General features: G+C 68.5%; 106 protein-coding genes, 1 tRNA gene and 2 pseudogenes (1 of these 109 only partly in view). 59 read left to right on the plus strand and 50 right to left on the minus strand.

What is annotated here, in order from left to right; genetic code table 11:
* Positions 1-358: the start of an SURF1 family protein gene (locus ABXJ52_RS19565; protein ID WP_367043887.1), read on the minus strand. The gene continues 422 nt to the left of window position 1, outside the view; the window shows 358 of its 780 coding nt (coding positions 1-358); it begins with the start codon at positions 356-358; its stop codon lies beyond the left edge, outside the window.
* 73 nt (positions 359-431) lie between these two features.
* On the minus strand, positions 432-2,267 hold the full coding sequence (locus tag ABXJ52_RS19570; protein ID WP_367043888.1) for a prolyl oligopeptidase family serine peptidase: 1,836 nt from the start codon (positions 2,265-2,267) through the stop codon (positions 432-434).
* Positions 2,268-2,339: 72 nt separating this feature from the next.
* Between ABXJ52_RS19570 and ABXJ52_RS19575 the strand changes: the two genes are divergently transcribed.
* On the plus strand, positions 2,340-3,197 hold the full coding sequence (locus ABXJ52_RS19575) for a class I SAM-dependent methyltransferase (protein WP_367043889.1): 858 nt from the start codon (positions 2,340-2,342) through the stop codon (positions 3,195-3,197).
* 7 nt (positions 3,198-3,204) lie between these two features.
* Here the strand turns inward: ABXJ52_RS19575 and ABXJ52_RS19580 are convergent, their stop codons facing one another.
* Complete coding sequence (locus ABXJ52_RS19580) at positions 3,205-3,801, minus strand: hypothetical protein (RefSeq protein WP_367043890.1); 597 nt, start codon at positions 3,799-3,801, stop codon at positions 3,205-3,207.
* Positions 3,802-3,915: 114 nt separating this feature from the next.
* Complete coding sequence (locus tag ABXJ52_RS19585) at positions 3,916-4,467, minus strand: hypothetical protein (protein WP_367043891.1); 552 nt, start codon at positions 4,465-4,467, stop codon at positions 3,916-3,918.
* A gap of 156 nt (positions 4,468-4,623) precedes the next feature.
* Here ABXJ52_RS19585 and ABXJ52_RS19590 point away from each other — a divergent pair, with 156 nt between their 5' ends.
* On the plus strand, positions 4,624-4,890 hold the full coding sequence (locus ABXJ52_RS19590) for a hypothetical protein (protein WP_367043892.1): 267 nt from the start codon (positions 4,624-4,626) through the stop codon (positions 4,888-4,890).
* A gap of 55 nt (positions 4,891-4,945) precedes the next feature.
* Here ABXJ52_RS19590 and ABXJ52_RS19595 read toward each other — a convergent pair whose 3' ends face one another.
* Positions 4,946-5,395, minus strand: a complete 450-nt coding sequence (locus tag ABXJ52_RS19595) for a DoxX family membrane protein (protein WP_367043893.1) — start codon at positions 5,393-5,395, stop codon at positions 4,946-4,948.
* 187 nt (positions 5,396-5,582) lie between these two features.
* Between ABXJ52_RS19595 and ABXJ52_RS19600 the strand changes: the two genes are divergently transcribed.
* Positions 5,583-6,803: an amidohydrolase family protein gene (locus ABXJ52_RS19600; RefSeq protein ID WP_367043894.1), complete on the plus strand. Its 1,221-nt coding sequence runs from the start codon at positions 5,583-5,585 to the stop codon at positions 6,801-6,803.
* An 88-nt stretch (positions 6,804-6,891) separates the two neighbouring features.
* On the opposite strand, the gene ABXJ52_RS19605 is transcribed toward ABXJ52_RS19600, so the two are convergent.
* The 4 genes from ABXJ52_RS19605 to ABXJ52_RS19620 all read right to left on the minus strand — a co-directional run bounded on the left by ABXJ52_RS19605 (position 6,892) and on the right by ABXJ52_RS19620 (position 14,044).
* Positions 6,892-7,824 carry an FkbM family methyltransferase gene (locus tag ABXJ52_RS19605; RefSeq protein ID WP_367043895.1) on the minus strand — a complete coding sequence of 311 codons (933 nt, stop codon included), beginning with the start codon at positions 7,822-7,824 and terminating at the stop codon, positions 6,892-6,894.
* Between the two features lie 97 nt (positions 7,825-7,921).
* Positions 7,922-8,683, minus strand: coding sequence for a glycosyltransferase family 2 protein (locus ABXJ52_RS19610; protein WP_367043896.1), 762 nt, complete (start codon positions 8,681-8,683; stop codon positions 7,922-7,924).
* A 3-nt stretch (positions 8,684-8,686) separates the two neighbouring features.
* On the minus strand, positions 8,687-9,475 hold the full coding sequence (locus ABXJ52_RS19615) for a GntR family transcriptional regulator (protein ID WP_367043897.1): 789 nt from the start codon (positions 9,473-9,475) through the stop codon (positions 8,687-8,689).
* 357 nt (positions 9,476-9,832) lie between these two features.
* Entirely contained in the window at positions 9,833-14,044 is a 4,212-nt protein-coding gene (locus ABXJ52_RS19620) for a hypothetical protein (RefSeq protein ID WP_367043898.1), read from the minus strand.
* 529 nt (positions 14,045-14,573) lie between these two features.
* Between ABXJ52_RS19620 and ABXJ52_RS19625 the strand changes: the two genes are divergently transcribed.
* Entirely contained in the window at positions 14,574-15,776 is a 1,203-nt protein-coding gene (locus ABXJ52_RS19625; protein WP_367043899.1) for a serine hydrolase domain-containing protein, read from the plus strand.
* A 291-nt stretch (positions 15,777-16,067) separates the two neighbouring features.
* Positions 16,068-16,808 carry a DUF4145 domain-containing protein gene (locus ABXJ52_RS19630; RefSeq protein ID WP_367043900.1) on the plus strand — a complete coding sequence of 247 codons (741 nt, stop codon included), beginning with the start codon at positions 16,068-16,070 and terminating at the stop codon, positions 16,806-16,808.
* A 250-nt stretch (positions 16,809-17,058) separates the two neighbouring features.
* On the opposite strand, the gene ABXJ52_RS19635 is transcribed toward ABXJ52_RS19630, so the two are convergent.
* Positions 17,059-17,445, minus strand: coding sequence for a RidA family protein (locus ABXJ52_RS19635; protein WP_367043901.1), 387 nt, complete (start codon positions 17,443-17,445; stop codon positions 17,059-17,061).
* A 43-nt stretch (positions 17,446-17,488) separates the two neighbouring features.
* Entirely contained in the window at positions 17,489-18,610 is a 1,122-nt protein-coding gene (locus ABXJ52_RS19640; protein WP_367049133.1) for a pyridoxal-phosphate dependent enzyme, read from the minus strand.
* Positions 18,611-18,887: 277 nt separating this feature from the next.
* Between ABXJ52_RS19640 and ABXJ52_RS19645 the strand changes: the two genes are divergently transcribed.
* From ABXJ52_RS19645 to ABXJ52_RS19670, 6 genes are all read left to right on the plus strand, one after another.
* Positions 18,888-19,571 carry a PAS domain-containing protein gene (locus ABXJ52_RS19645; protein WP_367043902.1) on the plus strand — a complete coding sequence of 228 codons (684 nt, stop codon included), beginning with the start codon at positions 18,888-18,890 and terminating at the stop codon, positions 19,569-19,571.
* Between the two features lie 307 nt (positions 19,572-19,878).
* A complete protein-coding gene (locus ABXJ52_RS19650; RefSeq protein ID WP_367043903.1) occupies positions 19,879-21,081 on the plus strand; it encodes a cupin domain-containing protein in 1,203 nt (400 codons plus the stop codon).
* A gap of 51 nt (positions 21,082-21,132) precedes the next feature.
* Positions 21,133-21,753, plus strand: coding sequence for an alpha/beta hydrolase (locus tag ABXJ52_RS19655; RefSeq protein ID WP_367043904.1), 621 nt, complete (start codon positions 21,133-21,135; stop codon positions 21,751-21,753).
* A gap of 214 nt (positions 21,754-21,967) precedes the next feature.
* The gene (locus ABXJ52_RS19660; RefSeq protein WP_367043905.1) at positions 21,968-22,318 is read left to right on the plus strand and encodes a hypothetical protein; all 351 of its coding nucleotides are present in this window, start codon (positions 21,968-21,970) and stop codon (positions 22,316-22,318) included.
* Entirely contained in the window at positions 22,312-22,578 is a 267-nt protein-coding gene (locus ABXJ52_RS19665) for a hypothetical protein (protein ID WP_367043906.1), read from the plus strand. The genes ABXJ52_RS19660 and ABXJ52_RS19665 overlap by 7 nt, the downstream gene beginning before the upstream one ends.
* A gap of 219 nt (positions 22,579-22,797) precedes the next feature.
* On the plus strand, positions 22,798-22,986 hold the full coding sequence (locus tag ABXJ52_RS19670; protein WP_367043907.1) for a hypothetical protein: 189 nt from the start codon (positions 22,798-22,800) through the stop codon (positions 22,984-22,986).
* 1,346 nt (positions 22,987-24,332) lie between these two features.
* Here ABXJ52_RS19670 and ABXJ52_RS19675 read toward each other — a convergent pair.
* Complete coding sequence (locus ABXJ52_RS19675) at positions 24,333-25,088, minus strand: GntR family transcriptional regulator (protein ID WP_367043908.1); 756 nt, start codon at positions 25,086-25,088, stop codon at positions 24,333-24,335.
* Positions 25,089-25,166: 78 nt separating this feature from the next.
* Here ABXJ52_RS19675 and ABXJ52_RS19680 point away from each other — a divergent pair, with 78 nt between their 5' ends.
* The 4 genes from ABXJ52_RS19680 (at position 25,167) to ABXJ52_RS19695 (ending at position 27,025) form a co-directional block, all read left to right on the plus strand.
* Positions 25,167-25,445: a hypothetical protein gene (locus ABXJ52_RS19680; RefSeq protein WP_367049134.1), complete on the plus strand. Its 279-nt coding sequence runs from the start codon at positions 25,167-25,169 to the stop codon at positions 25,443-25,445.
* A 337-nt stretch (positions 25,446-25,782) separates the two neighbouring features.
* Positions 25,783-26,007 (plus strand): hypothetical protein, encoded by a 225-nt coding sequence (locus ABXJ52_RS19685; protein WP_367043909.1) that lies wholly within the window; start codon positions 25,783-25,785, stop codon positions 26,005-26,007.
* An 8-nt stretch (positions 26,008-26,015) separates the two neighbouring features.
* Complete coding sequence (locus tag ABXJ52_RS19690) at positions 26,016-26,747, plus strand: GntR family transcriptional regulator (protein ID WP_367043910.1); 732 nt, start codon at positions 26,016-26,018, stop codon at positions 26,745-26,747.
* A complete protein-coding gene (locus ABXJ52_RS19695) occupies positions 26,744-27,025 on the plus strand; it encodes a hypothetical protein (protein WP_367043911.1) in 282 nt (93 codons plus the stop codon). The genes ABXJ52_RS19690 and ABXJ52_RS19695 overlap by 4 nt, the downstream gene beginning before the upstream one ends.
* Before the next feature lie 228 nt (positions 27,026-27,253).
* Here the strand turns inward: ABXJ52_RS19695 and ABXJ52_RS19700 are convergent, their stop codons facing one another.
* Positions 27,254-28,564, minus strand: a complete 1,311-nt coding sequence (locus ABXJ52_RS19700; RefSeq protein ID WP_367043912.1) for a hypothetical protein — start codon at positions 28,562-28,564, stop codon at positions 27,254-27,256.
* Between the two features lie 117 nt (positions 28,565-28,681).
* Between ABXJ52_RS19700 and ABXJ52_RS19705 the strand changes: the two genes are divergently transcribed.
* Both ABXJ52_RS19705 and ABXJ52_RS19710 read left to right on the plus strand, forming a co-directional pair.
* On the plus strand, positions 28,682-30,868 hold the full coding sequence (locus tag ABXJ52_RS19705; protein WP_367043913.1) for a sensor histidine kinase: 2,187 nt from the start codon (positions 28,682-28,684) through the stop codon (positions 30,866-30,868).
* A 706-nt stretch (positions 30,869-31,574) separates the two neighbouring features.
* Positions 31,575-32,642, plus strand: coding sequence for an MBL fold metallo-hydrolase (locus tag ABXJ52_RS19710; RefSeq protein ID WP_367043914.1), 1,068 nt, complete (start codon positions 31,575-31,577; stop codon positions 32,640-32,642).
* 317 nt (positions 32,643-32,959) lie between these two features.
* Here ABXJ52_RS19710 and ABXJ52_RS19715 read toward each other — a convergent pair whose 3' ends face one another.
* Positions 32,960-33,427 (minus strand): NUDIX domain-containing protein, encoded by a 468-nt coding sequence (locus ABXJ52_RS19715; protein WP_367043915.1) that lies wholly within the window; start codon positions 33,425-33,427, stop codon positions 32,960-32,962.
* Between the two features lie 18 nt (positions 33,428-33,445).
* Between ABXJ52_RS19715 and ABXJ52_RS19720 the strand changes: the two genes are divergently transcribed.
* From ABXJ52_RS19720 to ABXJ52_RS19775, 12 genes and pseudogenes are all read left to right on the plus strand, one after another.
* Complete coding sequence (locus tag ABXJ52_RS19720; protein ID WP_367043916.1) at positions 33,446-34,228, plus strand: GntR family transcriptional regulator; 783 nt, start codon at positions 33,446-33,448, stop codon at positions 34,226-34,228.
* Positions 34,229-34,367: 139 nt separating this feature from the next.
* Positions 34,368-34,724, plus strand: coding sequence for a hypothetical protein (locus tag ABXJ52_RS19725; protein ID WP_367043917.1), 357 nt, complete (start codon positions 34,368-34,370; stop codon positions 34,722-34,724).
* Positions 34,725-34,726: 2 nt separating this feature from the next.
* Positions 34,727-36,085, plus strand: a complete 1,359-nt coding sequence (locus tag ABXJ52_RS19730) for an FtsK/SpoIIIE domain-containing protein (protein ID WP_367043918.1) — start codon at positions 34,727-34,729, stop codon at positions 36,083-36,085.
* An 80-nt stretch (positions 36,086-36,165) separates the two neighbouring features.
* On the plus strand, positions 36,166-36,378 hold the full coding sequence (locus ABXJ52_RS19735) for a hypothetical protein (RefSeq protein ID WP_367043919.1): 213 nt from the start codon (positions 36,166-36,168) through the stop codon (positions 36,376-36,378).
* Entirely contained in the window at positions 36,378-37,037 is a 660-nt protein-coding gene (locus tag ABXJ52_RS19740; RefSeq protein ID WP_367043920.1) for a DUF2637 domain-containing protein, read from the plus strand. Before ABXJ52_RS19735 ends, ABXJ52_RS19740 begins: the two co-directional genes overlap by 1 nt.
* Before the next feature lie 35 nt (positions 37,038-37,072).
* The gene (locus ABXJ52_RS19745; RefSeq protein ID WP_367043921.1) at positions 37,073-37,264 is read left to right on the plus strand and encodes a mobile element transfer protein; all 192 of its coding nucleotides are present in this window, start codon (positions 37,073-37,075) and stop codon (positions 37,262-37,264) included.
* Between the two features lie 21 nt (positions 37,265-37,285).
* On the plus strand, positions 37,286-37,441 hold the full coding sequence (locus ABXJ52_RS19750; protein WP_135332310.1) for a hypothetical protein: 156 nt from the start codon (positions 37,286-37,288) through the stop codon (positions 37,439-37,441).
* A gap of 23 nt (positions 37,442-37,464) precedes the next feature.
* Positions 37,465-37,776 carry a SpdD-like protein gene (locus ABXJ52_RS19755; RefSeq protein WP_367043922.1) on the plus strand — a complete coding sequence of 104 codons (312 nt, stop codon included), beginning with the start codon at positions 37,465-37,467 and terminating at the stop codon, positions 37,774-37,776.
* Positions 37,777-37,864: 88 nt separating this feature from the next.
* Positions 37,865-38,050, plus strand: coding sequence for a hypothetical protein (locus ABXJ52_RS19760; protein ID WP_367043923.1), 186 nt, complete (start codon positions 37,865-37,867; stop codon positions 38,048-38,050).
* Positions 38,043-39,420: pseudogene (repSA, locus tag ABXJ52_RS19765) on the plus strand (replication initiator protein RepSA). The gene ABXJ52_RS19760 and the pseudogene repSA overlap by 8 nt, the downstream one beginning before the upstream one ends.
* Positions 39,417-39,611 (plus strand): helix-turn-helix domain-containing protein, encoded by a 195-nt coding sequence (locus ABXJ52_RS19770; protein WP_367043924.1) that lies wholly within the window; start codon positions 39,417-39,419, stop codon positions 39,609-39,611. Before repSA ends, ABXJ52_RS19770 begins: the two are co-directional and overlap by 4 nt.
* Positions 39,611-40,774: a site-specific integrase gene (locus tag ABXJ52_RS19775; RefSeq protein ID WP_367043925.1), complete on the plus strand. Its 1,164-nt coding sequence runs from the start codon at positions 39,611-39,613 to the stop codon at positions 40,772-40,774. Before ABXJ52_RS19770 ends, ABXJ52_RS19775 begins: the two co-directional genes overlap by 1 nt.
* Positions 40,775-41,109: 335 nt before the next feature.
* Here the strand turns inward: ABXJ52_RS19775 and ABXJ52_RS19780 are convergent, their stop codons facing one another.
* The 3 genes from ABXJ52_RS19780 to ABXJ52_RS19790 all read right to left on the minus strand — a co-directional run bounded on the left by ABXJ52_RS19780 (position 41,110) and on the right by ABXJ52_RS19790 (position 43,352).
* Positions 41,110-41,802, minus strand: a complete 693-nt coding sequence (locus ABXJ52_RS19780) for a GAF and ANTAR domain-containing protein (protein ID WP_367043926.1) — start codon at positions 41,800-41,802, stop codon at positions 41,110-41,112.
* A gap of 81 nt (positions 41,803-41,883) precedes the next feature.
* Complete coding sequence (locus ABXJ52_RS19785) at positions 41,884-42,612, minus strand: GAF and ANTAR domain-containing protein (protein WP_367043927.1); 729 nt, start codon at positions 42,610-42,612, stop codon at positions 41,884-41,886.
* Positions 42,609-43,352 (minus strand): ANTAR domain-containing protein, encoded by a 744-nt coding sequence (locus ABXJ52_RS19790; protein WP_367043928.1) that lies wholly within the window; start codon positions 43,350-43,352, stop codon positions 42,609-42,611. Before ABXJ52_RS19790 ends, ABXJ52_RS19785 begins: the two co-directional genes overlap by 4 nt.
* A 380-nt stretch (positions 43,353-43,732) precedes the next feature.
* On the opposite strand from ABXJ52_RS19790, the gene ABXJ52_RS19795 reads away from it, so the two are divergent.
* Complete coding sequence (locus ABXJ52_RS19795) at positions 43,733-44,470, plus strand: GAF and ANTAR domain-containing protein (RefSeq protein ID WP_367043929.1); 738 nt, start codon at positions 43,733-43,735, stop codon at positions 44,468-44,470.
* 82 nt (positions 44,471-44,552) lie between these two features.
* Here ABXJ52_RS19795 and ABXJ52_RS19800 read toward each other — a convergent pair whose 3' ends face one another.
* From ABXJ52_RS19800 to ABXJ52_RS19870, 15 genes are all read right to left on the minus strand, one after another.
* Positions 44,553-44,939 (minus strand): STAS domain-containing protein, encoded by a 387-nt coding sequence (locus ABXJ52_RS19800; RefSeq protein ID WP_367043930.1) that lies wholly within the window; start codon positions 44,937-44,939, stop codon positions 44,553-44,555.
* Between the two features lie 1,599 nt (positions 44,940-46,538).
* On the minus strand, positions 46,539-46,880 hold the full coding sequence (locus ABXJ52_RS19805) for a UDP-N-acetylmuramoylalanyl-D-glutamate--2,6-diaminopimelate ligase (protein ID WP_367043931.1): 342 nt from the start codon (positions 46,878-46,880) through the stop codon (positions 46,539-46,541).
* Positions 46,877-47,404: a C39 family peptidase gene (locus ABXJ52_RS19810; RefSeq protein ID WP_367049136.1), complete on the minus strand. Its 528-nt coding sequence runs from the start codon at positions 47,402-47,404 to the stop codon at positions 46,877-46,879. The genes ABXJ52_RS19805 and ABXJ52_RS19810 overlap by 4 nt, the downstream gene beginning before the upstream one ends.
* Before the next feature lie 36 nt (positions 47,405-47,440).
* Positions 47,441-48,532: an ATP-grasp domain-containing protein gene (locus ABXJ52_RS19815; protein WP_367043932.1), complete on the minus strand. Its 1,092-nt coding sequence runs from the start codon at positions 48,530-48,532 to the stop codon at positions 47,441-47,443.
* On the minus strand, positions 48,529-49,329 hold the full coding sequence (gene dapF / locus ABXJ52_RS19820; RefSeq protein ID WP_367043933.1) for a diaminopimelate epimerase: 801 nt from the start codon (positions 49,327-49,329) through the stop codon (positions 48,529-48,531). The genes ABXJ52_RS19815 and dapF overlap by 4 nt, the downstream gene beginning before the upstream one ends.
* A gap of 61 nt (positions 49,330-49,390) precedes the next feature.
* Entirely contained in the window at positions 49,391-49,570 is a 180-nt protein-coding gene (locus ABXJ52_RS19825) for a hypothetical protein (RefSeq protein WP_367043934.1), read from the minus strand.
* A 146-nt stretch (positions 49,571-49,716) separates the two neighbouring features.
* A complete protein-coding gene (locus tag ABXJ52_RS19830; RefSeq protein ID WP_367043935.1) occupies positions 49,717-50,085 on the minus strand; it encodes a hypothetical protein in 369 nt (122 codons plus the stop codon).
* Positions 50,086-50,252: 167 nt separating this feature from the next.
* Positions 50,253-50,441 carry a hypothetical protein gene (locus ABXJ52_RS19835; RefSeq protein WP_367043936.1) on the minus strand — a complete coding sequence of 63 codons (189 nt, stop codon included), beginning with the start codon at positions 50,439-50,441 and terminating at the stop codon, positions 50,253-50,255.
* Positions 50,442-50,738: 297 nt separating this feature from the next.
* Positions 50,739-51,584 (minus strand): helix-turn-helix transcriptional regulator, encoded by an 846-nt coding sequence (locus tag ABXJ52_RS19840; RefSeq protein WP_150215421.1) that lies wholly within the window; start codon positions 51,582-51,584, stop codon positions 50,739-50,741.
* Between the two features lie 27 nt (positions 51,585-51,611).
* The gene (locus ABXJ52_RS19845; protein ID WP_367043937.1) at positions 51,612-52,124 is read right to left on the minus strand and encodes a DUF6879 family protein; all 513 of its coding nucleotides are present in this window, start codon (positions 52,122-52,124) and stop codon (positions 51,612-51,614) included.
* A complete protein-coding gene (locus tag ABXJ52_RS19850; RefSeq protein ID WP_367043938.1) occupies positions 52,102-52,329 on the minus strand; it encodes a hypothetical protein in 228 nt (75 codons plus the stop codon). The genes ABXJ52_RS19845 and ABXJ52_RS19850 overlap by 23 nt, the downstream gene beginning before the upstream one ends.
* A 166-nt stretch (positions 52,330-52,495) precedes the next feature.
* A complete protein-coding gene (locus ABXJ52_RS19855; protein ID WP_367043939.1) occupies positions 52,496-54,196 on the minus strand; it encodes a mobilization protein in 1,701 nt (566 codons plus the stop codon).
* 4 nt (positions 54,197-54,200) lie between these two features.
* On the minus strand, positions 54,201-54,632 hold the full coding sequence (gene mobC / locus ABXJ52_RS19860; protein WP_367043940.1) for a plasmid mobilization relaxosome protein MobC: 432 nt from the start codon (positions 54,630-54,632) through the stop codon (positions 54,201-54,203).
* Between the two features lie 295 nt (positions 54,633-54,927).
* Positions 54,928-55,908, minus strand: a complete 981-nt coding sequence (locus tag ABXJ52_RS19865; protein ID WP_367043941.1) for a DUF2637 domain-containing protein — start codon at positions 55,906-55,908, stop codon at positions 54,928-54,930.
* 416 nt (positions 55,909-56,324) lie between these two features.
* Positions 56,325-57,848 (minus strand): DnaB-like helicase N-terminal domain-containing protein, encoded by a 1,524-nt coding sequence (locus ABXJ52_RS19870; RefSeq protein ID WP_367043942.1) that lies wholly within the window; start codon positions 57,846-57,848, stop codon positions 56,325-56,327.
* 293 nt (positions 57,849-58,141) lie between these two features.
* Between ABXJ52_RS19870 and ABXJ52_RS19875 the strand changes: the two genes are divergently transcribed.
* The 3 genes from ABXJ52_RS19875 to ABXJ52_RS19885 all read left to right on the plus strand — a co-directional run bounded on the left by ABXJ52_RS19875 (position 58,142) and on the right by ABXJ52_RS19885 (position 60,689).
* Positions 58,142-58,651, plus strand: a complete 510-nt coding sequence (locus tag ABXJ52_RS19875; protein ID WP_367043943.1) for a helix-turn-helix transcriptional regulator — start codon at positions 58,142-58,144, stop codon at positions 58,649-58,651.
* 121 nt (positions 58,652-58,772) lie between these two features.
* The gene (locus ABXJ52_RS19880) at positions 58,773-59,150 is read left to right on the plus strand and encodes a helix-turn-helix domain-containing protein (protein WP_367043944.1); all 378 of its coding nucleotides are present in this window, start codon (positions 58,773-58,775) and stop codon (positions 59,148-59,150) included.
* 27 nt (positions 59,151-59,177) lie between these two features.
* Positions 59,178-60,689, plus strand: coding sequence for a LacI family DNA-binding transcriptional regulator (locus ABXJ52_RS19885; RefSeq protein ID WP_367043945.1), 1,512 nt, complete (start codon positions 59,178-59,180; stop codon positions 60,687-60,689).
* Positions 60,690-60,872: 183 nt separating this feature from the next.
* Here ABXJ52_RS19885 and ABXJ52_RS19890 read toward each other — a convergent pair whose 3' ends face one another.
* From ABXJ52_RS19890 to ABXJ52_RS19910, 5 genes are all read right to left on the minus strand, one after another.
* The gene (locus tag ABXJ52_RS19890) at positions 60,873-61,568 is read right to left on the minus strand and encodes a hypothetical protein (RefSeq protein WP_367043946.1); all 696 of its coding nucleotides are present in this window, start codon (positions 61,566-61,568) and stop codon (positions 60,873-60,875) included.
* An 83-nt stretch (positions 61,569-61,651) separates the two neighbouring features.
* Positions 61,652-64,165, minus strand: a complete 2,514-nt coding sequence (locus ABXJ52_RS19895) for a hypothetical protein (RefSeq protein ID WP_367043948.1) — start codon at positions 64,163-64,165, stop codon at positions 61,652-61,654.
* A 16-nt stretch (positions 64,166-64,181) separates the two neighbouring features.
* The gene (locus ABXJ52_RS19900) at positions 64,182-64,709 is read right to left on the minus strand and encodes a hypothetical protein (protein WP_367043949.1); all 528 of its coding nucleotides are present in this window, start codon (positions 64,707-64,709) and stop codon (positions 64,182-64,184) included.
* Between the two features lie 531 nt (positions 64,710-65,240).
* Positions 65,241-65,314 (minus strand) — tRNA-Pro (locus tag ABXJ52_RS19905).
* A gap of 49 nt (positions 65,315-65,363) precedes the next feature.
* Positions 65,364-66,341, minus strand: a complete 978-nt coding sequence (locus ABXJ52_RS19910; RefSeq protein WP_367043950.1) for a metallophosphoesterase — start codon at positions 66,339-66,341, stop codon at positions 65,364-65,366.
* A 75-nt stretch (positions 66,342-66,416) separates the two neighbouring features.
* Between ABXJ52_RS19910 and ABXJ52_RS19915 the strand changes: the two genes are divergently transcribed.
* Entirely contained in the window at positions 66,417-66,881 is a 465-nt protein-coding gene (locus ABXJ52_RS19915; RefSeq protein WP_367043952.1) for a GatB/YqeY domain-containing protein, read from the plus strand.
* A gap of 157 nt (positions 66,882-67,038) precedes the next feature.
* On the opposite strand, the gene ABXJ52_RS19920 is transcribed toward ABXJ52_RS19915, so the two are convergent.
* Complete coding sequence (locus ABXJ52_RS19920) at positions 67,039-69,321, minus strand: transglycosylase domain-containing protein (RefSeq protein WP_367043954.1); 2,283 nt, start codon at positions 69,319-69,321, stop codon at positions 67,039-67,041.
* Between the two features lie 416 nt (positions 69,322-69,737).
* Between ABXJ52_RS19920 and ABXJ52_RS19925 the strand changes: the two genes are divergently transcribed.
* A complete protein-coding gene (locus tag ABXJ52_RS19925) occupies positions 69,738-70,082 on the plus strand; it encodes a WhiB family transcriptional regulator (RefSeq protein ID WP_361829254.1) in 345 nt (114 codons plus the stop codon).
* Between the two features lie 180 nt (positions 70,083-70,262).
* Here the strand turns inward: ABXJ52_RS19925 and ABXJ52_RS19930 are convergent, their stop codons facing one another.
* Together ABXJ52_RS19930 and ABXJ52_RS19935 are read right to left on the minus strand one after the other, a co-directional pair.
* A complete protein-coding gene (locus tag ABXJ52_RS19930) occupies positions 70,263-71,651 on the minus strand; it encodes an ArsA family ATPase (RefSeq protein WP_367043955.1) in 1,389 nt (462 codons plus the stop codon).
* Positions 71,648-72,628, minus strand: coding sequence for an ArsA-related P-loop ATPase (locus tag ABXJ52_RS19935; protein ID WP_367043956.1), 981 nt, complete (start codon positions 72,626-72,628; stop codon positions 71,648-71,650). Before ABXJ52_RS19935 ends, ABXJ52_RS19930 begins: the two co-directional genes overlap by 4 nt.
* A gap of 82 nt (positions 72,629-72,710) precedes the next feature.
* On the opposite strand from ABXJ52_RS19935, the gene ABXJ52_RS19940 reads away from it, so the two are divergent.
* The 4 genes from ABXJ52_RS19940 to ABXJ52_RS19955 all read left to right on the plus strand — a co-directional run bounded on the left by ABXJ52_RS19940 (position 72,711) and on the right by ABXJ52_RS19955 (position 75,120).
* Entirely contained in the window at positions 72,711-72,872 is a 162-nt protein-coding gene (locus ABXJ52_RS19940) for a DUF4177 domain-containing protein (protein WP_003975360.1), read from the plus strand.
* On the plus strand, positions 72,869-73,339 hold the full coding sequence (locus tag ABXJ52_RS19945) for a RidA family protein (RefSeq protein ID WP_367043957.1): 471 nt from the start codon (positions 72,869-72,871) through the stop codon (positions 73,337-73,339). Before ABXJ52_RS19940 ends, ABXJ52_RS19945 begins: the two co-directional genes overlap by 4 nt.
* Positions 73,340-73,417: 78 nt before the next feature.
* The gene (locus ABXJ52_RS19950) at positions 73,418-74,293 is read left to right on the plus strand and encodes an NUDIX hydrolase (RefSeq protein ID WP_367043958.1); all 876 of its coding nucleotides are present in this window, start codon (positions 73,418-73,420) and stop codon (positions 74,291-74,293) included.
* Positions 74,290-75,120 (plus strand): MBL fold metallo-hydrolase, encoded by an 831-nt coding sequence (locus ABXJ52_RS19955; RefSeq protein ID WP_367043960.1) that lies wholly within the window; start codon positions 74,290-74,292, stop codon positions 75,118-75,120. The genes ABXJ52_RS19950 and ABXJ52_RS19955 overlap by 4 nt, the downstream gene beginning before the upstream one ends.
* 337 nt (positions 75,121-75,457) lie before the next feature.
* Here the strand turns inward: ABXJ52_RS19955 and ABXJ52_RS19960 are convergent, their stop codons facing one another.
* The gene (locus ABXJ52_RS19960) at positions 75,458-76,132 is read right to left on the minus strand and encodes a Crp/Fnr family transcriptional regulator (protein ID WP_016642758.1); all 675 of its coding nucleotides are present in this window, start codon (positions 76,130-76,132) and stop codon (positions 75,458-75,460) included.
* Between the two features lie 312 nt (positions 76,133-76,444).
* On the opposite strand from ABXJ52_RS19960, the gene nth reads away from it, so the two are divergent.
* The 3 genes from nth to ABXJ52_RS19975 are packed head-to-tail and all read left to right on the plus strand — an operon-like array spanning position 76,445 to position 79,596.
* Positions 76,445-77,416, plus strand: a complete 972-nt coding sequence (nth, locus tag ABXJ52_RS19965) for an endonuclease III (protein ID WP_367043961.1) — start codon at positions 76,445-76,447, stop codon at positions 77,414-77,416.
* A 55-nt stretch (positions 77,417-77,471) separates the two neighbouring features.
* Positions 77,472-78,344, plus strand: a complete 873-nt coding sequence (locus tag ABXJ52_RS19970) for a CoA pyrophosphatase (protein WP_367043963.1) — start codon at positions 77,472-77,474, stop codon at positions 78,342-78,344.
* Positions 78,345-78,393: 49 nt separating this feature from the next.
* Positions 78,394-79,596, plus strand: coding sequence for a MarP family serine protease (locus ABXJ52_RS19975; protein ID WP_367043964.1), 1,203 nt, complete (start codon positions 78,394-78,396; stop codon positions 79,594-79,596).
* Positions 79,597-79,692: 96 nt separating this feature from the next.
* On the opposite strand, the gene ABXJ52_RS19980 is transcribed toward ABXJ52_RS19975, so the two are convergent.
* The 6 genes from ABXJ52_RS19980 to ABXJ52_RS20005 form a co-directional block, all read right to left on the minus strand.
* Complete coding sequence (locus tag ABXJ52_RS19980; protein ID WP_237330242.1) at positions 79,693-79,881, minus strand: hypothetical protein; 189 nt, start codon at positions 79,879-79,881, stop codon at positions 79,693-79,695.
* Between the two features lie 139 nt (positions 79,882-80,020).
* Positions 80,021-80,968: an alpha/beta hydrolase gene (locus ABXJ52_RS19985; protein ID WP_367043965.1), complete on the minus strand. Its 948-nt coding sequence runs from the start codon at positions 80,966-80,968 to the stop codon at positions 80,021-80,023.
* Positions 80,965-81,471 carry a phage holin family protein gene (locus ABXJ52_RS19990; protein WP_367043966.1) on the minus strand — a complete coding sequence of 169 codons (507 nt, stop codon included), beginning with the start codon at positions 81,469-81,471 and terminating at the stop codon, positions 80,965-80,967. The genes ABXJ52_RS19985 and ABXJ52_RS19990 overlap by 4 nt, the downstream gene beginning before the upstream one ends.
* Positions 81,472-81,579: 108 nt before the next feature.
* Entirely contained in the window at positions 81,580-82,989 is a 1,410-nt protein-coding gene (nhaA, locus tag ABXJ52_RS19995) for a Na+/H+ antiporter NhaA (RefSeq protein ID WP_367043967.1), read from the minus strand.
* A 225-nt stretch (positions 82,990-83,214) separates the two neighbouring features.
* A complete protein-coding gene (gene acs / locus ABXJ52_RS20000; protein WP_367043969.1) occupies positions 83,215-85,218 on the minus strand; it encodes an acetate--CoA ligase in 2,004 nt (667 codons plus the stop codon).
* 49 nt (positions 85,219-85,267) lie between these two features.
* Positions 85,268-87,631 (minus strand): SulP family inorganic anion transporter, encoded by a 2,364-nt coding sequence (locus ABXJ52_RS20005; RefSeq protein ID WP_367043970.1) that lies wholly within the window; start codon positions 87,629-87,631, stop codon positions 85,268-85,270.
* A gap of 401 nt (positions 87,632-88,032) precedes the next feature.
* Here ABXJ52_RS20005 and ABXJ52_RS20010 point away from each other — a divergent pair, with 401 nt between their 5' ends.
* Positions 88,033-89,313 (plus strand): hypothetical protein, encoded by a 1,281-nt coding sequence (locus tag ABXJ52_RS20010; protein WP_367043971.1) that lies wholly within the window; start codon positions 88,033-88,035, stop codon positions 89,311-89,313.
* Positions 89,314-89,342: 29 nt separating this feature from the next.
* On the opposite strand, the gene ABXJ52_RS20015 is transcribed toward ABXJ52_RS20010, so the two are convergent.
* Positions 89,343-90,323, minus strand: a complete 981-nt coding sequence (locus ABXJ52_RS20015) for an ATP-binding protein (RefSeq protein ID WP_367043972.1) — start codon at positions 90,321-90,323, stop codon at positions 89,343-89,345.
* Between the two features lie 101 nt (positions 90,324-90,424).
* On the opposite strand from ABXJ52_RS20015, the gene ABXJ52_RS20020 reads away from it, so the two are divergent.
* Positions 90,425-91,240 (plus strand): oxidoreductase, encoded by an 816-nt coding sequence (locus ABXJ52_RS20020; RefSeq protein WP_367043973.1) that lies wholly within the window; start codon positions 90,425-90,427, stop codon positions 91,238-91,240.
* 316 nt (positions 91,241-91,556) lie between these two features.
* On the opposite strand, the gene ABXJ52_RS20025 is transcribed toward ABXJ52_RS20020, so the two are convergent.
* Positions 91,557-92,396, minus strand: a complete 840-nt coding sequence (locus ABXJ52_RS20025; RefSeq protein ID WP_367043974.1) for an HAD-IB family hydrolase — start codon at positions 92,394-92,396, stop codon at positions 91,557-91,559.
* Between the two features lie 520 nt (positions 92,397-92,916).
* Here ABXJ52_RS20025 and ssd point away from each other — a divergent pair.
* From ssd to ABXJ52_RS20060, 7 genes and pseudogenes are all read left to right on the plus strand, one after another.
* Positions 92,917-94,056: a septum site-determining protein Ssd gene (gene ssd, locus ABXJ52_RS20030; protein ID WP_367043975.1), complete on the plus strand. Its 1,140-nt coding sequence runs from the start codon at positions 92,917-92,919 to the stop codon at positions 94,054-94,056.
* Positions 94,053-95,228 carry a TadA family conjugal transfer-associated ATPase gene (locus tag ABXJ52_RS20035; protein ID WP_367043977.1) on the plus strand — a complete coding sequence of 392 codons (1,176 nt, stop codon included), beginning with the start codon at positions 94,053-94,055 and terminating at the stop codon, positions 95,226-95,228. Before ssd ends, ABXJ52_RS20035 begins: the two co-directional genes overlap by 4 nt.
* Complete coding sequence (locus tag ABXJ52_RS20040) at positions 95,225-96,103, plus strand: type II secretion system F family protein (RefSeq protein WP_367043978.1); 879 nt, start codon at positions 95,225-95,227, stop codon at positions 96,101-96,103. The genes ABXJ52_RS20035 and ABXJ52_RS20040 overlap by 4 nt, the downstream gene beginning before the upstream one ends.
* Complete coding sequence (locus tag ABXJ52_RS20045) at positions 96,100-96,882, plus strand: type II secretion system F family protein (RefSeq protein ID WP_367043979.1); 783 nt, start codon at positions 96,100-96,102, stop codon at positions 96,880-96,882. Before ABXJ52_RS20040 ends, ABXJ52_RS20045 begins: the two co-directional genes overlap by 4 nt.
* 87 nt (positions 96,883-96,969) lie before the next feature.
* Positions 96,970-97,173 (plus strand): DUF4244 domain-containing protein, encoded by a 204-nt coding sequence (locus ABXJ52_RS20050; RefSeq protein WP_367043980.1) that lies wholly within the window; start codon positions 96,970-96,972, stop codon positions 97,171-97,173.
* A complete protein-coding gene (locus tag ABXJ52_RS20055; RefSeq protein ID WP_367043981.1) occupies positions 97,160-97,552 on the plus strand; it encodes a TadE family type IV pilus minor pilin in 393 nt (130 codons plus the stop codon). Before ABXJ52_RS20050 ends, ABXJ52_RS20055 begins: the two co-directional genes overlap by 14 nt.
* A pseudogene (locus ABXJ52_RS20060) lies at positions 97,549-97,899 on the plus strand (Rv3654c family TadE-like protein); the annotation flags it as partial. The gene ABXJ52_RS20055 and the pseudogene ABXJ52_RS20060, both read left to right, overlap by 4 nt.
* A gap of 393 nt (positions 97,900-98,292) precedes the next feature.
* On the opposite strand, the gene ABXJ52_RS20065 reads toward ABXJ52_RS20060, so the two are convergent.
* Positions 98,293-100,764, minus strand: coding sequence for a DEAD/DEAH box helicase (locus tag ABXJ52_RS20065; protein ID WP_367043982.1), 2,472 nt, complete (start codon positions 100,762-100,764; stop codon positions 98,293-98,295).
* 80 nt (positions 100,765-100,844) lie between these two features.
* Between ABXJ52_RS20065 and bldG the strand changes: the two genes are divergently transcribed.
* The 8 genes from bldG to tmk all read left to right on the plus strand — a co-directional run bounded on the left by bldG (position 100,845) and on the right by tmk (position 113,643).
* Positions 100,845-101,186: an anti-sigma factor antagonist BldG gene (gene bldG / locus ABXJ52_RS20070; RefSeq protein ID WP_003975386.1), complete on the plus strand. Its 342-nt coding sequence runs from the start codon at positions 100,845-100,847 to the stop codon at positions 101,184-101,186.
* 113 nt (positions 101,187-101,299) lie between these two features.
* Complete coding sequence (locus tag ABXJ52_RS20075; RefSeq protein ID WP_367043983.1) at positions 101,300-101,737, plus strand: ATP-binding protein; 438 nt, start codon at positions 101,300-101,302, stop codon at positions 101,735-101,737.
* Positions 101,738-102,027: 290 nt separating this feature from the next.
* Positions 102,028-104,436 carry a sodium-translocating pyrophosphatase gene (locus ABXJ52_RS20080; protein WP_367043984.1) on the plus strand — a complete coding sequence of 803 codons (2,409 nt, stop codon included), beginning with the start codon at positions 102,028-102,030 and terminating at the stop codon, positions 104,434-104,436.
* A 199-nt stretch (positions 104,437-104,635) separates the two neighbouring features.
* Positions 104,636-105,217, plus strand: a complete 582-nt coding sequence (locus ABXJ52_RS20085) for a small secreted protein (protein ID WP_367043985.1) — start codon at positions 104,636-104,638, stop codon at positions 105,215-105,217.
* A 100-nt stretch (positions 105,218-105,317) separates the two neighbouring features.
* Entirely contained in the window at positions 105,318-106,838 is a 1,521-nt protein-coding gene (locus ABXJ52_RS20090; RefSeq protein ID WP_367043986.1) for a class I SAM-dependent methyltransferase, read from the plus strand.
* A 219-nt stretch (positions 106,839-107,057) separates the two neighbouring features.
* Entirely contained in the window at positions 107,058-107,255 is a 198-nt protein-coding gene (locus ABXJ52_RS20095) for a hypothetical protein (protein WP_363210556.1), read from the plus strand.
* Between the two features lie 296 nt (positions 107,256-107,551).
* Positions 107,552-110,383, plus strand: a complete 2,832-nt coding sequence (gene topA / locus ABXJ52_RS20100; RefSeq protein ID WP_367043987.1) for a type I DNA topoisomerase — start codon at positions 107,552-107,554, stop codon at positions 110,381-110,383.
* A gap of 110 nt (positions 110,384-110,493) precedes the next feature.
* On the plus strand, positions 110,494-113,643 hold the full coding sequence (gene tmk, locus ABXJ52_RS20105) for a dTMP kinase (protein WP_367043988.1): 3,150 nt from the start codon (positions 110,494-110,496) through the stop codon (positions 113,641-113,643).
* Positions 113,644-113,692 lie beyond the last annotated feature (49 nt).

Raw genomic sequence — 113,692 nt, forward strand, 5'->3', positions numbered from 1 at the left:
CGACCGGCAGGTCCTTGCCGCTGTCGGTACGCAGCAGCGTGAGGACGTAGTAACCGGACTTTTCGTCCAACTCCCGGCCGGGCACCAGCAGTTGCCTGCCGTACCGCCCGGTGGCCGACACCTGTTCCCCGGACGTCTCCTTGTCCACGGGGAGCATCGAGTCCAGCGGCCGGGGCTCCTCCTGGGACCTGGCGGGCGATGCCTGCCGGTCCGCCTGCTCCTGCGCCGCGTCATGCGCCTCGACGCGGTCCTCGAAACGCCCCAGCTGCCATGACCCCATGAAGATGCAGAAGGGGATGGCCAGCAGTACGAAGACGTTGATCCCCCACCAGCGGGGCGTCAGCAGGAACCGGTACACACCCCCACGGTACGGGGCGTCCCCGGGAGGCAGGCCGGGGGGTGGCGGTGCCCTCCCCGCGGCCGAGCCCCGGCTAGCGAAGGTGGCGTTCGGCGAAGTCCAGTTCCAACCGCACCTGCTTGATCCGCTCGTCCACGACGAGCGAGCCGTGCCCCGCGTCGTACCGGTACACCTCGTGCACCGCTTCCCGTGCCTTGAGCCGGTCCACGTAGTTCTCGACCTGGCGGATCGGGCAGCGAGGGTCGTTCACGCCCGCGGAGATGTAGACCGGGGCCTTCACCGCGTCCACGTACGTCAGCGGGGACGAGGCCTCGAAGCGCTCCGGGACCTCCTCCGGCGTGCCCCCGAGGAGCGTGCGGTCCATGGACTTCAGGGCCTCCATCTCGTCGTGGTACGCCGTCACGTAGTCAGCGACGGGGACCGCGGCCAGCCCCACCGCCCACGAGTCGGGCTGGGTGCCGACGCCGAGGAGCGTGAGATACCCGCCCCAGGAGCCGCCGGCCAGGACGATGCGGTCCGGGTCCGCGAGGCCGGACGTCACGGCCCACTCCCGCACCGCGGCGATGTCCTCCAGCTCGATCAGGCCGACCCGGTGCTTGAGGGCGTCCGTCCACTCCCGGCCGTACCCGGTCGAGCCGCGGTAGTTCACGCGCACCACCGCGTACCCGTGGTCCACCCAGGCTGCCGGGCCCGCGGCGAACGCGTCGCTGTCGTGCCACGTCGGGCCGCCGTGGATCTCGAAGACCGTGGGGAGGGGGCCGGTCGCGTCGGCGGGCTTCTGCACCAGGGCGTGCACCCGGCCGCCGGGACCCTCCACCCACACGTCCTCCACCGGCACGGACGCCGGGGCCTTCATGCCGGGCGGGTCGAGGACCACACCGCCCGCCGTCGAGCGCACCACCGGCGGCTCGGCGGCCGACGACCACAGGTACTCCACGCTGCCGTCGGGCCGCGCCGTCGCTCCCGACACCGACCCCTTGGGTGTCTCGACCTCGATCAGCTCACGCGACGCGAAGTCGTACCGGAACAGCTCGCTGCGGGCCTCGAAACTGTGCGCGATGAGCAGGGCCGAGCCGTCGGGATACCACTCGGCGCTCACGTCACCCGGCAGGTCGAGGGCCAGGTCCGTCTCCTCGCCCGACGCGACGTCCCACACCATCGGCTCCCAGCGGCCCCGCCGCTGATGCCCGACGAGCAGCCGCGCGTCCCCGTCGACCGGCGCGAAGCCGAGGACCTCCAGGCCCAGCTCGACCGTGCCGCCCTTGGTGTCGTCGAGCTCGGCGACCGTGGAGCCGTCCGGCTTGATCACCCGGAGGGTGGAGTGCATCGCGTCGCCGTGCTCCGTGTGCTCGACGGCGATCAGTGAGCCGTCGTGGGAGAGGTCGCCGACGCCCGCGGACTCGCGGTGGCGGTAGATCTCGACGGGGTCCGCGCCCGGGGCCCGTACGACATGGATCGTCGAGCCGTCATCGTCCGTCGAGCGGCCGACGACGGACATGCGTCCGTCCCGCGCGAGGACGAGGCCCGCCGGATACGACGGCTCGAGGCCCGGCACCGCGGGCTCGTCGGCGGCGCCGCCCTTGAAGGGCTGGCGCATCCACACGCCGAATTCGTCCCCGTCCGTGTCGTTGAACCACCAGATCCACTCGCCGTCCGGCGAGACCAGGCCGTCCGTCGTGCCGTTCGGCCGGTCCGTCACCTGGCGCTGCTCGCCGGTCGCGCGGTCCCATGCGTACAGCTCGTACGTCCCCGTCGCGTTCGACACGAACAACGAACGGTCGGGGGCGTCCTCCGCCCAGTCGGGCAGGGACACCCGCGGCGCACGGAACCGCTTCTCCCAGTCCGGCATCTCCGCGCCCCCGCCCGCATCGCCGGTCGTCTCCACTGCACCCGCACCCAAGTCGCTCATGGACCCCATAGTGCACGTCCACGCCGACAATCCGCTGGCGAGGGTCCCCAGCCTGTGGATAACTTTCCGGACATGTACTCACCGACGCCATCCGACTGGCGCGAGGCCAACCGAAAACGCTGGGACGAACGAGTCCCCCTCCACCTCGCCAGCGACTATTACGACCTCGAAGCCTTCCGCTCGGGCAAGGACCCGCTGCGCCCCTTCGAGCTCGCCGAGGTCGGTGACGTCACCGGGCGCTCGCTGCTCCACCTCCAGTGCCACATCGGCCTCGACACCCTCTCCTGGGCCCGGCACGGGGCCTCCCGCGTGGTCGGCCTCGACTTCTCCGAGCCCGCCGTGGAAGCGGCGCGCGACCTCGCCGCCGAGCTCGGCCTCAGCGCCGACCAGGCGTCCTTCGTGGCCGCCGACGTGTACGACGCCGCGAGTGCGGTGCCGGACTCCTCGTACGACATCGTCTACACCGGAGTGGGCGCCCTGTGCTGGCTCCCCGACATCCAGCGGTGGGCCGAGACGGCCGCCGCTCTCGTGGCGCCCGGCGGCTTCCTCTACCTCTCGGAGTTCCATCCGCTCGCGGACATCCTGGACGACGCGACGGGCTCACGGATCGAGCACGACTACTTCGCCCGCGACGCCTGGATCGAGGAGACCCCGGGCGGCTACGCGGACACGACCACCCCCACGGTCCACAACCGCACCGTGGAGTGGCAGCACCCGGTGGGCGAGGTCGTCTCGGCCCTGGCGGCGGCCGGCCTGCGGATCGACTTCCTCCACGAACACGACACCACGCTCTTCGAACGCTTCGGCGCCCTCGAACTCCGCGACGGGGTCTACCGCTTCCCGGTGGACCGCCCCCGCATCCCCCTCATGTACTCCCTGCGGGCGAGCAGGGCGAGGGCGAGCGGGGCGAGGGCGAGCGGGCCACGCTGAGCCCGCCTCACATCGCCGTCGGCCGCATCCACCCCTCCCACACCAGCCCGTCGGACAGCGCCGCCTCGCGCTCTCCCCGGCGGGATGGTGCCGTCGACCCCGGGCCGGCCACCGGATCGAACTCCCCGAGCTTGGTCCAGCCCCACGAGCGCAGGACCTCGCGCCCCGGGTCGTCGTCCCGTTTGATGACCGCGACGACCAGATCGGCGGCGTGCCGCACGAGCAGCAGCGTGCGCAGGCGCTCCGAGACGCCCTGGCGACGGTAGGCGGGCACCACCATCAGCTCGGCCAGGACGAACACCCGCCCCGCGGCCGTGCGTTCCTCCACCTCCGGGGGCAGGACGCCGCGGAACCCCTCCCACCAGTCGCCGGTACGCGCCGCGCGGTAACCGTAGAGGCAGCCGACGAGACCCCCGGCGTCGGCGACGACCATGTCGAAGTCGGGCCGCTGCACGGTGCTCTCGAAGAGGCGCAGGAACCCCTGCCGGTCCCGGTACTCGGCGCCCGCGTCTCCTTCGTAGGCCTCGACGTAGACGTCGGCGACCGCTTCGCGCTGCTGCTCCGCCTGCCACCGGCTCAGCCGCCGCAAGAACACCTCTGCCATTCGTTCCTCCGCCCGCCCCCGTCGAGGGCTCCCCTCGACACCCCTCGACACTCCTCGCGCACCACGTCGCTCATCGCGGTCACCAAGCGCGGGGCAACCACGGGCCGGGCGGGGTCAGAGATGCATCATGGCCATCACTTCAGGGCTCCGCACGCCGGTCGCCACACCGGGCACCTCCTCGCCGGGCCGGATCCACCCCGCGTCCTCGGCCGCGGTGACGGCGGCCCTCTCCGCCATGTCAGCCTCGGCGTTCAGGCCCTCGTCGGCGCCCAGAGCCTTCGCCCCCGCCGCTGTCCCGGCGGCCAGTGAGGCTTTCAGGGCGGCCTTGCAGGACAATGCGGCCAACTCACCCTCAGCGTCGACAAGTTGAGCCATCTGTGAGGCCTGAGCCGCGGACGAAGCCGCGTTACGGGCGCACCGTGAATCCGCCGCCGGATCGGGCTCGCTCTCGGAGAGTACGGCGAGGGCCTGCGCCGCCACGCGGGCTGCGTGAGCCGCCTTCCATACGGCGTCCGCCTGCTCCTGGGAGGCATGTTGCTCTACGTAGCGACTGAGAGCCGCCGCCCGCGCGGCCGCGCTCTCGGCACGGGTGGCGTGCAGCGCCTTGAGGGACGCGGCCAGCGGCTCCCGCTCCACGTGGTCGTGACCGTGCTCGTGCTCGTTCACCGGCACCTCCATGCAGCTCTACGTGCGCACAGCGGATGTGCCGGGCAGGGTGGCACGTTGCCGCACAACAGACCAGAGCCACGTACGAACAGGGCAATTTCCCCCGCCCGCCCACTGGTACAACAGTCACACCAGCTACACGAGTGGAGAACGGCTTTGAGCAGCACGTGGCTCATCTACAGCGGAGCCCTGATGGTGCTCCTGTCCATCGGGGTCCTGATCTTCGTGGGCAGACCTGTCATACCTGCCTGGCGTGACGTCCCGTCGATAGTCGGCGGCGTCGGCATATTCGCCGTGGTGTGCGTCCTGGCTCTGGTGCTCGGCGCCCCGGCTCACATCGCGGTCTCCGGAGCGTGCTTCTGGATGGCTGCGGCCATCACCAGCGTGCACGCCGTGCGCGGCCGTACCGGAGCGCGACGCTGACAGACCGCGACGGCCCGCCCTCGGCATGAGCTGCTGGGTGCGGGCCGTCTCTCGTCTACAGGAAGAGTCCCAACGCGTCGTCCAGCGACCAGACCTGCCAGCCCATGGCGAAGAGGACGACGAGGGAGATGAGCGCCATCATCAGGTTCTGACCCTGCTCGGCCCAGTCGTGAATCATCAGCACGAAATAGATCAGGTTGAGTACGAGTCCGCCGATCAGCGCGATCGGTGTGAGGAAGCCGAAGATGAGACCGAGCCCGAGCGCCAGCTCCGCGTAGGCCACGATGTAGGCCATGAGCCGGGGGCGGGGCTTCACCGTCAGGTCGAAGCCGGACCGGACGAACTGCCAGCGGTGTTTCTCGGCGATGCCCACCGCCCAGCCGATGCCCCCTCCGGTGAACCACGTCTTCTTGTCCTTGTGACGCCAGCTCTCCAGCCACCACAGGCCGAGCCCGATCCGGAGCACGGCCAGCCACTCGGCCCCGCTGAGCCACATCGTCTGCATCGAGCGTCCTCCTTCAGCCTGCCCTGCCTCGACCTGACGGAGCGTCAGTTCAGCGGATCCCGCCCGATCGCGCAAGGGGTCGAGTTTCAAGCGGACTGTTGCCGTCATCGATGCGAGCCCATAACCTCAATCTGATGGCCCGTCAGATGCGTGTATGGGAAACCGGCAGGTAGTAGGGGGCACAGCAGTGGACAACAACGAGGTCGGGGCCAAGGAGCTCCCCCGCGTCATCAGCGTGGACGACCACGTGATCGAACCCGCGCACCTCTTCGAGAAGTGGCTCCCGAGCAAGTACCGCGACCGGGGTCCGAAACCCTTCACCGCAGGTATCGGCGAGCTGGAGTACATCGGCGGCAAGTACAAGTTCACGACGGACCCGGAAGGGCAGGTCACCGACTGGTGGGAGTACGAGGGGGAGATCTTCCCGTACAAGCGCATCATCGCCGCCGTCGGCTTCTCGCGGGACGAGATGACGCTCGACGGCATCACACGCGAACAGATGCGCCGCGGCTGCTGGGACCCGGCGGCCCGCCTGAAGGACATGGACGTCAACCACGTCGAGGCGTCCCTCTGCTTCCCGACGTTCCCGCGCTTCTGCGGACAGACGTTCTCCGAGGCCAAGGACAAGGAGGTCGGCCTCGCCTGCGTCCGGGCGTACAACGACTGGATGGTGGAGGAGTGGTGCGGTGACAGCGGCGGACGGCTGATCCCGCTGTGCCTCATCCCGCTCTGGGACGTGGATCTCGCCGTCGCCGAGATCAAGCGCAACGCCGCGCGCGGCGTGCGGGCCGTGACCTTCAGCGAGATCCCGACGTACCTCGGGCTGCCCTCGATCCACTCCGGTTACTGGGACCCGTTCTTCGCGGCGTGCGAGGAGACCGGCACGGTCGTGAACATGCACATCGGCTCGTCGTCACAGATGCCGGCGGCTTCCCCCGACGCGCCCCCGGCCGTTCAGGCCTCCCTGAGCTTCAACAACGCGATGGCCTCGATGATGGACTTCCTCTTCTCCGGAGTCCTGGTGAAGTTCCCCCGCCTCAAACTCGCCTACAGCGAGGGCCAGATGGGCTGGATCCCGTACGCCCTGGAGCGCGCCGACGACGTCTGGGAGGAGCACCGCGCCTGGGGCGGGGTCAAGGACCTGATCCCCGAGCCTCCGTCGACGTACTACTACCGGCAGATCTACTGCTGCTTCTTCCGGGACAAGCACGGTGTCGCCTCGATCGAGACCGTGGGCGTGAACAACGCCACCTTCGAGACCGACTACCCCCACGTCGACTCGACGTGGCCGCACACGAAGGCGGTGGCCGAGGACCACGTCGGCCACCTCCCCGAGGACGTGGCGTACAAGCTGCTGCGCGGGAACGCGATCCGGATGCTGGACCTGCCGTTCGACCGGGCCCTCTAGGGGGCCCTGGCGGGGGCGCCTACCCGTGGTGGACCGGAAGGATCCGGCTCCACCACCGGGCCGCCGCACCACCGGGTGAAAGCCCCGGTCAGTGCAGCGTCTCGGCGTCCACGCGGGAGAAGACCAGCTCGCTCTCGCCCACGATGGGGCCGCGCCACCGCACCGGCGGCTCCGGATGGCGGATCGCGCGCGGGTAGTTCTCGGGCCTGTAGTCGGTGGGCAGCCGGTAGGTGTGAAAGCCGTGCCGGGCCATGGTCGCCATCAACTCGTCGATGGAGTCGCCCAGTTGGGACATGCGGTCCGGGGTGACCTCCACGGCGATCTCCACATCCGGGCGAAGCTCTCCCAGGGCGGGGGCCAGCCCTCTGATGACGCCGCCTTCCGCGCCCTCCACGTCGATCTTGATCACGCGGGCCCTGCTGAGTTCGTCCTCGTCCAGGATCTCGGGCAGGGGCCGTGCCGCCATCTCGAAGCTGGACTCGGCAGGACCGTCGTACGGGACGATCGAGTTCGCGCCCATGTTGTTCGAGCTGGCGAGCACGAAGGTCAGCGTCTTGTGGCTGTCGGAGACCGCCGCGTTGACGGCGCGGACGTTGGCACAGTCGTTGAGACCGATGTGCTGCAGCACGCGGTCGTGGAACGTGCCGGACGCCTCGATCGCGACCACCCGGCCGGTGCTGCCGACGAGGCGAGAGCCCAGGACGGCGAAGTATCCGACGTTGGCGCCCACGTCGACGAAGGTGTCTCCTGCGCCGAGGCGACCCTGCAGCCACCGGGTCATGTGGGGCTCCCACACGCCGTAGAGGCTGATGAACCGCTGGATGAGATCGCGGGAGTCGCAGGCGAAGCGGGCGCCGAACCGGGCCTCGACCACGCGCTGACGTGGGTGGTCGCGCAGGTACGGGTTGAGGTACCGGGCGGAGAGCGGGCCCTTGAGCAGCGAGCCGGGAGCGTTGCGCACGTAGCCGCGACCGAGGGTGGCCAGCAGCTCCGACGCGTGGCGGGGGATGGCGGGAGGCATAGCCGTGACCGTACGAGTCCGCCGCGGCCGGGGCAAGATCGGCAGGATGCTACCGGCCACGCACGGCCCCACTATGAACCCCGCTACGAAGCCCCGGTCAGCCGGAGCCAAGGGGATAGCGCCACTCGAAGTGCTCCAGCGCTCGCGCCCTGGCCTCGACGACCGCCATCCGGGCAGCGCGCTCCGCCGTGTCGACGTGCGCCGCCTGCCCCGTCACCTGACCCTCCCACTTGCGGTAGAGCAAGCCCACCTCGGAGGAGAACCAACCCCGCGAGGTCGCGTTCAGGGCGAGCAGCAGCCCCGTGTCCTCCGACGCCGGCAGAGCCATCCAACCGCCCAGGGCCACGAGCAGCTCGCGGCGGACGAAGAGCGTGGCCGGATGGATCGGCAGCCGATAACCGTGACCCGCCCAGTAGTTGAGCACGTCCCGGCGCTCGATCGGCCCGTGCTCGGGGTCGCCCGGGAAACCTGCGGTGGACCCGTCGGGGAGCAGATCGAGCACGCGTGACGTCGCCCAGCCGATGCTCCGGTCAGCTTCGAGAGCCGCGAGGTCGCGGGCCAGCGCGCCGGGCGCGAGCTGGTCGTCCGCGTCCAGGACCTTCACGTACTCGCCGTCCGCGCCGGCCAGGGCGATGGTCCGCGCGACCCCGGGGCCGCCCGGACGCCCCTGCTTGAACGTGACCCGCTCGTCGTCGGGGACGTGCGGCGTGACCTGGTCGGTCGTCCCGTCCTCCTGGATCAGCCAGCGCCACTGCCAGCCTGGCGGCAACTCCTGCTCGCAGAGGGACTTGTACGCGTCAACGAGGAAACGCGCCGACGGTGCGTGGACGGCCGTGACGACGATGATGCGCCGGCTCACGGCTCACCACCTTTCCAGGGGAGTCGTGAAGAGTATTTCCGTGCGGTCTCCGGGCAGCGTGGCGCGGGACATCTCGACGAGGCGGTCGTCCGTGTCGTACAGGGATTTGCGCGTGACGAGAACGGCCGTTCCGGGCGGCAGGCCCAACTCCTGTGCCTCTTCCGCGGTCGGGGGCCGGGCCGTCACGCGTTCTTCGACACGGTCGATCTCGATGCCCACCGTGTGCAGTTGGTTCCATGTCCCGCCCGGCCACGGCTCGTTCGTTTCGTCCAGGAGCTCGGGGTTTCCCTTGACGAGGTCGCGGATCAGATACGACGTGACGAGGTTGAAGGGGCTTCGCTCGGCGCGGTATCGCGTCCGATAGCTCCGCTCGACGAGCATCGTTCCTTCGTCGATGCCCATGGCCGCCGCGATCTCCTCGGATGCCTCGATCTCGCGATACGCGGCGTGAAAGACGAGGTCGTCGACCGCAAGGCCCGTGTCGTGCTCGGTCGCGCCCGTCGCCTTTCGCTGTCGCTCGGGTGCGCGGGCCCGGTTCTTCTCCCATTGGTGCCGTGTGTTCGCGCGTCGCACCAGCACTCGGGGCCGGCGGACGAAGGTCCCGCGGCCGTGCTGCTTCTCGATCAGACCCTCGGCCTGGAGGACGCGCAGGGCCTGTTGGACGGTCGGTCCGCTGCGGCCGGTGCTCTTGATGAGGTCCGCCTCGGAGGGCAGACGATCGCCGGGACCGAGCTGACCTGCGCGAATCTGCGCCCGGAGCTCGTCCGCGATCTTCTCGTAGGCCTTGGCCACTGGTGCACACCCTCCTGCCGGACGGAGGTCAGCCTATGGCTCCTCAGGAGGTCTTACGTCGTCCGCAATCGCATCGGCGTGTGGGCGCCCCGCGTAGATCCCCGCGTACAAGCTGAAAATTCAAGGAATGCGGACCGCGTTAATACGAGCCCGCTCCAATGAAAAGGGACTAATGGCAGCCGGCGCCCGACGGAGGCACGAAAACGCCCGATCGCTGGCGACGGGGGATGCACCAGCGATCGGGCTGTGGCCAACCGTAACAAGGCCGATCGCGTAAGGGGAGTCAACTACTCCGTCCAGATGTGGAGTTGTGATCGGAATCACGCGACGTCATCCAAAGGGAAGTGCCCGCGACCGCTACTCCTCGCACGGCGGCGCGTACGAGAGCCGGGGCAGATACTCCTGCCACTTTTCGTGGGTAAGGACGCCCCGAGTGGTCGAGCAGATGCGACGAATCGCCGTGTCGATGTCCAAGTTCCAGAGCCGGACCGTATCCGTGCCGCTCGAAACTCCGAGCATCTCTCCCTTGGGGCTGAACAACAGGAAGCTGCCGGTCTTGGCGTTGGGGCTCATCGACTGCCCGATGGGCGTGGCGCTGGAGGGGTCGGAGGCGTCCCAGAGCCGCACGGTGTTGTCGTTGCCGCCGCTCGCCAGCGTGCGGCCGTCCGCGCTGAACGTCAGGGACACCAACGCGTCGGTGTGGCCCGTGAGGGGCGGGCCCAACCGGGTTGCCTCAGCGGGGTCCTCGATGTTCCAGAGCCGGACCGTGCCGTCGTCGCTGCCACTGGCCAGTGTGTCGCTGTCCGGACTGTAGGCGAGCTCGTTGATGGGGCCGAGATGCCCCTTGAGCGGCCTGCCGAGCCGGGCGGCGTGACGCGGGTCGGAGACCTTCCAGAGCCGGATGGTGCGGTCCGCGCTTCCACTGGCGAGGGTCCGGCCGTCCTTGCTGAAGACGAGGGAGTTCACGTAACCCTCGTGGCCGGTGAGGGGCTCGCCCAGCCGACGGAGGCGAGACGGGTCGCTGACGTCCCACAGCTGGATGGTGCGGTCGGTGAGCGGGGACGCCAGTGTGCGCCCGTCCGGGCTGAAGGTCAGCGCGGCCGCGAACCGTGTCCGCAGGGCGACGGGCGGCCCGTAGGGGACGGGGTGAGCCGGGTCGGCGACGTTCCACAGCTGCACCGCACGGCTCCCCGTCAGGACCGCGAGCGTCTTGCCGTCGGGGGAGAAGACCGGCGAACGCACCTCCCCTTCCGCGGTCTTGAAGGATCTGCCCAGTGCTACGGGCCGACTGGGCCGCTCCACGTTCCACAGCCGGACCCGTTCGTCGCGCCCGGCCGTGGCGAGCACCTTCCCGTCGGGGCGGAACGCTCCGATCCGGCCGATCATGTCCGACGTCGGTATCGACCACAGGCGGACCTTGTTGTCGCCGCTCCCCGTGGCGAGCGTGCTTCCGTCGGGGCTGAAGCCCAGGGCGTACATCTCCCCGCTGCTGCCCGCGAGCGGCTCGCCGACCTGCGAGGGGTGCGCCGGATCGCGGACGTTCCACAGGCTCGCCGTGCTGTCCGCGCTGGCTGCCGCGAGCATCGTCCCGGCGGAGTTGAAGGCCACGGACCACACGGGGCCGGTGTGACCGGTGAGCGGTACGCCGAGCAGCTTCGCTCGGCGCGGTTCTGTCACCTTCCAGAGCCGGATCGCGTTGTCGCTGCTGCCGGTGGCCAGCGTGTGGCCATCAGGGCTGAAGGCCACGGAGTGCACCGTCCCCGCATGCCCGGTCAGTACCTTGTCGATGGGCTTGGGGCGGCGCGGATCGGCCGCGTTCCACATCCTGACCGTGCCGTTGTCGCCACCGGCGGCCACTGTCCGGCCGTCCGGGCTGAAGGCCACGGACCGCACTGCGGCGGTGTGGCCGCTCAGCGTGCCCAGCGCCTTCGCCCGGCCCGGGTCGTCCACGTCCCACAGCCGAACGGTGTGGTCGTCGCTCGCGGAGGCCAGAGTGCGCCCGTCCGGACTGAAGGCGACCAGATAGATCGCCCCGTCATGCCCGGTCAGCGGCGAACCCAACGCACGCGGGTGGCCGGGGTCCCGCACGTCCCACAGCCGGACCGTGCCGTCGTCCGAAGCGGTGGCGAGGGTGTCGCCGTCCGGGCTGAAGACGGCACTGCTCACCCAACTCTTGTGCCCGGTCAGGGGTTTGCCCAGCGGCTTGGCGTGCGACGGATCCGACACATCCCACAGCCGTACGGTGCGGTCGTAGCTGGCAGTGGCGAGGACCCGTCCGTTCGGGCTGAACGAGGTGAGATAGACGGCGCCCTTGTGGCCGAGGAGCGGGGTGGCCAACGGCGCGTTCACGATCGAGAGCAGCCGGTTCTCCGTGCCTTCGTCGCCCGGCCGCAGATTGTGGGCGACCAGGTCGAGTTGGGCGGACAGGGAGGGGTCCGTGTCCTGGACGCGATCAGCCTCGGCGACCACCTGCTCGAACACCGCGTCGTCCCGCTGCTGCCACGCGACCACGGCCGCCACGACGGCCACCATGGCGAGGACGACCAGCGCGGCCACCGCACCCCGCGTGATCAGAACCGTCCGCTTACGGAGCCTGGCCGAGGCGGCAAGGAACTCCACCGCGCCCTTGGTCAGGAACGTGCCGCCGGCGGTCTTCCGCCAGGCGCGGGCCTGTTCGAGACGGGAACCCCGGTAGAGGAGTGACGTGTCGCGGTCGGAGTCCTCCCAGGCCCTGCCGTCCTCCTCGAGGCGCTGCCGCAGCAGGTTGTCGTTCCTGTCCTCGTCGATCCAGTCGCGCAGCCGTGGCCAGGCGTGGAGCAGCGCTTCATGGGTGATCTCCACGGTGTCCGAGTCGAGCGTCACCAAGCGGGCCCGTACGAGGGCTTCGAGCGATTCCTCGGTCTTGCCGGGGTCGGTCGACTCCTCGGCCAGCTGGCGCCGCGCCCCCCGCCTGCGCGTGGCCTGGGTGTCCTCGCCGAGCCTGACGAGCCTGAGGAGGAGCAGCCGCGCGGCCGTGCGCGCGGCCGGGTCGAGGTCGGACCAGGCGCGCTCGGCGCTCGCCGCGACCGCGCCCTGGATTCCGCCCGCCGCGCGGTAGCCGGCCAGCGTCAGCCTGCCGGTCTTCCGCCGCTGCCAGGTGGCGAGCAGCGCGTGGGAGAGGAGCGGCAGCACTCCCGCGTCGTGCGCCCCGCGGGGCCCGTCCGTGCTCACTTCCCGGACGATCAGCTCGGCGAGCCCCGGTTCGAGTTCGAGCCCCACGGCCTTGGCCGGGCTGGTCACGGCCTCGCGCAACTCCGATGTGGTCAGCGGCCCGAGGACCATGTGCCGGTGCTGCAGCGCGTCGGCCAGCTCGGGGAACCGGAGGCACTGCTCGTAGAAGTCGGCGCGTACGCCGAGGACCACGAGCGCGGCGGGGTCACTGGCGCCGCCGGGTCCGGGGCCGGGTCCGGGGCCGGGGGAGCAGGCGGCTTGGAGGAGCTGGATGAAGGTGCGCTTGCTCGCCTCGTCGGAGGAGAGGGTGAACGTCTCCTCGAACTGGTCCACGATGATGACGGGGCGGGCGGCGGTGGGGTGATCGGCGGAGGGGTGGCTGGCGGTGGGGTGATCTGCGGCGGGGGCCTGGCGTCGCGCCCACGCGGTGACGGACTCGCGCACCGCGTGGGCGAATTGCGGGGTCCGGCGGCCTTCGGCGGCGGGGGAGGCGGGGGACGCGGGCGTTGCGGGCGTCACGGTTGCTTCTGGCGCCCCGGGAGTCCCGACCGCCCCAGGCACCCCAGCCACCCCGAGCACCCCAGGCACCCCAGGCACCCCAGGCACCCCGACCGTCCCGCCGTCGGCGGAGATGGCATGCGCGAGCTCGGGTATCTGCCGGGTCAGCTCGCCGAGGGGATCGCTGCCCGGCACGAGCTGCAGCACAGGGCCCGCGGGAGAGTCGTCGTCGCTCAGCGCGCCGTTCTGCAGTGTGGGCACCAGACCGGCGTTCAGAAGGGAGGACTTACCCGCCCCTGAAGCGCCGACGAGCATGACAAGGCCGCCGGTCTTCTCCGCCGCGCGGAGCTGAGCGACGAGGGCGGCGGTACTCCGCTCCCGCCCGAAGAACCACCGGGCGTCCTGCTGCCGATACGAGGCCAGCCCTCGATAGGGACAGACACCCGGGACGGCGGCCGTGGCCGCGCCCTCGCCCTGAAGCCGATCCTCGTCCTCCGTGGCGGAGGCGGCGCGCCCGCCGGCGGGGTCGGCCACCGCGCGCTCCCACAGGAGCTGCCACTGGGCCATGTCGTAGAGACCCGCGGACACGGGCGTGGGCTGCTCGCGCCGAGCTTCGGGTATCAGCACATGGAGCACCGCCGAGAGGGCGGCAAACTGTGCGGGCACGTTCTTGGCCCGCCGCCAGTCGCTGATGCGCTGGGCGGACACCCGTACGGGCCGTCCGCGTTCGTCGACCCGCTGATGCCGTACGACCGCTTCGGCCACGCGCTGGAGGGGAGGGTTGCCGGCTTCCTTGTACAGCAGCGCGAGACGTTCCGCGAAGGCTGTGCGTGCCCCTGAGTCGGGACTCAAGGCCTCCACCCCTTACTTCCTCCGCGCCTGAGCATCCGGACCGGAAAACTCACCCTATACGGCTGACCTGCGGTTAAGGCCTCCGGATGCGGATGGAACCTCCCCCTCCGTGGCCCTAACTGGCAGGATCCAAATCCGGTAGCGAACCAACCGCGCAGCGTCAGGGCAGGTCATCGGCTCGGGTGACCCGCTGAGATGACTCGGGGCGCCGCATGGCCTCGGCTGGTTTTCGCCGATCACCTCCGGATCGTTGTCACGCGGACTACGGATCCGTCTTTCCTCGATCCGCGCTGGTACGCCGACATGGCGCGGATCGATGCGGCCCGCGTCGTTCGGTACCGGTCCCCACAGGGGAGGGACCGGCACCGAAACGACGCGGTGCGTCCGGATCCGGGGGAGGGCTCGCCCGGGTGATCGAGGTGCGGTGGCTCCGAACGAGTGGACTCCTTCGCGCGGGGCCGGGTGGGCGGGCCCGTGACGCGGGCCGAGGTGGTGATGTTCGTGAGGTCCGCCCCCTGCCCGGAAGAGGCGCCTCCGAATGAGACGTTCCCGTTCCACCTCCCGCCGTGCCCTGTGTGCCGCGCTGCTCGCCGCGTCCTTGTGGGCGCCGACGACGGCCCAACCCGCCGCGGCGGACCAGCGGCCGATCGCCGCGCACCCCGACAAGGGCGACTGCCCCAAGAGCCTGGGACGGGGGCTCACGTCCCGCCTCGACAAGGCCATGAACGACGTCGGAAAGAAGGCGGACATCCCCGGGGCCGTCGTCGGTCTGTGGATGCCGGGCAAGGGCTGCTACGTCCGGTCCATGGGCGTCGCCGACCTCAGGACCGGCAAGCCGATGTCCGCCGACTCCTTCGTCCGGATCGGCAGCGAGACCAAGACGTTCACCGTCACCGCGCTGCTCCAGCTCGTGGACGAAGGCCGGGTCAAGCTGGACGACCCGATCTCCACCTACGTCAAGGGCGTGCCCAACGGCCGCCACATCACGCTGCGCCATCTCGCGGAGATGCGCAGCGGCCTGTTCCCGTACACCGAGGACGCCGGCTTCATCCGCGACGTCCTGAGCGACGCGCAGCGCACGTTCACCCCGCGCCAGTCCCTCGCGTACGGCTTCAAGCACCGCAACACCTCCGCCCCGGGCAAGAAGTTCCAGTACTCCAACACCAACCTCGTCCTGCTGGGCCTGGTGATCGAGAAGGTGACCGGCCGCCCCCTGGCGGACGTCATCCACCACCGCGTGCTGCGCCCGGCGAACCTGCGCCACACCCTGTTCCCACGGGGCAACGAGTTCCCCGCCCCGCACCCGCGCGGCTACACCAACCAAACCCTGAGCGGTGAGGTCGCGGACGCGACGAACTGGAACCCCAGCTGGGCCTGGGCGGCGGGCGCGATGATCTCGAACCTGCACGACCTACGCCACTGGGCCAAATCCGTGGCCACCGGACAACTGCTCAGCCAGAAGACCCAGAAGCAACGCCTCAAGACGCTCCCCACCGGCATCCCCGGCACCACGTACGGGCTCGGCATCCTCAAGACGAGCGGCTGGATCGGCCACAACGGCTCCATCCCGGGCTACGAAACGGTGACGGTCTACCTGCCTTCCCAGAAGGCCACGCTGGTCATCATGATGAACACGGACATCACGACCCAGGGCCAGGAACCCTCCACACTGCTGGCCCGCGCGATCACATCGGTAGCCACCCCCAAGAACATCTACGACGGCTCAGCGACGGCGCCGTAGCCAACACGACACGCACAAAGCCAGAGGGCCGGCACTGGATCCAGTACCGGCCCTCTGACCTGCTGCTTATCTGCCGGGGCGACGGGATCTGAACCCACGACCTACGTCCGACGGATCTGAGTAACGAGTGCCGCCTTCTGGATACCCAGGAGTGGGGCCTCCCGGGGAGCCCACGGCAACCCCGAGGCGCGTGGCGACCTCGGCCGGCGCCACCGTCACCGGTCCACTTACCCGGCGGGGGATACGTTGAAATCGCATGACGGGTGAGGGGTGATGAGCTACTGTCCGACTGTGCGTGAATTATCTGATCAGCTCGCAGATATTGAACCCGTGGACGAAAGGTCAATCGGGTTTGGCGTTAAGCGACAAGTTTATTTGTGCTGCCCTCACTGTGCAATGAATACATCAATGCAGATATCTGCTCGCCAGGAGCTTCAATGTCTGACCCGAAAATTAGCGGACGGTAAGAAACAGAACCTCACGCTATTCACCGTCAAGCTGACCTGTGACTACTGCTCGGCCAACTGCTTGTTCCTGTGGACTGTAGTGGACCCGACGAAGAAAAATGCGGCCGCACGTTACGAGACTGTCGGGCTTGAGCAGGCATATCCGAAGGCGGAGTCGAAACCGCGCCAGATTTCTTCAGACGCGCCGTCATCGGTGCGGGAGGCCTTCAGCGAAGCGGCCTTGACCGAGGCGGCAGGGGCTTACCGGCTGGCGGGTGTCGGCTATCGCGCGGTCGTGGAGCAGATAACGAAGGATCAGGGCGCTAGCGGAAGCAGTCTGTACAACCGGATAACCTCTCTGGCTGCACGAGGTGTGTCGCAGAACATCGTGGATGCTTTCCATGAGGCAAGAGTGGTTGGGAACGACGCAGTTCACGACGGCTTGGCGTATTCCGCAGAGGAGATCGCTGACATTGCCGATCTGATCGATGAGGCCGTGTTCATTCTTTACGTCCAACCGGCACAGCGGGCGCGTATGGCGGCAGCGCGCGCTGCCAGGCGCCAGGAAGCCAAAGCTTCCCCCTGAGGTGCTTATTGAGGTACGCAAAGAGAGACGGATGCGTCCTCATTTAGAGGCCGCACCCGTCTCTATGTAGGAAATCGACACTGGGAGACGGAAAGGCTAGAACGGCTCCGGGGTGGGCGCGAGGCGGCGCAGGGTCCGGTGGTGCCCGGAATCCAGGGGGTGGAGCTTCTGAACTCGCACCTCGCTCAGCAAGTCCTGGGGACGAGAAGGGGCCGGCTGATCCGGGTCAGCGGATCCTCTCGCCGCCTTCCTAGGCACCCCTGCCCGTGACTGGAGCGTGTGCAACTGCCTCGATCTCCACCCTTGCTCCGAAAGGCAACTCGCCGACCGCGACGCAGGTGCGCGCCGGCCGCTGTGGGCCGGGGAAGTACTCGGTGTAGACGGCGTCGAAGCTGTTCCTGTCGGCCATGCTGTGGAGAAAGACGCCGATCTTCACGATGTCGATGAGCAATGCCCCTTGCTGCTCAAGGGCCTTCCGGAGGTTGTCGAGAGCTCTCCGGGTCTCGTCCTCGATGTTGCCGAGCAGTTGGCCGCGGCTGTCGATGCCGAGTTGGCCGGATACGAACAGCAGGTCTCCAGCCCTCCTGACGGGCGTGTACGGGTGGAGAGCGTCCTGGTAGCGGGCTGGCGCGGTCATGTGTGTCTCCTGCCGGTGGGAGGTTGCTTTTCCTTACGGGCTGTCACACCGAGGGGCCCTTGAGGCCACTTCCGCACAGGGGCGCGACGGCCTGGGGGGCGGCGTCGTGCTGAGCGGTCGTGAGCGGAAGCAGGCCGGCACGGATCGCTGCCCAGCACACGGCGGATGTCGGTTCCACGTACAAGCCCGTGCTGGCCAGTGCCGCATGGGCGGCACGGATCTGGTTCTCCTTCACCGTGACGATGGTGCCGTTGGTGTGGCGGATGGCTGCGAGGATCTGCGCTGCGCGGGCAGGGCGAGCGATCGCGATGCCTTCGGCGATTGTGGCCGACGGGGTGATGTCAGCTGAATCATCGAGGTTCTCGCAGATGGCAGAGGCCAGAGGGGCGCATCCTTCAGCCTGCACGGCAACAATCCGAGGCATCCGAGCGATCAAGCCCTGAGCGAGCAGCTCGCGGCAGCCGAGGTATGCGCCGAGCACGAGGGTGCCGTTGCCGACCGGGAGGACCAGGACAGCCGGAAGTGAACCACCCAGTTGCTCCCACAACTCCAGGACGTAGGTCTTGGTGCCGTGGACGAAGAACGGGTTGTACACGTGACTTGCGTAGAAGGCGCCGGGCACATCCGCAGCCTGCGCGGCTGCGGCGGCGGTGTCCTCACGAGAGCCCGGCACGCGGCGGACGATAGCGCCGTAGGCGTGGAGTTGGGCGAGCTTGCCCGTTGATGTGGCGGCCGGTACATAGATCTCGCACGGAATCCGGGCGCGAGCAGCGTAGGCGGCGATCGCGGCGCCGGCATTCCCGCTACTGTCGGCAACGATGCGGCCTGCGTCGAGCTGCTGTGCCAGGGCCGTCACCACCACGGCCCCGCGGTCCTTGAACGACCCTGACGGCATGAGGTAGTCGGCTTTGAGCAGCACGCCTGGAGCGTCTTGCGCCGCCACCAGCGGGGTCATCCCCTCGCCCATCGTCAGTTCGGCCGGCAGGGGCACGGGCAACGCCTCCGCGTACCGCCAGAGCGTGGAGGCGCGTCGGGTGAGGGCGGTGGGGTCGGGCATCACCGCCGCGAACCCGGCCACATCCAGGACGCCCTGGCATCTCACACAACGCCATGCGAAGTCCGCCAGTGCGTGTTCGTGGCTGCACCGTGTGCACTGCAACGTCACGTTGCCCAACGGGGCATCAGAGGAGCACTGAGTCAATTTCATCGTCTCTGTCTGCAAAGGGCCGGTGGATTTACGCAGTCGTGGGCGGCTGCACCCACGACTGTGACCGTTGCGCGTCTGCGGATCGCTTCGGGTGTTGCCGTCAGCGGAACTGATCTTGGTTCGGCACGCAAAGGGTGGACGCCCTCCCGGACGAAAGTCAAGACTTGTTGTCTGGATCTTCAGACACATAGTCTGACCGCTGTCCGTAAGAAGTCGAGATGGAGGTGGTCGCGCAATGGCTCACACCAAGCCCGCGCCCGGCGAGGAAGGCTTCGCCGACCGGATGCTCGAGGCGATGAAGCCGGTCATCGACGGCCTCGTCGCCACCTTCGGGTCGAACTGCGAGATCGTGCTGCACGATTACCGACGCCCGGAAGCCAGCGTCGTCGCCATCGCCGGTTCCGTCACCTCCCGCCACGTCGGGGGCGCGATGAGCGAGATCGGACTTGACCTGCTCGCGCAGGGAGACGACGCCGAGTACAAGCTCAACTACGTCACCCGCACCTCCGACGGACGCACCATCAAGTCCTCCACCATGCTGCTGCGAGACGGCGCCCGCGTCGTCGGCGCCTTGTGCGTGAACCTCGACATCACCGAACTGCGGATGGCAGTCGCGGCCATGACCGACCTGATCGGGCAGAACGACCCCGCACCGCCGACCACCCTCTTCTCCAACGACATCAGCGACGTGATCACGACTGTGCTTGCCCAGGAAGAAGAGCGGCAGGGACGCCCCCTCGCCTACAACACTCGCCAGAGCCGTCAACAAGTCGTCCGGGCACTGGACAAGCGTGGAGTCTTCCGCTTTCCACAGGCCGCGAACCTGATCGCCGAACGCCTCGGCGTCTCGCGCGCAACTGTGTACGCGGACCGCACCGCCGTGAAACAGGAAACTGCCCCGCCTCAGGTAGAGGGCTGAACACCGCCACCAAACCAGGGATGCCGAGGCGACACCTCAACCTTGGACGCCCTCTTCAGATGTGCCGCGCAGCCTTGCATTTGTCTGCCCGGCCAACAGCCTCCGCGCGGACTCCCTGACGCAGCGGACAGCTCCATTCACCCCAGGGAAGAAAACAGAGGACCAAACATGCCGAACATGAAGCCTGAGACCGACGACCTGCTGCTGTCTGTGGAACCGGTCGCCGCACCGCAGGACCGCGCCGAAGCCGAAGCCCACGACATCGCGTGGCTCCTCGACCTCGCCTGACGAGGACGCACGCCCCACGATGACTGCCTTCGCAGATCTCATCGCCCCACACGGCGCGGACAACTTCCTTCGCACCGTGTGGGGTCGTGAGATGAAACTGTTCCGCGGCGCCACCAGCCGCTTCGCCCACCTGCTCCCTTGGCCGACACTCAACGGCATCCTGCACCGGCACCGACTTGAGGCCCCCCGCCTTCGCATAGCGCAGGCCGGACAGCTGGTCCCACCAGACAGCTACGGAACGCCCCCAGGCTCGGGCGATCCGTACTTCCGGATCGACCCGCACAAGTTGAACCAACGCCTCGCAGACGGCGCCACCCTGGTCCTGGACGGCATCGACGAACTGCACGCACCCATCGAGCAGTTGGCCGCCGACATCGAGCACGTCGTACGAGAACGCGTCCAGGTCAACTGCTACGCCAGTTTCGGCCCGCAACCAGCCTTCGACACCCACTGGGACGACCACGAGGTACTCGTCCTCCAGGTCCACGGGCGAAAGCGCTGGCGGGTATTCGCTCCGACCCGGCCGCACCCGACCCGGCGTGACACACAGCCTCCCCAGCAGCCCGTCGACGAACCCGTTGCCGACCTCATCCTCACCCCCGGCGATGTCCTGCACGTTCCACGGGGGTGGTGGCACGACGCCACGGCAGTCGATGAACCCAGTCTCCATCTGACCTTTGGCGTCACACCGCCGACCGGTGTAGACCTGCTGACCTGGGCTGCCGACCAACTGCGCCATCACGAACTCGCGCGCCAGAACCTCCCCGTACACAACGACGTCGAGGCTCAGAGCCAGTACGTCAAAGAACTCACCGCTCTGCTCACCGAGCAACTCGATGCCGGAACGATCCTTCCTCGATATCGCGCAGCTCGTGACGCACAGGCCCCCTCGCGGGCACACCCCTCTCTTCCCTGGTCCGCGACCAGCGGGGTACCGGATGACATCGAACTGACCATCCAATGGCGAGCACCGCGCGCCCGCCTGCAGGTACACGCCCAAGCCGTCCGGCTCACCGCCAACGGCCAGCTCTACACCTTCGCGTCCCGAGCCACGCCCGTCCTGCAAGCGCTCCTCGACGGTAGGGCTCGCACAGTGAGCGAACTCGTGTCCGTCCCCGACAACACGCTGGACCGGACCATGACCCGCGCACTGTGCTCCAGCCTCATTAACCAGGGCCTCGCCAGCGCAGAACCCGAAGGGCTGCACCTTGGCGACGGATAACAAAGGCCGGCTCCCCCGTGACACCCCAGCGCCACGAGAGATTCATCCGCGATGACTGAACCGCCCAGCTCACACAGCTACCTTCTCTTGCACGGGTGGCAGAACCACCGCCCGACCGACCATTGGCAGAATTGGCTGGCCACCGAGCTTTCCAACGTCGGAGCAGAGGTCGCATACCCGCAACTGCCCGACCCCGACGAGCCCGACCTTGAACACTGGCTGTCCGAACTTCAAAGACAGCTCCAGAGCCTGACCGGACAAACCCGAACCGTCATCTGTCACAGCCTGGCCTGTGCTCTCTGGCTCCACGCGGTAGCTCGCGAAGTTGTTCCCGTTGGGATTCACCGAGTGCTCATGGTCGCCCCGCCATCATCAAGCTTCCTGCAACAGCATGCAGGCGTAATGGAGTTCGCCTCGCCGCCGACGACGTCCGCCCAGTTGGCTGCTGCCGCGCAGCACACGCTGATTGTCGCCAGCGACAACGACCCATGCAATCGGGAAGGCGCGACAGCGACATTCGGGAAGCCCCTGAACTGCGGTGTCTCACTGCTGCCCGAGGCAGGCCACCTATCGATCCCGGACGGCTACGGACCATGGCCGTCCGTACTTGATTGGTGTCTCGGTACCGCTGCCGAACCGAGTGCAAACCGACGGACCTTCGGTGAAACCTGAGGATGAAGTTGGGCGTTCGCGATGCGTGAGGGAGTGTCATGAAGATCGCGTAAGTCCCGTGTGACCGGTCTGGCATGAGATGGGACCTCTGCCGGGAAGGAGTACCGATGAGCATTAAGGACGAGCGGCTGGGAGTGTTCAGTGATCATCGGATCCTCAATCATTGAACACTCCCAGATCTGGCCGCAGATCCGCACGAAGGCGCGGGCCGAGGGTGGGGCGATCCTCTTCGCCGACAAGGGTCACCGGCCGCACCTGGGGCGAGAAGGGCAAGGCTCCCGTGGTGCGGCGGAGCGGCGCCCGGGTCTCGGTGAACGCGATATCGGCGATCAGCACCAAGGGCCGGATGCACTTCATGGTCTCCACCGAGAGCTTCACCGTCGAGGTGATGTGCCGCTTCTTCCGCAGGCGCCAACGGCAACCCCACTTCGTCCGCGCCTACTTCGGCGGACCCCACGTCCCCGTGAGTCTTCCCGCCGGTGTGCAGCGCGCATCCGTACTCCATCAAGACTGCCGCAGGTCTGCCGTGGCGGTGCTCAACAACCGCCAGAACACTGAATGTTGACGAACCGGACGCTGGAGGTCGAGGCAGAGGCACCCCATTCCCGAGTCGGCACGGTGGTGGTCGACACCGTCGGGGACCCAGTCGCCGAGTGCCGAGGAGCCACCGGTGGCCTGTGGGCTCTGCGTCCGTTGGGCGGGGGCCGGGAGTGGGACGTCGCCCCGGACAAGGTCCGGCCGGCGACCGACGGCGAGATCCTTGGCGAGCGCCTCGCGGTGGAGAACCGGCGGGCGGCCTGGGGACGCGAAGTGGGTGCGTCATGAGGCGCGAGGCGGCACCGGCGGAGTGTCCGGCCGGCGACCGGAGCGCGGCTCTCTTCGAGGACACACCTTACGAGGTGAGCCCTGCCGGTTGGTGGAGTGAGTACGGCGGAGCCATCGATGTCCGCTCCGGCGTCGTCCACGTCCCGGCCAGTGCCGGGCACCTTCCATGCATCCGGTCCGGCTGCCGGCGTTGCCTGGAACCGGAGAGGGCGGTGGGCCATGACGGATGAACAGCGCACGCCGCCGCCCATCGACCGCTGGGACACGCCCAGGCAGGGCGCGACCCTGCCGCCACGCCACGGCAGCCGTACCACCGATGATCTCCGGCCCGACTGCCGTGCGTTGACGGCGGGGCAGCCGGGCGGGCACCACCCCGCGGCGTCCGCCGCCGGGCCACTTCCACCGTAGGAGATACACCGTGAGCGTTGACGACCTGTTCACTGGCGACCTGATCACCGGGGTTCCGGCCCTGGACGCCGCCCTGATGGACAGGCGCACCAGCGCGCCGAGGAGTTCGTCACCCAGCGGCAGGGCGCGATCCGCCGGGCGCGCGAAGCGCTTCAGACGATGGCCGAGACCTGGGACACCGTCCAGGACGTCGCCGCCCGACTCGACACCCCGTACGGGAGGGACGTCCTCGACGGCCTCACCCCGTAGCCCGCGCCCTCGCCCAGAGCCTGAGTGCCCAGAGCCTGAGCGCCCAGAAGTGATCTCCGGCCGCCCCTGACCGGGAGCCGGCGGGGAGCCTGATCTTGAAGTTGGCTCCCAAATGGCTCCCAAGACGGCCCTCAAACACAAATCAGGCCCGGCATCCGTTTCCGGATACCGGGCCTGACCTGGTGTTTCAGCTGTCGGGGTGGCGGGATTTGAACCCACGACCTCTTCGTCCCGAAGCAACTTGGGTGAGGGGCTGAGCGGGGCTAACTGACGGCTGAGCTGCGGAGACGGTCCGCCGTTGTTCGCGCTTGTCCGGCGCTGTCTGTCGGCGTTGTCACTCAGTTAGACACTCAGCTGGTGCCGACCTGATCGGTTCGGCCTTCTGCCCCGTAGCTCAATGTGGACTGACAGCACGGTCACAGCGGCCGCAGCATGGGCCTAGAGGGGCCCTGCCGGACGGGCGCGACAGTACTTCGTTGTTGTACCGCACCCCCCATCAACAGGGTGAGGGCCGCAGCCGCGTCCGCGTATGCGCTGGTTACCTCGGCAACAGGAGCCGATACGAGTACGACCACAATGACAACTGTGATGACCCATGGATACCGGCTCAGGTTTGACACCCACTGGGGTGCAACAGCCAAACTCATTGGTGGACCTCTCCAATGGAAGGGGTTCGGTGCCCACCGCGCTGCCTTGCCTCGAAACTAGAGCGGCGCGGTGGGCTTTGGGTTCGTGGACCGTAGCAACGGACGGGCCATGAGGGGGACTTGAGCCGTATCCCACCGATTACTCTGAGCTGTCAACTAGAGTACACAGTTACCGTAAGTGACGTTTTTGACTGCGCGGATCAGCATTTTCTATGAGCCTTGCGCATTGGAAATGCGGTATCTGCATATTTCAGGGCGTCAAGGTAGCCATCGGTAACCATTGAGGTTGGCTGATTCTTTTCGCACCTGCATGCCTCTGGTGCACTGAAAGATCAGCGGATGCCCGAGGTCGAGACAAGGCTCTGTCGACCTTGCAAACTGTCGCCGCAGGGATGTCCCCGGCGCGAGGTTGGGGCCATCGTCTTCGAGGCTCCCCCATCGAGTGGTCTGCTAGCGGCGGATCGGAACCTCGTAGACGATCTCGCAGAGAGCCGCGGGCACCACAATGTCCGCCGTCTCCACGGACTGGCCCGCGTCGCTGTAGTACGTCCGACGAATGTGAGTGACCAGCGCCGCCTTCTGGATGCCCAGGAGTGACGCTTCCTCAGTGGTCGCCTGCCGCGGCTCCGGTTGCTCCACGGCGTGGGTGACGGTGATCCCGATCTCGGCCATGCGGTTCACAACTCCCGCCCCGGCGTGCGGGCCTCCCTCGGGAAGGACGACGACAGTGCCAGCGGTGAGTTCGTACGGCTCCCAACTCGTCGACAGCTGAACCGGCTTGCCATCGGCAAGGAACTCGTAGGCGGTACGGACGCACAGATCACCCTCGGCGATTCCGAGACGCGTAGCGACCTCGGCCGGCGCCGGAACTTTGGCATCGGTCCGACTCTCCCAGTCTCCCTGCCTGCCCAGAGCCTTCATATCCGCGCGGAACGGGGAGCTCTGAGGCTGCTCGCGTGCCGCTGACCGGACAACCCGCACACGCTTCCGAGGCTCGGCGACGTAGGTGCCCGAACCGGCACGCCCCTCCAAGACTCCCTGAGAGATCAGCAGCTCCTGGGCCCGACGCACCACGTTCTCGCCCACGCCGCATTCCTGGGCGATCTGGGCGCGGGACGGGAGCCGGTCTCCTGGCGTCCACTCGTGCTCCACAATCCGCCGCCGGAGCTCGTCGGCGATACGGAGATAAGGCGGCTGCTCAGGCATATGGAAAATCTAGTCCACTAGCTCTAATCTAGTTAACTAGCTTAACTCAAAGTGATCACCGGTGACGGAGGCTGCCCTGTGCCTGCTGCAGAAGTGAGCGCGGAGGCCATCGCAGCTCGGTTATCGGCCCTCGGGCTCGCCACACGCGTGGAGGAGCACGACCGAGACACGTCGATCGAAGCGGAGGTACCGGAATCGCTCTCCGCCGAGTCATGGCGGGCGGCCCTGGAAGTGGTGGCGATGGCCGACCGATTCGGACTACTCGCCACCAGCTTGAACAGTCGCACCCTCTGGGCGGTCGTACGCAAGCCAGTCCCTGAGACGGTCGCTGGCGACGGACCGGCCAATCAGCAATAGGAGCTGAGCAGAGTGTCCATCCCTATCAAACGTGCCTTCTTACTGATCTGCGAGGAGCGGCGCGCATCGCAGCACCCGGCCATCGCACCTTGCCCCGGACCCAAGGCCACCTGGTGCACTCAGGCGGGTACCTCCTGATGACACACAGCCAGCAGCCCCACATCACGCACACACGGGCAGCCCCCTACCGATCAAGCGCGTGCCGGATCGGTACGCACCACGCCTGCGCGGAGTCCTCCCCCGCCGCAGCACCGGTTGACGTCCCCGTCGTCTACGAGGCCTGCGATTGCCCCTGCCACCCGACGGCCGACCAGCCAACGCCCGTGGAGGTAGAGCGGTGAGGGGCTGGGCTCCCAGCGGCGCACTGGCCTCCACGGTCGAGATCACCGCGGCCAGCGTGCAGCGCGGTGACGTCATCCAGGTCGGCGGCCGACCATGCCGAGTGATCGACCTCTTCCAACTGCCCCAGGGCGCCAAGCAACTCGTACTCGAATCGGGCGAGCTACTGACCATGCACCCACGGAGCCGGTTCGAAGCGCTTCGGATGACGAGAAGGAGGTGATCCGGCGCATGCCTTCTCGCCGTCACGCAATCGCCAGCGACCTCCGCGACCGGATCACGACCGGTCAACTCAAGCCCGGCGACCGCCTCCCCTCCGAGACCCAACTAGCCGACCAATACAAGGTCAGCACTGCCACACTGCGGAGTGCTCTCGCAGCCCTCCAGGGAGAGGGCCTGATCGAGAAGCTCCACGGCAAGGGCAACTTCGTTCGCCGCTCACTGCGCAGAATCACGTACATCGGCGGCGGGCACGCACGAGACCTACGCTCCGCTCCTGACACGGCCCTGCACATCACGGTCCGCACCACCAAGATCCGGGCACACGGACATCTGACATCTCTATTGCGTGTGTCGGCCGGTAGCCCACTGACGGAGTTCCTCTGCCTCAGCTACGAGGCAGAGACACCGCACAGCCTGGCCCGCATCTACATCCCTCACGACCTGGCGCCGGCCGCCACACCCAACAACCCGCGCCCACAGGAAGCCTCGGCGAGCTTCGCAGCCCTGCACCCGGACTCAGCAGAGGTACGAGAGACAGTCAACGCCCGCCTCCCAACGCCACAAGAAGCCTCAACACTCCGAATCAGCACCGCTCTAGCGGTTCTCGCAATCACACGAGTAACAGCAGACGAGGCAACTGGGCGCGTAGTCGAGGCCGCGCTCCTGGTGCTCCCAGGGGACCGAGCAGATGCGGTCTTCACCACCAACCACACGATTGACGAGGGACAGACGGAAAGATGACACCCCAAAACGAGCTGCGCCTCCTCCCCTGGTCGGGACCAGAAGGCAAGCCTTGCTACCTCAGCACCGACGACAGCGACGGTCACGTGTCCCGCCTAGCCGACAACATCGAGGCCGTCCAGCTCGGTATGGCAGGCGCCCTACTAGAGCAGGCAGAGGAAGTGTTGGGCGCAGAGAACGCGGAGCTTGAGGGCTTGCGCCTGTTGGCGACGGACCTGCAGGGAGCCTTGCGAGATGTGCTGCGCGTAGCAGTCAGCCGCAACACGACTCATAGGTGAGTGACGAGCTCCCGCCGATTCAACATCCGCCTCGGGCGCCCTTCCTCCTGTTATCACGACGCGATCCGTCTCCACAGTCAGAGGCTTCCCTGAGCGCCTAACACTTAGAAGGCGGGTGTGATCTTCGCCGTTCCACCCCTGGCATGGTGTTTTCGGGTGTCTAAGACTAAGCGTACGGCGTATAGGCCCTGGTGCTGTGTGTCAGTTCCAACGCCACTGTCAAGGTGATCACTGTGACCAGGGGATGGATCGGACCACTCCGACCGTCAGGTGCCTACACCGTATGCGACTGTCAAGCCAATCAGATGTTTGGGGGGAATTGAGGACATCGATTAGTTGCTTGCATTCAGCGGTGCTCCCGCTCTGAGATTCAATCACGATGACATGATTGTCGACCGCGATTTCCTGAATTCCGGTCACCAATGTCCCGGCGGCCCGCGCACCTCCCCCAGCCCGAAGGCCGGGTCGTGAAGTCCGCCGAACTGCAACAAAGGGTGGCTTGAATGTGCGCCCCGAGAATTTCCGTGACCGCCCAGGTGTCTCAATCGCGCCAAGGTCTCCAAGGTCACGCGCGATCAGGAAAGGTAGTTCTGGCCCGGAGTGGGGATCACGATTATCTACAACGGTCCCTACGCTGACTTTGAAGATATCTTCGATCGTGGGCGCCGAAGTCCGGTGAGGCCACCAGAGCGCGCTCGGCTCCCGCACATGGCGACGGCGACGGCGCCGTCCAGCCAGCAGGAAAACATCCACGTCCGTATGGTCGTCGAATTGCCCGTATAGGTCGATGCTGCTCAAATCAATTAGTGATTCGACCGAAGATCGCCAGCGCGCATATCTAGATCCGCTACGAAGTACATCGGGCAGAATGGCAACAAATTGCTGGCCGAGGCCAATTTTTGAAGCGGAAATCAAAGAAATTACAGCAGCTTGAGATACCGACCCGCTTCCCCAATTACAGTCCGCAGGGGCTTGCATTGAGCCAAAGGGAGGATTAAGCAGAAGCGTCCCGCCGTAGCTCCTAGCTTTCTCCAGCTCGCCGTGAGCGTCCGCCACTCGGATTCCCCTGAGTAACTCCAGCCCGGAATGGACATCAACCTCGATGACATCCCCGCGCTCTTCATGGCGTGCCGCGGCAAGCAGAAAGAGTCGAATTTTTGCGGTTTGCACAAAAGATGGCTGAAGGTCCTCACCTCGTAGGCTTTTACCCCAAAGGCGCAATGTGTCCCTCATCGTTGCTCCGAGCCTCTGCTTGCCGGCTGCTGCGAGCAGCAGGTCTCCAGCCCCGCAAGTCGGGTCCCAAAAGGCCGTGGAGTCCTCCAGTAGGTTCTCGAACCGCGCTCGCACGTGGCTGCCGGTGAAGAAGGCGCCCTCGGCGCGCCTCACCGTCCGTGGAACGAGCGCTCGCAACTGCTCTGCCGCCTGTCCGTTGAGCGCTGACTGAACCTCGCCACAGCTTGCGTGCCAGGGTTTGGTGCTGAGGTCGCCCGCGAGCCTGAACAGGCGATCGCTGTACCCCAAGTAGCTGTCGGTCGTCACCGCGTCCTCCCTGCCGACCTGGCCTATGGCGGATGTGATCTGAGACTCGCTACGCTGCAGCAGCCAACCTTCTCCTGCCAGCGCGCGCGTGAACTCGACACCTGGGGGCCACATCTGATGAGTGTTCACCTGCGCTTTGCCCCTGAGATCTTGGCACGTCTGGGGGAGGAACTCATCCCTCACCCGGATCTCGGGGTCATGGAACTTGTGCGTAACTCCTATGACGCTGACGCAACTTGGTGCGAAGTCAGGCTGGTCAACGCGAAACGGGCCGGCGGGACACTGGTAGTCAGCGACGATGGCCACGGTATGACGCCCGAGGAGATCGCGGGAGGCTTCCTCCACATCGGGCGGTCGTCAAAGACGGAAAGTCAGACTACTCAGCATTATGGGCGACGAAAGGTCGGCGAGAAGGGACTGGGGCGACTCGCCTCCTTACGTTTGGGTCATGAGATCGAAGTCATTACGCGCCCCAGCTCTGCTCCGGGCACTGCCCATCGCCTGACGATTAATTGGGCCGCTTACGATACCGTCGATTCCGTAGATGAAGTGAAGCTAGAGGTCAAAAGCTACGAGACCTCGGAAACTCCCGGGACGACGGTAATCATCAAGCGTCTGCGCGAAAGTTTTGAGGCCGATGGAGCACGCAGACTTTCCCGCGCACTACTGCTTCTATCCGGGGCTTTTGCGGGGGCTGATCTGTTACAACCTCCGAGTAAGGCGTCTCGTAGGGTTACGAAATGGGAACTCAGTGATGAACCAGATCCCGGCTTCCTCGTCAGCCTAGATGCTCCGGAGTACGTTGCCCTCACTCGCGCTGTCAGCCTGGGATACTTTGAAGAACACGAATTCAAACTCACTGCCGTACTCGATGAGAAGGGCCAGGCTAGCGCGACGTTGCTCGATTGGCGCGGTGAAGTGATTGCTACTGGTGCACACGCCGACGTCGCTTTGCCTCGTGGCGGTAAAGGAACGCCACCCGCTGCGTTCTCAGCTCCTTCCGCAAGATTCGAACTATGGATGTTCCTCCGCGATGCTGAGTCATTTAAGCGCAGGAACTCCACTAAGTCGTTGGCCGAGGTAGCGCAGTGGCTTGATGTTATTGGCGGTGTTCATTTATTTCATCGGGGTCTGCGGACTCACCCGTACGGGGATCCGGGTCATGACTGGCTAGATCTGAATCTAGGACGAAACCGCGATCCCCAACAACGCCCTTCGACGAATAACAGTGTAGGGCGGGTGACAGTCCAAGATCCGAAGAATGAGCTCGTTCCCAAAACCGACCGAATGGGTTTCCAAGAAAATCTACCATTCTCCGATCTCCGTGATTTCGCACAACGAGCTGTTGAATGGTCTGCCCGCGTCCGTAAGAGTAAGTGGGAAAAAGATCGCACCGGCGATGCTGCCGTGGTCCGCAAAGAACGCAAGCAGGACCGAACCGAAGCTGAAAAGGTAATCAAGGGTCTGCCGGCCTCGGTTGCTGCTCCATTGCGTAGAGCCTTTGACACCAATGATCGTCTGATTGCCGCTCTGGAACGCGACCGACTACTTTATCGCGCCCTGGCGACTGTCGGAATCAGCACTGCGGTATTTGCGCATGAATCTCTCAACACTGCTGGGGGCCTGGGTGCTGATCTGGAACTCCTCGAGCACTATGCGCAGCTTCTCTTGGACGAAACGTCATTCGCCGAGAGCATGGAAGAGCCCCTGGACCGCGCTCAGAGAAGCGCAGCTTCGATTCATTCGTTTGCCAAACTCCCTCTCAGGATGCTCCAAAGAGGGAAACGCAGACTTGTCATTGTTAATGTGAACGAGGTGTGTGTCGACTTTGTTGAAATGTTCGGCGGTTACCTCAAAGACTGGCAAATCGACGTGCAGATGGATCTGTGCCCTGAACCTGCAATGGTGCGAAGTACTGTGGCAGACGTGGAATCTCTGTACGCGAACTTGGTCATCAATGCGGCCAGGGCTTTTGGGGGAACCGGGGACCTTCCCGGTGGGCGCGTTGTTCGTATTCGTACCTCAGTATCGGGCGTATCTGTCACTCTCGATGTAGCCGACTCAGGGCCAGGAATCTCGGGGATCGAACTAGAAAAAATTTGGGAACCGGGCGAGGGTAGCGATGAAGATGGAACTGGTCTAGGCCTCACCATTGTAAAAGACATTGTGGCGGATCTCCACGGTAAGAAGAAGGTGCTTGCCGACGGCCATATAGCTGCATTGGCGCATGGTGAACTTGGCGGCGCACAATTCACCATCAGCCTGCCTCGCCACATGAAGAGGGTGGAAGAGAGGGACACGTGAGGGTTGCAGTTCTTGATGATGACGAGGCAGCTCTGGCTCGCGGATGTAACCAGGTTAAAGCGTTACGGCAGGAGCCCTACCGGCTATTGGTTAGGGAGAACCGTCAGCTCGGGGACATTCTAAGTGAAGTGCAGGGTGAAAAGTGTGCAGCGGTTATTTCCGATCACCGCTTTCGCACGCGTGCGCAGGTTCGGTTTACTGGTGCCGAACTGGTGTATCGCGCCAATGAACAGGGATTGCCAGCGGTTTTATACAGTGCTCACGTGGACGAAGATGAAGCCGACTCCATCCGGGCTTGGCGGTACGGGATTCCACGAGTGGTGAAGAAGGCTCCGGGGGCCCTCAAGGCTCTTGGTGACGCCCTCCGCGTAGCGGAATCTGAAGCTCACGGAGAGCGAGAGCTAGGGCGACAAGGGTTTGTGACACCAGTCCGCGTAGTCGGGGTCCCTCCGCGGCACGAGTCCGTGCTTGGCCTGGGAGGGGAGATGGTTGAGGTGACTGTTACGGCTTGGCGCCCCAGGGTGAGAATTCCTATGCCGGTGTCTCTACTCCCGCTTGGACACCAACGAATTAGCGACGATCTGATCGGTAAAATCTTCCTCGGCAAGGTAAATTACTATGCTGAGAAAAGTAACGAACTTTTCTTTCATGATCTTAGGGCAGCTCCGGAGCCCAACCCCCGGCTGCGAAGGGGTCAGGAAGCCGCATGACCGAGGTTCAGTCTGGTTTAGCTGGGGCTGACATCGTGTCGCCGGACTTGGCAGAGATCGTCATATTGGACGTCGGGCACGGTAATTGTGCGATTCTGCGAGATGGCGATAGGTGTGCGATCGTCGATGCCCGCTCTGGGGTATTGCTACTTTCCGAACTTCAGCGTATGGGGATCAAGCACATTGAACATGTCGTTCTATCGCACGCCGATGAGGATCACATTCAAGGAGCGCTACAGCTGCTTCCGCACCAGTCCTTTTCGATCGGGCACTTTTGGGCTAATTCCGATAGTGCGAAGGACTCGGATCTTTGGGATGAGCTGCTAACCCTGGTGGATCATCTGGACACGTGTGGTCGGCTGCAGGCCAATATGGCGATCAGCACGTCGCAGCGAGATAAATTGAGCTTCGGCCGTATGGGCGTGTCCGTGCTTCACCCCACGCTTTATGAGATCGGGCATGGTCCAGGCAAAGCGACAGGGGCGAGGCCCCGACTCACCACCAATGGACTTTCGGTGGTCCTAAGGGTGAGTATCGATGATGAGCCTTTAGCGCTACTTCCAGGTGATATCGATGCGGGTGGCCTACGCAGGATGTTGGGTCGGCAGGCGGATGCTTCCGCTTATACACTTGTTTATCCACATCATGGAGGTGGGAACGGCGGTGCCTCCCACGCTCGTTTTGTGCAGGATCTTGCGAATGCAACCCACCCTGAGCTGGTAATCTTTTCCATGGGGCGTGATCGCTTCAAGAACCCGATTCCAGAAGTGGTGGCTGAGTTTGGAAACTCATTTCCTGATGTCAGAATCGCTTGCACGCAACTTTCATCCCATTGTCACAGTGGAGCACTGCCGACCGTTGGAGGCAGTCACTTGGGTATTCGTTCCGCTGCGGGTCTCGCTGAAGGGAAGTGCTGCGCTGGCACATTGACACTCAGGGTGGAAGACGGGGGAATTTATGTGCATCCCGAACCCGGTCCACATGCTGACTGGATTCAAGGAAACGTGCAAGCACCGATGTGTTCTGTGATTCCTACTTTCCCGACACAACGGCCTCCCACCTGAGTTGGTTGGGCCAGCGTTATCCGTCCACGGAACTTCGCGAGGTCGGCGGAACGGCTTTGGGCTGGAGCTGCTTTGGGGGGAGTGATCATGGCCCCGTAAGCTCATCGCGAGTCGGGCAGTCTGTGGACCTGCCCGTTAAAGCACGACGTTGGGGCCATGATCTTCGAGGCTCGCCCCAAAGTGGCTGCCTAAAGCCGTGGAGCCGACCGTCCCAGCCACGGAGGGTGTCTCCCACTTCATGCCCGCAGCTCGCGAGCGCGCCGTCGAGGCGGCGCGCGCCCGCGCTGTGCGCGGGCCTTGATGAAGTAGGGAAAGTTCTATCGCGTCGGCGTCAGGCGCTTGCCGTCGTGGCTTCGTACGTGAGGGCCTGCCCCGTCTAGGGCGTCCAGGAGCCGGATCGCGTAGACCTCGGACATCCACTCGGCGACCTCTTCGGGCGTGAGCCAGTCGACCGCGGTTGATTCGCTGGACGTGCGCTCGGTGCCGCCGACCGGCTTACAGCGGAAGACCAGCGCCACGATGCCGCGGGTCGTGTTCTTGTAGACCCCGGTGAGCTCGTCCACCTCGATGTGGATGCCCGTCTCTTCCAGGACTTCGCGCCGTACGCCCTCTTCGGGGGGCTCGTCGAGTTCGAGCACACCGCCAGGGAGTTCCCAAGTGCCGTTGTCCGCGCGGCGGATTGCCAGGAGCCGGCCATCCTCGCGTACCACTACTCCGGCTACGGACACGGAGTGCAGTGGCGTTGACTGGCCTTCCTGGGCGCTGTTACTCATGTACAGGAGCATAGGAGGAAGAGAAGGACTATGGGAACTGCGGTAGGAGAGGAGCGGGCTGGGCCTCGGTACGTGCAGATTGCTGACGACATCGTTCGGCAGATCCGGGCGGGAGTCCTCAAGCCCGGTGACATGGTGCCGAGTGAGTCGGAGCTCGTGGAGCGCTACGGCGTGGCCGGCGGGACGATTCGCAAGGCCATGGTCGAGGTGCGGGCCAGTGGGCTCGTTGAGACTCGGCACGGCAAGGGCTCGATCGTGAAGGATCGGCCGCCGGTACGGCATCGGTCCTCGGATCGCTTCCGGCGTTCGCTTCGGCAGGAGGGCGGCAAGGCCGCGTACCTCGCGGAGTCTGAGCAGTCCGGCGCCACCGCCAAGGTCAGCGTTCTGTACATCGGGCCCATGGAGGCTCCTGCGGACTCCGCCGAGCGGCTCGGCGTCGAGGCCGGCACTCAGGTCCTTGCCCGGCGGCGCCTCTACTTCCGTAACGGGACCCCCGTCGAGACCGCGTCCTCGTATCTGCCGTGGGACGTCGTGAAGGACATCCCCGAACTGTTCGCCGAGAACCCCGGCCGCGGTGGCATCTACGCCCGACTCGAAGACCACGGGCACGAGTTCGCCGAGTTCGTCGAGACGCTGCAAGCGCGTCCGGCCTCCAAGGCAGAGGCGACCGAGCTTGCTCTCAGTCCCGGAGCTCCGGTGGTTCATCTGATCCGTGAGGCCCGGACGACCGAGGGTCGTGTGGTCGAGCTCTGCGACACCCTCATGGCCGCTGACCAGTTCGTTTTCGAGTATCGGATCCCTGCCGCCGACTGACGCACCCTCAACTCCGCCCAGCCCGCCGTGACTTCTTCTTCGCGGCGGGTTGACTCATGTATAGGAGTGATGCACTCTTCTTCATGTCACTCCTATACATGAGTGACGGAGTTCAGCATCTCTAGAGGAGTGATCCGTAGTGCGTCAGATTCCCGTCGACACCTCCGCCGCCACCGTGATGGTCGCCAAGGCCCCGCAGCCCAAGGTCAAGGACCGTCGGACCGGTGAGCTTGCTCAAGACATCGAGACCGGCGCCCAGTTGATGACCGTGGACGTGATGTTCGCGGCCAACGACGCGGTCGAGATCCTGTCCGTCACCGTCCCTCAGCCCGGTATCTCCGACGAGCTGGCCATGGGCACCCCGGTCGCGCTCACCGGCCTGATCGCCCGCCCGTGGGAGAACGAGTTCAATGGGCAGAAGCGGCACGGCATCGCTTACCGTGCAGTCGCCGTCACCTCGCTCAACGGTGGCGCCTCGAAGCCCAAGGCGGCCTGATCATGACCGGCTTCATGGTCGCGCTGCTTCTGCTGGTCGTCGCCTCCGCAGTGATCCTGCGGTGGCGGCGCCCCGCCTGGTACTGGGTGAGTTTCGGCGTCACGTTCGCCGCGTTACGGGTCCTGGTCCGGTACGCCTCGGTCATGGAGGCCTGCGGGCTCACCGTCCCGCCCTCGCGCTGGCGCCTCTCCCTCGCCCGGATGACCAACCGCCCGGTGCCTGAGCCGCGCGCTCCGCGCATCATGCGCCTTCGGCCCACCCGCACCGGTCTCGTCCTACGGCTGAAACTCCGCCCCGGTCAGGACGCGTTCGACGTCTCCGCCGCCGCCGACCGGCTACGCCACTCCTTCGGCATGTACGGCGTCACCTCCCGCGAACTGCGCTCCAGCGTCGTCGAGTTGCGCATGACCGGCTACGACGTACTTCAGCGCGTGAAGATGCCCGCCACGACCGACAGCCGCCCGATGCGCATTCCCGTCGCCCTGCGCGAAGACGGGGCCGTGCACTACCGCGACTACCGGGCCGTGCCGCACGGGCTCACGCTCGGCGCCACCGAGTCGGGCAAGTCCGTCTATCAGCGCAACCTCGTTGCCGGGCTCGCCGCGCAGAACGTCGCCCTCGTCGGCATCGACTGCAAGCAAGGCGTCGAACTCTTCCCGCTCGCCCGGCGCTTCTCCGCCCTGGCCGACAACCCGGATACCGCCCTCGAACTCCTCGACGCGCTCGTCTCCCACATGGAGACCGTCTACGAGCTCATACGTGCCGAGCAGCGCATCAGCGTCGGCGTACCCGATGCGGAGATCGCCGCCGACATCTGGGACCTGCGCGAGGACCTTAGGCCCGTACCCGTCGTCGTCCTGGTCGACGAGGTTGCCGAACTCGCCCTCTACGCAAGCAAGGACGAGGAGAAGCGGCGCGACCGGATCATCACGGACCTGGTCCGCCTTGCCCAGCTCGGCCGCGCCGCCGGGATCTACCTGGAGATCTGCGGCCAGCGCTTCGGCTCCGAGCTCGGCAAGGGCATCACGATGCTCCGCGCCCAGCTCACCGGCCGTACCGCCCACCGCGTCAACGACGAATCCAGCGCCAACATGGCCTTCGGCGACATCGCCCCGGATGCCGTCCTCGCTGCCATCCAAATCCCCACCGAGACACCCGGCATCGCCGTCACCGGCGACTCGTCCGGCGGCTGGGCCCGCATCCGCGCCCCGCACACCTCGCTGCGCGAAGCCGTAAACATCTGCAACCGGCACGCCGACCGCACCCCGGACCTGCCCGAGCTGGCACCCTTCCGGCCCGTCGTCGGCCCGCTGCCCTCGGCCCACGTGCCGCTCTCCAAGGCCGCCACCGCCACGGCCTGACCCCTCCCGCACTCCGGTCGGCGCGACCGCATCCGCGCCACGTCCCTACCCCGCCCATGCCCAAATCCGGAGGTGAAACAGTGGACGCCTACGAGGACTTCAACCGCACAGTGCAGCTGCTCGGCGCCCTCGCCCTGTACGCCGATTTGCCCGACGCCGACCAGGAGTTCGTGGCCGTCACGGGCGCTGCTGTCGCCGCCTCGCTGCCTCGTCGTGTTCTCCCGCCGCTGCCGTCCGACTATGACCCGACCGACGGGCCGGACTACCCGGACTGTCCCGGCGAGGGCTCGTAATGGCCCGGCCCGCGATCCGCCTGGACGCGGTCCTCGTACAGGCCTTCATCGCTGGCGCTCTCTCCTTCGCCCACCTGCACGACCTCGCCGCCGCTGCCGGGCAAGACGGTTGGAAGGCGTGGGCCTACCCGATCAGCGTCGACCTGCTCCTGGTCGCTGCCTGGCGGAGGCTTCGCAGCGACGGTCCGTCCCGGCTCGCCTGGTGCTGGTTCCTGATCGCCCTGGTGGCCTCGCTCGGCGCCAACGTCGCCACCGCCGGGTTCCTCGACCTGCAACACCCCCCGGCCTGGCTCCGGTTCGGCGTCGCCGGTTGGCCCGCCCTCGCCTTCCTCGGCGGCACGCTGCTCGCCCACACCACCCACGCCCCCGAGACCCCGCCGGAGCCGGATCGGCCGGCACCCGCAGCCCCCGAATCCGCACCGGAGCCTCCGGTCGTCGCGGAGCCGGAAGTCGCCCGAGTCCCCGCGGCTGAGGACGCCCCCGCGGTCCCCGCCGCAGATCCCGCGCCCCCGGTCCCGGCCGCCCTGGTCGACCACGCCCGCAAGGTCGCCGACGACCACCAGGCCCGCACCGGCTCCCGCATCGACACCGACACCCTCCGGGCCCGCCTCGGCGTCCCGCCCCAGCTCGCCGACGCCATCGCCGCCCAACTCACCTGATCCCGAAAGCGACCCGACCCGAAAGGAGAACCACCATGCCCGCACGCGACCACTTCCACTCCGTGATGCAGATCGGCCCCGTACAGATCGGCACCCACCGCGACCGCCACGGCCACACCAAGCACGCCGCCGTGTGCACCGCCGACCGCTGCGGCTGGTCCTCCGACTACGCCAGCCAGTCGGCCGCCCAGCTCGCCGCCCGCACCCACCGCTGCAAGGTCCGCTGACCCACTGAGGAGATCACCGCCATGGATGTACCGCTCTGGCTCGCCCTGATCGTCGTCGGCTACCTCGGCCTCAAGCTCATCCACCCGCCCTGGTGGCTGGTGATCGTCCTCCTGCTCTGCGGCTACCTCCTCGCAGACAGCCTGCTCGCCCCCGCCATCGACTCCACCGTCAAGTAGCAGCCCGCGAAGGGAGATCCACCATGTTCCGCCCCAAGGTCCCGACCAACCCGGCCCCGACCGGCATCGTCACCCCGCTGACCACCGTCCCGGCCGCCGTCGTTCAGCAGCCCCAGACACCCGCACCCGTCGCCCCGGCTGCTCCCGCCCGACCCACCGTCCAGCTCACGCCGGGCACGGTCGTCGCCCTCGTCGGTGGCGGGACCGCGGTCGTCCTGGTCGTCGGCGCCGTCCTGGTCTCCATGCTCCTCGCGGTCGCCATCACCGGCGCCTCGCTCGCCATCTGCGCCCTGGTGATCCGCTCCCTCATCACCGCCGAGCACAAGCAGCGCTGACCGGCCCCGGGCGGCCTCAACCGCCAAGTCTCCGCCGCCCGGGAGCCGTACCCCTCTCCGAACCAGAGATCCGGAAGGAAGCTCCATCATGACCGAGCGCACCCGCTCGCCGTCCCGTATCTGCCCGTCTTGCGACGGCTTCGCCTCCGCCGCCGTTACCCTCGGCGGCCGCGACCGGAACGGCTACCTGCGCATCATCACCGCCCACTGCCTGGACTGCCACGGCATCGCCACGGTCCGCCGCTCGCTCACGCGGGAGGGCGCCCGTGTCTGACACGCATCTCGACCCGGCCACCCTCGGCGACCTGCTGAGGGTGGCCTCGGCCTCCGACTTCGACCGCTGGCAGGACCAGGTACGCCGCACCGGCGGCTGCTCCGACCCGATCCACCTCACCGGCTGGTTGCTCACCAAGGACAAGACGACCGGCGAGACCCTCCACCACTACTCCACCCAGCACGAACCCGGCGGACGCCTCCGCCTCGCCTGCGGCAACCGCCGCGCCTCCCGCTGCCCCTCCTGCGCCTGGACGTACGCCGGAGACACCTACCACCTGATCCGCGCAGGCCTGGCCGGAGACGACCGCCGCGACGTCCCCTCCACGGCCCGCGACCACCCGCGCGTCTTCACCACCCTCACCGCCCCGTCCTTCGGCCCCGTCCACAACCGACCCGACCGCGGCACCTGCCGCTGCGGCACCCACCACCCCACCGACGCCCCGGCACTCGGCACCGCCCTCGACCCTGCCACGTACGACTACGCCGCCGCCGTCCTCTTCAACAACCACGCAGGCGACCTGTGGATGAGATTCACAACCCGCCTACGCCGAGAGATCGCCGCCCGCGCCGGACTCACCCAACGCGCACTCAAGGCATCCGCCCGCCTCTCATACGGCAAGGTCGCCGAATTCCAGAAGCGCGGCGCCCTCCACTTCCACGCCGTCATACGCCTCGACGGCCCGGACGGCCCCGACACCCCGCCCCCGTCCTGGGCGAGCATCGACCTCCTCACCGACGCCATCCACGCCGCCGCCACGCACCCGTACACCTCGGCCTCGGTCCCGGCCGCCGACAACCAACCGGCCCGAACTTTCCGCTGGGGCACCCAACTCGACGTCCGCCCGGTCAAGGCCTTCGGCGACGGCTCCGACATCACCGAACAAGCCGTCGCCTCCTACGTCGCCAAGTACGCGACCAAGGCGGCAGAGAACACCGGCACCCTGACCGCCGGATCAGCTCACTCACCGACCTCGACCACCACCACGTCCCCGCCCACACCCGCCGCCTGATCGAAGCCTGCAAGCTGCCCGATCCGCTCTACCCCGAGCGTCGTCTCTGGGCGTGGGCCCACATGGTCGGCTTCCGGGGCCACTTCTCCTCCAAGTCCCGCCGGTACTCCACCACCCTCGGCGAGCTCCGTCAGGCCCGAGCCGACTTCCGCGCCGCCCAGGAACGCGACGCCCTCGGCCTCAACGACCGCGAGCCGGACACAGTCCTCGTCCTCTCCGACTTCCAGTACGCGGGCCACGGCCACACACCCGGGGGGCCGCCCTCGCCGCGACGATCGCCCGAGATCTCCACCTCAACCGCGACACCGCCCGCGAAGCCCGGCAAGACCTACTCGCCCTGGAAGGAGCCGCAGCATGACCCCCGCCCCCACCCCCGCCGACCTGCTGACCGTGCCGGAAGTCATGGAGCGGCTCAAGCTCGGCCGCTCCAAGGTCTACGACCTCATCCGCACTCACCGGCTGCCGTCGTTCACCATCGGCCGTGCCCGTCGAATCCCGGCTGAGGCTGTGCAGCGCTTCATACGTGAGCAGATGGCGGAGGCTGCCTGATGTCCCTACGCCGTAGCCGCGGTGACGGTGGCCTGCACTGGGATGAGAAGCGGCAGCGCTGGATCGCCACCGCGAACCTCGGCTTCGATCCGAGCGGCAAGAGGATCGTCAAGCGGGGGAGTGGCAGGACCAAGAAGGCGAAGAGCAAGCTCAAGGAGGTTCTGCGCGATTACGAAGATGGGCTCGCCATCGCGCCGACCAACTACACCGTTGCGGACGCGGTGAATGACTGGCTCACGTACGGGCTGGCGGGGCGTGACGAGGGCACGGTCGAGACCGTGACTGGGCTCAGCCGGACTCACGTGATCCCGAGCCTGGGGGCGCGCAAGCTGCGTGATCTCAGTGCGGAGGACGTCGACCGCTGGCTGGCGGTGAAGGCTCAGACGCTCAGTACGCGCACTCTCCAAGGCCTGCACTCCTGCCTCAACCACTCGGTCAAGCGGGCCATGGCACGGGACAAGGTGAAGCGCAACGTCGTCGAATTGTGTGCCGTTCCGGCCGGCCGTCCGGGGCGCCCTTCCAAGGCGCTCACCTTGGTCCAGGCGGAGGCCGTGCTCAAGGCCGCAGAGGGGACCTCGATGTACGCGTACATCGTCGTCGCGCTGCTGACCGGGGCTCGCACCGAGGAGCTGCGTGCGCTGACCTGGGATCACGTGTTCCTCAAGGGCAGGCCGGACGTCAATCCGCCGCAGCCTCCTCACATCGCCGTGTGGCGGTCGGTCCGGCGCGGCGGGGACACCAAGACACGGAAGTCCCGGCGCACGCTCGCCCTGCCCGCGCGCTGTGTGGAAGTGCTGTGGTCGCAGTTTGAGGACCAGGGATGGGAGCGCCTCGCTGCCGGGGACGACTGGGAGGAGAACGGGCTCGTCTTCTCCTCGGCCGTCGGCAAGCCGCTGGACGCCACCAACGTCCGTCGCACCTTTCGGGCGGCTCTCAAGGGTGCCGATGGGATCGACGCTGCCGAGTGGGCACCCCGGGAGCTCCGGCACAGCTTCGTCTCGTTGCTCTCCGACAGTGGCGTACCCCTGGAGGAGATCTCCCGCCTCGTCGGCCACTCCGGGACCGCCGTCACCGAGGAGGTCTACCGCAAGCAGATCCGGCCCGTGATCCAGACCGGTGCCGTGGTCATGGACGGCATCTTCAAGCGGGATCTGAGGTCGTAGTCACTCAGATAGACACGCACATAGAAACAGGTCAGGTGCCCACTCTTAAGAGTGGGCACCTGACCTGGTATTTCAGCTGTCGGGGTGGCGGGATTTGAACCCACGACCTCTTCGTCCCGAATGAGGTTCGGTGAAGATCACGACCGGCGCTCATGGCGTTTTCCCAGCTCAGAGGCATGGACCGGATCGGTCCCGCGTGGTGTGGAAGGGGCTCCGGGAGCAAGCCGGCTCCCATTTGGCTCCCAGCGTGCTTGTGTAGGGTTCGCGCCACCACACGTCAGGCCGATCTTGCGGTGGCCGTTCTGGTGGCTTACCGCTGTGGTGTCTGGCTGGTGCTAGTCGAGTTGGTGGGTGTTGATGACCTGTTCCGCTGTGTGCATCAGGGGCTGGTTGTGGCTGAAGGCGTGGGCGCGTAGGCGGGCCAGGGCGTCTTCGGGGGTGAGCCCGTCCTTGGCTGCGAGGACACCGGCGGCCATGTGGACGGTAGGGGGGTAGCCCTGGGGTCCGCGCTGGGTGGGCCGGGAATGGCTGGTGAGCAGGTGAGGGTGCTCCTCCAGGGCGAGCAGGGCCAGAATGCGGGCGTAGGCACTGGCCTGCGCCTTCTGGGCGGGGCTGAACGGGATGGGTTCGATGCGGTAGAGGTCCATGGCGCCGATGGCGAGGGCGCCGATCGTCAGGGGAAGTGCCAGAACGCTGCGGGCACCCTGTTCGCTCGCCATGGGCGCGTAGGCGGGCCAGCGGTCGGCCGTGTGGCTCAGGTCCACGGCGTCGACGGGGGCCCGGCGGGTGTAGGCATCCGTGCACGGTCCCTCGCCGGTGACCAGCTGGGCGTCCTCCACACTCCGGGCGCGCTCGTCGGTGGCGGTGGCCAGCAGGCGCAGTTCTCCGGCGACCACGAGGGTGGCTCCGGCGAAGTCGGCTTCCACGTCGTCGGCGCATGCCTGGCAGGCGACGGCGAGGGTGATGCCGCCGGTGTGAGCGGCGGCGCTGATGCGCTGCCAGGCTGCGGTGTGGTGGTCGTGGTCCACGAGGTGTCCCTGTGCCGGGGTGGCGGGAGGGACACGTCCTTCCGCCGGGGTCTGGGGCGGGTTCCTGGCCGGGGTGCGCGGTCAGGGGTGTTGGATGGCGGAGGAGTCGATGGAGCCGTCGATGAGTTGTTTGCAGAGCCCGGCCAGGGTCTGCTGGTGAGCTCGGGCGTGTTGGCGCAGGGCGTCGAATGCCTCGTCGAGGGTGGTCTGCCAGCGTTCGGCGAGGATTCCCTTGGCCTGTTCGATGACGATGCGGCTGGAGAGGGCGGCCCGCAGCTGGGCCCGCTCGATGTTGCCGTGCACGACGGTGCGGTGCTGCAGGATGGCGATGGTGGCCACGTCAGCCAGCGCCTGTGCCACCCGCGCGTCACCGTCGCTGAGTTTCTGTTCACGGGAATCGAAGAGATTCATCGCTCCCACGACCTTTTGGCGCAGTCGCATGGGCAGGGCGTGGGTGGTGGCGTATCCGGCCTGGCGGGCGCGTTCGGTGAAGAGGGGGAAGGCAGCTGTCTCCTCGGAGGACTTCAGGGAGATGTTGAAGCGGGCGGTGCCGGTGCGGTGGCATTCCACGCAGGGTCCCTGGTCGGCCTGGAGGGCGAAGAGTTCCAGCAGCCGGGTGTGTTCGTCCGATGCGGCGATCAGCTGCAGGCCGCCGGCGGGGTCGGCGAGCATGACTCCCACGGCGGAGACGTCGAGCAACTCGTTGCACCGGTCGCACAGTTGGTGCAGGAAGTCGATCAGGTCGAAGTCGTCGACAAGAGTGTCCACGGCATCGACCATGGCCGCCAGTAGTTGTTCTTCACGTGTCATGGCCCTTCAGTCCCTTCACCGGCAGGATCGTCCGGCCCGTTTTCATCATCGTGGAAGGCCAACCGCCTGGCCAGCACGTCCTCGGCTACCTCCACCACGGAACGCCCGTGCCGGTAGGCGTGGGCGCGCAGCCGCAGGAGGGCTTGGGCGAGCGAGACCCCGGCCTGGACGCTGACCATGCCACTGGCCTGGTGAACGGCCGCCCGGTAAAAGTCCGAGGAGTCGGCGGCGGTGGCGAAAGCTTCCTGTTGTGGACCGCTCTCCAGCAGGAGGGCGGTCAAAGCGTTGGCCACCAGGGATGTGTCGGTCATCGCGGCGTCCGGGAGCGGACCCGGCGCCATGCGTTGCAGAGTCATCGTGCCCAGGCAGGCCGACCCGACGGCGAGCGGAAAGCAGAAGATGGCGCCGATGCCCAGCGCCGTGGCCTCGGGCAGCAGCACGGGCCACCGGTCGGCCGACACGCGCGAGAGGTCCGCCACCAGGACGGGCCGGCAGGAGACGGCCACTTCGAGTGCCGGTCCCTGCCCCAGGGTGAACTGCAGATCCTCCAGCCTCGTGCTGGCGCCTGCCGTGGACCACAGCAGTTCGCTCAGGCCGTCGTCGATGGTCGCGGAGACGGCGATGCCGTCTACGAGCAGAGCCTGGGCGCACAGCTTCGGGTCGGCACCGATCAGACTCGTCTCACCGGAGGAGGGATGCAGGCTCTGCAGCACGTAAGCCAGGTCACTGTCGGTGCCCACTGCTCTCACCTCCCGTTGAGACCTCAGGAGGGCCTCCGCGGCGCAGAGGACGAACTGACGACGACTCCAGTCTAGGGAGCTTTCCGCTGCGTGTCGCTCTCCTCCCCGTTTCGATGTCGCGAACGGCGAGGCGGCCGATTTCCTCCGCAGGCCCCGTGGGCTGAGCGGGTGGGGAGCCGGATTGCCGCGGACGCCGCTGACGCGCGGCGAGGCGTACGGTGGAGACACAGGCTGCCCGAAGGCGACGCTGCTCGCCCACCACACACCTGACATTGGCTTCCGATCCGGGGCAGCATCGGCGGTGAATGCCGGAGTTCGGACGCCACAATGACCGCTCACCTCATGGCCGCCTGCCTGCCCGCTTCCGCACGGAGTCCCCGGTGACGGCCGCCCGGCGGGAGGCCATCGTCCTCGCCGCCCGCTACACAGGACACGCAGAACCCGGACTGCGCATCGGCGAGGCGTGCCGGATGGCCCTGCACAGCGCGTACTCCGTGGGGCTCACCCTGGCGGTCGATGCCGCCTTGGCGCAGCGGGTATCGCTCTGCGCGGTCGGCCCGCTGGCCCGCAAGGGCGAGGAACTGCAGATCAGCCTCGGAGAAGGTCCCTGCGTACAGGCCCTGAGCCAGCGCGGTCAGGTCTTGGTCGACGATCTCGACGACCAGGAAGCCACCCGGCACTGGCCCGTCTTCGCCCAACAGGCCACGGCACACTACATCCGCGCCGCCTACGCCCTGCCGATCCTCAACGGCGGCGACCCGGTCCGGCAGGCCGGCCTCGCCCTCACCCTCTACCGCCACCGCCCCGGCCCGATCTCCGACGCCGACCTGCACATTGCACAGGACCACGCCGCCGCCGCGGACCTCCTGCTCCTCGCCACGCCCGTGCCGACCGAGGACGAACTCGTCCACGCCTGGCTCCTGCCCGCGGACGCCGTGGTCCACCAGGCCATCGGCATGATCAGCTACCGCCACTCCCTCACCACCGGCCAAGCCCTCGCCCTGCTCCGCGCCCACGCCCACACCCAGACAACGACCCTCTCCGCTCTGGCCCATGCCGTCGTCGACGACCACGTCACCCTCGGAGATCCGCCTTCCTCCGACGGCGCGGATAACTGACAGAGCTGACAGATCTCGCACCTGACGCGGGCATGACGGGCAGAGGCTGCTGACAGGCTCCTTACCCGGAGGTGGGAGCGTGCTAAATCGTGGAAACGGGTTTGAAGAGCGTATTGAGCCCGGCCGCCTTGATAATCCGGAGGTGCCACGGCCGGGTGCAGACCACTGTCATGTGGCCACCGTGTTTGAGGGCCCTGCGTCGCGTCCGGCAGAGCAGGGAGAGCGCGGAACAGTCGAAGAATTCCACCGCCCGCAGGTCCACGACCACCTGGGCGCCCTGCGACGCGGTGGCTGCGTCGACGTGCACCTGAACACCCGGGGCGCTACTCACATCGATCGCTCCGCAGAACTCGACCACAGTGACCCCACGCCGACGATAACTGCGCGCGCACCGAAATGGATCCGGCAGACCCGCAGACCCGAAATTGCTGCGCAGATCCGAGTTTGAGTGTGCGTCGCTTATACCCATGACACTTCCTGAAGTGAGCCCCCCAGGGGACGGGAGCGTGCCGCCGGTGGACCGTCACCGAGGGCTAGGGCAACGCCTAACTACCGTACGGAGAAGAGGTGATGCAGAAACGTCCATGCGCCCCGACGGCCGCTCGTGCGGGTGAATGGCGCAGAATCGGGTTGACATGGCGATCTACTTAGGCGGTCTGACGCAAGGTTTGTAGGCGGCTGTTCCAACCGACCGGCATGCCGGACGGCGAGCTGCCCGAAAGGCCCCCTATCGCGGATGACCACGGAGCCATACCCTGACCTCAGATGAAGGGTTCACGTGCCGTCACTGAGCGCGAGATCCCCTCAGGCTCCCAGCCCCCGAGCCGGAACAGCACAGAGGCCCGGCTGGAGCCGTATCGCCGACAACACGGCTCCAGCCTCTGCCCTCCTGGCAAGCTGGGGTACTCCCGCATCCCCGCCCCCGGTAGGGCCCTCGTGAGGATGCGGCGGAGGGGAGCCCCGCATCCTCACGCTTGGGGTTCCCGGCCGCGCACTGGTGGGGCACCCCAAGCCAGCCTCAACGGCTGGCATGCCGCAAGTTTCCCGCCGCAGGAGGCCACTTACTCGGTTCCGGAGATACCTCATCGAAGAATGTGGCTGACCTAACCGGTAGTTCAGTACGAGGGCGTGCCGTCTGAGACGGCACGCCACTGAGGGGAGCGTTCGTCGGCTTCTGCGACATCTCCCTGGAGGGCGTCGACGCTGACCATGGCGCGAAGCCCAAACGGTTCAACCGGCTTCGTGGATCATGGGCACGCCCCCGTGCCCTCCCCCGACTCACCATGGACACCCGCCGCCCCCGTTCCCGCTGCGACCTCCGTCTGTCCGCCATGGGTGATCTGCCACATGGCGGCGGCCGCCGTTCGGCGGCGGCCGCATGCCAGGCGGAACGGTTACTCCCGCCGTCATCTCCGCAGGGCATTCCCTTTTCAGCAGTCCGGAGGCGTGGAAACCCGGTACTGCCCTGGGGGGACGACCGGGCCTGTTTGCCTCCGCGGGAGTGAAGGCGGGCCCGGCACTTGGGCCGCAGGCTCGCTCTGCTGCGGGAAGAAGCCTCAACCGCCGCACCCGACCGGCGCGGGGAGGCCGCACCACCAACCTAGCCCCGTCTGGGCGGCAAAGCTCCAGGAAAACCGAGACTGACACACACCATCAGGCCAGCTATAGATCACCCGAACCTGGGCTTACACGGGTTCAGCCACAGGCACATCGTGGACGAGCTGCCAGTCGGCGAGACGGCTCGGTTCCGGGGGCCCTGCCGCAGTGGGACTGGCAGAGTCCGGTGCTTTCCGGTGCGCGGCCGCCATCCCTCAGTCGGGGCAAGCCCACGGAAGGCGTTGCGGATGGCCGTGAAGGACGGTCTCGGGTGTAGTACAGCTTGTCGGTCAGCAGTGCGACCCACGGCCGCGGACCGGGCGAGATTCACATGCCGGCGTCGGTGAACCTGTCGTGGACCCAGACGTCTTCGACGAGGGCAGGGCAGGGATGCCAGGGCCAGCCCCGGCCAGCTGGGTGGGCTCTACCACCGAAGCCATTCGACAGCGAGTGGCCCTCAGACCGGAACTCGTCAGAGCCCGGTGACGGGCTGTCCGGTGAGAGCTTGGGCGACCTGCCACAACATGCCGCCCCGTGACGCCTTCGTCAGGACCACGTCACCGGGGCGGAGGACGGAATCGACGTAGGCCGCGGCGGTTGCGTTGTCGGCGACGATCGCCACGTCTGGTACTCCCGATGCGCCAGCCGCGAGAGCGAGTTGCTTCGCGAGGTCCCCGCCGACTGCCACGACGAGATCGACGCCGTTCTCGCCGGCCATCCGTCCTACTGCCCTGTGGGCCTCCAGGGCTTCGTCGCCCAGTTCCAGCATTTCTCCGAGCACGGCGATCCTCCGGCCGCCCTCTGCTTCGGTCATGAGGACGCTCCGTTGCGATTGAGGGGCGCGAACGTGATGGCTCGGCCGGTGTAGGAGTGCGCGACCCGGCTCAGGGGGACCCTGTCGTTGCTCTGTCCCCACGCGGAGGGGTCGCGGATGAAGATGGTCGGGTCCGTCCCGTCCTCGTAGCCGCGCGCGAGGACAAGATGGCCACCAGCTCGGCCGTCGTTGGGGAACTGCTCGGTCACCGACATGATCAGCGGGGCTTCTTCGAGGCGGGCGACCAGGCTTTCTGCCGCGATTGGTTCGGCTCGGGCAGGAACTCCGAGGTCGGTTGCCAGGTTGGCGATGCCGGCATGTAGCGCTCCACGTGGGGTCAACACCTCATGTTTGACCGCGAGCTTCAGCAGTTCCGTGACTGTTGGTGCTTCACGGCCGTAAGCGAGCAGGATCATTCTCAGTGACGCCAGGCCGCACGCCCGGTTGGACCACTCGGCCCGGTCTCCCAGTGCCCACCCTCCGTGGAGATCCCATTCGGCGGGAGCGATGAGCTGTCGGCACATGGGGACGTCGTGGACGCGTGGCACAGCGGCGTGCTCCTACGGAGAGACGGCAGCCTCCCGTGTCGGAGTGGAGCCGGCGAACGCGGGAGTGGGCAGGGGCACATCGTATGGCGGGCGGGCCAGGGCCTCGTGGAGCATCGCCAGCACGATGTCTGTGTGCGTGAGCCCGACCATGGCCCCGCCTACGGCGAAGTTGCTGTCCCGCGACATGCCCGGCGTCGTGTTGACCTCCAGCGCGTGCACCTGGTCGGTCGCGGTGAGGATGAAGTCCACCCGAGCGGAGCCGCGCAGGGCCATCCCCTCCCACATTGCCTTGGCATAGCCGGTGATCTCGGCCAGCAGCGCGGGCTTCAGGTCGGCGGCCCTGACCGTTACAGCGCCTCTGGAGTCCGCATCGAGCTTCGTATCGGCGTCGTAGAAGTCAGCGTCAGTGACTTCGGTAGCCAGTGGCGGGCAGACGAGTACCGCGCCTCCGGGCAGCTCCAGCAGTCCTACGGTGAGAGGGATGCCGGGAACGTAGTCCTCGACCAGTACGGGATCTCCCTCATCGCGGGCAGCGTCCGCCAGCGCCAGCGGAAGGGCTGCCTGGCTGCGGACCAGGCTCATGCCCACGCTGGAACCGCCGAAGGGCGGCTTGACCATCACGGGTGTCCCGGTCCAGTCCGCGGGGCCTCCTGACCACACCCACCAGCCGGGTGTGGGGACGCCCAGGCTCTCCATCACCCGCTTGCAGAGAACCTTGTCGGCAGCCACCGCCGAGGCGGCGACGCCGCTTCCGCAGTAGGGGATGCGGATGTAGTCCAGGAGCCCTTGCAGGCGTCCGTCCTCGCCGAACGGGCCGTGGAGGTTCGAGAGGGCCACGTCGTATCCGGCCAGTTCTGGGATGAACGTCGGCTCGCACGGGTCCAGGACCTTCCACCGGGCGCCGATCTCCTCCAGTGCCCCGGACAGGGCTGTCACCGAGCGCTGTTCCACGGGACACTTCGAGTGGTAGAGCCGATCCTCAAGGCTGACCGGTCCGTATACCAGGGCGACTCCGAGCCCCTGCCGGTCCTGCTGCCAGTCGCGAAGCGCTTGGGTCGCCTGCTGCACGGTCCTGCCGGAGCTGGTATCCAGGAAGAGCGTCATGCGAGTACCCCTTCGAAAGTGTGGGTGACGGGGCCGCCGACCCACTGCGTGCGTGTCGGCCGGTCCGGGTGCGGGCGTACCGTCAGCGGCTCCCCGGCCTGGTTGTGGACGGTGACGGTGCGCTGGGCCACAAGCCCGCGCATGTTGGCGATGACGACGGCCGCGACCGCTCCGCTGCCGCAGGACAGCGTTTCGGCTTCCACGCCGCGCTCGTAGGTGCGGATCCTCAGCTCTTGGCTGCCGGCGGACTGGACGAAGTTGACGTTCGTGCCGAGCGGGGCAAGGTCGGCATGGTGGCGGATGAGACGGCCGACCGTGGCGGTGTCGATGGCGTCCACGTCATCCACGACCGCGACGACGTGTTCAGTGCCGGTGTACGCGCTGTCGAACCACGTCGGCCTGCTGTTGATGACCGCCTGAACACGCCGCGGGTGGACAGCGCCGACTTCGGCCGAGACCCACACGGCGTCATCATCTACGACGGCCTCGTGCGTCACTCCGGCCATGAGGAGGCCCATCGCCGTGAGGCCGTGGTCCTGGCGCGCCAGCCACGCGGTACAACGCAGGGCGTTGCCGCACATGGTCGCGGTCGAACCATCCGCGTTGAAGCACGCGACTTCGAGCAGGGCGGGATCCGTGCTGATCAGCCTGCTGATGACTAGGCCGTCAGCACCCACGCCGGTCCTTCTGGCACAGAGCTGTTCGGCCTCCTTCGCCCAGTCGTTGTCGCTCTCCGGCGCGGGGTCGGAGAGGAAGACGAAGTCGTTCCCCGCTCCGTGGATCTTGCGAAAGCGCATGGCGAAGCTCCTCATTCCGGTGAGGTGACGGCTCTGCGTTGGTATGAAGGGGCTGGCGGAATTAGGCGAGTTCGATGGGCCGATACGTGATCGTCGACTGCCTCATGACCCATGGAGGGTGCCCGTCAAAGATCAGAACCCGCTGCGCTGCGGTGCCGGCGGCCCGCATGTCCTGGACCCGCAGGAACATGCCGTCGAGGTGCACGAAATCGCCGATGTGGACGTCGCTTGGCGGTCGCAAGCCGGCAGTGGTGCCGAGCGGCGCCGGTAGGGGTGTCGAGTCAGTACTTCGCCGCTCGTACATTCAGCCCCTCCAAATGGCTAGCAGCAGCGCGCCGCCCAATGACAAAAGGCTGGCTACGTACGCGACCTGTTCTCTACGGGGGCTCATGCGGCGCCGCCCAGGTGGACATGGAGGCGCTCGCGCACCGATGGGATGCCGATCTCGGCGATGGGCACCCAGGCCGCCGCGCCGGTCTCGATCATGGTCGAGAGGATGGCCCCCGAGTGGGCGCGGAAGAGGTACCGGAAGCCGACCCTGATGCGGGGGCCGTACTCGCGTGCGGCCCTGGTGACGTCCACCAGGAAGGGCCCCTCGCTGCCGGGCTCCGTCCAGACGTCGCGGATACCGGTTTCTTCGGCCAGCAAGCGCAAGGCCGCCCCGCTGAGTGAGTCGTCCTGGGCCTCTGGGGCCAGCTCGGCGAGGGAGTAGCCGCCCCCGTGCCGCAGGGACAGAACACGGCGAAGCTCGTCCACGATGACCGCCCCAGCCATAACCAGCGGGCAACGGGCGTTATGGCGACAGGACCCATGCTGTGCGTGATCACGCACAGCGTCGTACAAGGGCATGAGGGCCATCGACTCGGCAGGGTGCTCGTGGATGTAGTGCGCGAGCTCCTTCACGATCTGGTCGTCTCTGATGCTCACGGGGCGCCCAGCCCGTTGTGCTGGGTGTAGATCCACAGCAGCCGTCGCGTGAGCTGGGCGCTGTCTCGGAGATAGATGAAGGCGCCGAACGAAGGGGTCTCCGCGGTCGGACGACTCGTGTAGTCGACGAGCTGGCGGCCCCGGTGGAGCAGCTCCTGTACGCCCTCGTCCTCTGCTGCTCCCAAGTCCTCAACAAGGAGTCGGTTGAGGTGCCCAAGGATGACTGACGTGGACCCGTCCATTTCTTGACGGGTGGAGGTGGCCATCTGCATGGCGAGGACCATGTTCGTGCTGACGGAGATCGTCTCTACATCGACCAGAGGAACTCCGGTTTCAGCGCTGCCGGTTGCGCTCGGTTGCTTGCCTCTACTTGCCACAGTCATCACCGCTTCGCCCTCCGGTGCACGTATTCCAGCCGTGCCAGTAACGCTAGGAAGGGCGATGGCAAGGGCTCTACGAATGTGCCGGAACTTGCCAGGGAATCACCTGAGCGATGCGATGGCCGCCGTAATCAGCTCGCGCGCCTTGACTCCGTACACAGCCAGCTCAGCCAGGTCGGTGAACGTCTGGGCGTACAGAGCGATTTCATGCTTCTGCGTAATGGTGAGATGAGCCGATACGAGTTCCACCTGGACGGTGTGGTCGTCGAAGAGGAAGAAGCCTTCGCACGGCCACAGGGCAGAGCGGTCGGCGTCTTCGGGGATGATGCCGATACTTACCGAAGGCAGAGCGGCAGCGCTCAGCAGGTAGCCGAGTTGACCGGCCAATACCTCGGTTCCACCGATGCGCTTCCGAAGTGCCGACTCTTCCAGGAGGATCGCGAATCGATGGCTGCCGTACACGATCTCCTGCTTGTCGACCCGAACTTTCACGGCCTCCGGAACATCGTTGATGAGCCCGCGTCGGCTTTGGATGGAGGTCAGCAGAGCGTTGATGTACGAGGCGGTTTGTACGGGGCCCGGGACCAGCGCGTGTGAGTAGATCCGGAAGCGCTCGGTGCGTTCCCACAGGGGCAGCACGGACTCCTGCGCCTGCTTGAGGCCGGAGCGCTCCATCTTGCGCCAATCGACGTACATGCCGTCGATTCCGCGGGCAGTGGAGACAAGATCCTCGGCAGTGTCGGCTGCACCGCAGGCCGAAGCCCAGCCTCGGAGGTCGGCCTCGGAGGGGGCGCGCGTGCCGCTCTCGAAGCGTGAGCATTTTGACTCGTGCCAGCCCAGGAGAGCGGCCAACGCCCGCTTGGTGAGTCCGGCGTCATTCCGGATCTCGCGCAGGCGTTGGCCGAGGGCCCTACGCGCTTCCTGGACACTCGAAGATGGCGAGGTCATATCGCTGAGACGGTGCTATTCGCTGCGTCAGAGCGGCCGGAACTCGGCATGCGGCGTCGCGTGTTGCCAGACGGCCTCGAAGGCTGCTTCGCAGAACTTCGCCAAGTCCGGGGATTCACTTAGCTCCAGCTCCAAGTTCTCACCCTCGCCGTCGAAATGGTTGACGAGGACGAGCTGGGAGTCGAACAGCCAGAAGTCGTTACCAGGCAGAGCAATGTCGGTGGCGGCGCGGCGGGACAGCCATCGAACCTCCTCACCGGCAGCGATGTTGAGCCCGTCAGTCACCTCGTACTCGAAGCGGATGTACTCGCTGATGGGCGTGGAGGCGATTCGTGCCCGGCGGACCTCGACACCTCGCGATGTCGCGGCCGTGACCAGTGTGTGCCAATCGGCCCAGCGCTCGACAGGATCGAGTGACTTGCCGGCGCTCCAGTCGATGAACGCCGGGTCCGACTTCATGTAGGCGTCGCGCATCTCCAGATGAACAGCCGTCCTCTGGCAACCGCGGAACAGATCCTCAAACGTCGGGACCGTCGTCACCCTTCACCTCCAAGAAGAACTGCACCATGCGCCGAGGGATCTCCACCACTGACTCGTGGCCCGGAAGGTCCATCTCGCTGAGGCGCTCCTCGTCGAGAACCGTCACGCCCTGGACAAGGTAGGTGTTCTTCACGTCGTCCAGGTAGATCGTGGGGGAGCCCCCACTCGGGCTTTCCGGGTCCTTGCCGAGCTTGATCAGAGCCATGATGTCCACCTCCGTTGAAGGTAACGATCGCTGTGCCGGAGCTTGCCCCCATCTCCGGCTCTGGACGAGGAACTTGCCAGAACTTGCCAGAAGAACGGTGCTCATGGGGAGCAGGCTGGCGTGGATCGGCCCGTTGGCGGCCGGATTGGCATGAGCGCTGCCGCAATCAGCGTCGCCGTGCGGGCGGCGGCTGCGGCGCCGGAGTAGGTGTCGAAGCGGGCGCGGGGGCGGTGGGGCGTTGTGTGGTGCTGCGGAACCTTGCTGCCTGTGCTCGGGGACCAGACGCGTGGCGTTCGCCGAGGCGGCGGATGCGCCAGGTCAGCGTGCGGGCGGGGCTGTGGGCGTCGTCCAAGGTGCGCTGGCCGAGTGCATGGTCGAGGACGGTGGTTGCGCTGTGCCCGGCTGCCTCCGCTTCGGCGAGCACGGTGGTGAGTGCTTCCCAGGCGGGGTCGTTGAGGACGCGCTCGGCGTGCTCCGGCACCGCCTGCTGTAGGTGGTGGGCGAAGCGGCGCTTCATCTGGGGGCTCGGGGCGCGTTGCGCGAGGCCGGCCAGGACCGGCTCGACGACCTGTGCGTACGCAACCTGTAGATGGATGAGGGCCTGTTCGGCTGCCGCTTCCTGTTGGGCGTGCTGGTGGGTGCGGTGCCAGTGCATCGCGAAGGCCACGGCGGTGAGCACGGTGTCCAGGAGCATCGCGATTCCGGCTCCGTCGCTGTCCGAGGGCCGGTCGCGCCAGATGGCTCGGACGCTGCGGCGCAGGACGCGGGTGCTGTCGAGGTCGGCTGCGATGCGGGAGCGAGTGGCGCGCTCGAAAGCGGCGGCGGCCTGTTCGAGTTGGCCCTTCACCGCGGCAGGTGCGTTGATCGGCAGCAGGTCCAGCGTCACGCCGAGTGCGACCAGTTGGCCTTGGGCGGTCTGGTCGTCGCTGTGGGTGAGGTGGTGGGGGATGCGGTCGGTGGCGGCGGTGGCCTGGTGCCACGGATCACCCGGCCGGACGGCGACAGGTTCGGGACTAGTGGTGGCGAGGCTCTTGCGGATCTTGGGCAGAGACAGGTCGGGCGCGAGCGTGGAGCCCGCGTAGAACACCGGCTCGCCCTTGTCGTTGGTGTCTCCGGGCAGGGCGAAATTGCAGCCGAGAGCCTCGCCGGAAGGGCCGAGCTTGAAGCGCACGGTCACGCCCGTGGCTTCCAGCAGGGCGAAGAACTCGGCCTCGTCGGACGCGGCGGCGACGGCGCGACGGACCCGCAGACGCAGGACATCGCGGGTTGCTGCGTCCTGACCCAGACGCTTGGCCTTGAAGTGCTCTTTGCTGGTGGGCCGCTTGGCACCGGTGCCGTCGCCCGGCTTCAACCGCCGCAGCCCGTAGTCGACTTCGATCTGGCGGGCCTCGCGCTGGACGGCCCGCTGGTCGTAGCCGCGCTCGGGGCGGCGGCCGTCCTGGCGCACGAGGGTGGCGGCGATGTGGATGTGGTCCTCGGCGTGTCGGACAGCCACCCAGCGGCAAGCGTCCTCGTCCCCGTCGGGAGCGATGCCGGCGGCGGCCACGATGCGGCGGGCGATGTTCGCCCACTGGGCGTCGGTGAGGATCGGGTCCTCGGGCGCGGCACGGACGGGACAGTGCCACACGGTGTCCTTGGGTGCCTTGTCGCCCAGCATCTTCACGGGCTGGTCGAGTTGCGCGACGAGCTGGGCCATCGCGTCCTTCGGATCGCGGTGAGGGCTGCGGCCGGGGTCGGGGGCGAAGCCGTTCCAGGAGGCCACGAGGTGCGGGTCGATGTGTTCGTTGGCGCGGCCCTTGCCGAAGAGATAGCCGATCGTGCGACGTGCGGCCTTTGGGCCCGAGCTGAGGATGATCTTGGGTATCACCCGCTCACCGCCCCTCAGTTACCTGGGCGATGGCGGTGTCCAGCTCGTCGACGGACGCCTCGACGCGGTCGAGGAGCTGTTGGACGGCGGCGGGGCGGGGCCAGGCGCCGTCCTTGTGGAGGCGCCAGGCGAGCTGATTGAGGTTGTTGCCAATCTGGCCGAGCTTCCCGTTGGCGGCCATGAGCGCCTTGATCATGGCGCGGTAGTCGGCGACCGACGCGGTGGGATCCTCGGCGCGGGCGGCGGCGAGCGAGCACTCGGCCACATAGCCACCGAGCGCCATGTGGCTCAGAGCGGCTGCGTTCTTTACGAGGGTGAACTCGTCGTCGTTGTAGCGGGGGTGGACGCGGTTCTCACGCAGCTGTTTGTCACGCAGGCGGCGGCGATGCACGGGCTTGCGCGACGTGGTGGTCAACGGCTGGTTGCTGGCCCCCATCTCGGTCGGCTCCCCTGGGCCGGCCGATTCCGGTGCCGCCTCGGCGCCGGATCCCTCCGCCCCCTTTGGGGCGGAGGCCGGGTAAGGACTCCTTACCCGACAACTTGCTGCGCGTGTGGCGGGGGTGATGGTCGCCTGGCGCTGAGCTGCGAGAGGGTCGTGGTGCGGGTCGTGCATAGGACGGAACTCCGTGGGGTGATGGTGTCGAGGACCTCGCTGCGTCTGGCTTCGGTGTCCCCGCGCTGCATCCCGAAGGGCGCGAGGTGGGCCGCGGGGATGAGGTGAACGTGGGGAATCAGGCGGCGTCGCCAGGCGCGATGGGTTCGTCCTGCTGGGAGGCGGCTTCGTTGAGTCCGTCGAGAGGCTCGGCCGCGAGGCCGTTGGACGCGATGGGCTCGGGCTTGCCGGTGCGCTCGGCCTGCAGCTGGTTACGCAGGACGCGGGCTCGCTTCTGGCCGATCCGTAGTTCGTTGCGCAGACGCTCGGCGGTCAGCTCGTCTTCGCTCCAGCCGGCGGTCCGGAGTCGGGCCTCGTCGAGGACTTCGGCGTCGGTGCGGGTGCGGGCGGTGGTCGACTTGGCGGCGGGGAGCCGACCGGTCGCCCGACGCGGGGCGGCTCCGGTCGACTGCGCTACAGCGGCCGACCGGACCGGTCGGGCAGCGGGGGCGGGGGCCGACTCGGCGGTCTCGGTCGGCCTCGTCACGGGCGCCTCGGCGACGTTCAGAGGGGTCGACTCGGTCAACTGCTCGGGGGCAGATTCGGCCTGGTCAGATGCCGACCGGGCAGCCTGCTCGTTGGCTTGCTGACCAGCCGACTGGGCGGAGGCCGCTTCGGCCGGGTCGGCCGACTCGGGGGTGTGGTGCAGCACCTTCGCCACGAGGTCCGATCCGAAGTAGATCGACCCGACCGGGAGCGAGGTCGCCAGCAGCACGAGGGCCCAGTTCGCGGGGTCCCAGTCGGTCAGTCGGCCCTGCTGGATCGACGTGGTGTGCAGGGCTGGAATGAGGCCGTGCACGTAGTTCAGCAGGAGGCTGGCGATCGCGTAGGCCGCCAGGACCCGCAGCGCGAACTTCCGGCCGGGACCGGTCAGCACGAGCGTGGCGATGAGCGCGAGGGCCATCAGCCCGTCCACCACGATCGGATAGAGCAGAGCGGCGGTGGAGTCTGCGCCGATGGCGCGGGCCACGTCGGACAGCGCGTTCCACGAGACGCGGAAGGCCATGAGGACGACGGCCACCAGGCCGATGACGAGGGCGAAGCGCCCTTTGCGGTTCACGTGCTGACCCCCAGTGGGTGCAGGTGCGGGGGTTCGGCGAGCGTCGCCGGGGTCGTCACGTTGGCGAGGGCCTCGTCCTGGGCGGCCGAGGATCAGGGCGACGCCTGTGCGGACGCCGCGTATGGCTGCCGGGGTGCTCGGGGCAGGGGAGTGCAAGGGGGCGGGCTCCAGGGGGAAAGTGGGGCTGTGGGGTGGGAGTGAGGGGCGTTCACGGAGGGAGCGTTCACGCGGGCCCCCTTCTAAAGGGGGCCCCGCGCGTGTACGCCTGGGCGCGTGAACGGCGTGGACGCTCGCGTGATCGCTTGACCTGCGGTTTCGCGGTGAGCGTGTGCGCTGTGAGCGGTCCACGGCGGTGTGCGCGCGTGAGGGCCGCGTGTACGGTTCCGTGATCGCTTCGCGGGGACCGGTTAGAGAGGTCAGCCGACGGCGGTGAGGTGGCGGGCGGAGGCGTAGTAGCGGGTCTGCTGGCCGCCTCCGGCTCCTCCGGCGATGCCGTCGGCCTTGGTCGCCAGACCGGTGGCCACGAGGCTCTCCAGGCGACGCCTCGCCTTTTCCAGGTCGGCGCGTTCGGGTTCGCCTCCGCCGATCAGGACGGTCGCCAGCTCGCGGCTGCTCATCCCGTTCGGGGCGTTGCGCAGCAGGACAGCGGGGTCCTTGGTGGGGTCGAGGGTGGTCGTGCCGCGCGCGTGGTCGTGCGTGACGTCCAGTGGGCCGACCTCGCCGGTGGGGGTCTTGAGGTGGTGCAGGGTGACGGCGGGATCGCCGGCCTTGCCAGTGACGAACAGGACGCTGCCCGCCCCGGATACGTACCAGGTGGAGCCGTAGACCTGGTCCAGGCCGGGGCGCTGGCCGCGCGGAGCGTCGGCCGTGGCTTTGCGCTGGTGGTGCAGTTCCAGGATCTCCACGCCGCCTCGCAGGGCACGGTTGCGGGCGTTGTGGAAGGCGACGGCGAGGCCGTCGTCCACCATGGTGGAGACCGCGTCCTTGAGGCTGTCGATCACGATGGTGTCGGCCTGGTGCGCGGCGGCGAGGTCGGCGAGGAGGTCGGGCTCCTTGTCGAGGGTGGCGGGCAGCGGGCCCTCCCAGACCACGAGCCGATCGCGCAGGATCTTCTCGTCGGTGGCGAAGACGCGGCGCTTCATGGCCTTGGCGATCTGCTTGGGGCGGTCCATCGCCAGGTAGAGCACGCGCCTGCTGGGGACGACCGGCATCTCCAGGACGGTCGCCTGCAGGCCGAGGCGGGCGAAGATCACCTGATGGGCCAGGGTGGTCTTGCCGACGCCCGGAGCGCCCACAATCATCAGGCTCTCGCCGGAGGCCCAAACCGTCTTGTCGCGGGTTCCCCACAGGGGTTCGGTGTCCGCGCCGGTCTCCGTGACGAAGGACCACCCGTCCCTGGCGAAGCGGTTGAGGCGTCCATGTCCCGAGGCGAGCGCGCGCTCTCGCTCGGCGCGCACTTCCGTTTCGACCTCGCTGCGTATCGCCTCAGGGTCGGCGCCTGGTTCCTGCGCGCGCTGGAGGATGCGTACCGCGGAGGTGCGCAGGCGGCGGAGGTCGGCCTTCTTGCGGACGATCTCCGCGTGGTACGCCGCACTGCCGGTGCCGTAGAGCACGTTGGCAAGCTCGAACACATAGCTGCGGTCACCGACACGCTGCAGATCCCCCTGCTGCTGGAGCTGCTCGACGAGGACGATCGGGTCCGTCGGCTTGCCTTCACGATGCTGGGTGAGCAGCGCACGCCAGATCGTCTCGTGTGCAGGCCGGTAGAAGGAGTCCTCGCCCAGAACGGGCCGAATCGCGTCGATGGCGTCGCTGTTGTGCATGCAGGCGCCGAGCACCGCGCGCTCCGCGTCCACGTTGTAAGGAGGTTCCGCCGCGCCCAGCGGCGGCGTGGGGCCTTCCTCGAAGTGGGATGGCGTATTCGGCTGGGCATCGGTCATACTGGGCATCAGCTCCTCTGCATGCGGGCCATATGGGACGGCAATCCCGGCTTCCGCAGGTTGATCGCTAGGGATGGCGGTTGAGAGGTTTGCGCTTGAGCCCCCGGCATCGCCGGGGGCTTCTTTCGTGTCGCGTGCGGTCGTCCGTGGCTCCTCGGGTTGGTCGGGTAGGACCATCAGTATGCCACATGAATTGCAGATTGCAGAAGTGCTCTGCATCTCGCAGTATGCATGCTACTGTTATGGGGTCCTTGCAATTGGCAGGGCACCGCTACGTACGGAAGGAGGTGGCCATGGCGGATGAAGACCCGCCGAAGGGCATGCTGCTCAGCGGCGAGGGCAACGTCGCGGTGCGCATCAAGCTGGAACGCGAGGCGCGCGGTTGGAGCACCAACGCCCTGTCCGACCGCATGAACGAGGCCGGCTTCGAGATGAACCCGTCAGCGGTCTGGCGGATCGAAAACGGCAAGCGCCGCATCAACCTCGACGAGACCATCGGCTTCGCCGAGGTCTTCGGCCTCGACCTGCGCAACCTCGTCGGCCCCCCGCAGCTGGCCGCCAAGGCACGTGCCATGGAACTGATCGACGAGATCGTCGACGCATTCCGCGGCACGCAGCGCGCCAGCATCGCCTTCACGGAGGCACGAGACGCCCTCGACGCCTACCTCGCCGAGCACCCCGACATCCGCGAGGAAGCCGACGTCATGGTCTCCAACGCCATCGCGGAGGAAGCCAGCAAGGCCATGCTGAAGATGCACGGCCCTCCGCCTGGTGACGGCGACGCCGACTCCGCCGAGGCATAGCCTCAGCGCCCACTCCCGTCCTGGCCCCGCAAACCGCCAGTACGGGCATCTCCCCCGCATCCCGAGCGATCGACCGGCGGGCGGCGTTGCCGCGCCCATGCCCGCCAGAAGAGGACCCCCCTTGCGCCAAGCCGCACTATCCCCTGCCGGTGCACCGACTCCGCACGCTGAGGCTGCTCTGCCGCGCCTCTATGTGCCCGAGGAAGTCGCAGCCGTACTGGGCTGCTCCGCCTGGTGGGTGAAGGACCGCGCTCGCCGACGGCTCATCCCGTTCACCAGAGTCGGCCGTGCCTACCGTTTTACCGGCGAGCACCTCGCGGAGATCATCCGCATGAATGAGGCTCGCCCAGCCCTCCCACGGCAGCGAGGAGCGAAAGCGGCTCCTGCCGCCAAGTCTCCCGCCTCCCAGCCTCCTTCGTCGTCCTCCGTTCCTACGGCTCGCCTGCGCGCTCGGCCACCACGCCGATCCCGCCAGAGTCAGTTCGGGACCGCCGCCTAGTACGACGACCAAGAAGGGGAGGTAAAGATGGGGTTCGGCGAGAAACGCGGAAACTACTGGCGCGCCCGGTACAAGATCGCGCCCGGCAAGCACCTAACGGTCGTCGGCGAGGACGGCAAGCCGATCAAGTTCGCCACCAAGGGCGAGGCCCAGCGTGCCGCGAGCGAGGCCGAGAACAAGTACCGGCGCGGCGACTGGCGCGACCCGGCGCTTGGCCAGGAGACCTTCGGCGAGTACGCGAGCCGCTGGTACGAGGCACAGGACCTGGCCGCCTCGACGATGCAGAACTACAAGCGCCACATCGAGGAGCACCTGCTCCCTGACTTCGAGGACAAGGCGCTCGCGGGCATCCTGCGCACGGATGTCGAACTGTGGGAGAAGAAGGAGCGTGTCGTGTACGCGGCTTCGAGCGTCAGGACTTGGCGCTCGACGCTCCACCTGCTCTTTGAGGACGCGATCGACGAGGGTCTGCTCACGTCGAACCCGGCCGCCAGGCGGCGTGGACGCGGCAAGCGCGCCGGCCGCTCCCGGGACCGGGGCCCGGAGAAGGTCGTCACGGACGCCCTCGGCATCCTGCTGACCGCTGAGCGGGCTGCCCTGCTGTCCGGCCGCGACGATGAGTTTGTCGCCGTGGTGCTCAAGGGCTACACCGGCAAGCGGTGGGGCGAAATCGTCGGCCTGGAAACGGATTTCGTCCGCCCCTCCGCCTTCCGCGTCGAGTGGCAGCTGTACGAACTCGACACCGGCGAGCTTGTGCGCTGCCCGCCCAAGGATGACAGCTACCGCACCATCGACTCGATGGATTGGCTGTCCGCCCTGGTCTTCAACCACATCGCCCGAACGAAGCCGACGCCCTGCCCGTGCCACGGCAGGACGTACGTCTTCCGAGGCCAGGGGGCAGCGCGCACTGGCGGCCACCAGGGCGCGAAGCTCGTCGACGTCGCACGCCGCGCCGAAGTCTCCACGGGCACGGTCTCGAACGTCCTCAACCACCCCAACCGCGTACGTGAGGACACCCGCGTACGCGTCGAACTCGCCATCGCAGAGCTCGCCTTCGTGCGTGGCGGTGCCACGTCGGAGCACGCGGCCCACTGGCGCCGAAACGGTTTCGCCACCTGGCTGTTCACTCCGGCGGTGTCCGGCTGGTACCCGAAGAAGGCGCCGCAAGAGGCCCGACCGGTGCCGATCCTCGGCGAGCCGTGGCCGGGCATCCCGGCCCGAGGCCGTGGCGCCACCGACCGAGCCGACGCCTGCTGGCTCCCGATAGCCAAGGGCCTCACACCCCACGGCCTACGCCATACCCACCGCACGATGATGGAGGACCTCGGCACCGAGAAGGTCCTCATGGACGAGCGGATGGGCCACATCGACGGCTCGGTCTCCGCACGCTACGCTCACGTCACGGCTGGCATGCGGAAGCGCCTGATGGTGGGCCTAACCGAGCAGTGGGAAGCGGCGCTCGACGCTCGGCTCGCGATGTGTTCGACCTCGCCGGTGCGTGTGCTCAACGCTCTCCTGCGGGCTCATTCCCTGCACTGACGTGTCGCTACGTGTCGTCGTTGCGGTGTCCGTGCAGGCGATAGCCCATTTCGTCAGGGTGGCGCATGACCCGCGCCAAGCGCCAAGCGGCTTCGTAGGAGAGGCGGCCGCGCTCCCGTGCAAACAGCCGCAGCGCCAACATGCTGGTAAGAGGGTCTAGCGCCCAGCGCAGCGCAGCAGTCTTCACTGTGCCTCGCCCGACAGTAGGGCGAGGCGATGGGCCGTGTTCTCGTCGCCGAATGCGCGGACAGCGTCGGTGAGAATGATGAGTAGTTCCTTGCGTCCCGCTTCCGTCAGGTTGGCGACGAAGTCCTGAAGAAGCTGTGCGACGGTCACCCACTGCTGTCCTGGCTGCCATTGACGGACTTCGCGTACCAGCTCTTCGAGGTTGGTGCCCGCCGGAGGACCGCCCAGCCGAGGCCAATGTCTCGACGCCCCTTCTAGGAGCCCGTACAGGCGGGCCGTGGCAGGGTTGGCGAGAATCTCCTCCTGAAGAAACGCCTCTCGGGCCTGAGCCTGTCGTCGTGCCAAGTCATCCAGTTCGTGATCACGCCTAAGACGCTCCTTCTTCCGCTGATACTCCTGCTGCAGGCGTTCTGCCAGTAGCGCAGCCTCGCGGGTAGCGTCGTCCACGCTGATGCGTAGGTGCACGTGGGTCACTGAGACACCGCTCTCAGCGAGCGGTAGCTGTTGCTGGAGTGCGTTCGTGATCTCCTGCTCGGCAGCCGCCGGGCGCAGGACGTCACAGCATTCGGCCGCCTTCTCGATTTCTTGTCGCGCGAGGAGCGGTGCCGTATGGAGGCTCACCTGGGAGATGGCGTCGATTTGGCGCTGCCACGTCACTCGGACCTCTGCCGTGAAGGACAGCGTTGGGTCCATGCTCTTGGGACGGTCTGTAAAGGAGGAGGCCCAGCTGGGCGTGTCATCTGCTGCGGATGCATGTCTCTTGCGGCCGGGAAGTCTCATGCGGCGTCGGCCTCCGTTGGGGCCGAAGACTCCTCGCCAGAAACGTTCGACGACTGCTGCTGCGCGGGCGGCTGACCTCGGCGAGCTGTGAGGTCCTGGTCGAGCAGAGCGGACAACTCGAGCTTGAGCTCCTCCTTCTCCACCGAATATGGGCGATCCTGTCCCTGGACCCACCACTGCGCGGATGTGCGCAGCGCCTCGCGAAGGGGTGGGCCCTCGGCTCCAGGAACATTCACGGCCTGACGCAGGGTGTCGAAGACGACGGCCTTAAGTGCGGGTCGGTGCAGTGCTGCGTCGAGCCATGTGAAGACAGCTTTGTCGAGATCCCGTTCTCCTGTTGGCCCTGCTGCCTGGCGCAACAGTGTGCGCCAGCCGGTCACGAGCCCTTGCAGGGGCGGACGGAAGGTGTCCTCCTCTTCGGGGGCGTCCTCGTCCATGGCTTGAAGTAGCGGTGGCAGGCCGCTCGACTCCAGCGGAGAGTTCAGGGCCAGGGCAGCGAACGTTCGGTGTCCGACGGTCTGGCTTGTCTTCTCCGATTTGCACCAGTCGACGACGTAGCCAAACAGCATCTGTCGTACGGTCACGTCCTCCCACAGGACGCGTACTGCTTCGCGCAGCGTGTCGACCACGTCAGGGTGCCCTTGTGAGGCCACGTTCCTGAGCCGACGCAGTGCCTTAGCCGTATGCCGGCGGCCGAACTCTCCCGTACACACCTCTATGACGGCTCTCTGTAAGTGAGGCTGGTTTCGCTTCGACCAAGCCAGCAGCATCGAATGGATGTATGGCGCGCTGGCGGCATGGATGGCTGCGGAGTCCAGGAGCAGAACGGCCAAATGCCACAGCTCCTTAGTGGCTCCGTGCTTCTGCCACTCCTCCACAATCCGCTCCAGTGGGGTCGGGCGGCGATGCCGAACGGCCCACCGCAGAGCGAACTGCCCCACACGCTCGGCCAAGGCAAGCCGACCATCCCTGCTGATGATCTCCAGTGCCTCCTTGCTCGCGGTGGTATCAAGGACAGGGGCTCGTGCGAGCCACCGAAGGAAGGTGGTGCGAGCGAGAGGGCGGTCATTCCAGAAGTACTCGATGACGGCGTCGTCCCAGTGGGGCCGGGTGAAGCTGAGGGTGCCGTCTTCCGCACGCCGTGCTCCGGCGGCCCTCGTCATGGCGATGACTCCGGGTTCGCGTTGTCCCTCGACCTCGACCGGTACGTCGTCGAGCTGTTCGGTCAGTTCGGCTGCCTTGGCGTACACATGCCCGACCGGGTCGCCGCGCAGAACAGCAGCAGCCAGGAGGAAGTTGCGTTCGAAACTGGTGCGGGAACGATCCTTGGGCTCGTGCCAGTGATAGAGCGCGTCTTCCCAGTTGCTGTGGGCGGCCGCCACGTTGGCTACCTGCTTGTCGAACGTCAGGCGAGTGGAACCTTCCCGCTTGCGCCCGAGTGGCTGCTTCGGGTCAGTGGCAACAGGTGTGACTGACTGTGCTGCCCGGTGCTGTTCGAGCATGAGGTACACGAGGTTGAGCACATCGGTCGGGGCCTGGCTGACAAGGAGCGGCCTGATGTCCTTGTGATCGAGCCACAGGTCGGTTGGAAAGTCACTCTCCTGCGCCAGAAGCCACCGTTCGGCGATGTGGCGTGGACTAACCGCTCCCAACTCCGGTGCGACTCCATCCGGGGCCCCGGAGCTGATACGCCTCCACTGCTCGGGGCGGGTGAGGACGATCAGGCGGCAGTCACGTCGCTGGAGGCGATCGACGAGTTTGTTCAGGTTGCCACCGAAGGACTCGTCGACAGCAAAGTCATCTTCGTCAGACGGAAGTTCCAGCAGAAAGCCGCAACGACGGTCGTGTGGCAGACGTCTGGTCGGGAAGTGTTTGGAGCCGCCAAAGGACAGCGGGCGTACCTCGGTAATGGCGCCTTCGCCCAAGAGATGGGCGAGCAATGCGTAGGCGGTGAAGGTCCGGCTGCTGTTCGTCGGACGGTTGATGACCAGCACGGAGCCTGCCGCACGCAGGGTATTGAGGGCTAGCCTGAAAGGGCTCGACGTCAGCCGCTCCTCATGCTGAGGCTCGGCGTATACCTCGCGGACCACGGCCAGGTACTCGGGCGAGATCGGGGCGTGTGAGTCGAGGGTCTGTTCGTAGACGTACTTTGTGCCGATCTGTTCGCCGTAATTGTTGAAGGCCCGTTGGAGCACGGCGGCCTGTCCGACCGCCTCCACCGATTCGCGCGCCGGCGCCCCTTCTGTCTGGTTTCGCGGGAAACGCTCGTCGGAGAAGCGCCCGGCGATCGCGGTCTCTGCAGGCGTGCCGAGCTCCGGCCCGACCGGTGGAGCGGCGTTGGGCGGCCCTGGTGGTGGCAGTTGGGGCAGGCTGCTCGGCTCGGAGTGTGGGGGTGCTGGCGCCGAGTGCACCCGCGGTGTTGGCAACTCGCCCTCTTGCTCCCCACTGCCCGTGGGCGGAGACGAGGGATGCTGCAGACGATCTCCGGTACGGCTGTCATCGAAGTTCATGCTGTTGCCGCCTGCCTCAGCCGATGGTGCCTTCGACTTCGATGCCGACCTGTTCACCTGTCTCTTCGACGGTCCCGGTCTCTTGGTCGACGCGTGCTCGTCCCCGTTCCGTGATGTCCCCGCCAACTCGCATTCCGACCTGCTTGCCGTGGAGGGATTCGGCACGCTGGGAGACCTCGACGCCAGGCCGATCTATCTCCTTCTCATCACCGAACGGGAAGCGGTGTCCGTATGCCTCCTCCAAGTCCCGGCGCAGACGCCCCAGGACCTCCCGCAGCTCGGTGTCATCGCCCTGAAGGAACTCGGGGCGGGAGAGGTAGACGCGGAGTGCGCCGTGAGCCCCAGTGATACGGGCGACGCGCTCGTCAGTGAGTGCAGGGGCGCTGACCACCAAGGGCTGCGTTTGTCCCGACACCTGCTCCGGCTCTTCCACCGGCACTCGACCTGCTCGCCGGTCCAGCACCGCACTCGCTCGGTCGAAGAGAAACTTGACCGCCTCGGTCAGGAGCGTCCCGGCCAGTACAGGAAATGCCAACGGATCCATGTCTGTGCTTCCTCCCCGTGCCCCGTGGGTCTGCGAGTGATCGCAACTACCGCCGGTAGATGCGATTGGCACTTGCGCAGACAAAAGCGATGTTCACCGTATGAGGGGGATCATTGCGGAAGGTAGAGAGAGAACTAGTCGAATAGAGGCATGGCTGACGAGACGGTGTTGACGCAAGGTCGATGCATGCTGACAAGGAGTGATTACACGGCCGGTCCGCTTCTCCTGCCGCCTTCACGTCGTCGGACGGCTCGAAGCGAGCTGTTTTCGAAAGTCGTTCGTATGGAGTCGCTGTCTGGTTCTCGTCTCCGCCTCCAGCGGACCATGAGCAAGAGCTCGCGACCTCGTCTGCGGATCGGGGCTGATGCGGCGCGGACTCCGTATCGGCTCGTTCCGGCACGGTTTGGAACGCACCTCCTGGGAGCCTGATTCTCAAGTCGGCTCCCAAATGGCTCCCAAAGTGGCCCCCACAACGCAAATCAGGCCCGGTACTGATCTCTCAGTACCGGGCCTGACCTGGTGTTTCAGCTGTCGGGGTGGCGGGATTTGAACCCACGACCTCTTCGTCCCGAACGAAGCGCGCTGCCAAGCTGCGCTACACCCCGATGTCGTTGCTCCACCTGCCCGCATTGCTGCTGGCCGTGGCGACATCGATTACTTTAGCGGACCGGCGGCCGGAGACGAAATCCGGTTTTCGGTGGCCTCCGGGGAGGCTGCCGTCAGGGTCAGCAGCGTCACCTCCGGGGGGCACGCGAAGCGCATGGGGGTGTAGCGGTTCGCGCCGCAGCCCGCGGAGACGTGCATGAAGGACGTGTGGCCCTCCGCCTCGTGCTTCGACAGGCCCTTCACGCGCTCCGTGTCCAGGTCGCAGTTGGTGACCAGCGCCCCGTAGAAGGGGATGCACACCTGCCCGCCGTGGGTGTGGCCCGCGAGGATCAAGGGGTAGCCGTCGGCCGTGAAGGCGTCAAGGGCGCGTAGGTACGGGGCGTGCACGATGCCCATCGAGAAGTCGGCGCCCGCGTCGGGACCGCCCGCCACGCGCGCGTACCGGTCGCGCTTGATGTGCGGGTCGTCCACGCCGGTGAGGCCGATCTCGTAGCCCTCGATCTTCAGGGCGCCCCGCGTGTTCGTCAGGTTCACCCAGCCCGCGGCGTCGAACCCGTCGCGCAGGTCCTCCCACGGGTTGTGGATGACGCCGACGGCGGGCGGGTTGCCGTTCAGGCCGTGCTTGCCCTGCGCCTTCTCCAGCAGGTAGAGGGCGGGGTTGCGCAGCTTGGGCCCGTAGTAGTCGTTCGAGCCGAAGACGTACGCCCCGGGGAACTCCATCAGCGGGCCGAGCGCGTCCAGCGTCTCCGGTACGCCCTCGGGGTCGGAGAGGTTGTCCCCGGTGTTGATCACGAAGTCGGGGCGCAGGCCCGCGAGCGAGCGCAGCCAGCGCTGCTTCTTGCGTTGCCCGGAGACCATGTGGATGTCCGACACCTGGAGGACTCTGAGCGGCCGCATCCCCGGCGGAAGGACGGGCACCGTGACCCGTCGCAGTCGGAAGGAGCGGGCTTCGAAGCCCACCGAGTAGGCCAGTCCGGCGGCGGCCGTCGCCGTGATTCCCAGAGGTACTGCGTATCGCGCGCGCATCCACCCATGGTGTCAGACCCGAAGGCCCCGTAAATCTGCGGGCGTCGGGCCGTACGCACCTGCGACAATCACGGCATGACCACGCTCAAGTCGAAGCTTCAGGATGACCTCACCGCCGCGATCAGGGGGCGTGACGAGCTGCGCTCCTCGACGCTCCGGCTGACCCTCACCGCCATCACGAAGGAGGAGGTCTCGGGCAAGACGGCCCGCGAGCTCTCCGACGATGAAGTGCAGAAGGTGATCTCTCGCGAGGCGAAGAAGCGCCGCGAAGCCGCTGAGGCCTTCGCCCAGGGCGGTCGCGCCGAGCAGGCCGAGAAGGAGAAGGCGGAGGGCGAGATCCTCGCCGAGTACCTGCCGAAGCAGCTCTCCGACGACGAGCTCCGGGCCATCGTCGCCCAGGCCGTCGAGGAGGCCAGGGCCGCCGGCGCCGAGGGTCCGCGTGCCATGGGCCAGGTCATGAAGATCGTGAACCCGAAGGTCGCCGGCCTCGCGGAGGGCGGCCGCGTCGCCGCCGTGGTGAAGCAGCTGCTCGCGGGCTGAGCAGGCAGATAGGCGGATAGCCAGACGGCCGGATAGCCAGACGGCCAGATAGTCAGATAGGCAGGTACGTGAGTGGGGGCGCCCCCTGATCATCAGGGGGCGCCCCCACTCACGTACCGGAGACGGGGAGTGACCGGGCCCCTACCGGCCCAGCCGCCTACCGGCCCCAGCCGCCGATCCCGCCACCGCCGCCGTCACCGCCTCCGATGCCGTTCCCGCCGTTCCCGCCACCGCCGATGACCTCCGGCGGCAGCGAGATGTCCGGCCACGGATCGCCACCGCCACCGCCGCCGTTGTTGCCCCCGCCACCGCCGTTGCCGCCGCCACCGCCGCCGTTACCCGGCGGCTTGTTGTCGTCGTGGTGCTCGTCCTTGTCCTTGCTGCCGTCCGGGATGTGCACGGTGTTGAAGCCCGGCGCCGGCTTGCCCGCGAGCGCTCCGCTCATCGCGTCCCGCCAGATCGGACCGGGGACCTCACCGCCGAAGACCTTGTCGTAGTGGACGCCGCCGATCGGGATGTTGACCATCCGCCGCTTGTGCTGCGGGTCGCCGACCCAGACCGCGCCCGACATGTTGGGGGTGTAGCCCACGAACCAGGCGGCGTAGCGGTAGTCGGTCGTACCCGTCTTGCCCGCGCTCGCGCGGGAGCCGAGGCCGGCCTGCTTGCCGGTTCCGTCCTCGACCACGCCCTTCAGGAGGGTGTTGATCGTGTCGGCGGTCTTCGGCGACATGGCGCGCGAGCACGTCGACTTCGGCACGGGCAGCGACTTTCCGCCCGGCCCGGCGATCGACTCGATGGCGACGGGCGTGCAGTGCTTGCCGCGCGCCGCGAACGTGGCGTACGCGCCCGCCATCGTCAGCGGCGACATCTCCTGGGTGCCGAGCGCGATCGACGGCGCCTGGTCGATCTTCCGGCCGTCCGCACGCTCGACGCCCATCTTCTCGGCCATCTGCGTGACCGGGCAGATCCCGATGTCGCCGATCATCTCCACGTAGTACGTGTTGACCGACTTCGCGGTCGCTTCCCGCATGTCGTACGGGCCGACCTCGGACTCGTTCTCGTTGGTGAGCTTCCAGTTCCCGGTGTTCGCCCACTTCTTGCCGTCGCACGCCGCGACGCTGTCCGGATACGGCATCTCGTACGGCGAGCCGTAGCTCTTCGTGGGCGGCATTCCGCCCTCCAGGGCGGCCGCGGCCACGATCGGCTTGAACGTCGATCCCGGCTGGTAGCCCGCGCCGCCGCCCATGGAGTCGTCCACGGACAGGTTGATCGTGGTCTCGTCCTTCTTGAAGCCGTAGGGCCGCGACTGGCCCATGCCGAGGATCTTGCCGGTCCCCGGCTCGACGATGGTGGCGGCCGTCGCCACGTCGTCGGACTGGTTGACGTGATCCTTTATCGAGGCCTGGACGGACTGCTGTGCCTTCGGGTCGAGGGTGGTCTTGACGCGCAGACCGCCCTGGTTCCAGACCTTGGCCCGCTCCTCCTTGGTCTTGCCGAAGACCGGGTCGGAGAGGAAGACCTCGCGTACGTAGTCACAGAAGAACCCGGCGCCGCTGACCGCCGTGATGCAGCCGTTCTTGGGCCTGCTCACCTTCAGGCCGAGCGGCTTCGCCTTCGCCTCCTCGGCCTCCGTCTGCGTGATGTCGTGCGTCTCCGCCATCCGCTGCAGCACCACGTTGCGGCGCTTGGTGGCCTCTTCGGTGTCGTTGACGGGGTCGTAACGGCTAGGGGACTGCACGATGCCGGCCAGCAGCGCGGCCTCCTGCACCTGCAGGTCCTTGGCGGGCTTGGAGAAGTAGCGCTGGGCCGCGGCCTCGACTCCGTACGCCTGCTGCCCGAAGTAGGTGATGTTCAGGTAGTTGCTGAGGATGCGCTTCTTGCCGAGCTTCTCCTCCACCTGGATCGCGTACTTCAGCTCGCGGATCTTGCGCCCGAGTGTCTGCTGGGTAGCCTCGGCGACCTTCGTCGGGTCGTCACCCGCCTCCTCGACGAAGACGTTCTTCACGTACTGCTGGGTGAGCGTCGACGCGCCCTGGGAGACGCCGCCGCTCTGCGCGTTCTGGTTCAGCGCGCGCAGGATGCCCTTCGCGTCGACCGCGCCGTGCTCGTAGAAGCGGGAGTCCTCGATCGCGACGATCGCCTTCTGCATGTACGGCGAGATGTCCGTGAGGGGGACCACCGTGCGGTCACGCGAGTAGACCGTGGCGATGGAGCCGCCCTCGCTGTCGAGGATCGTCGTGCGCTGACTCAGCGGCGGCTGCTCCAAGTTGGACGGGATCTCGTCGAACTCCTCCACCGAGCCCTTCGCCGCGAGACCGAGCGCGCCGGCCGCGGGCAGGGCGATACCTGCCAGTACGGCTCCCGCGAGCACGCTGACACCTAGGAACTTCGCGGCCTGCTGAGTTGGTGACAGACCACCGCCCGAGCGCTTCTTTCCCATGGGGGCAGCCTACGTTCTGATTCGCCGGACAGGCCTCAATGCCTTGGCCTAAGCTGCTCTCAACTGTCACAGCAGTGCGGTTTGGCAACAACCCCTCCGTCGGTCCCGAATCCCGAGTGGGGTCTTCCCATGCTCTCCAAGCGCCAGGGAAAGTGTGTCCGAATTCGCCTCATGCGGCATTCGATGCCCGTTGTGACTCAGCTGAAGTGCCCGCATTTGGCGGGTTAATCACGCATGTCGCCAGCTCACTCCGTCGGGTGATCTGCCGCTTACGCATAGTCCGTTCGGGCCATTCAAGATTGGGCCCGAAGGGGGTGTTGCGCTGTGCCCACCTTCCGTAACGTCCTCAACTGGCGGCGGTGAATATGCCGCTGCCGCCGTGGGGGAGCCTCGATTCGGGAGAGGACGGCGCCGGTATGGGCTGGGTAACCGACTGGAGTGCGCAGGCGGCCTGCCGCACTACCGATCCAGATGAACTGTTCGTTCAAGGAGCAGCGCAGAACAGGGCCAAGGCGGTGTGCACCGGCTGTCCGGTGCGCACGGAGTGCCTGGCCGACGCGCTGGACAATCGCGTCGAGTTCGGCGTGTGGGGTGGCATGACTGAGCGGGAGCGCCGCGCACTGTTGCGCAGGCGTCCCACGGTCACCTCGTGGCGCCATCTCCTGGAGACGGCGCGCTCCGAGTACGAGCGTGGCGCGGGCCTGCTGCCCGTGGACTTGGAGGACGACGAGACGTACGAGAGCTACGCGGCGGTGGGTTAGCGCCCCTACGGCCGCGTGGCGGTGCCCCGCGGGGGAGGCACAACCCCTTCGGGGAGGCACAACCCCCTCGGGGAGGCGCCATCGGCCGCTTGGCGGTGGGCCGGGCTCGCTGTGCAGGCGGCACCGCGTTCATGCGCTGCGGCGTTCATACAGCTCCGGCGTGCCTACGGCTCCGGCGTTTCAGGCAGCTCCGGCCGGATCGCCGTCCGTGCCGCCCGCGAGCCGGTCGCCGATGGCCCGAAGGCCTGCCAGGTCGTGCACGTCACCCGGCAGCGCCGTCACTTCGGCCACGGCCACCTCGGGGTGAAGCGCGGTGAAGCGGTCGCGCGTGCGCTGTTCGCGCGCGAGCAGCTGCATGCGTTCCGCGTGCAGTCGCAGCAGACCGGCGGTCAGCTGGTCCACGGGCTGCTGGGCATCGGGCTGCTGGGCCTCGGGCCGCAGAGTGTCGGACTGCCGAGTGTCGGACTGCTGAGTGTCGTGGGGTTCGGCGGGAGCCTCGGGTGCTTCGGCGGGAGCCTCGTGTGCCTCGGGGGAAGCCTCGCTGGGGCTACGAACTGCAACCTTCCCGTCCTCCTGATCCACAATGCGGCTCTCATCAAGATTTTCCGCGGCGGCAAGTGCCCGCTCGGCCGAGAGCTGAGCGGCGCCGCTGCGGTGCACCCTGTTGAGTACGAGACCGGCGAGCGGCATGTCGTCCGCCGCCAGGCGCTCCACGAAGTACGCCGCCTCCCTCAGCGCGTCACGCTCGGGCGAGGCCACCACGAGGAAGGCCGTCCCCGGCGCCTGAAGCAGCCGGTACGTGGCGTCCGCGCGGGTGCGGAACCCGCCGAACATGGTGTCCATCGCGGCGACGAACGTCTGGACGTCCCGCAGCAGTTGACCGCCGAGCAGCTTGCCCAGGGCCCCCGTCATCATCGACATCCCGACGTTCAGGAACTTCATCCCGGCCCGGCCGCCCACCTTCGCCGGGGCCATGAGCACCCGGATCAGCTTCCCGTCCAGGAAGGAGCCGAGGCGCTTCGGCGCGTCGAGGAAGTCAAGGGCCGAACGCGACGGCGGCGTGTCGACGACGATCAGGTCCCACTCGTCGCGGGAGCGCAGCTGCCCCAGCTTCTCCATCGCCATGTACTCCTGCGTGCCCGCGAAGCCCGCCGAAAGCGACTGGTAGAAGGGGTTGTTGAGGATCGCGCTCGCCCGCTCCTTGTCCGCGTGCGCCTCGACGATCTCGTCGAAGGTGCGCTTCATGTCGAGCATCATGGCGTGCAGCTCACCGTCACCGGACGAGCTCTCGATGGCCTTGACCCGGCGCGGGACGTTGTCGAGCGAGTCGATGCCCATGGACTGGGCGAGGCGGCGCGCCGGGTCGATGGTCAGGACGACGACCTTGCGGCCCCGTTCGGCCGCGCGCAGGCCGAGCGCCGCCGCCGTGGTCGTCTTGCCGACGCCCCCGGAGCCGCAGCACACCACGATGCGGGTCTTCGGGTCGTCGAGCAGGGCGTCCACGTCGAGCGTGCGGGCCGGGTCCAGGGGACGTGCCGTTTCCGCGTTCCGTGCCGGGTCCGAGGTCATGCGATCCCTTGCTTCCGCAGTTGCGTCGCGAGTTCGTAGAGCCCCGCCAGGTCCATCCCCCCGGCCAGCAGCGGGAGTTCGTGCAGGGGCAGGCCGAGCTCGCCGAGGACGGCCCGCTGGGAGCCCTCCAGGGCGTACCGCTCGGCGTACTCGGCGGCCTGCTCCAGGAGCGGATCGACCAGACGCTCGGCGACACCGCCCCGGCGTGCCCCGCCGAGCCCGGCGGCGGACAGGGACTTGGCGATGGCGGTACGAGGTGTCTGCCCGAGCCCGTGCTCCAGGGCGTCCTCGTCGAGCAGCGCGGGCCGCACCATGTTCACGATGACGCGCCCCAGGGGGAGCCCCGCGGCGCGCAGCTCGGCGATCCCGTCGGCGGTCTCCTGGACGGGCATCTCTTCGAGGAGCGTCACCAAGTGGACCGCTGTCTCCGGTGACTTGAGGACGCGCATCACGGCCTGTGCCTGGTTGTGTATGGGCCCGATCTTGGCGAGCCCGGCCACCTCGTCGTTCACGTTCAGGAAGCGTGTGATGCGGCCGGTTGGGGGCGCGTCCATCACCACGCAGTCGTACGCGTACCGCCCGCTCTTGTCCTTGCGGCGTACGGCCTCGCAGGCCTTGCCGGTCAGCAGGACGTCCCGCAGGCCCGGCGCGACGGTGGTCGCGAAGTCGATGGCGCCGAGTTTCTTGAGCGCCCGTCCCGCGCCCCCCAGCTTGTAGAACATCTGGAGGTAGTCGAGCAACGCCAGTTCGGGATCGATGGCGAGGGCGTACACCTCCCCGCCCCCGGGAGCGACGGCGATCTTCCGCTCCTCATACGGCAGCGCTTCGGTCTCGAAGAGCTGCGCGATGCCCTGTCTGCCCTCCACCTCCACGAGGAGGGTGCGTTTGCCCTCCGTCGCGAGGGCGAGCGCGAGTGCGGCGGCCACCGTGGTCTTGCCGGTACCGCCCTTGCCGCTGACGACCTGGAGCCTGCTCACACTTCCGAGCCTAACCAGTCGCCGTCCGGACTAAGCAGGAGGCCACCGTGAGCAGTGCCTCACAACCGTTACAGTCGGCCATATGACCAAGTGGGAATACGCAACCGTGCCGCTGCTCGTCCATGCCACGAAGCAGATTCTGGACACCTGGGGCGAGGACGGCTGGGAGCTCGTCCAGGTCGTGCCCGGGCCGAACAACCCTGAGCAGCTCGTGGCCTACCTGAAGCGGGAGAAGCAGGCATGAGCGGCAATGTAGAGGCGAAGCTGGCCGAACTGGGCATGACGCTGCCCGAGGTCGTCCCGCCGCTCGCCGCCTACCAGCCGGCTGTCCAGTCCGGTGTGTACGTCTACACCGCGGGCCAGCTCCCGATGGTGGACGGCAAGCTTCCGATGACCGGCAAGGTCGGCGGGGAGGTGACCCCCGAGGAGGCCAAGGAACTGGCCCGCACGTGCGCGCTGAACGCGCTCGCCGCGGTGAAGTCCGTCGCCGGTGACCTCGACCGGATCGCGCGTGTCGTGAAGGTCGTCGGCTTCGTGGCTTCGGCCCCGGACTTCACGGGCCAGCCCGCCGTGATCAACGGCACGAGCGAGCTGCTCGGTGAGGTTCTCGGCGACAAGGGCGTGCACGCCCGCAGCGCCGTGGGTGTGGCGGTTCTGCCGCTGGACGCGCCGGTCGAGGTCGAGATCCAGGTGGAGCTGACCGAGGCGTGATCGGCGCCCTGTCGGCTGCCTCCTGGCACCCGATAGTTGCCTCTCGAACATCAGCTCACTAGGGGATAGCCTCCGCCCATGGCTAATGGGCAGTGGTACCCCCCGGAGTGGCCCGACCGCATCCGTGCGCTGAGCAGCGGTGAACTGACGCCGGCGACTCCGCGTAGGGCGGCCACGGTCATGCTCCTGCGGGACTCCCGGGACTCCGTGACGGGCCCCGCCGTACACATGCTGCGCAGACGCGCCTCCATGGCTTTCGCCGGAGGCGCGTACGCGTATCCGGGCGGCGGTGTGGACCCGCGGGACGACGACCACCTCGTGCGCTGGGCGGGCCCTTCGCGCGCTACGTGGGCGGCGCGGCTCGGCGTGGACGAGCCGGGCGCCCAGGCGATCGTCTGCGCCGCTGTCCGCGAGACGTACGAGGAGGCGGGCGTGCTGCTCGCCGGGCCCACTCCGTCGACCGTGGTCGGCGACACCACGGGCGAGGACTGGGAGGCGGACCGCGAGGCGCTGGTGGCCCGCGAATTCTCCTTCGCGGAGTTCCTCGACCGGCGTGACCTGGTCCTCCGCAGCGACCTGCTCGCCGCCTGGGCCCGGTGGATCACCCCGGAGTTCGAGCCGAAGCGCTACGACACGTTCTTCTTCGTGGCGGCTCTCCCGGAGGGGCAGCGCACGCGCAACGCCTCCACGGAGGCCGACCGTACGGTGTGGATCGCTCCGGGGGAGGCCACGGCGGGGTACGACAAGGGCGACCTCCTGATGATGCCGCCCACCATCGCGACCCTGCGCCAACTGAGCCCCTACGGTTCGGCCGCGGAGGCCCTCGCCGCCGCCCCGGAGCGCGACCTCACCCCGGTCCTGGCCCAGGCGCGCCTGGAGGAGGGCGAGTTGGTACTGACGTGGCCGGGCCACGAGGAGTTCACCAAGCACATCCCCACGAGGGGTTCCGCATGACCGAAGCCGCCGCTCTACCCGGGCAGCCCCGGGGCGGAGTGATCAGTGGTCCCGCCACCGCCCGCGCGGTCAACGTCCTGGCTCCCAACGCGTCCGCGATGACGCTGGACGGGACCAACACCTGGATCGTGTCCGAGCCGGACTCCGGGCTCGCGGTCGTCATCGACCCGGGGCCCCTGGACGACGTACACCTCCGGAACGTCATCGCCACGGCCGAGAAGGCGGGGCAGCGGGTCGCGCTGACCCTCCTCACGCACGGCCACCCCGACCACGCGGAGGGCGCAGCCCGCTTCGCCGAGCTGACCGGCACCAAGGTGCGGGCCCTCGACCCCGCCCTGCGACTCGGCGACGAGGGCCTGGGCGCGGGTGACGTGATCACGACGGGCGGCCTGGAGCTCCGGGTGGTCCCGACGCCGGGCCACACCGCGGATTCCCTCTGCTTCCACCTCCCGGCCGATCAGGCGGTCCTGACGGGGGATACGGTCCTCGGCCGCGGTACGACGGTCGTGGCGCACCCTGACGGGCGCCTGGGGGACTATCTGGACTCCCTGCGGCGGCTGAGGTCCCTGACGGTCGACGACGGCGTGCACACGGTGCTGCCGGGCCACGGCCCGGTCCTGGAGGACGCCCAGGGCGCCGTCGAGTTCTACCTCGCCCACCGCGCGAACCGCCTGGCCCAGGTCGAGACAGCAGTGGAGAACGGCCACGCGGCCCCGTCGGACGTGGTCGCCCACGTATACGCGGACGTGGACCGCTCCTTGTGGCCGGCGGCGGAACTGTCGGTGAGGGCGCAACTGGACTACTTGCGAGAACACGGCTTGATCTAGCCACCAACGAAGCCCCCGCCGCCAAACTCCCCACACCGGACCACCCCACCCTCATCCGAGAGACGGGGCGGCCCTACCCACCCTCGTCCGGGAGACGGGGGCGGCCCTACCCACCCTCATCCGGGAGACCGGGCGGCCCCACCCACCCCCAGCCGGGAGACCGGGCCGCGCTCATCCTCGACCTCCCCCACCCACCCTCATCCGGGAGACCGGGCCGCTCGCCCACCCCACCCCACACCGCGGGGCAATCGGGTGGGTGGGCGGGAAAAGCTTGTGCGGAAGCACGGATGGGCCCCGCCTCAAAACGAGGCGGGACCCATCCGCGTACGAAACAGCGTCAGCGTGACCGCTTGGCCAACCGCTCCACATCCAGCAAAATCACCGCACGCGCCTCAAGCCGAAGCCAGCCGCGCCCCGCGAAGTCCGCCAGAGCCTTGTTGACCGTCTCGCGGGACGCGCCGACCAGCTGGGCCAGCTCTTCCTGCGTGAGGTCGTGCACGACGTGGATGCCCTCTTCGGACTGCACACCGAAGCGGCGCGACAGGTCGAGGAGGGCGCGGGCCACACGCCCGGGCACGTCGGAGAAGACCAGATCGGACATCTGGTCATTCGTCTTGCGCAGGCGCCGGGCAACGGCACGCAGCAGCGCCGCGGCCACCTCGGGCCGCGCGTTCAGCCACGGCTGAAGGTCGCCGTGGCCGAGGCCCAGCAGCTTGACCTCGGTCAGCGCGGAGGCGGTCGCCGTACGCGGGCCCGGGTCGAACAGCGAGAGCTCACCGATGAGCTCGCCGGGGCCGAGCACCGCGAGCATGTTCTCTCGGCCGTCGGGTGAGGTGCGGTGAAGCTTCACCTTGCCCTCGGTGACCACATAAAGGCGGTCTCCGGGGTCACCCTCATGGAAAAGCGCATCCCCGCGCGCGAGCGTCACCTCACTCATGGAGGCGCGGAGCTCCGCGGCCTGCTCGTCATCGAGCGCCGCGAAGAGCGGGGCGCGCCGCAGAACGTCGTCCACGAGTTCTCTCCTTGTCGGCCTGCATCAGGGGACTGTGACCCCCCATTTTGCCGGACGGTCCAAACAGTGTGATCAGTCACAAGTCTGCCGCACCGGCGTCGCAAGCTGTGCGGGAGGGGGCCAATTGGGGGCCGATCCATAGGGTCCGGGGCGGATGTCAGTGTCGGGCTCTAGGCTGGCCGGGTGTCCAAAAAGCCGGTGAGCACACAGGCCAGGAGCGCTGGGAAGGTGAAAGCCTGCCCGGATTCCGCTGTGGGCGAACAGGCTTCCGCTGAACCAGAGAATGCGACAAAAGGGACAAAAGTGCCACCGGTGAGGAAGCCTTCGGAGAAGAAACAGGCCACCCCGGCCGCGGCGGAATCCACCCCGGCCAAGAAGACCGCTGCGGCCAAGAAGGCCACCCCGACCAAGAAGGCCACCCCGGCCAAGAAGACCGCCCCCGCGAACAAGAAGACCGCCCCCGCGAAGAAGCCCACGCCCGCACCCACGCCCACGCCCAAAGCCAAAGCCGACGCCAAGCCCGAGTCCCACACCGCCCTCGTCCGCCGAGCCCGCCGCATCAACCGCGAGCTCGCCGAGGTGTACTCGTACGCCCACCCCGAGTTGGACTTCGAGAACCCCTTCGAGCTGCTGATCGCCACGGTCCTGTCCGCGCAGACGACCGACCTGCGGGTGAACCAGACGACTCCGCGCCTCTTCGCCGCGTACCCGACCCCGGAGGACCTCGCGGCCGCCAACCCCGACGAGGTCGAGGAGTTGATCCGGCCGACCGGGTTCTTCCGGGCGAAGACGAAGTCGATCATGGGACTCGCCACGGCACTACGGGACAACCACGGCGGCGAGGTCCCCGGCCGCATAGAGGACCTGGTCAAGCTGCCCGGCGTAGGACGCAAGACCGCGTTCGTCGTGCTCGGGAACGCTTTCGGTGTCCCTGGACTGACTGTGGACACCCACTTCGGGCGGCTCGTCCGGCGCTGGAAGTGGACCGAGGAGACCGACCCGGTGAAGGTCGAGGCCGCCATCGCCGACCTCTTCCCGAAGAGCGAGTGGACGATGCTCTCGCACCGAGTGATCTTCCACGGCCGCCGGATCTGCCACTCCCGCAAGCCCGCCTGCGGCGCCTGCCCGATCGCCGAGCTCTGTCCGTCGTACGGAGAGGGCGAGACCGACCCGGAGAAGGCGAAGAAGCTCCTGAAGTACGAGATGGGCGGTCTGCCCGGCCAGCGCCTCAAGCCCCCGCCGGACTACCCCGGGAAGCCCGCGCCCCCGCTCGGCGCCGCATGAGCGAGGAACCAACGAAGGGTCCACAGGCGTTGTCCACAGTTGGACGGGGGTGCCGATGACGCACGCGAGCGACACGAGCGAGACGACCGACACGAGCGATACGCACATGAGCGATGGGAACGGCTTCGAGGGACACGGCCAGGAGCCCCGACAAGGATCCGGGGGACCAGGCAGCCCCAACGGACACGCACGCCCCAACGGACACGCGCGCCTCAACTCCGAGAGCCTCGGCTCCGAGCGCCTCAACTCCGAGCACCTCAGCCCCGTGCGCCTCAGCACCGAAGGACTCCCCGCCTGGCTCGACCCCGTCGCCCGCGCCGCCGACACGGTCCGGCCGACCCAGCTCAGCCGCTTCCTGCCCCCGGAGAGCGGCGCCGGCCGCCAGTCCGCCGTACTGGTCCTCTTCGGAGAGGGCACACACGGCCCCGAGCTGCTCCTGATGGAGCGTTCCGGAAGCCTGCGCTCGCACGCGGGCCAGCCCTCCTTCCCCGGCGGCTCCCTCGACCCCGAGGACGGCGACCCGCTGACCGACGGCCCCCTGCGCGCCGCCCTGCGCGAGGCCGAGGAGGAGACCGGCCTCGACCCCCGAGGCGTCCAGCTCTTCGGCGTGCTGCCCAAGCTCTTCATCCCGGTGAGCGATTTCGTCGTCACGCCCGTACTGGGTTGGTGGCGATCACCCAGCCCCGTCGGCGTCGTCGATCCGGCCGAGACGGCCCGCGTCTTCACGGTCCCCGTGTCCGATCTCACGGATCCCGGGAACCGCGCGACGACGGTTCACCCGAGCGGCCACCAAGGCCCGGCCTTCCTCGTCGAATCCGCTCTGGTCTGGGGTTTTACGGCCGGTGTGATCGACAGAATCCTGCACTTCGCAGGCTGGGAGCGCCCCTGGGACCGCACCAAGCAGGTGCCGCTCGACTGGCGCGCATGACAAGGTTGCGGGGACGTGGCGACCGCGATGCGAGGCGAGGATTGAATCGGTGAACGTGCTGGACATCCTGTTGGTGGTCGCCGCCGTATGGTTCGCGGTCGTCGGCTACCGCCAGGGATTCGTCGTCGGCATCCTGTCGGTGATCGGCTTCCTGGGCGGCGGACTCGTCGCGGTGTACCTGCTGCCCGTCATCTGGGGCGCTCTCACGGACGACGAGGGAGCGGTGAGCACGACGGCCGCCGTCGTCGCCGTCGTCATCGTGATCGTCTGTGCCTCCGTCGGCCAGGCCTTCACCACGCACCTGGGCAACAAGCTCCGCAGATACATCACTTGGCAGCCCGCCCGCGCCCTGGACGCCACGGGCGGCGCACTGGTCAACGTACTGGCGATGCTCCTCGTCGCCTGGCTGATCGGCTCCGCCCTCGCGGGTACGACGCTGCCGACGGTCGGCAAGGAAGTACGCAACTCCAAGATCCTGCTCGGCGTCTCGCGCACGCTGCCCGACCAGGCCGACACCTGGTTCGCGGACTTCTCCTCGGTCCTTGCGCGCAACGGCTTCCCGCAGGTCTTCAGCCCGTTCTCGAACGAGCCCATCACCGAGGTCCAGGCCCCCGACCCCAAGCTCGCCAAGAGCGAGGTCGCCACGAAGGCCCGTCGCTCCATCGTGAAGGTGCAGGGCGAGGCCCGCGGCTGCGGCAAGGTCCTCGAAGGCACCGGCTTCGTCTTCTCCGAGCGCCGCGTGATGACCAACGCGCACGTGGTCGGCGGCGTGGACGAGCCGACGGTGCAGATAGGCGGGGACGGCAGGACGTACGACGCCAAGGTCGTGCTCTACGACTGGGAGCGCGACATCGCCGTACTGGACGTGCCGACGCTCGACGCGCCCGCGCTGCAGTTCACGTCGAAGGACGCGGCGAGCGGTGACAACGCGATCGTCGCGGGCTTCCCGGAGAACGGGCCGTACGACGTCCGGCCCGCGCGCGTGCGCGGTCGCATCACGGCCAACGGCCCGGACATCTACCACCGCGGCACCGTTCGCCGCGATGTGTACTCGCTCTACGCGACCGTCCGCCAGGGCAACTCCGGCGGCCCGCTGCTCACGCCCGAAGGCAAGGTCTACGGCGTGGTGTTCGCGAAGTCCCTCGACGACCCGGACACCGGCTACGCCCTCACCGCCGACGAGGTCCGCGAGGACATCAAGGCAGGCCGCACCGCCAACCAAGAGGTCGACAGCGAGGGTTGCGCGCTCTAGACGGCGCGCAGCCGGGGGGACGGCCGGGTCAGTCGCGCTTGAGCGAGGCGATCAGTCACGCGTGGCGATGCGATCAGTCGCGCGTGAGCGACGCGATCAGTCGCGCGTATGCCTCAGCCGCGCCGAGACCCAGCGGGCCCTGCGGCGCAGGATGTGGGGAATGCCGATGCCTTGAGCGGGGCCCTCATGGCCCGGATCATGCGGACCGCCCCTCTCACGGCTGTTCAGCGCTGTGGCCGAGCGGCGGTTGCGTGCTGCGTCACTGTAGTCGTGCGTCCAGCCCATACCCGGACGTCTGCCCGTGCCCCAAGGTCGGTAATCGCGCCCACGGGCCCCAATTGGCCTATGCGGGAGGCAATTGGCCGTTCGAAGGACAGGTGTTCGCCAGGCCTCGGCCCAAGGCCCGTTCAGGGCCCCGCACGGCCTACCGGTCCGGCTCGGGATCCTTCAGCCAGTTCACCAGCTCGGTGGAGAAGGCGACGGGGTCCTCCTCCTGCGGGAAGTGCCCCAGGCCGTCGAACAGCCGCCACCGGTAAGGCGCTTCGACGTACTCGCCCGAGCCCGCCGCGCTGCGCGTGCGCATCACGGGGTCGAGCGAGCCGTGCAGATGCAGCGTGGGAACCCGTACGGGGCGCTTCATGCGCCGGTTGAACTGGATGCCGTCAGGGCGGGCCATCGACCGCACCATCCAGCGGTACGGCTCGACCGAGCAGTGCGCCGTCGACGGAATCGCCATGGCACGGCGGTACGTGTCCACCGCCTCGTCGTCCGGAAGCCGCGGCCCCGACCAGTCCCGCACCAGACGCCCCACCAGAGCGGCGTCGTCCGCGACGAGTTGACGCTCCGGCACCCACGGCCGCTGGAAACCCCACACGTACGAGGCGGCGGAGGTCTGCTTGCGGTCCGACAGCATCGCCGAGCGCCAGCGCCGCGGGTGCGGCATCGAGGAGACGGCGAGGCGGCGCACCAGCTTGGGCCGCATCACGGCAGCCGTCCACGCGAGGTAGCCGCCCAGGTCGTGCCCGACGAGCGCGGCGTCAGGCTCGCCGAGCGACCGCACGACGCCCGTGATGTCGAGCGCGAGGTTCGCCGGGTCGTAGCCCCGCGGCGTACGGTCGCTGCCGCCGACACCCCGCAGGTCCATCGCGACCGCACGGAAGCCCGCGTCGGCGAGGGCCACCATCTGGTGCCGCCAGGTCCACCAGAACTGCGGGAAGCCGTGCAGGAGCAGCACGAGCGGCCCGTCGCCCATCTCGGCGATGTGGAAGCGGGCGCCGTTGGCGGCGACGTCCCGGTGCATCCACGGTCCTTCGATGCGTACGAGTGACGTCGGTTGGGCCGGATGGGGGGCGGGCGTGGCGGGGTCCGTCATGAAGACGAGCGTGCCACAGCCGCAGCCTTCTCACTGCCACGGTCGAGGGTGGCACCGGTGACGGGGGCGGGGCCGATCGAACGCGGGTGCGGCTTGACGTTCTGCAGTACGGCAGCCGTCTCCTTGGCCGAGGCGGCGGCCTTCTGCGGGCCCTTGCCCTTCTTGGCCTTCTTCGCGAAGACGACGCCGATCAGCGCGAGCACCCCGGCGACCAGCACGTTCGCCGCGAAGGAGAGCACGAAGCAGATCGCCATGTTCCACCCGCTCCAGGTGCGGATGCCGTACGCGAGGGCGAAGCTCAGCATCGGCAGCGAGAAGAGCAGCACAGCGCCCGCGGCGGCGAACGCGCCGCCGCCGACCGCACCCCGCTTGACGTCCTGGCGCAGCTGGGCCTTGGCCAGCGCGATCTCGTCGTGCATCAGGGCGGACATCTCGCTGGTCGCCGTGGAGACCAGCTGGCCGAGGCTGCGTTCGGTGCCGACGGGCCCGTCGGGTGTGCTCATCGCTTCTCCCCTTCTCCGTAAGTCTGCGTACGTCCGCGCAGGCGTGCTCACCTACGTCTGGTCAGATACGACCGCCCGGCCCATGCCGAGCAGTCAAGTCTGCTCAGATCATGCCGGACCGTCGTCATCGGCGCGTGCCCCGGCCGACACTTCGGCAAGCCTGCGGTGCTCGGCTGCCTTCTTTTCGTAGATCGCGGCCATCCGCAGGTGGTACTCCGGCTTGTCCTGTTCGTACACGTCCGGGATGCCGTCGAGGTCGTCGTCGCGCTCCTCCTCGTCGTAAAGGGCGCGGTAGCGGGCGTTGCGCACCTTGAGCAGGATCCCGGAGAGCACGGCCGCGATGAGAGAGCCCATCAGGACGGCTGCCTTGATCTCGTCGGTGAGCAGCGGGTCCTCGGTGAAGGCGAGTTCGCCGATCAGGAGCGAGACGGTGAAGCCGATGCCGGCCAGCGAGGCGACCGCGAAGACGTCCGGCCAGGCGAGTTCGTCGTTGAGCTCGGCCTTGGTGAAGCGGGCGGCGAGCCAGGTGCCGCCGAAGATGCCGACCGCCTTGCCGAGCACGAGACCGAGCACGACACCGAGCGTCTCCGGCTTGGTGAACACGTCCCCGAGTGCGCCGCCCGACACCGCGACACCCGCGCTGAACAGCGCGAACAGCGGCACGGCGAGTCCGGCGGACAGGGGGCGCACCAGGTGTTCGATGTGCTCGCCCGGCGAGTGCTCCTCGCCGTCGCGGCGCGTGCAGCGCAGCATCAGGCCCATCGCGACACCGGCGATCGTGGCGTGGATGCCGCTGTTGTACATCAGCCCCCAGATGACGAGGGCCAGCGGAACGTAGACGTACCAGCCGCGTACGCCCTTGCGGAGCAGCAACCAGAAGACCGCGAGCCCGATGAACGCGCCGCCGAGGGCCGCGAAGTTGAGGTCGCTGGTGAAGAACACCGCGATGATCAGGATGGCGAAGAGGTCGTCGACGACGGCGAGCGTGAGCAGGAAGGCGCGCAGCGCGGAGGGCAGCGAGGTGCCGATGACCGCGAGGACGGCGAGCGCGAAGGCGATGTCCGTGGCGGTCGGCACGGCCCAGCCGTCGAGCGAACCGCCGCCGACGGTGTTGACCAGGACGTACACCAGAGCGGGTACGGCCATGCCACAGAGCGCGGCGACGACGGGCAGCGCGGCGGCCTTCGGGTCGCGCAGATCGCCCGCGACGAGTTCACGCTTGAGCTCGATGCCGGCGACGAAGAAGAAGACGGCGAGCAGTCCGTCGGCCGCCCAGTGCTGGATGGAGAGGTCGAGGCCGAGGGCGCCGGGCCCCAGATGGAAGCCGCTCACGGACTCGTACGAGCCGCTGGCGGTGTTCGCCCAGATCAGCGCGGTGACGGCGGCGACGAGGAGGAGGACACCGCCGACGGTCTCGGTGCGCAGCGCGTTCGCGACGAAGGTCCGTTCGGGCAGCGAGAGCCGTCCGAGAACCTTGCGCTTGTCGCGGGGTGTGTTGCTGGGTGCGGGCGCGGCCACGGGGGTCGACCTCCGGTCGGTGGGCAGGACGAATCGCTTGCCGACCAGACTTCCCGGCGCACCTAGTACTTCTTGTCGCGTCTCTTTGTGATGTCTTCTTGTTGCGTTGTTGACGCGGTCCTTAGCGTACCTAACGTGCGTCCGGACGTATCCGGTGATCGTCACTTTATGCGCAAGAAGGGCACCCGGCGCGGTGCCGGGTGCCCTTCGATGCCTCAGGTCTGACTAGTCCTCGCTCGGCGCGGCCGGCAGCTTCGTCTGGATCAGGTCCATCACGGAGGAGTCCGTGAGCGTGGTGACATCACCCAGCTCGCGGTTCTCGGCGACATCACGCAGGAGGCGCCGCATGATCTTCCCGGACCGCGTCTTCGGCAGCTCGGCCACCGGAAGGATGCGCTTCGGCTTGGCGATCGGACCGAGGGCCGTGCCCACGTGGCCCCGCAGGTCCGCCACGAGCCCCTCGTCGTCGGCGTTCGCCGTGCCCCGCAGGATCACGAACGCGACGATGGCCTGACCGGTGGTCTCGTCCGCCGCGCCCACGACGGCCGCCTCGGCGACCGACGGGTGCGAGACGAGCGCCGACTCGACCTCGGTGGTGGAGATGTTGTGCCCGGACACGAGCATCACGTCGTCCACACGGCCGAGCAGCCAGATGTCGCCGTCGTCGTCCTTCTTGGCACCGTCCCCGGCGAAGTACTTGCCCTCGAAGCGCGACCAGTAGGTGTCGATGAAACGCTGGTCGTCGCCCCAGATGGTGCGCAGCATCGAGGGCCACGGCTCGGTCAGGACGAGATAGCCGCCACCGCCGTCGGGCACTTCGCGCGCCTCGTCGTCGACGACGGTCGCGGCGATGCCCGGCAGCGCGCGCTGGGCGCTGCCCGGCTTGGTCTCGGTCACGCCCGGCAGCGGCGAGATCATCATCGCGCCGGTCTCGGTCTGCCACCAGGTGTCCACGATGGGGCACTTGTCGGCGCCGATGTTCTTGCGGTACCACATCCAGGCCTCGGGGTTGATCGGCTCACCGACCGACCCGAGGACCCGCAGGCTGGAGAGGTCGAACTTCGCGGGGATGTCGTCGCCCCACTTCATGAACGTACGAATCGCGGTCGGCGCGGTGTAGAGGATGGTCACCCCGTACTTCTGGACGATCTCCCAGAAGCGCCCCTGGTGGGGGGTGTCGGGCGTGCCCTCGTACATGACCTGCGTCGCGCCGTTCGCCAGCGGGCCGTACGTGATGTACGAGTGCCCGGTGACCCAGCCGATGTCGGCCGTGCACCAGTAGACGTCGGTCTCCGGCTTGAGGTCGAAGACGGCGTGGTGGGTGTACGCGGCCTGGGTGAGATAGCCGCCGGAGGTGTGGAGGATGCCCTTGGGCTTACCCGTCGTCCCCGAGGTGTAGAGGATGAACAGCGGGTTCTCGGCGTCGAAGGCTTCGGGGGTGTGCTCGGTGGACTGGCGCTCGGTGAGCTCGTGCCACCACACGTCGCGGCCCTCGGTCCACGCCACGTCCTGGCCGGTGCGGCGCACGACGAGGACATGCTCGATGGAGCTGCCCTCGCGCGAGACGGCGTCGTCGACCGCGGGCTTCAGGGCGGCGGGCTTGCCCCTGCGGTAGCCGCCGTCGGAGGTGATGACGACCTTGGCGTCGGCGTCCTTCACGCGCGCGGCGATGGCGTCGGCGGAGAAGCCGCCGAAGACCACGGAGTGCGCGGCGCCGATACGGGCGCAGGCCAGCATCGACACGACGGCCTCGGGGATCATCGGCAGATAGACGGCGACGCGGTCACCCTGCCCGACGCCCAGCTCGGACAGCGCGTTGGCGGCCCGGCTGACCTCGTCCTTGAGCTCGGCGTAGGTGATGGCCCGGCTGTCGCCGGGCTCACCCTCGAAGTGGAGCGCCACACGGTCGCCGTGGCCCGCCTCGACGTGGCGGTCGACGCAGTTGTACGCGACGTTCAGCTTCCCGTCGGCGAACCACTTCGCGAAGGGCGGGTTCGACCAGTCGAGCGTCTCGGTCGGTTCGGTGGCCCAGGTCAGCCGGCGGGCCTGCTCGGCCCAGAAGCCGAGCCGGTCAGCCTTGGCCTGTTCGTACGCCTCCGCGGTGACGTTGGCGTTGGCCGCCAGGTCGGCCGGTGGCGCGAACCTTCGCTCTTCTTTAAGAAGGTTGGCCAGGCTTTCGTTGCTCACGACATCTCCCATTCCCAGGGTGTCCGTTGTGTCCAAAGCCACAGCTCATCAGACGCGAACCCTCGGTGACAAGAGCCTGCCGAAAATTGGTTTAGACCTTTACTCGGGAGGGCGGCTCCTCACGCGGTGTTCCCTGGTGCGGTGACGGCGTCACCTGGTCGAATACGGCCTCCGCGCTGCCGGTGAGCAAGTAGGCCTGTGCCTCGCCGACATGGAAGTACATGCCATGCAGTTCGAGGGCGCCCTCGGCCATGCGGCGCGCCACGGCCTCGTGGCCGCGCAGGTGCTCCAACTGCTGGACCACGTTGGTCAGACAGAGCTGCTCGACCGCGTCGGCGGGTGCCCGCCCGGCGAGCCGCGCCCAGCCCTCCTTCTCGTGGGCCGCCATGCGCTCAAGGCTCGGTGCCCCGTGCCGCAGCCACCGCTTCAGGGGCGTCCGGGCGCCCCCGGGCGGGGTGGTGAGCAGCGCCTGCATCGCCCCGCACCCGGAGTGCCCGCACACGGTGATGGACCGCACCTTCAGTACGTCGACCGCGTACTCGATCGCGGCGGCCACCGAGTCGTCGCCGCTCTCGGCGCCCGGCAGCGGAACCAGATTGCCGACATTGCGGACGACGAAGAGGTCGCCGGGGCCGCTCGACGTGATCATCGAGGTGACGAGACGGGAGTCGGCGCAGGTCAGAAAGAGCTGCGAGGGCTGCTGGCCCTCGCGTGCGAGCCGGGCGAGCTCGCTCCGCACGTGCGGAGCCGTGTTCCGCTGGAAGGCGCTGATGCCGCTTTCCAGTTGATGCCCGCTGGGCTGCCCCTCGCCCTGGGGCGCTTCCTGGGGCCGGTCGCAGTGGTGGTTGCGCCAGGCCGTCCAGGGCCGGCAGCAGGAGTGCGACGAGCTGGCGGGCTCGGCGATCCGCGTCCCGGCACGCCCGGTCACCTCGACGGCGCCGCCCTGCGCGGCGTGCGCGTCCTGCCAGCACTGCAGCGTTTCGTAGGCCGCGTGGTCCATGAACGAGCCGTCCAACTCGACGATGGTCGACGCGCCCTGGGGCACGAGATGCAACGCCCTGCTCAGTCGCGGCACGGCGAGGAAGGTCAACTGCCCGCGCACGCGCACGTGGTGGACCCCGCCCTCCTCGGTGTGGGTGATGCGCGTGCGGGCGAGGCGGTGCAGCGCGACGGCCACGGCGACGGCGACGCCGATGGCCACACCTTCGAGCACACCGACGAAGACCACACCGAGGGTCGTCGTGGTGTACACGAGGATCTCGCGGTGGCGGGTGATGACCCGGATGTGGTTCAGGCTCACCATCTGGATGCCGACCGCCATCACCAGGGCGGCGAGCGCGGCGAGCGGGATCAGCTCGAGGAGGGGGACCAGGAGCAGGGCGGCCACTACTACCCAAACGCCGTGCAGCATCGTGGAGTTCCGGCTGACGGCGCCGGCCCGCACATTCGCCGTGCTGCGCACCGCGACTCCGGCGACGGGGAGCCCGCCGAGCGCCCCGGACACGGCGTTGGCGGCGCCCTGGCCGAGCAGTTCGCGGTTGAGGTCGGAGCGGACGGCGCCGGCGCTCGGGTCGCGCCGCCCCGAGGCGAGCTTGTCCACGGCGACGGCACCGAGCAGTGACTGCACGCTGCAGACCAGCGTGATCGTGAGGACGGCGGCGACGAGCCCGAGTGCGGGCCCTTCGGGCAGGCCGACCAGCGCGTGACTGCGCCAGGACGGCAGGTCGACCCTGGCCACGCTCAGCCCGGCGAACACGGCGACGGCCGTCGCCACGGCAACGGAGACCAGGGGAGCTGGTACGACACGGAGGGCTTTGCCCGCCGGGCCGGGAATCCGCGGCCAGAGCAGCAGCACCGCCAGGGTCAGCACGCTGATCGAGAGCGCGGCCGGGTGCAGATCGGCCAGCTGGGCGGGCAGGGCGCGGAGGTTGTCGAGCACGGCGCTCTGCGGGGTGCCGCCGAGCACGATGTGCAGCTGCGCGACGGCGATGGCGACGCCGATGCCGGCCAGCATGCCGTGCACGACGGCCGGGCTGACGGCGAGCGCCGAGCGGGCCACGCGCAGGAAGCCGAGGCCGATCTGGGCGACTCCGGCGAGAACGGTGATGGCGCAGGTGGTCCGCCAGCCGTACTGCTGGATGAGGTCGGCGGTGACGACCGTGAGCCCTGCGGCGGGACCACTGACCTGCAGCGGCGATCCGCCGACCCATCCGGCGACCAGACCGCCGACGGCGGCGGCGACGAGGCCCGCCTGGAGCGGTGCGCCGGTGGCGAGCGCGATGCCGAGGGACAGCGGCAGGGCGATCAGGAAGACGGCGATCGACGCGGAGACGTCGGCGCCGGCGATGCGGAACCTACGGAACTTGCGGAACTTGCCGGGCGGCGGCGCGTGGGGCTCGTGGTCGCGTGACGCGTGGGCCGATTCGGCGGCATGGGTGGGGACGCAGGCAGACATGGTTTCCCGTCTCCTCCGGGGCAGCGCGGTCGCGGGACAAGGGGTCCTCCGGAGGTTTCCGGAGGGCGGGTCGCGGCCGTGGGTCACGGCGTTGCAGCGGCGGGATATCTCCACTCTCGGTAAACGAATCGTAATGCAGAGTAAAGACATGGGATAGGCAAGCGGGGCAAATGGGGCACTAGATCACTCCGAAGGGTGATTAAAACTATTCATCGGCTTGTCGGAACATCTGCCTAATGCCTTCGTGCGACGTTGGCGTCGCTATGGGTCATTTCCGGGCAATTACGGCCCAAACTCCTCCCGGCGGTGACCCCTGGCGTGCCCCCGTGGGCTCTCCTGCAGCTCGTCTGCAGCCCGTGCCCCGGTTCGAAGCCGACTTGAAGGAAGAAGGTGGGCGGAAGATGGCCGCCACCCAGAGGACCCAGCGGATCGCCGCGGGCACCACCGCCCTCGTGGCATGCGTCGCGGTACTGGCCGGTTGCTCGAGCGGCGACACCGGCTCCAAGGCAGGCGCGCCGGGCGCCAAGAAGCCAGCCCCGGCCCAGGCCCCCAAGAGCGCCGTCCGCATGATCGGTGACGGCTCGACCGCCTTCACCGGACGGCAGCCGAACCTGCCCGAGCCCACCCGCCTGAGACCCGGCCAGAAGCCGCCCCAGTTCGTCGTCTTCTCCTGGGACGGTGCGGGCGAGGACAGCCAGAAGCTCTTCTCGCACTTCCGCAAGGTGGCCAAGCGGAACGACGCCACGATGACGTACTTCCTCAGCGGCGTGTACATGCTTCCGGAGGCGAAGCGGAAGCTCTACGACCCGCCGCAACACCAGTCCGGCAGCTCGGACATCGGCTTCAACGACCGCGAGGGAATCAAGGACACCGTGGAGCAGCTCCGCGGCGCCTGGCTCGAGGGCAATGAAGTCGGCACCCACTTCAACGGTCACTTCTGCGGCGCCGGCCGGGGCGTGGGCGAGTGGTCGGTCGCCGACTGGAAGAGCGAGATCAAGCAGGCCAAGTCCTTCGTGAAGTCCTGGAAGACGAACACGGGCATGAAGAAGGCGCAGCCGCTGCCCTTCGACTACGACAAGGAACTCATCGGCGCCCGCACGCCCTGCCTCGAAGGCCAGAAGAACTTCATGCGGGCGGCCCGCGAACTGGGCTTCCGCTACGACACCAGCGGCGTCAACAACCAGGTCTGGCCGAAGAAGAAGGAAGGCCTCTGGGACCTGTCGATGCAGCTGGTCCCCGTGCCCGGCCGCAAGTTCGAGACGCTGACCATGGACTACAACTTCATGGTCAACCAGTCGGGCACGACATCGCAGGGCGACCCCAGCAAGCACGAGTACTGGGGTGACCAGATGCGCGACGGTCTGCTCGAGGGATTCGACCGCGCCTACAAGGGCAACCGCGCCCCGCTGATCATCGGCAACCACTTCGAGTCCTGGAACGGCGGCACGTACATGCGCGCCATCGAGGAGACGATCGAGTCGGTCTGCACCAAGCGCGACGTGCGCTGCGTCTCCTTCCGTCAACTCGCCGACTGGCTCGACGCCCAGGACCCGCAGACCGTGCAGCGCCTCACCAAGCTCCCGGTCGGCAAGGCGCCGAAGGAGGGCTGGACGTCCTTCCTCTCCGCCCAGCCCGCACCGGCTCCGAAGGGCGTCCCGGGAGCCCCGGCGTCCAAGTCCTGACTCTCCCCGGAGAGTTCAGGTCACAGAACTCAGGCCGTGGCCACGGCCTGCTCACGCAGAACGAAGGCGGGGTCGACCTGGGAGGCCAGGTCGGCACCCGTCCTCTCGTTGCCCCAGCTCTGTGCGTTCTTCAGGTGGAAGTGGACCATCTGACGGGTGTAGCGGTCCCAGTCCCTGCGGTCGTACGAGGTGTCGACGGCGCCCTGAAGTGCTTGCAGGGCACGGCGGTTGTCGTCCTCGAGGAACTCGAACCGGGGCGGGCGGCCCTTTTCCATGGCGCGCACCCAGTCCGAGTGCCCGACCGTCACCAGGAGGTCGTCGCCGACCTGCTCGCGCAGGAAGTCGACGTCGTCCTGGCCCTGCACCTTGTTGCCGACGACCTTGAGGTCGACGCCGAAGTCCCGTGCGTATTCCTTGTACTGGCGATAGACGGAGACCCCCTTGCGGGTCGGCTCGGCCACCAGGAACGTCATGTCGAAGCGGGTGAACATGCCGGACGCGAAGGAGTCCGAACCCGCGGTCATGTCGACGACCGCGTACTCGTCGCGTCCGTCGACCAAGTGGTTCAGGAACAGCTCCACCGCCCCCGTCTTGGAGTGGTAGCAGGCGACACCGAGGTCGGCTTCGGTGAACGGCCCTGTGACCATCAAACGGACGGCCGCGTCGTCGAGTTCCACCGGCCGCGCACACGCGTCGTACACGGGGTTGTCCTCGCGCACCCGCAGGATCCGCGAGCCCTCGCCGGGCGGTGTCGTCTTGATCATCGTGTCGGCAGAGGCGATCCGCGGATTGGAGCCCCGCAGGTACTCCTTGATCAGAGGGAGGCGCGCCCCCATGGCGGGCAGCGCGGCGGCGTCCGCCTCGTCGAGGCCGAGCGCGGGGCCCAGGTGCTGGTTGATGTCGGCGTCCACCGCGAGGACCGGCGCTCCGGTAGCGGCGAGGTGGCGGATGAAGAGCGAGGACAGCGTGGTCTTGCCGCTGCCGCCCTTCCCTACGAAAGCGATCTTCATGTTCACCAAGGGTAGTCGGAAGATCGCCTGCCGTATCGATGCGGCGTGAAGAAGACCACTCCTTCGTGGGGTGGCCGCCGGAGGTGCGTAGGGTCGTACTCATGAGTACGACAGCCGATCCGCTCGCGGCCCTGGGCGCACTGCCCGGTGTGGCCGACTCCGTGGACTCCGTGCGCAAGGCCGTGGACCGGGTCTACGGCCACCGCATCATGCGGCGCCGCAGCAACGAGATCACCTCCGAGGCGGCGCTGCGCGGCGCCCGCGGCTCGGCGGCGCTCTCCGGTGCCGACTGGGCACTCGAAGAGGTACGCCGACGCAGCGATTTCGGCGGCGACGGCGAGGCCCGCACGGTCGGCGCGGCCCTGCGGCTGACCGCGGAGGCCGGCCAACTCCTGTCCATCTGGCGGCAGTCACCGCTCCGGGTCCTCGCGCGCCTCCATCTGGTGGCCGCCGCGGAGAGCGACGAGGCGGCGGGGCGGCCACGCCTGGCAGGCGAGCCGGTCGACGAGCCGCTCGTCGAACTGGACGTGCCGGACTCCGGCGAGGTGGCCGGCCGCCTGGAGGGCCTTTCGCGGCTCATCATCGCGGGAGGCTCCGCGCCGGCCCTCGTGACGGCGGCCGTGGTGCACGGCGAACTGCTCAGCCTGCGCCCCTTCGGCTCGCACAACGGCCTGGTCGCGCGGGCGGCCGAGCGCATCGTCCTGGTGGGCAGCGGGCTCGACCCGAAGTCCGTCTGCCCGGCGGAGGCCGGGCACGCGGAACAGGGGCGGGCGGCCTATGTGGGGGCGCTCGACGGCTATGCGTCAGGGACGCCGGAGGGGATGGTCGCCTGGATCGCCCACTGCGGCCGCGCGGTCGAACTGGGGGCCAGGGAGTCGACGGCGGTCTGTGAGGCGATGCAGCGCGGCGCGGCCTGAGGGCTGCACAGAGCCTGCACAGGGATGCGGCGGTACGAAACGTCTCGCACCGCCGCTGGCATGTTCACCGTGTTACCAAGCGTCCTCGAGAGATGCCCATCAGGTCGGGAACTTAGCCCGTCACCTGGTGCGGCTGGCCCGTAATCGACGGGTCGACGTCGCGTGGGTGCTCGGTGTTCATGCTCCGGTCCGTGGGGCCGTGATTGCGTTTAAAGGTAATCCTCTCGGATGTCCTTGGTCTCGCGGGCCGTTGACTCCTTTGTACTCCTGTCATGGGGCAAGCGGAAGTCCTGGCGTTACTTCTTTACTTTTAGGTTCAAATAAGGGCGAATCGGTCACGTGTGGTCCGGCGGCGGCTCACGAACCACACCAGGCCCGCCGTGGCCGCGGCGGCGCCCACGGCCGCCACCGCGACGACCGCGGGCCGCGACGGCTTCCGGCGTCGCTCCTTGAGCCGGACCGGGCGGTGGAAGTCGAGAATCGGCCACCCGCGCGCGAGAGCCTCGCGGCGCAGAGCGCGATCGGGGTTCACCGCGTGTGGATGGCCCACGGACTCGAGCATGGGGAGATCGGTCGCCGAGTCGCTGTAGGCGTGGCAGCGGCCGAGGTCGTATCCCTCGGACTCGGCGAGTTCCTTGATCGCGGTCGCCTTGGTGGGGCCGTAGGCGTAGTACTCCACCTCTCCGGTGAAGCAGCCGTCGTCGCCGACCACCATCCGGGTCGCCACCACCCGATCCGCGCCGAGCATTTCGCCGATCGGCTCGACCACCTCGGCGCCCGACGTGGAGACGATGACGACGTCCCGGCCCGCGGTGTGGTGCTCCTCGATGAGGGACGCGGCCTCGTCGTAGATGATCGGGTCGATCAGGTCGTGCAGCGTCTCGGCGACGATCTCCTTGACCTGCCGCACGTTCCATCCGCGGCAGAGCGCGGACAGGTACTCGCGCATCCGCTCCATCTGGTCGTGATCGGCCCCGCCGGCGAGGAAGACGAACTGCGCATATGCGGTTCGCAGTACTCCTCTGCGGTTGATCAGGCCGCCTTGGTAGAACGACTTGCTGAAGGTGAGTGTGCTCGACTTCGCAATGACCGTCTTGTCCAGGTCAAAGAAGGCGGCTGTGCGAGGCAAGGAGTGGTTTTCCACGAGGTCGAGCATAGGCGCCCACCATTCGGCGTAAGGTGAGGCGCGTGGGTTTGCCTGAGAAGGCTCTCGGGTACACCATGGAAGTCACGGATCGTTCGCGACCGTGCTAACCCGGTCTGGCTCCTCCCCCCCCGAGTCGGACCGTGGGGACGACCCCCGCTCTCCCCCCCGGCGGGGGTCGTCGCATGTCCGGATGGGTTTTCCGGGCCTCTTACGACCCTCATTCGATCGCCAGGCGCCATCCGGCCGCCGTTGTGGCGATCTTTTCGCATGCCCACGATTCGTCACTGTGCGTAGTCATCAGGCTGCTCTGTGGAAGTCCTTGAGATGTCACCGGTATGGGTGATGGGGATATTCACAGCCCCCGCGTTGTCCACAGTTATTGACCAAGATCCACACGTTATCCCCGATCGCTGCACGCTGATTCCGCTCGTTCTGCACGCGAAGTTCATGGCCGGATTGCTTTGGCCGGCTCATCGCTCATGTGGAACGCGGCATTCAACGGGCTTGCAGTGAGAGGGGGCTGGAGATCGTGGCTGGAGTGATTACACGTGACGGGCCGCCGTCGTCCGACGGACGGCAAGGCGGACCGCTGATCGTCACGGAAGATGTGGACCTGCTGGACGACCTGCTTCGGCTGTGCGCCGCGGCGGGGGCGCGGCCCGAAGTGCAGCACGGCGTGCCGGAGCGCAGAGGCGGCTGGGACGCGGCGCCGCTGATCCTGGTCGGGGACGACGCGGTGGACCGAGTGCGGGGAGCCGTGCGCAGGCGTGGGGTCGTGCTGGTCGGGCGCGATCAGGACGACTCCGGGGTCTGGCAGCGCGCGGTGGAGATCGGTGCCGACCATGTCCTGGTCCTGCCCGATGGCGAGCGCTGGCTCGTGGACCGCATCGCCGATGTCGCCGAGGGCGTGGGGCGGCCAGCCCTCACGGTGGGGGTCATCGGCGGGAGCGGGGGAGCCGGGGCGTCGACGCTGGCGTGCGCGCTGGCCGTCACCGCCGCCCGCGCGGGCCGACGCACGATGCTCGTGGACGCCGATCCGCTCGGCGGCGGGCTCGACGTGCTGCTCGGCGGCGAGGCGGCCGACGGGCTGCGATGGCCCGCCTTCGCGCAGTCCAGGGGCCGGGTCGGTGGAGGCGCGCTCGAGGAGTCGCTGCCCGAGCTGCACTCCTTGCGGGTCCTGAGCTGGGATCGGGGTGACGCGGTGGTCATTCCGCCCGATGCCATGCGGGCGGTGATCGCAGCGGCCCGCAGGCGGGGTGGCGTGGTCGTCGTGGACCTGCCGCGGCGCGTGGACGAAGGAGTGGCCGAGGCGCTGGCCCAAGTGGATCTGGGGCTCATCGTGGTGCCTCCGGAGCTGCGCGCGGTGGCCGGATCCCGACGGGTCGCCTCGGCGGTGGGGATGGTGCTGCGGGACCTGCGCGTGGTGGTCGGCAGGGCCGGCGCGGGCCGCACCGGGGGCGGACTCGACGGCCTCGGTGCGTTCGACGCGGAGGAGGTCGCGCGACTGCTCGGGCTGCCGCTCGTCGGCGAACTTCCGCGGGAAGCCGGGCTGTTGGCGGCTCAGGCAGGGGGGATGCCGCCCGGGGGTGCGGCGCGGGGCCCGCTGGCGCGCTTCTGCACGGCGTTCTGGGACCGGGTTCCGGTCGACGTCACCGGAGGGGGCTCATGAGCGCCGTCGTCGGGGCCAGGATGCTGGACGGGGTGCGCCAGTGGCTCGCGGAGAACGGGACGGAGCCGACTCCGGCCCGCGTGGCCGAGGCGCTGCGGGCCCAGGGCAGGGTGCTCGGCGACGCGGAAGTCCTGGGAGCGGCGGCGCGGCTGCGATCGGAGCTGGTGGGCGCGGGGCCCCTGGAGACGTTGCTCGCGGACGACTCGGTGACCGACGTGCTGGTGTCGGCGCCCGACCGGGTGTGGGTGGACCGCGGCGGAGGCCTGGAGCTGACCGGGGTGTCCTTCGAGGACGCGGCGGCGGTGCGGCGGCTCGCACAGCGGCTCGCGGCCGTGGCGGGGCGCAGACTCGACGACGCCAGGCCCTGGGTGGACGCACGGCTCCCGGACGGCACCCGTCTCCACGCGGTGCTGCCCCCGATCGCCGTCGCGTCGACCTGCCTCTCCTTGCGTGTGGTGCGCCCCCGGGCCTTCACCCTCGCGGAACTGACCGCGGCGGGGACGGTGCCACCGGGCGGGGACCGGGTCCTGCGGGCGCTGCTGGACGCCCGGCTCTCCTACTTGATCAGCGGCGGGACGGGGTCGGGCAAGACGACGCTGCTGAGCGCGCTCCTCGGTCTCGTCGGGCCGGGGGAGCGGATCGTGCTCGCCGAGGACTCGGCCGAGCTGCGCCCCGACCACCCGCACGTGGTGCGACTGGAGGCCAGGCCGGCCAACCAGGAGGGGGCAGGTCAGGTCGGCCTCGACGATCTGGTGCGGCAGGCGCTGCGGATGCGCCCGGACCGGCTGGTCGTGGGTGAGGTGCGGGGCGCGGAGGTGGTCCACCTCCTGGCCGCGTTGAACACCGGCCACGAGGGCGGCTGCGGCACGGTGCACGCCAACGCCGCGGGGGACGTGCCCGCACGCCTGGAGGCGCTGGGTACGGCGGCGGGGCTCGACCGGGCAGCCCTGCACAGCCAGTTGGCGGCAGCGCTGTCCGTGGTGCTCCATCTCGTACGGGACCGGGCCGGACGGCGGCGCGTCGCCGAGGTGCATGTCCTGGAACGCGATCCGTCCGGCCTTGTGGTGACGGTGCCGGCCCTGCGGTGGGGCGAGAAGGAGTTTGTCCGCGAGCGGGGCTGGGAGCGGCTGAAATCGCTGCTGGCGAACGGCGGTTGGAGTGATGGGGGATGAGCGTGGTGGGGATGGTGGCGGCCGTGTGCGCGGGAGGCGCGGCCTGGCTGATGGTCGGACGGGACCGGGGGCGACGTCGGGCGAGCGCGGTGCTCGCGGGCGGCTCCGCGCCCCGCTCGGAGGCTTCGGCGTGGCAGCGGGCGGTGGGCTTGGCCGGCGGCCGAGTGCGGCACGAGTGGTGGGTCCTGGCGGCCGGGGCGGCGGTCGCGCTGCTCGGGGAGTCCGTGCTGCCGCTGGTCCTGGGGGCGGCCGGGGTGCCGTTGCTGCGGCGCGTACGGCGGCGCAGGGACGCACGGCTCGAAATGGAGCGCGTGGCCACGGCGGTGATCGCGTTGTGCGGGGAGCTCGCGGGGGAGGTGCGGGCCGGACGGCAGCCGGGGGAGGCGTTGCGGGCCGCGGCGGGCGGGGACGGCCCCGGGCTTGCTGGAACTGGATCTGGCTACGGGCTGGGGGAGGCGCGCGCCGGGGTGCTGGCGGCAGCGCGGTTCGGCGGGGATGTGCCGGGAGCGCTGGAGGAGGCGGCGCGGGAGCCGGGGGCGCGGGGCCTGGTGGGGCTCGCGGCGTGCTGGCGGGTGGCGGTGGACCGTGGCGCGGGGCTCGCGGCGGGGCTTGAGCGGCTGGAGGGCGCGCTGCGGGCGGAGCGGGACCAACGCGCCGACCTGCGGGCCCAGTTGGCGGGAGCGAGGTCGACGGCGGTGATGCTCGCGGGGCTACCGATCCTCGGGCTGCTCATGGGGAGCGCGCTGGGTGCGTCGCCCTTACGGGTGTTGCTGCATACGGGGGCGGGGCTCGGGTGTCTGGCGGTGGGCGGGGCGTTGGAGGGGGTTGGCGTGTGGTGGGCGTTGCGGATCGTGCGAGGGGCGGAGGAGCGATGAGCCTTGTTGTCCACAAGCTGGGGGTGGCCGTGTGGGGTGCGACGGCCGTGTTGTGGCTGATGTCGGCTGCCCTTGCGGCGCGGCGTGAAGGGGCGGTGCGGGGGCGTGCAGGGGTCGTACTGGGCGTGGAGGACCGGCGGCCGGGGGGTTCGCGGAGGCAGTGGCTGCGGTGGCCGGGTGCGGTGCGGGGGTGGCTGGTGGTGGCCGGGGCGGTGAGCGCCGGGTGGGTGCTGGTGGGCGGGGTTTCGGGGGGCCTGGTGGGGGTGGGTGCCGGGTATGGGGCGTGGCGTTGGTGGCGGGGGCGGGGTGTACAGGTCTCTGACTTCGACGCGGTGGAGGCGGCGCGGCAACTGCCCTTGGCCGCTGACCTGTTGGCGGCTTGTGTTGCTGCGGGAGCGGGGCCTGTCGTGGCGGCTCAGGCTGTTGGTGAGGCGCTGAAGGGGCCGGTCGGGGAGCGGCTGGCGCAGGGGGCCGCGGAGGTGCGGCTCGGTGGTGAACCAGTCGACGCGTGGCGGAGGTTGGGCGCGATACCGGGCGCGGGGGCGCTGGCTCGCCTGCTGGAGCGGGCGGGGGACTCGGGAGCTCCGGCGGCGGAGCCGGTGGCCAGGCTGGCAGCGGACTGCCGGGCGGAACGGGGCCGGATGGCCACGGCTGCGGCGCGCAGGGCCGGGGTGCTGATGACGGTGCCGGTGGGGCTGTGCTTCTTGCCCGCGTTCATCGCGGTGGGGGTGCTGCCTGTGGTGATCGGTCTGGCGGGCGGGTTGTTGAGCGGCATCTGAGTGGCTCGACGGCTCGGTAGTTGACCAGCGGCTTCGTGAAGAAGAGCTGCTGGGACCTGAACATACGGAAATTTCACGGGGGTTGAAATGTGGGGACAGCTGTGTGCACGGGCGCTGCGACGCAGGGCGCGTGCGGTGCGGGGGGACGCGGGGATGGTCACTTCGGAGTACGCGATGGGGCTCATCGCAGCGGTGGGGTTCGCCGGACTGCTCTACAAGGTGGTGACGAGCGGGCAGGTCAGGGCGGCGTTGCAGGCGGTCGTGGAGAAGGCGCTCGATGTCCAGTTCTGAGCGGGGGCGGGGCGGCCGGGGCCGTCTCGGGGACCGGGGCTTCGTGACGGCCGAGGCGGCCGTGGTGCTGCCCACGCTCGTGCTGTTCACGATGGCGCTGGTCTGGGCGTTGCTGACCGCGTCCGCGCAGATCCAGTGCGTGGACGCGGCGCGGGCCGGGGCGCGCGCGATGGCCAGGCAGGACCCCGAGAGCGCGGCGGTGGCAGCGGCTCGACAGGCGGCGCCGCGGGGCGCGGCGGTGGCCGTGCGGCGTGACGGGGACCTGGTGCGGGTGGAGGTCGTGGCGGAATCGCCAGGTCCTCAAGCACTGGGGCTCGGGCTGCGGCTGCGGTCGGAGGCGGTGGCGTTGGCGGAGGAGACGGTGGGGGTGGGCGCGTGAGGAGGCGGGCTCATGCCGGGGACGCGACGGACCGGGGAGCGGCCACTGTCTGGGTGGTGGTCGTGATGGCTGTGCTGTGCGTGATCTGCGGCGCGGTCCTCGCGATGGGCCAGGTGATCGTCGCCCGCCATCGGGCAGGCGGAGCAGCCGACTTGGCGGCGCTCGCTGCCGCGGACCACTGGATGGATGGTGGCTCCGGGGCGTGCGCCAAAGCCGGACGGGTGGCGGAGGCACAGGGAACGCGCCTCGTGCGCTGCGCGCTACAGGGCGAGATCGCGGACGTCACCGCGACGGCGGGCTCAGGCCTGTTCGAAACGAAGGTCAGATCCCGCGCGGGGCCGGCGGGCCCGGTCACGCCCGACGCGCCTCCGAAGCCGGGGGCAGGCGTTGCGGCGCACGCTACCTGGCACGCGGAGGTGCGGTCGGGGCGACCTGCCGGAGGCCCGCTAGGCCCCCGTGTGTCGCGTTCGGGCCCGTCTCCGGAGCCGTGGGCAGGCGTTGCGGCGCATGCTGGGTGGCACCTGGAGGTGTGGTTGCCGCGAGCTGTCGGAGGCCCGCCAGGACCCCGTGTGTCGCGTTCGGGCCCGTCTCCGGAGCCGTGGGCAGGCGTTGTGGCGCACGCCGGGCGGCACCCGGAGGCGCGGTTGCCGCGAGCTGCCGGAGGCCCGCCAGGACCCCTTGTAGCGGCGGCTGGCCGGAAGCCTGACGTAAGGGCGGGGCGCTCTGGCGGTCGACGTCTCTCAGGAGGTGGGGGCGGCCGGTGCGGTGGGGGCGTCGGCGAGGAGCGTGGTGAGGAGGCGGACCGCGCCGCGCTTGTGCAGGGGGTCGTTGCCGTTGCCGCACTTCGGGGACTGGATGCAGGAGGGGCAGCCGGCCTCGCACTCGCAGGAAGCGATGGCCTGCCGGGTGGCCGTCAGCCATTCGCGGGCCGTGTGGAAGGCCCGCTCGGCGAAGCCCGCGCCGCCGGGATGGCCGTCGTACACGAAGACCGTCGGCAGGAGCGTGTCCGGGTGGAGCGGCACGGAGACGCCGCCGATGTCCCACCGGTCGCAGGTCGCGAAGAGCGGCAGCATGCCGATCGAGGCGTGCTCGGCGGCGTGCAGGGCGCCGCCGAGGATCTCCGGGTTGACGCGGGCGGCGTCGAGCTGGTCCTCGGTGACCGTCCACCAGACCGCGCGGGTGCGCAGCGTGCGGGGCGGCAGGTCGAGCTTGGTCTCGCCGAGGACCTCGCCGGTGATCAGCTTGCGGCGCAGGAAGGAGACGACCTGGTTGGTGACCTCGACGGAGCCGTAGCAGAGGCGGCCGGAGCCCCAGGGGATCTCGGTGTCCGTCTCCAGGATGGAGATGGCCGTGGTGTCGCGGGCGGTCGTGGAGTAGGGCGGCTGAGCCTCCTCGACCAGGGCCGCCGAGTCCTCCAGGTCCAGGTGGCGCACGAGATACGTACGGCCCTGGTGGAGGTGGACCGCGCCCTCGTGGACGGCGGTGTGCGCGGCGGACGCGTCGACGGTGCCGAGCAGCCGTCCCGTGCCCTCCTCGACGATCTGGATGGGCTTCCCGCCCCCGCCGCGGATGTCGGCGAGGTCGGCGGCCCGCTCCCTGCGGGTCCAGTGCCAGGCCTTCGTGCGGCGGCGCAACAGCTTCGCGGCCTCCAGCTGCGGGAGCAGGTCCTCGGTGGCCGGGCCGAAGAGGGCCAGGTCGTCGTCCGTGAGCGGGAGTTCCGCGGCGGCCGCGCAGAGATGGGGCGCGAGGACGTACGGATTGTCGGGGTCGAGGACCGTCGACTCGACCGGCTGCCGGAACAGCGCTTCGGGGTGGTGGACGAGATATGTGTCCAGTGGGTCGTCGCGGGCGACGAGGACGGCCAGCGCGCCCTGCCCGGAGCGGCCGGCGCGTCCTGCCTGCTGCCAGAGCGAGGCGCGGGTCCCCGGATAGCCGGAGATGATCACGGCGTCGAGGCCGGAGACGTCCACGCCGAGTTCGAGGGCGGTGGTGGCGGCGAGGCCGAGGAGTTCACCGGAGTGCAGGGCCCGCTCCAGGGCGCGGCGTTCCTCGGGGAGATATCCGCCCCGGTAGGCGGCCACGCGGCGGGCGAGGGAGCGGTCGACCTCTGCGAGGCGCTCCTGGGCGATCACCGAGATCAGCTCGGCGCCGCGCCGGGACCGTACGAAAGCGACGGAGCGGACGCCCTGGACGGCCAGGTCGGTCAGGAGGTCGGCCGTCTCGGCGGTGGCGGTGCGGCGGACGGGGGCGCCCTTCTCGCCGTGGAGCTCGGTGAGCGGGGGTTCCCACAGGGCGAAGACGAGATCGCCGCGGGGTGAGGCGTCGTCGGCGACCTCCTTCACCGGGAGCCCGGTGAGGCGTTCCGCGGCGATGGCGGGGTCGGCGGAGGTGGCGGAGGCGAGGAGGAAGACGGGGTCGGAGCCGTAGCGGGCGCACAGGCGCCGCAGGCGGCGCAGGACCTGGGCGACGTGGGAGCCGAAGACGCCGCGGTAGGTGTGGCACTCGTCGATGACGACATAGCGCAGGGAGCGCAGGAAGGAGGACCAGCGGGGGTGGGACGGGAGTATCCCGCGGTGCAGCATGTCGGGGTTGGTCAGGACGTAGTTGGCGTACTGACGCACCCATTCGCGTTCTTCGACGGGGGTGTCGCCGTCGTACACGGCGGGGCGGATCGCGTTGCCGAGGGGCTCCGCGAGCTCGCGCACGGCGCGGCGCTGGTCGGCTGCCAGGGCCTTCGTCGGCGCCAGGTACAGCGCGGTCGCGCCACGCCCGTTGGGGGCCTCGGAGCCGTCCATGAGCGCCGAGAGCACGGGAGTGAGGTAGGCCAGCGACTTTCCCGAAGCGGTCCCGGTGGCGACGATGACCGACTCGCCGTCCAGGGCGTGCTCGGCGGCGAGTGCCTGGTGGGCCCAGGGGTGCTCGATCCCGGCCGATTGGACCGCGGCGACGACTTCCGTACGGATGCGATCAGGCCAGACTGCATATCGAGCCTCGCGCGGGGGCAAGTGCTCCGTATGAGTGACGCGCGAAGCACGGCTCGGCCCCGCGGTGAGCCGGTCCAGGACCGTCCGTGGAGACGTGCGTACCGGGGCGCCCGTGGAGGGTCCTCCCGGCGGAGAAAAGTTGGCCATCGGCACCGAGTGTGTCACTGGCGGGATGGACAATGGTCCCAAGGCGTCGTGCACGCCTGCCGGTAAGTGATTGAATGCCATCGCGGCTGGCGATCCGTCCTGGGGGCTCTGCCGAGGTGTCCCGAGGGATGACCGCTCGATAGCAAGGTGCTGGAGGATCCGTGGACCTGTCCCTGTCGACCCGTACCGTCGGCGATCGTACGGTCGTCGAGGTCGGTGGCGAAATCGATGTGTATACCGCGCCAAAGTTGCGCGAACAGTTGGTCGAGTTGGTGAACGACGGCAGTTTCCATCTGGTCGTCGACATGGAGGGCGTGGACTTCCTCGACTCCACCGGGCTCGGCGTTCTGGTCGGCGGCCTGAAGCGGGTGCGTGCCCATGAGGGCTCGCTGCGCCTGGTCTGCAACCAGGAACGTATTTTGAAGATCTTCCGCATCACCGGCCTGACCAAGGTGTTCCCCATTCACACCTCGGTCGAGGAAGCGGTCGCGGCCACCGACTGAGAGCCGGATGTCCCGGGTCGCCTGCTTGTGCGGCCCGGGGGTGGCAGAACAGCAGGGGACCGGGCCCTCGGCCCGGCCCCCTGACAGCACGCGCGTATGTCCGAGGGGGATACATGGCCACCGTTGAACTCCGCTTCAGCGCGCTGCCCGAGCATGTCAGGACCGCTCGGCTCGTGGCGGCGGCTGTCGCGCGCAGGGCCGGAGTGGACGAGGCCGTCCTCGACGAGGTCAGGCTCGCTGTCGGCGAGGCCTGCACACGCGCGGTCGGGCTCCACCAGAGCAACGGCGTGTCGGCGCCGGTCCGTGTCGCCCTGATCGAGGACGAGAAGCAGTTCTCCATCGAGGTCGGCGACGAGGCTCCCCACGCGACTCCCGGCGACCGGGCACCCGGCTCGGGGTCCGGTGCGGGTGACGATCCGGATGCCGAGGGTGAGGACGAGATGGGTCTCGCCGTCATCAGCGGGCTCGTGGACGACGTGGAGGTCACCGCGGGCGAGGGTGGCGGTCTCATCCGGATGACGTGGCCCACGACCCCGGCGCCGCTTCTCTGATCCGGGGGCGCCCTGCCCCGACGCGACAGCCACACCAAGGTCTTGCTCCCGCCCCCGGGAGCAGGGCCTTTTTTCATTTATGGATCATTGCCCCGGTCAATTGCCTCGGGACCGTCGGCCGCCGTCAACGCTTTTGGGGCATTACCGCTTTCGGGGTCAATCTGTGCTCGCGATCATTTGCTGGGGAGCAAACTCGCGCCAATTCCGTTTGCGGCGCACTGTTTTGATCAGGTTCCGCTCCCTACAATCCGTCCACATCTTGAGCTCACCCCAGGCGTCAAGGAGGACGAATGGCGGGGCTTTCTACCCCTCATCAGTTTGACCACCCCTCAACCTTCGCAGCCGCAGTACTGACCGACGACAACCGCCTCATCGTGATGGTGATCGCGGCCGTCGCGGTCGCTGCCCTCGCGGTCGCCTGGGTGCTGGTACGCCAGGTGCTCGCTGCCGACGAGGGCACCGACAGCATGAAGAAGATCGCGAAGGCGATCCAGGAGGGCGCCAATGCCTATCTGGGCAGGCAGTTGCGCACTCTCGGTGTTTTCGCCGTCGTGGTGTTCTTCCTGCTCATGCTGCTGCCCGCAGACGACTGGAATCAGCGTGCCGGCCGATCGATCTTCTTCTTGATCGGTGCGGTGTTCTCGGCGACCACCGGCTATATCGGCATGTGGCTCGCCGTACGCAGCAATGTCCGTGTGGCGGCAGCCGCACGAGAGGCCACGCCCGCGGAAGGTGAACCCGAAAAGGATCTCACCGCCGTTTCGCACAAGGCCATGAAGATCGCTTTCCGCACGGGCGGCGTCGTCGGCATGTTCACGGTGGGGCTCGGCCTGCTGGGCGCCTCCTGTGTGGTGCTGGTCTACGCGGCCGACGCGCCGAAGGTCCTCGAGGGCTTCGGCCTCGGGGCGGCGCTGATCGCGATGTTCATGCGTGTCGGCGGCGGCATCTTCACCAAGGCCGCCGACGTCGGCGCCGACCTGGTCGGCAAGGTCGAGCAGGGCATTCCGGAGGACGACCCGAGGAATGCCGCGACCATCGCCGACAACGTGGGCGACAACGTCGGCGACTGCGCGGGCATGGCCGCCGACCTCTTCGAGTCGTACGCCGTGACCCTGGTCGCCGCGCTGATCCTCGGCAAGGTCGCGTTCGGCGACTCCGGACTCGCCTTCCCGCTGATCGTTCCGGCCATCGGCGTCGTGACGGCGATGATCGGCATCTTCGCGGTGGCGCCACGGCGCTCCGACCGCAGCGGGATGACCGCCATCAACCGCGGATTCTTCATCTCCGCGTTCATCTCGCTGGCCCTCGTGGCCGCGGCGGTCTTCGTCTACCTGCCGTCGTCGTACGCCGACCTGGACGGCGTCACGGACGCGGCGATCGCCGGACACGACGGGGACCCGCGGGTTCTCGCGGTCATCGCCGTCGCGATCGGCATCGTCATGGCCGCGCTGATCCAGCAGCTCACCGGGTACTTCACGGAGACGAACCGCCGACCGGTGAAGGACATCGGCAAGACGTCGCTCACCGGCCCGGCCACCGTCGTCCTGGCCGGCATCTCGATCGGCCTCGAATCGGCCGTCTACACCGCGCTCCTGATCGGGCTCGGCGTGTACGGGGCGTTCCTGCTCGGCGGTACGTCGATCATGCTCGCCCTGTTCGCGGTGGCGCTCGCCGGAACCGGCCTGCTCACCACGGTCGGCGTGATCGTCGCCATGGACACCTTCGGTCCGGTCTCCGACAACGCGCAGGGCATCGCCGAGATGTCCGGCGACGTCGAGGGCGCCGGCGCGCAGGTGCTCACCGACCTGGACGCCGTCGGCAACACCACCAAGGCCATCACCAAGGGCATCGCCATCGCCACGGCCGTCCTCGCGGCCGCCGCGCTCTTCGGCTCGTATCGCGACGCCATCGCGGGCGCGGCCAAGGACGTCGGCGAGAAAATGGGCGACGGCGCTCCGATGAACCTGGTCATGGACATCTCGCAGCCCAACAACCTGGTGGGCCTGATCCTGGGCGCCGCGGTCGTCTTCCTCTTCTCGGGGCTCGCGATCAACGCGGTGTCGAGGTCCGCAGGGTCGGTGGTCTACGAGGTGCGGCGGCAGTTCCGCGAGCGCCCCGGGATCATGGACTACTCCGAAGAGCCGGAGTACGGGCGCGTCGTCGACATCTGCACCAAGGACGCGCTGCGCGAGCTGACCACGCCAGGTCTGCTCGCCGTCCTCACGCCGATCGCCGTCGGGTTCTCGCTCGGCGTCGGCGCGCTCGGCTCGTTCCTGGCCGGCGCGATCGGCACGGGCACGCTGATGGCGGTCTTCCTCGCCAACTCCGGTGGCGCCTGGGACAACGCGAAGAAGCTCGTCGAGGACGGCCACCACGGAGGCAAGGGCAGTGAGGCCCACGCCGCCGTGGTGATCGGAGACACCGTCGGTGACCCGTTCAAGGACACCGCGGGCCCGGCGATCAACCCGCTCCTGAAGGTGATGAACCTGGTGGCGCTGCTCATCGCGCCCGCGGTCGTCCAGTTCAGTTACGGGGAGGACGCGAGCGCAGGAGTGCGGGCACTGATCGCGGTGCTCTCGATCCTTGTCATCGTCGGCGCGGTGTACGTGTCCAAGAGGCGAGGCATCACCGTGGGTGACGAGGAGGCAGGTGGTGCGGAGCGAGTAGGCAACTCGCCTGACCCGGCCGTGGTTTCGTAACACCGGGTCAGACTCTGCCCAACACAGGGGCGGGCGGCGCGTTTTGACGCGGCGTCCGCCCTTTGTGTGTGCCGTGCGCTGGCTGGTGAGCCTTCTCATGCGCCATCTGCTTGGTGCAAATGGCTTTAATAGGGGTGGTACCGGACCCCCGGCATGCGGTTGTAACCCAGTTGGCGTGTAAGTTCCGGGGCCGAGAGCCATGGAAGGGACCAATCCGGTGAACAAGAAGCTTGCAGCCGCACTGTCCGGCGGTGCGGTACTGGTACTGGCGCTGTCGGGCTGCAGCGACGACGGCAACGAGAAGCTGGACTCCTGGGCCAAGGACGTCTGTGACTCGGTCCAGCCGCAGTCGAAGAAGATCGCTTCCGCCAACGCGGCGATCCAGAAGGAGACGTCGGACAACAGCTCGCCGCAGGACGTCCAGAAGACCGACTCCAAGGCGTTCCAGGACATGTCCGACGCCTACAAGGCGATGGGTACCGCCGTGAAGGACGCGGGCGCCCCGCCGGTCGACGGCGGCCAGAAGAAGACCGACGACGCGGTCAAGGAACTGAACGCCATCTCCAAGTCGTACGGCGACCTGAAGAAGAAGGTCGACGGCCTGGACACCAAGAACCAGGCGGACTTCGCGGACGGGCTGAAGTCGGTCGCGGGAGAGCTGGACAAGCTCAGCAAGAGCGGCAACGAGGCGCTGGAGAAGTTGCAGGAGGGCGAGGTGGGCCAGGCGATGGGCAAGCAGGACAGCTGCAAGTCGGCCAGCGCTACGCCTTCTGCCGCCTAGGGGTCGCCCCCCTTCTTGCCCGCTGCCCCGGAGCCCTGGGAGAGATCCCCCGGCGTCGGGGCAGCGGCGTATACGAGCGTATGCGGGTCACAATGAAGGGGTGAGTATCGCTAGCGCCCCCCTGCCCTCGTCCGATCGTGCCGATGTCTCCGCCCAGTTGCGAGAAGCCCTGCTGGCGGCCGACTTCACCGCTGACGGGCTGCTCGAGCTGCTCGGGGCGCCCGCCTACACGGCGCTCGCCCGCAGCGAGACCGTGCCCGCGCTGCGGGCCACCCGCGGCGACGGGCCGCTGGAGACCCTCGTACGGCTCTTCCTGCTGCAGCGTTCCGTGCCGCACGCGCGCGTGGCGGCCGTTCTGCCGGTCGGCCCGCTACTGGAGAGCGGTTGGCTGACCGCGGCGGACGGTGAGGGCGCGCTGCGGGCGACGGTGGACGTGCGGCCCTACGGCGGGCCGAGCGGCGAGGACTGGTTCATCGTCTCGGACCTGGGGTGCGCCGTCGGCGGAGCCGGAGGCATCGGCAGCCATGACGAAGGCGTCGTACTCGGCGTCGGCGGGGCATCGACGACGCTCGCCGGACTCACGGTGCGTACGGCTGTGGCCAGCGCTCTCGACCTCGGCACCGGCTCCGGGATCCAGGCGTTGCACGCCGCGCAGTACGCGACCCGGGTGACCGCCACCGACCTCAACCCCCGCGCGCTGCACATCACACGGCTCACCCTGGCGCTGTCCGGTGCTCCCGAGGCGGACCTGCGGGAGGGCTCCCTCTTCGAACCCGTGGGCGAGGAGACGTACGACTTGATCGTGTCGAACCCGCCCTTCGTGATCTCGCCCGGAGCGCGGCTCACCTACCGCGACGGCGGGATGGGCGGGGACGATCTGTGCCGGTCGCTCGTTCAGCAGGCGGGGGAGAGGCTGAACGAAGGGGGGTATGCGCACTTCCTCGCCAACTGGCAGCACGTGGACGGCGAGGAGTGGACCGAGCGGCTCCGTTCCTGGGTGCCGCGCGGGTGCGACGCGTGGATCGTGCAGCGCGAGGTGCAGGACGTCACGCAGTACGCCGAGCTGTGGCTGCGGGACGCCGGGGACCACCGCACGGACCCGGAGGAGTACGCGGCGCGGTACGACGCGTGGCTGGATGAGTTCGAGGCCCGCAAGACGCGCGCGGTCGGGTTCGGGTGGATCACCCTGCGCAAGTCCGGTGCGGCCGAGCCATCGGTGACCGTGGAGGAGTGGCCGCACCCCGTCGAGCAGCCGCTGGGCGAGACGGTGCGGGAGTTCTTCGCGCGCCAGGACTTCCTACGGACGCACGACGACGCCGCGCTGCTCGCGGGGCACTTCAAGCTCGCGGACGAGGTCGTCCAGGAGCAGGTCGGACTGCCCGGCGCCGAGGATCCGGAGCATGTCGTGCTGCGGCAGCACCGCGGGATGCGGCGGGCCACCAAGGTGGACACGGTGGGCGCGGGCTTCGCCGGGGTGTGCGACGGCACGCTGAGCGCGGGGCGGATTCTCGACGCGATCGCGCAACTGGTCGGGGAGGACCCCGTATTGCTGCGGGACCGCACGCCCGCGCAGATCCGGCTCCTCGTCGAGCAGGGCTTCCTGGTGCCGGCCGACGCGTAAGGGGCTCACCCGAAGCCGCGGGCGTGGCTCCCCCGAAGCCGCGGGCGACGGTCCGTTGGCGGTACGCGTACGGCGTGTCTCGTACGTTTCGAGGAGTCGGCCCCCCGATATTCGAGGAGTCGGCGAGCCGGGAGCCCTCCGTTCACCCGGGGTTCGTGCCGCGGTTTCCCGGGCGTGTCAGTTTGCCGATCCGGGAACTCAGTACGGGGAGGCAATGACATGGAGAGCGGACCAGCGATCTTCGCGGGCACGGTGTTCGCGCTGTTCGGAGCGGGGCTGCTGCTGTGGACCGGCGCACGCGTTGCGCACCGCGCGCCCGTCGCCGACGGTGTGAACCCCGTCGCATCGGCGACACTCGCCGCGCTCGCGGGATCGGGCGCACTGGTGCTCGGAGTGTGGTGTTTCACTCGCCTCTGACCGGATACGGTCGGTGGCTGCGGGGCGCGTACGGGCCGTAGGCCCGGCGCCGGCCCGGGAGCCGGTGGTGAAGCCGGTGGTCAAAGGGCAGGTCGCCACTCCGGGCGGCAGGAATGGCGGTAGTCGGGTTACCGTTCGAGTGGCCGTTGCGGGCTTTTCCCGTTTGACACGGGGGCGGGATGTACCGTCACACTCCGCAGCGTCAGCGCAACTCAAGCGCACCGAGCGAGGCCACGCAGCACGGCCCCGAAGCCACGCAGCACGGCCCCGAGTACCGACCGGAGAGAAGAGCGAAGTTGTCCCCGACCAGCGAGACCGCAAAGGGCGGCCGCCGACTCGTCATCGTCGAGTCGCCTGCCAAGGCGAAGACGATCAAGGGTTACCTCGGCCCCGGCTACGTAGTCGAGGCAAGCGTCGGGCACATCCGCGACCTTCCGAACGGCGCCGCGGAGGTCCCCGACAAGTACACCGGCGAGGTGCGCCGTCTCGGCGTGGACGTCGAGAACGACTTCGAGCCCATCTATGTCGTGAACTCCGACAAGAAGGCACAGGTCAAGAAGCTCAAGGATCTCCTGAAGGACTCCGACGAACTCTTCCTCGCCACCGATGAGGACCGCGAGGGCGAAGCCATCGCGTGGCACCTCCTCGAGGTCCTGAAGCCCAAGGTCCCGGTCAAGCGCATGGTGTTCCACGAGATCACCAAGGCCGCGATCCAGGGCGCCGTCGCCAACCCGCGCGAGCTCAACAAGCGCATGGTCGACGCACAGGAGACCCGCCGCATCCTCGACCGTCTCTACGGCTACGAGGTCTCGCCCGTCCTGTGGAAGAAGGTCATGCCGCGCCTGTCGGCCGGCCGTGTCCAGTCCGTGGCGACCCGCCTCGTCGTCGAGCGTGAGCGCGAGCGCATCGCCTTCCGCTCCGCCGAGTACTGGGACCTGACGGGCACCTTCGGCACCGGGCGCGCCGGTGACGCCTCCGACCCCTCGCAGCTGGTGGCGCGCCTCACCACGGTCGACGGCAAGCGCATCGCGCAGGGCCGCGACTTCAACTCGGTCGGGCAGCTCAAGTCCGACACGCTGCACCTGGACGAGACCAACGCCCGCGCGCTCGCCGCGGCCCTGGAGAACACCCGCTTCGCGGTCCGCTCCGTCGAGTCCAAGCCCTACCGCCGCTCTCCGTACGCGCCGTTCCGTACGACGACGATGCAGCAGGAGGCCAGCCGCAAGCTCGGCTTCGGCGCGAAGGCGACCATGCAGGTGGCGCAGAAGCTGTACGAGAACGGCTTCATCACCTACATGCGTACGGACTCCACGACGCTGTCCGACACGGCGGTCACCGCCGCTCGCGCGCAGGTCACGCAGCTGTACGGCAGCGACTACCTGCCGGACAAGCCGCGTACGTACGCCGGCAAGGTCAAGAACGCGCAGGAGGCGCACGAAGCGATCCGTCCCTCGGGTGATCGTTTCCGCACGCCCGCAGAGACCGGTCTGACCGGTGATCAGTTCCGGCTCTACGAACTGATCTGGAAGCGGACCGTCGCCTCCCAGATGAAGGACGCGACCGGAAACTCCGTCACGGTGAAGATCGGTGGCACGGCCGCCGACGGCCGTGACGCCGAGTTCAGCGCGTCCGGCAAGACCATCACCTTCCACGGCTTCATGAAGGCCTACGTAGAGGGCGCGGACGACCCGAACGCCGAGCTCGACGACCGTGAGCGCAGGCTCCCGCAGGTCAGCGAGGGCGACGCGCTGTCCGCCGACGAGATCACGGTCGACGGCCACGCGACCAAGCCGCCGGCCCGCTACACCGAGGCCTCGCTGGTCAAGGAGCTCGAAGAGCGCGAGATCGGCCGCCCGTCGACGTACGCGTCGATCCTCGGCACGATCCTCGACCGCGGTTACGTCTTCAAGAAGGGCACGGCCCTTGTGCCCTCCTTCTTGTCCTTCGCCGTCGTCAACCTCCTGGAGACGCACTTCGGGCGGCTCGTCGACTACGACTTCACGGCACGCATGGAGGACGACCTCGACCGCATCGCGCGGGGCGAGGCGCAGGCCGTGCCGTGGCTGAAGCGGTTCTACTTCGGCGAGGGCGACGACTCCGGGGTCGCCTCCAGCGCGGGCAACGGCGACGGCGACCACCTCGGCGGGCTCAAGGAGCTGGTGACCGACCTGGGCGCGATCGACGCCCGGGAGATCTCCTCCTTCCCCGTCGGCGACGGCATCGTGCTCCGCGTCGGCCGCTACGGCCCCTACATCGAGCGCGGCGAGAAGGACGCGGAGGGCCACCAGCGCGCCGACGTGCCCGACGACCTGCCGCCGGACGAGCTGACGGTCGAGTACGCCGAGGAGCTGCTCGCCAAGCCGAGCGGTGACTTCGCGCTCGGCACCGACCCCACGTCGGGCCACGAGATCATCGCCAAGGACGGCCGCTACGGCCCGTACGTCACCGAGGTGCTCCCCGAGGGCACCCCGAAGACCGGCAAGAACGCGGTCAAGCCGCGGACGGCCTCGCTCTTCAAGTCCATGTCACTCGACACGGTGACGCTCGAGGACGCGCTGAAGCTGATGTCCCTGCCGCGTGTGGTCGGTGCGGACGCCGAAGGCGTGGAGATCACCGCGCAGAACGGCCGCTACGGCCCCTACCTGAAGAAGGGCACGGACTCGCGGTCCATCGAGACCGAGGAGCAGCTCTTCACCATCACGCAGGAAGAGGCCCTTGCGATCTACGCCCAGCCCAAGCAGCGCGGGCGGGCCGCGGCCAAGCCGCCGCTGAAGGAGCTCGGCGAGGACCCGGTCAGCGGGAAGCCCGTCGTCGTCAAGGACGGCCGCTTCGGGGCGTATGTCACGGACGGCGAGACGAACGCGACGCTGCGGGCCGCCGACAGCGTCGAGGACATCACCGCCGAGCGGGGCTACGAACTGCTCGCCGAGAAGCGGGCGAAGGGCCCGGCCAAGAAGACCGCCAAGAAGGCGGCGAAGAAGGCTCCCGCGAAGAAGACCGCAGCCAAGAAGACGGCCGCCAAGAAAACGGCTGCCAAGAAGACGACGGCCGCGAAGAAGACCACTACGAAGACGGCCGCCGCCAAGAAGACAGCGGCTTCGGCCACCAAGGCGTCGGACGCCGAGTAGGCAGCCGCGTACGTCACCTGGTGACGGCGCTGTGAATGTGTGAACCGAAGGGGCGCCCGTTTGTTCGGGCGCCCCTTCGGAGTGTCACACCGTGCGGATAGGCTGGACGGATGACGCGTGCAGAGCAGCCAACGGCCGGAAACCCGGCCCCCGACGACGCCCTGGTCGCAGATTCCCGAGAGCGTGCTGTCCGCGCCTTGCTGCGCGTACCGCAGCTGAAGAGGCTCTGGAGCGCCCAGCTCGTCGGCAATGTCGGCGATGCCCTCGCCCTGCTCGTCCTGGTGGTGCTCGCCCTTCAAGCGGCCATCGCCGAGGCGGCGTTCGGGGGCGGCTATCGAGGGGTCGCGTTCGCGGTCACCGCCGTCTTCGGAGCACGCGTTCTCGCGACGCTGCTCTTCGGGGCGGTGCTTCTCGGGCCGCTGAGCTCGATCACCTCACCGGACGGGCCGCTGGACCGGCGCTGGACGATGGTCGTGTCGGACGGTCTGCGGGCCGGGCTGCTGATCGTCGCGCCGCTGTGGATCGACTGGACCCCGGACAACGCGCTCGCGATGCTGCTCGTGACCGCCTTCGTGATCGGCGTCGCCGAACGCTTCTGGACGGTCTGCCGCGAGAGCGCGGCGCCCGCGCTGCTGCCCGCCCCGCCTCTGGAGGGCGCGACGGTGCGGCCGCTGCCGGACCACATGGACGCGCTGCGGCGCCTGTCGCTGCGTACGGGATTCATCGCGCTGCCGATCGCGGCCGCCGCGCTCGTCGCCATCACCCTGGTCGGGAATCTGCTGGGCGCCGGGATCGACTGGTTCGAGGTGCACCAGGCGGGGCTTGCCTCGTTCGTGGCCGCCGGGCTCTTCGCGGCCTCGCTGTCGATCGTCTACTTCCTCGAACTTCCCGCCACGCAGACGCCACGCGCGCGTAGCCCGCTCGAAGGGTTGCGCAGGCCGCGCACCGGCAGCGGCACCGACCGCGGCCGCACCGGCGCGATCCCGCTGCTCGTCGCCGCCTGCGCCGCCATCGCCGGGGCCGTCGCGGCCTCCGTCGCGGTCGCCGTGCTGCACGCCAAGGACCTGGACGGCGGGCCCGTCACGTACGGCCTGATCGTCCTCGCGCTGACCGGCGGCACCGTCGTCGGTATCCGTACGTCACCCTCGCTGCTGCCCTCGCTCTCGCGCCGCAGGCTGCTCGCGCTCGCGATCGCCCTCACCGGCGTCGCGCTGCTCGCCGCGGGCCTCGTGCCCGATGTGACGACCGTGCTGCTGCTCCTGGCGCTCGCCGGGGTGGCGGCGGGTATCGCCGCGCACACCGGGCACGCGCTGCTCGACCAGGAGGTCGAGGACTACCGCAGGGCGCGCACGACGGAACATCTCCAGGCGGTCGTACGCCTCTTCATCGCGCTCGGCGCGCTCATCGCCCCGGTGGTCGCGGCGGCGATCGGTCCGCACCGCTTCGTCAACGGCAAGTTCGTCTTCGACCACGGTGGCGCCGCCTTCACGCTGATGCTGGTGGGCGCGCTGCTCCTGCCGGTGGCCGCGCTGGTCCTCGCCAAGATCGACGACCGGCAGGGTGTGCCGCTGCGCCACGACCTGCGGGACGCGCTGCGCGGCGGCGACGACCCCGAGCAGGGGATCGCGGCCACGGGCTTCTTCATCGCCCTGGAGGGCGGCGACGGCGCCGGCAAGTCGACGCAGGCCGAGGCGCTCGCCGAGTGGATCCGGGCCAAGGGCCACGAGGTCGTCGTGACGCGCGAGCCGGGGGCGACCCCGGTCGGCAAGCGGCTGCGCTCGATCCTGCTCGACGTCTCGTCGGCCGGCCTCTCGCACCGCGCCGAAGCACTTCTGTACGCCGCCGACCGCGCCGAGCACGTCGACACGGTCGTACGTCCCGCCCTTGAGCGGGGCGCGGTCGTCGTCTCCGACCGGTACATCGACTCGTCGGTGGCCTACCAGGGCGCGGGCCGCGATCTGTCCCCGACCGAGATCGCCCGTATCTCGCGGTGGGCGACGGCAGGGCTCGTGCCGCACCTGACGGTGCTGCTCGACGTCTCCCCGGAGGCGGCCCGCGAGCGCTTCACCGAGGCGCCCGACCGACTTGAGTCGGAGCCCGCGGAGTTCCACGCGCGCGTGCGCTCCGGTTTCCTGACGCTCGCCGCCGCCGACCCGGGGCGCTATCTGGTGATCGACGCCGCTCAGGAGCCGGAGGCGGTCACGACCGTCGCCCGGCACCGGCTCGACCTGATGCTGCCGCTCTCCGAGGCCGAGGTGAAGGCACAGGAAGAGGCCCGCAAGGCGGCCGAGGAAGAGGCGCGCCGCAAGGCCGAGGAAGAAGCCGCGCGCAAGGCCGAGGAGGAGCGGGTCGAGCGCGAGCGCCAGGAGCAGCTCGCCAAGCTCCGTGCCGAGGAGGAGGAGCGCAAGCGCCGCGAGCTGGAGGAGGCTCAGCGCCGCGAGGCCGAACGGCAGGCGGAGGAGGCAAGGCAGCGCGCCGAGGAGGCGAAGCGCCGGGCCGCGGAGGAGCAGGCACGACTGCTCGCCGAGGAGAAGGTGCGGGCGGCAGAGGAGGCGCGGCGCCGCCAGGAGGCGGAGGAAGAGGCGCGGCTGCGTGCCGAGGCCGAGGCGCGACGCGTCGAGAAGCAGCGCAAGGCCGAAGAGGCGCTGCTGCGGGCCGAGGAGGCGCGACGCCTGGCGGCGGCTTCCGCGGCCGCGGCGGCGGCTGCTTCGAGCGCGGCGGCTGCGGCTCCTGCGCCTGCTCCGAAGCCTGCGGCTGCTCCGGCTCCGGCTCCGGCTCCGGCTCCGGCTGCGAAGCCTGCGGCTCCGTCGGCTCCGTCCGCGTCTCCTTCGGATGCCGTTCCGGACAACGAGACGACTGTGCCCACGCCTATCGTGCAGCCGGGCGCGGCCGATGAGACCGCGGTGCTTCCGCAGGTGCGGGACACCTCCGCCTCGGAGGAGACCGAGGTGCTGCCGCAGCCGCCCGTTCCGGGTGCCGCCGACGAGACGGCCGTGCTGCCTTCCGTACGGGAGGACAAGGTGCCGCCGGGTTACTTCCGTGACGAGCGCCCCGCGCCGTCGCCCGACGGTGGGAACGACCGCACCCGCGAGCTGCCCCAGGTCGATGAGAACGGAGAGCCGCGTCAGCGGCCTCGCTCGGACTGGGCGGAGGAGACTCCGCTGGACGATCTGCCTTCGCTGGCGGACGAGTTGCTGGGGGAGCGGGACGAGGACGAGGACGGCCGGGGCGGCGGCGGCCGGGGGCGGAACAGGCGTTGAGGTGCTGAGGCGCTGAAGTGCCGAGGTGCTGAAGTGTCGAGGCGCTGAA

It is taken from the genome of Streptomyces sp. Je 1-332 (genome assembly GCF_040730185.1).
Classification (GTDB): Bacteria; Actinomycetota; Actinomycetes; order Streptomycetales; family Streptomycetaceae; genus Streptomyces.

Bases quoted from the DNA above. Each gene is read 5' to 3' on its own strand.
- ABXJ52_RS19915 (WP_367043952.1), top strand. From the start codon at position 66,417: ATGACCACGCTCAAGTCGAAGCTTCAGGATGACCTCACCGCCGCGATC.
- ABXJ52_RS19895 (WP_367043948.1), bottom strand. From the start codon at position 64,165: ATGAACTTCGATGACAGCCGTACCGGAGATCGTCTGCAGCATCCCTCG.
- ABXJ52_RS19750 (WP_135332310.1), top strand. From the start codon at position 37,286: ATGGATGTACCGCTCTGGCTCGCCCTGATCGTCGTCGGCTACCTCGGC.
- ABXJ52_RS19745 (WP_367043921.1), top strand. From the start codon at position 37,073: ATGCCCGCACGCGACCACTTCCACTCCGTGATGCAGATCGGCCCCGTA.
- ABXJ52_RS19595 (WP_367043893.1), bottom strand. From the start codon at position 5,395: ATGCAGACGATGTGGCTCAGCGGGGCCGAGTGGCTGGCCGTGCTCCGG.
- ABXJ52_RS20040 (WP_367043978.1), top strand. From the start codon at position 95,225: ATGAGCGTGGTGGGGATGGTGGCGGCCGTGTGCGCGGGAGGCGCGGCC.
- ABXJ52_RS19840 (WP_150215421.1), bottom strand. From the start codon at position 51,584: ATGACCTCGCCATCTTCGAGTGTCCAGGAAGCGCGTAGGGCCCTCGGC.
- ABXJ52_RS20080 (WP_367043984.1), top strand. From the start codon at position 102,028: ATGGCGGGGCTTTCTACCCCTCATCAGTTTGACCACCCCTCAACCTTC.
- ABXJ52_RS19645 (WP_367043902.1), top strand. From the start codon at position 18,888: ATGGCTCACACCAAGCCCGCGCCCGGCGAGGAAGGCTTCGCCGACCGG.
- ABXJ52_RS19985 (WP_367043965.1), bottom strand. From the start codon at position 80,968: ATGACGGACCCCGCCACGCCCGCCCCCCATCCGGCCCAACCGACGTCA.
- ABXJ52_RS20025 (WP_367043974.1), bottom strand. From the start codon at position 92,396: ATGCTCGACCTCGTGGAAAACCACTCCTTGCCTCGCACAGCCGCCTTC.
- ABXJ52_RS19870 (WP_367043942.1), bottom strand. From the start codon at position 57,848: ATGACCGATGCCCAGCCGAATACGCCATCCCACTTCGAGGAAGGCCCC.
- ABXJ52_RS19805 (WP_367043931.1), bottom strand. From the start codon at position 46,880: ATGACCGAAGCAGAGGGCGGCCGGAGGATCGCCGTGCTCGGAGAAATG.
- ABXJ52_RS19785 (WP_367043927.1), bottom strand. From the start codon at position 42,612: ATGACACGTGAAGAACAACTACTGGCGGCCATGGTCGATGCCGTGGAC.
- tmk (WP_367043988.1), top strand. From the start codon at position 110,494: ATGACGCGTGCAGAGCAGCCAACGGCCGGAAACCCGGCCCCCGACGAC.
- dapF (WP_367043933.1), bottom strand. From the start codon at position 49,329: ATGCGCTTTCGCAAGATCCACGGAGCGGGGAACGACTTCGTCTTCCTC.
- ABXJ52_RS20085 (WP_367043985.1), top strand. From the start codon at position 104,636: ATGGAAGGGACCAATCCGGTGAACAAGAAGCTTGCAGCCGCACTGTCC.
- ABXJ52_RS19665 (WP_367043906.1), top strand. From the start codon at position 22,312: ATGTTGACGAACCGGACGCTGGAGGTCGAGGCAGAGGCACCCCATTCC.
- ABXJ52_RS20095 (WP_363210556.1), top strand. From the start codon at position 107,058: ATGGAGAGCGGACCAGCGATCTTCGCGGGCACGGTGTTCGCGCTGTTC.
- ABXJ52_RS19800 (WP_367043930.1), bottom strand. From the start codon at position 44,939: ATGGGTATAAGCGACGCACACTCAAACTCGGATCTGCGCAGCAATTTC.
- ABXJ52_RS20055 (WP_367043981.1), top strand. From the start codon at position 97,160: ATGTCCAGTTCTGAGCGGGGGCGGGGCGGCCGGGGCCGTCTCGGGGAC.
- ABXJ52_RS19670 (WP_367043907.1), top strand. From the start codon at position 22,798: ATGACGGATGAACAGCGCACGCCGCCGCCCATCGACCGCTGGGACACG.
- ABXJ52_RS20045 (WP_367043979.1), top strand. From the start codon at position 96,100: ATGAGCCTTGTTGTCCACAAGCTGGGGGTGGCCGTGTGGGGTGCGACG.
- mobC (WP_367043940.1), bottom strand. From the start codon at position 54,632: ATGGGGGCCAGCAACCAGCCGTTGACCACCACGTCGCGCAAGCCCGTG.
- ABXJ52_RS19940 (WP_003975360.1), top strand. From the start codon at position 72,711: ATGACCAAGTGGGAATACGCAACCGTGCCGCTGCTCGTCCATGCCACG.
- ABXJ52_RS20010 (WP_367043971.1), top strand. From the start codon at position 88,033: ATGGCCGCCACCCAGAGGACCCAGCGGATCGCCGCGGGCACCACCGCC.
- ABXJ52_RS19775 (WP_367043925.1), top strand. From the start codon at position 39,611: ATGTCCCTACGCCGTAGCCGCGGTGACGGTGGCCTGCACTGGGATGAG.
- ABXJ52_RS20020 (WP_367043973.1), top strand. From the start codon at position 90,425: ATGAGTACGACAGCCGATCCGCTCGCGGCCCTGGGCGCACTGCCCGGT.
- ABXJ52_RS19715 (WP_367043915.1), bottom strand. From the start codon at position 33,427: ATGCTCCTGTACATGAGTAACAGCGCCCAGGAAGGCCAGTCAACGCCA.
- ABXJ52_RS19625 (WP_367043899.1), top strand. From the start codon at position 14,574: ATGAGACGTTCCCGTTCCACCTCCCGCCGTGCCCTGTGTGCCGCGCTG.
- ABXJ52_RS19910 (WP_367043950.1), bottom strand. From the start codon at position 66,341: ATGCGCGCGCGATACGCAGTACCTCTGGGAATCACGGCGACGGCCGCC.
- ABXJ52_RS19575 (WP_367043889.1), top strand. From the start codon at position 2,340: ATGTACTCACCGACGCCATCCGACTGGCGCGAGGCCAACCGAAAACGC.
- ABXJ52_RS19705 (WP_367043913.1), top strand. From the start codon at position 28,682: ATGAGTGTTCACCTGCGCTTTGCCCCTGAGATCTTGGCACGTCTGGGG.
- ABXJ52_RS19990 (WP_367043966.1), bottom strand. From the start codon at position 81,471: ATGAGCACACCCGACGGGCCCGTCGGCACCGAACGCAGCCTCGGCCAG.
- ABXJ52_RS19885 (WP_367043945.1), top strand. From the start codon at position 59,178: ATGGGGTTCGGCGAGAAACGCGGAAACTACTGGCGCGCCCGGTACAAG.
- ABXJ52_RS20005 (WP_367043970.1), bottom strand. From the start codon at position 87,631: ATGTCTGCCTGCGTCCCCACCCATGCCGCCGAATCGGCCCACGCGTCA.
- ABXJ52_RS19980 (WP_237330242.1), bottom strand. From the start codon at position 79,881: ATGGGCTGGACGCACGACTACAGTGACGCAGCACGCAACCGCCGCTCG.
- ABXJ52_RS19730 (WP_367043918.1), top strand. From the start codon at position 34,727: ATGACCGGCTTCATGGTCGCGCTGCTTCTGCTGGTCGTCGCCTCCGCA.
- ABXJ52_RS19955 (WP_367043960.1), top strand. From the start codon at position 74,290: ATGACCGAAGCCGCCGCTCTACCCGGGCAGCCCCGGGGCGGAGTGATC.
- ABXJ52_RS19925 (WP_361829254.1), top strand. From the start codon at position 69,738: ATGGGCTGGGTAACCGACTGGAGTGCGCAGGCGGCCTGCCGCACTACC.
- ABXJ52_RS19815 (WP_367043932.1), bottom strand. From the start codon at position 48,532: ATGACGCTCTTCCTGGATACCAGCTCCGGCAGGACCGTGCAGCAGGCG.
- ABXJ52_RS19890 (WP_367043946.1), bottom strand. From the start codon at position 61,568: ATGGACCCAACGCTGTCCTTCACGGCAGAGGTCCGAGTGACGTGGCAG.
- ABXJ52_RS19605 (WP_367043895.1), bottom strand. From the start codon at position 7,824: ATGCCTCCCGCCATCCCCCGCCACGCGTCGGAGCTGCTGGCCACCCTC.
- ABXJ52_RS19970 (WP_367043963.1), top strand. From the start codon at position 77,472: ATGACGCACGCGAGCGACACGAGCGAGACGACCGACACGAGCGATACG.
- ABXJ52_RS19675 (WP_367043908.1), bottom strand. From the start codon at position 25,088: ATGCCTGAGCAGCCGCCTTATCTCCGTATCGCCGACGAGCTCCGGCGG.
- ABXJ52_RS19875 (WP_367043943.1), top strand. From the start codon at position 58,142: ATGGCGGATGAAGACCCGCCGAAGGGCATGCTGCTCAGCGGCGAGGGC.
- ABXJ52_RS19755 (WP_367043922.1), top strand. From the start codon at position 37,465: ATGTTCCGCCCCAAGGTCCCGACCAACCCGGCCCCGACCGGCATCGTC.
- ABXJ52_RS19950 (WP_367043958.1), top strand. From the start codon at position 73,418: ATGGCTAATGGGCAGTGGTACCCCCCGGAGTGGCCCGACCGCATCCGT.
- ABXJ52_RS19740 (WP_367043920.1), top strand. From the start codon at position 36,378: ATGGCCCGGCCCGCGATCCGCCTGGACGCGGTCCTCGTACAGGCCTTC.
- ABXJ52_RS19930 (WP_367043955.1), bottom strand. From the start codon at position 71,651: ATGACCTCGGACCCGGCACGGAACGCGGAAACGGCACGTCCCCTGGAC.
- ABXJ52_RS19945 (WP_367043957.1), top strand. From the start codon at position 72,869: ATGAGCGGCAATGTAGAGGCGAAGCTGGCCGAACTGGGCATGACGCTG.
- ABXJ52_RS19810 (WP_367049136.1), bottom strand. From the start codon at position 47,404: ATGTGCCGACAGCTCATCGCTCCCGCCGAATGGGATCTCCACGGAGGG.
- ABXJ52_RS20015 (WP_367043972.1), bottom strand. From the start codon at position 90,323: ATGAAGATCGCTTTCGTAGGGAAGGGCGGCAGCGGCAAGACCACGCTG.
- ABXJ52_RS19695 (WP_367043911.1), top strand. From the start codon at position 26,744: ATGACACCCCAAAACGAGCTGCGCCTCCTCCCCTGGTCGGGACCAGAA.
- ABXJ52_RS19850 (WP_367043938.1), bottom strand. From the start codon at position 52,329: ATGGCTCTGATCAAGCTCGGCAAGGACCCGGAAAGCCCGAGTGGGGGC.
- ABXJ52_RS20075 (WP_367043983.1), top strand. From the start codon at position 101,300: ATGGCCACCGTTGAACTCCGCTTCAGCGCGCTGCCCGAGCATGTCAGG.
- ABXJ52_RS19650 (WP_367043903.1), top strand. From the start codon at position 19,879: ATGACTGCCTTCGCAGATCTCATCGCCCCACACGGCGCGGACAACTTC.
- ABXJ52_RS19655 (WP_367043904.1), top strand. From the start codon at position 21,133: ATGACTGAACCGCCCAGCTCACACAGCTACCTTCTCTTGCACGGGTGG.
- ABXJ52_RS20065 (WP_367043982.1), bottom strand. From the start codon at position 100,764: ATGGCATTCAATCACTTACCGGCAGGCGTGCACGACGCCTTGGGACCA.
- ABXJ52_RS19570 (WP_367043888.1), bottom strand. From the start codon at position 2,267: ATGAGCGACTTGGGTGCGGGTGCAGTGGAGACGACCGGCGATGCGGGC.
- ABXJ52_RS19580 (WP_367043890.1), bottom strand. From the start codon at position 3,801: ATGGCAGAGGTGTTCTTGCGGCGGCTGAGCCGGTGGCAGGCGGAGCAG.
- ABXJ52_RS20050 (WP_367043980.1), top strand. From the start codon at position 96,970: ATGTGGGGACAGCTGTGTGCACGGGCGCTGCGACGCAGGGCGCGTGCG.
- ABXJ52_RS19635 (WP_367043901.1), bottom strand. From the start codon at position 17,445: ATGACCGCGCCAGCCCGCTACCAGGACGCTCTCCACCCGTACACGCCC.
- ABXJ52_RS20035 (WP_367043977.1), top strand. From the start codon at position 94,053: ATGAGCGCCGTCGTCGGGGCCAGGATGCTGGACGGGGTGCGCCAGTGG.
- ABXJ52_RS19690 (WP_367043910.1), top strand. From the start codon at position 26,016: ATGCCTTCTCGCCGTCACGCAATCGCCAGCGACCTCCGCGACCGGATC.
- ABXJ52_RS19710 (WP_367043914.1), top strand. From the start codon at position 31,575: ATGACCGAGGTTCAGTCTGGTTTAGCTGGGGCTGACATCGTGTCGCCG.
- ABXJ52_RS19770 (WP_367043924.1), top strand. From the start codon at position 39,417: ATGACCCCCGCCCCCACCCCCGCCGACCTGCTGACCGTGCCGGAAGTC.
- ABXJ52_RS19920 (WP_367043954.1), bottom strand. From the start codon at position 69,321: ATGGGAAAGAAGCGCTCGGGCGGTGGTCTGTCACCAACTCAGCAGGCC.
- ABXJ52_RS19760 (WP_367043923.1), top strand. From the start codon at position 37,865: ATGACCGAGCGCACCCGCTCGCCGTCCCGTATCTGCCCGTCTTGCGAC.
- ABXJ52_RS19900 (WP_367043949.1), bottom strand. From the start codon at position 64,709: ATGGATCCGTTGGCATTTCCTGTACTGGCCGGGACGCTCCTGACCGAG.
- ABXJ52_RS19720 (WP_367043916.1), top strand. From the start codon at position 33,446: ATGGGAACTGCGGTAGGAGAGGAGCGGGCTGGGCCTCGGTACGTGCAG.